The sequence below is a fragment of the Streptomyces sp. NBC_01618 genome, assembly GCF_045209435.1.
Lineage (GTDB): Bacteria > Actinomycetota > Actinomycetes > Streptomycetales > Streptomycetaceae > Streptomyces.
Genome location: NZ_CP109297.1, coordinates 4,064,880 through 4,180,222, shown reverse-complemented (window position 1 = coordinate 4,180,222; position 115,343 = coordinate 4,064,880). Strand labels below are relative to the sequence as shown.

General features: G+C 69.4%; 97 protein-coding genes, 4 tRNA genes, 1 other RNA gene and 4 pseudogenes (1 of these 106 only partly in view). 53 read left to right on the top strand and 53 right to left on the bottom strand.

All coding sequences use genetic code 11. The features are described from left to right. Positions 1 to 131: 131 nt before the first annotated feature. The 3 genes from purD to ffs all read right to left on the bottom strand — a co-directional run bounded on the left by purD (position 132) and on the right by ffs (position 3,896). The gene (gene purD, locus OH735_RS19505) at positions 132 to 1,382 is read right to left on the bottom strand and encodes a phosphoribosylamine--glycine ligase (protein WP_406382800.1); all 1,251 of its coding nucleotides are present in this window, start codon (positions 1,380 to 1,382) and stop codon (positions 132 to 134) included. A gap of 133 nt (positions 1,383 to 1,515) precedes the next feature. Further along, positions 1,516 to 3,726 (bottom strand): DNA polymerase III subunit gamma and tau, encoded by a 2,211-nt coding sequence (locus OH735_RS19500; RefSeq protein WP_406382799.1) that lies wholly within the window; start codon positions 3,724 to 3,726, stop codon positions 1,516 to 1,518. Between the two features lie 73 nt (positions 3,727 to 3,799). Continuing rightward, positions 3,800 to 3,896: signal recognition particle sRNA small type (gene ffs / locus OH735_RS19495), an RNA gene on the bottom strand. A gap of 133 nt (positions 3,897 to 4,029) precedes the next feature. Between ffs and OH735_RS19490 the strand changes: the two genes are divergently transcribed. Next, positions 4,030 to 4,117 (top strand) — tRNA-Ser (locus tag OH735_RS19490). Between the two features lie 90 nt (positions 4,118 to 4,207). Here the strand turns inward: OH735_RS19490 and OH735_RS19485 are convergent. Continuing rightward, positions 4,208 to 5,470, bottom strand: a complete 1,263-nt coding sequence (locus tag OH735_RS19485; RefSeq protein ID WP_406382798.1) for a hypothetical protein — start codon at positions 5,468 to 5,470, stop codon at positions 4,208 to 4,210. Positions 5,471 to 5,777: 307 nt separating this feature from the next. Here OH735_RS19485 and OH735_RS19480 point away from each other — a divergent pair, with 307 nt between their 5' ends. Together OH735_RS19480 and OH735_RS19475 are read left to right on the top strand one after the other, a co-directional pair. Next, positions 5,778 to 9,419, top strand: coding sequence for an AAA domain-containing protein (locus OH735_RS19480; RefSeq protein ID WP_406382797.1), 3,642 nt, complete (start codon positions 5,778 to 5,780; stop codon positions 9,417 to 9,419). 14 nt (positions 9,420 to 9,433) lie between these two features. After that, positions 9,434 to 11,071, top strand: a complete 1,638-nt coding sequence (locus OH735_RS19475) for a hypothetical protein (RefSeq protein WP_406382796.1) — start codon at positions 9,434 to 9,436, stop codon at positions 11,069 to 11,071. 162 nt (positions 11,072 to 11,233) lie between these two features. On the opposite strand, the pseudogene OH735_RS19470 reads toward OH735_RS19475, so the two are convergent. The 3 genes and pseudogenes from OH735_RS19470 to OH735_RS19460 all read right to left on the bottom strand — a co-directional run bounded on the left by OH735_RS19470 (position 11,234) and on the right by OH735_RS19460 (position 13,957). After that, positions 11,234 to 12,999, bottom strand: a pseudogene (locus OH735_RS19470) (tyrosine-type recombinase/integrase). Next, a complete protein-coding gene (locus OH735_RS19465; protein WP_076967750.1) occupies positions 12,996 to 13,292 on the bottom strand; it encodes a helix-turn-helix domain-containing protein in 297 nt (98 codons plus the stop codon). The pseudogene OH735_RS19470 and the gene OH735_RS19465 overlap by 4 nt, the downstream one beginning before the upstream one ends. A gap of 170 nt (positions 13,293 to 13,462) precedes the next feature. Further along, a complete protein-coding gene (locus OH735_RS19460; RefSeq protein ID WP_406386645.1) occupies positions 13,463 to 13,957 on the bottom strand; it encodes a helix-turn-helix domain-containing protein in 495 nt (164 codons plus the stop codon). A 321-nt stretch (positions 13,958 to 14,278) separates the two neighbouring features. On the opposite strand from OH735_RS19460, the gene OH735_RS19455 reads away from it, so the two are divergent. From OH735_RS19455 to OH735_RS19440, 4 genes are all read left to right on the top strand, one after another. Next, positions 14,279 to 15,784 (top strand): DnaB-like helicase N-terminal domain-containing protein, encoded by a 1,506-nt coding sequence (locus OH735_RS19455; RefSeq protein ID WP_406382795.1) that lies wholly within the window; start codon positions 14,279 to 14,281, stop codon positions 15,782 to 15,784. A gap of 252 nt (positions 15,785 to 16,036) precedes the next feature. Further along, positions 16,037 to 17,416: a hypothetical protein gene (locus OH735_RS19450; protein WP_406382794.1), complete on the top strand. Its 1,380-nt coding sequence runs from the start codon at positions 16,037 to 16,039 to the stop codon at positions 17,414 to 17,416. Between the two features lie 325 nt (positions 17,417 to 17,741). Beyond that, entirely contained in the window at positions 17,742 to 18,083 is a 342-nt protein-coding gene (locus OH735_RS19445; protein WP_406386644.1) for a plasmid mobilization relaxosome protein MobC, read from the top strand. Beyond that, complete coding sequence (locus OH735_RS19440; protein WP_406382792.1) at positions 18,080 to 19,798, top strand: relaxase/mobilization nuclease domain-containing protein; 1,719 nt, start codon at positions 18,080 to 18,082, stop codon at positions 19,796 to 19,798. Before OH735_RS19445 ends, OH735_RS19440 begins: the two co-directional genes overlap by 4 nt. A gap of 69 nt (positions 19,799 to 19,867) precedes the next feature. On the opposite strand, the gene OH735_RS19435 is transcribed toward OH735_RS19440, so the two are convergent. Genes OH735_RS19435 through OH735_RS19420 form a run of 4 tightly spaced genes read right to left on the bottom strand, consistent with a single transcriptional unit; the run spans position 19,868 to position 22,968 of the window. Continuing rightward, entirely contained in the window at positions 19,868 to 20,296 is a 429-nt protein-coding gene (locus OH735_RS19435) for an NUDIX hydrolase (protein ID WP_406382791.1), read from the bottom strand. Between the two features lie 24 nt (positions 20,297 to 20,320). Next, positions 20,321 to 21,235, bottom strand: a complete 915-nt coding sequence (locus OH735_RS19430) for an FAD-dependent oxidoreductase (RefSeq protein WP_406382790.1) — start codon at positions 21,233 to 21,235, stop codon at positions 20,321 to 20,323. A 4-nt stretch (positions 21,236 to 21,239) separates the two neighbouring features. Continuing rightward, entirely contained in the window at positions 21,240 to 21,809 is a 570-nt protein-coding gene (locus OH735_RS19425; protein ID WP_406382789.1) for an isochorismatase family cysteine hydrolase, read from the bottom strand. A 25-nt stretch (positions 21,810 to 21,834) separates the two neighbouring features. Then, entirely contained in the window at positions 21,835 to 22,968 is a 1,134-nt protein-coding gene (locus OH735_RS19420) for a helix-turn-helix domain-containing protein (protein ID WP_406382788.1), read from the bottom strand. Positions 22,969 to 23,181: 213 nt separating this feature from the next. Here OH735_RS19420 and OH735_RS19415 point away from each other — a divergent pair, with 213 nt between their 5' ends. The 5 genes from OH735_RS19415 to OH735_RS19395 are packed head-to-tail and all read left to right on the top strand — an operon-like array spanning position 23,182 to position 27,245. After that, positions 23,182 to 23,649 carry an NUDIX domain-containing protein gene (locus tag OH735_RS19415; RefSeq protein ID WP_136206621.1) on the top strand — a complete coding sequence of 156 codons (468 nt, stop codon included), beginning with the start codon at positions 23,182 to 23,184 and terminating at the stop codon, positions 23,647 to 23,649. A gap of 3 nt (positions 23,650 to 23,652) precedes the next feature. Next, positions 23,653 to 24,300 carry a hypothetical protein gene (locus tag OH735_RS19410; RefSeq protein WP_406382787.1) on the top strand — a complete coding sequence of 216 codons (648 nt, stop codon included), beginning with the start codon at positions 23,653 to 23,655 and terminating at the stop codon, positions 24,298 to 24,300. Then, on the top strand, positions 24,297 to 26,096 hold the full coding sequence (locus OH735_RS19405; protein WP_406382786.1) for a DUF4254 domain-containing protein: 1,800 nt from the start codon (positions 24,297 to 24,299) through the stop codon (positions 26,094 to 26,096). The genes OH735_RS19410 and OH735_RS19405 overlap by 4 nt, the downstream gene beginning before the upstream one ends. Before the next feature lie 46 nt (positions 26,097 to 26,142). Then, positions 26,143 to 26,718, top strand: coding sequence for a phosphoribosyltransferase family protein (locus tag OH735_RS19400; protein WP_406382785.1), 576 nt, complete (start codon positions 26,143 to 26,145; stop codon positions 26,716 to 26,718). Next, on the top strand, positions 26,715 to 27,245 hold the full coding sequence (locus OH735_RS19395; protein WP_406382784.1) for a hypothetical protein: 531 nt from the start codon (positions 26,715 to 26,717) through the stop codon (positions 27,243 to 27,245). Before OH735_RS19400 ends, OH735_RS19395 begins: the two co-directional genes overlap by 4 nt. A gap of 50 nt (positions 27,246 to 27,295) precedes the next feature. Here OH735_RS19395 and OH735_RS19390 read toward each other — a convergent pair whose 3' ends face one another. Then, positions 27,296 to 28,888 carry an IS1182 family transposase gene (locus OH735_RS19390; protein WP_406378983.1) on the bottom strand — a complete coding sequence of 531 codons (1,593 nt, stop codon included), beginning with the start codon at positions 28,886 to 28,888 and terminating at the stop codon, positions 27,296 to 27,298. Between the two features lie 149 nt (positions 28,889 to 29,037). Between OH735_RS19390 and OH735_RS19385 the strand changes: the two genes are divergently transcribed. From OH735_RS19385 to OH735_RS19370, 4 genes are read left to right on the top strand one after another with little or no spacing between them, the layout of a single operon-like run. Then, positions 29,038 to 29,586, top strand: a complete 549-nt coding sequence (locus OH735_RS19385; RefSeq protein WP_406382783.1) for a glycosyltransferase family 9 protein — start codon at positions 29,038 to 29,040, stop codon at positions 29,584 to 29,586. Then, positions 29,583 to 30,719 carry a hypothetical protein gene (locus OH735_RS19380; protein WP_406382782.1) on the top strand — a complete coding sequence of 379 codons (1,137 nt, stop codon included), beginning with the start codon at positions 29,583 to 29,585 and terminating at the stop codon, positions 30,717 to 30,719. Before OH735_RS19385 ends, OH735_RS19380 begins: the two co-directional genes overlap by 4 nt. After that, positions 30,704 to 31,453, top strand: coding sequence for an SDR family NAD(P)-dependent oxidoreductase (locus OH735_RS19375; protein WP_406382781.1), 750 nt, complete (start codon positions 30,704 to 30,706; stop codon positions 31,451 to 31,453). The genes OH735_RS19380 and OH735_RS19375 overlap by 16 nt, the downstream gene beginning before the upstream one ends. After that, positions 31,446 to 32,039 (top strand): histidine phosphatase family protein, encoded by a 594-nt coding sequence (locus tag OH735_RS19370; protein ID WP_406382780.1) that lies wholly within the window; start codon positions 31,446 to 31,448, stop codon positions 32,037 to 32,039. Before OH735_RS19375 ends, OH735_RS19370 begins: the two co-directional genes overlap by 8 nt. Before the next feature lie 255 nt (positions 32,040 to 32,294). Here the strand turns inward: OH735_RS19370 and OH735_RS19365 are convergent, their stop codons facing one another. The 4 genes from OH735_RS19365 to OH735_RS19350 are packed head-to-tail and all read right to left on the bottom strand — an operon-like array spanning position 32,295 to position 41,068. Continuing rightward, the gene (locus tag OH735_RS19365; protein WP_406382779.1) at positions 32,295 to 35,153 is read right to left on the bottom strand and encodes an RNaseH domain-containing protein; all 2,859 of its coding nucleotides are present in this window, start codon (positions 35,151 to 35,153) and stop codon (positions 32,295 to 32,297) included. Positions 35,154 to 35,177: 24 nt separating this feature from the next. After that, the gene (locus OH735_RS19360; protein WP_406382778.1) at positions 35,178 to 38,507 is read right to left on the bottom strand and encodes a hypothetical protein; all 3,330 of its coding nucleotides are present in this window, start codon (positions 38,505 to 38,507) and stop codon (positions 35,178 to 35,180) included. Beyond that, positions 38,504 to 39,754, bottom strand: a complete 1,251-nt coding sequence (locus OH735_RS19355) for a hypothetical protein (RefSeq protein WP_406382777.1) — start codon at positions 39,752 to 39,754, stop codon at positions 38,504 to 38,506. The genes OH735_RS19360 and OH735_RS19355 overlap by 4 nt, the downstream gene beginning before the upstream one ends. A 54-nt stretch (positions 39,755 to 39,808) precedes the next feature. Further along, entirely contained in the window at positions 39,809 to 41,068 is a 1,260-nt protein-coding gene (locus tag OH735_RS19350) for a helix-turn-helix domain-containing protein (protein WP_406382776.1), read from the bottom strand. A 594-nt stretch (positions 41,069 to 41,662) separates the two neighbouring features. On the opposite strand from OH735_RS19350, the gene OH735_RS19345 reads away from it, so the two are divergent. Together OH735_RS19345 and OH735_RS19340 are read left to right on the top strand one after the other, a co-directional pair. Then, on the top strand, positions 41,663 to 42,121 hold the full coding sequence (locus OH735_RS19345; RefSeq protein WP_406382775.1) for a hypothetical protein: 459 nt from the start codon (positions 41,663 to 41,665) through the stop codon (positions 42,119 to 42,121). After that, positions 42,118 to 42,735 carry a hypothetical protein gene (locus OH735_RS19340; protein ID WP_406382774.1) on the top strand — a complete coding sequence of 206 codons (618 nt, stop codon included), beginning with the start codon at positions 42,118 to 42,120 and terminating at the stop codon, positions 42,733 to 42,735. Before OH735_RS19345 ends, OH735_RS19340 begins: the two co-directional genes overlap by 4 nt. Positions 42,736 to 43,069: 334 nt before the next feature. Here the strand turns inward: OH735_RS19340 and OH735_RS19335 are convergent, their stop codons facing one another. Continuing rightward, positions 43,070 to 43,555 (bottom strand): hypothetical protein, encoded by a 486-nt coding sequence (locus tag OH735_RS19335; RefSeq protein ID WP_406382773.1) that lies wholly within the window; start codon positions 43,553 to 43,555, stop codon positions 43,070 to 43,072. Next, positions 43,552 to 43,878, bottom strand: a complete 327-nt coding sequence (locus OH735_RS19330; protein WP_332429156.1) for a hypothetical protein — start codon at positions 43,876 to 43,878, stop codon at positions 43,552 to 43,554. Before OH735_RS19330 ends, OH735_RS19335 begins: the two co-directional genes overlap by 4 nt. 1,072 nt (positions 43,879 to 44,950) lie before the next feature. Here OH735_RS19330 and OH735_RS19325 point away from each other — a divergent pair. The 6 genes and pseudogenes from OH735_RS19325 to OH735_RS19300 all read left to right on the top strand — a co-directional run bounded on the left by OH735_RS19325 (position 44,951) and on the right by OH735_RS19300 (position 52,261). Continuing rightward, on the top strand, positions 44,951 to 45,631 hold the full coding sequence (locus tag OH735_RS19325; RefSeq protein WP_406382772.1) for an ArsR/SmtB family transcription factor: 681 nt from the start codon (positions 44,951 to 44,953) through the stop codon (positions 45,629 to 45,631). Beyond that, positions 45,628 to 48,156, top strand: a complete 2,529-nt coding sequence (locus tag OH735_RS19320) for an ABC transporter permease (protein ID WP_406382771.1) — start codon at positions 45,628 to 45,630, stop codon at positions 48,154 to 48,156. Before OH735_RS19325 ends, OH735_RS19320 begins: the two co-directional genes overlap by 4 nt. An 83-nt stretch (positions 48,157 to 48,239) precedes the next feature. Beyond that, positions 48,240 to 48,422: pseudogene (locus OH735_RS19315) on the top strand (hypothetical protein); the annotation flags it as partial. Positions 48,423 to 48,764: 342 nt separating this feature from the next. Beyond that, on the top strand, positions 48,765 to 48,935 hold the full coding sequence (locus tag OH735_RS19310; RefSeq protein ID WP_406382770.1) for a ferredoxin: 171 nt from the start codon (positions 48,765 to 48,767) through the stop codon (positions 48,933 to 48,935). A 36-nt stretch (positions 48,936 to 48,971) separates the two neighbouring features. Beyond that, positions 48,972 to 50,696, top strand: a complete 1,725-nt coding sequence (locus tag OH735_RS19305; protein ID WP_406382769.1) for a PucR family transcriptional regulator — start codon at positions 48,972 to 48,974, stop codon at positions 50,694 to 50,696. Positions 50,697 to 50,917: 221 nt separating this feature from the next. Further along, positions 50,918 to 52,261, top strand: coding sequence for a diaminopimelate decarboxylase (locus OH735_RS19300; protein WP_406382768.1), 1,344 nt, complete (start codon positions 50,918 to 50,920; stop codon positions 52,259 to 52,261). Between the two features lie 124 nt (positions 52,262 to 52,385). Here OH735_RS19300 and OH735_RS19295 read toward each other — a convergent pair whose 3' ends face one another. The 14 genes from OH735_RS19295 to OH735_RS19230 all read right to left on the bottom strand — a co-directional run bounded on the left by OH735_RS19295 (position 52,386) and on the right by OH735_RS19230 (position 65,428). Continuing rightward, the gene (locus tag OH735_RS19295; protein WP_406382767.1) at positions 52,386 to 53,180 is read right to left on the bottom strand and encodes an SAM-dependent methyltransferase; all 795 of its coding nucleotides are present in this window, start codon (positions 53,178 to 53,180) and stop codon (positions 52,386 to 52,388) included. A gap of 101 nt (positions 53,181 to 53,281) precedes the next feature. Next, a complete protein-coding gene (locus OH735_RS19290; RefSeq protein WP_406382765.1) occupies positions 53,282 to 54,097 on the bottom strand; it encodes a discoidin domain-containing protein in 816 nt (271 codons plus the stop codon). Positions 54,098 to 54,405: 308 nt separating this feature from the next. Then, a complete protein-coding gene (locus tag OH735_RS19285; RefSeq protein WP_406382764.1) occupies positions 54,406 to 54,939 on the bottom strand; it encodes a phage tail protein in 534 nt (177 codons plus the stop codon). Positions 54,940 to 54,944: 5 nt separating this feature from the next. Continuing rightward, positions 54,945 to 56,903, bottom strand: a complete 1,959-nt coding sequence (locus OH735_RS19280; protein ID WP_406382763.1) for a putative baseplate assembly protein — start codon at positions 56,901 to 56,903, stop codon at positions 54,945 to 54,947. Then, on the bottom strand, positions 56,900 to 57,313 hold the full coding sequence (locus OH735_RS19275; RefSeq protein WP_389984076.1) for a GPW/gp25 family protein: 414 nt from the start codon (positions 57,311 to 57,313) through the stop codon (positions 56,900 to 56,902). The genes OH735_RS19280 and OH735_RS19275 overlap by 4 nt, the downstream gene beginning before the upstream one ends. Positions 57,314 to 57,319: 6 nt before the next feature. Further along, the gene (locus tag OH735_RS19270; protein ID WP_406382762.1) at positions 57,320 to 57,613 is read right to left on the bottom strand and encodes a PAAR domain-containing protein; all 294 of its coding nucleotides are present in this window, start codon (positions 57,611 to 57,613) and stop codon (positions 57,320 to 57,322) included. 36 nt (positions 57,614 to 57,649) lie between these two features. Continuing rightward, positions 57,650 to 59,656 (bottom strand): VgrG-related protein, encoded by a 2,007-nt coding sequence (locus OH735_RS19265; protein ID WP_406382761.1) that lies wholly within the window; start codon positions 59,654 to 59,656, stop codon positions 57,650 to 57,652. Further along, complete coding sequence (locus tag OH735_RS19260; RefSeq protein WP_406382760.1) at positions 59,656 to 60,462, bottom strand: LysM peptidoglycan-binding domain-containing protein; 807 nt, start codon at positions 60,460 to 60,462, stop codon at positions 59,656 to 59,658. Before OH735_RS19260 ends, OH735_RS19265 begins: the two co-directional genes overlap by 1 nt. 5 nt (positions 60,463 to 60,467) lie before the next feature. Then, positions 60,468 to 60,905: a phage tail protein gene (locus OH735_RS19255; RefSeq protein ID WP_406382759.1), complete on the bottom strand. Its 438-nt coding sequence runs from the start codon at positions 60,903 to 60,905 to the stop codon at positions 60,468 to 60,470. 51 nt (positions 60,906 to 60,956) lie between these two features. After that, entirely contained in the window at positions 60,957 to 62,732 is a 1,776-nt protein-coding gene (locus OH735_RS19250; RefSeq protein ID WP_406382758.1) for a hypothetical protein, read from the bottom strand. Positions 62,733 to 62,761: 29 nt separating this feature from the next. Beyond that, positions 62,762 to 62,905, bottom strand: coding sequence for a DUF6760 family protein (locus OH735_RS19245; RefSeq protein WP_266747444.1), 144 nt, complete (start codon positions 62,903 to 62,905; stop codon positions 62,762 to 62,764). After that, the gene (locus OH735_RS19240) at positions 62,902 to 63,372 is read right to left on the bottom strand and encodes a hypothetical protein (RefSeq protein WP_406382757.1); all 471 of its coding nucleotides are present in this window, start codon (positions 63,370 to 63,372) and stop codon (positions 62,902 to 62,904) included. The genes OH735_RS19245 and OH735_RS19240 overlap by 4 nt, the downstream gene beginning before the upstream one ends. Further along, complete coding sequence (locus OH735_RS19235) at positions 63,372 to 63,815, bottom strand: phage tail protein (RefSeq protein WP_383722628.1); 444 nt, start codon at positions 63,813 to 63,815, stop codon at positions 63,372 to 63,374. The genes OH735_RS19240 and OH735_RS19235 overlap by 1 nt, the downstream gene beginning before the upstream one ends. Positions 63,816 to 63,880: 65 nt before the next feature. Beyond that, positions 63,881 to 65,428 carry a phage tail sheath family protein gene (locus tag OH735_RS19230; protein ID WP_406382755.1) on the bottom strand — a complete coding sequence of 516 codons (1,548 nt, stop codon included), beginning with the start codon at positions 65,426 to 65,428 and terminating at the stop codon, positions 63,881 to 63,883. A gap of 234 nt (positions 65,429 to 65,662) precedes the next feature. Between OH735_RS19230 and OH735_RS19225 the strand changes: the two genes are divergently transcribed. Together OH735_RS19225 and OH735_RS19220 are read left to right on the top strand one after the other, a co-directional pair. After that, complete coding sequence (locus tag OH735_RS19225; protein WP_406382754.1) at positions 65,663 to 69,610, top strand: hypothetical protein; 3,948 nt, start codon at positions 65,663 to 65,665, stop codon at positions 69,608 to 69,610. Between the two features lie 2 nt (positions 69,611 to 69,612). After that, positions 69,613 to 70,179, top strand: coding sequence for a hypothetical protein (locus OH735_RS19220; protein WP_406382753.1), 567 nt, complete (start codon positions 69,613 to 69,615; stop codon positions 70,177 to 70,179). A gap of 384 nt (positions 70,180 to 70,563) precedes the next feature. Here OH735_RS19220 and OH735_RS19215 read toward each other — a convergent pair whose 3' ends face one another. Together OH735_RS19215 and OH735_RS19210 are read right to left on the bottom strand one after the other, a co-directional pair. Continuing rightward, a complete protein-coding gene (locus tag OH735_RS19215) occupies positions 70,564 to 70,803 on the bottom strand; it encodes a DUF397 domain-containing protein (RefSeq protein WP_406382752.1) in 240 nt (79 codons plus the stop codon). Next, positions 70,800 to 71,669, bottom strand: coding sequence for a helix-turn-helix domain-containing protein (locus tag OH735_RS19210; RefSeq protein WP_406382751.1), 870 nt, complete (start codon positions 71,667 to 71,669; stop codon positions 70,800 to 70,802). Before OH735_RS19210 ends, OH735_RS19215 begins: the two co-directional genes overlap by 4 nt. Positions 71,670 to 71,849: 180 nt before the next feature. Here OH735_RS19210 and OH735_RS19205 point away from each other — a divergent pair, with 180 nt between their 5' ends. Then, the gene (locus OH735_RS19205; protein ID WP_406382750.1) at positions 71,850 to 72,182 is read left to right on the top strand and encodes a hypothetical protein; all 333 of its coding nucleotides are present in this window, start codon (positions 71,850 to 71,852) and stop codon (positions 72,180 to 72,182) included. Between the two features lie 333 nt (positions 72,183 to 72,515). Here the strand turns inward: OH735_RS19205 and OH735_RS19200 are convergent, their stop codons facing one another. Next, entirely contained in the window at positions 72,516 to 73,805 is a 1,290-nt protein-coding gene (locus OH735_RS19200) for a cytochrome P450 (RefSeq protein WP_406382749.1), read from the bottom strand. Next, on the bottom strand, positions 73,802 to 74,602 hold the full coding sequence (locus OH735_RS19195) for an alpha/beta fold hydrolase (protein WP_406382748.1): 801 nt from the start codon (positions 74,600 to 74,602) through the stop codon (positions 73,802 to 73,804). Before OH735_RS19195 ends, OH735_RS19200 begins: the two co-directional genes overlap by 4 nt. Before the next feature lie 201 nt (positions 74,603 to 74,803). Between OH735_RS19195 and OH735_RS19190 the strand changes: the two genes are divergently transcribed. Together OH735_RS19190 and OH735_RS19185 are read left to right on the top strand one after the other, a co-directional pair. Further along, entirely contained in the window at positions 74,804 to 75,082 is a 279-nt protein-coding gene (locus tag OH735_RS19190) for a hypothetical protein (RefSeq protein ID WP_401998056.1), read from the top strand. Then, positions 75,079 to 75,480 (top strand): DNA-binding protein, encoded by a 402-nt coding sequence (locus OH735_RS19185; protein ID WP_406382747.1) that lies wholly within the window; start codon positions 75,079 to 75,081, stop codon positions 75,478 to 75,480. The genes OH735_RS19190 and OH735_RS19185 overlap by 4 nt, the downstream gene beginning before the upstream one ends. A 12-nt stretch (positions 75,481 to 75,492) precedes the next feature. On the opposite strand, the gene OH735_RS19180 is transcribed toward OH735_RS19185, so the two are convergent. The 4 genes from OH735_RS19180 to OH735_RS19165 form a co-directional block, all read right to left on the bottom strand. After that, positions 75,493 to 77,538: an ATP-binding protein gene (locus OH735_RS19180; RefSeq protein WP_406382746.1), complete on the bottom strand. Its 2,046-nt coding sequence runs from the start codon at positions 77,536 to 77,538 to the stop codon at positions 75,493 to 75,495. Further along, entirely contained in the window at positions 77,535 to 78,341 is an 807-nt protein-coding gene (locus OH735_RS19175; protein WP_406382745.1) for a DUF4255 domain-containing protein, read from the bottom strand. The genes OH735_RS19180 and OH735_RS19175 overlap by 4 nt, the downstream gene beginning before the upstream one ends. A 28-nt stretch (positions 78,342 to 78,369) precedes the next feature. After that, positions 78,370 to 80,364, bottom strand: a complete 1,995-nt coding sequence (locus OH735_RS19170; RefSeq protein WP_406382744.1) for a VWA domain-containing protein — start codon at positions 80,362 to 80,364, stop codon at positions 78,370 to 78,372. 256 nt (positions 80,365 to 80,620) lie between these two features. Beyond that, a complete protein-coding gene (locus OH735_RS19165; RefSeq protein ID WP_406382743.1) occupies positions 80,621 to 81,247 on the bottom strand; it encodes a response regulator transcription factor in 627 nt (208 codons plus the stop codon). Positions 81,248 to 81,458: 211 nt separating this feature from the next. On the opposite strand from OH735_RS19165, the gene OH735_RS19160 reads away from it, so the two are divergent. Beyond that, positions 81,459 to 82,793, top strand: a complete 1,335-nt coding sequence (locus OH735_RS19160; RefSeq protein ID WP_406382742.1) for a hypothetical protein — start codon at positions 81,459 to 81,461, stop codon at positions 82,791 to 82,793. Positions 82,794 to 82,799: 6 nt separating this feature from the next. Here the strand turns inward: OH735_RS19160 and OH735_RS19155 are convergent, their stop codons facing one another. Continuing rightward, positions 82,800 to 83,645, bottom strand: a complete 846-nt coding sequence (locus OH735_RS19155) for a DUF4157 domain-containing protein (protein WP_406382741.1) — start codon at positions 83,643 to 83,645, stop codon at positions 82,800 to 82,802. A gap of 199 nt (positions 83,646 to 83,844) precedes the next feature. Between OH735_RS19155 and OH735_RS19150 the strand changes: the two are divergent. The 3 genes and pseudogenes from OH735_RS19150 to OH735_RS19140 form a co-directional block, all read left to right on the top strand. Then, positions 83,845 to 84,093 (top strand): annotated as a pseudogene (locus OH735_RS19150) (Fe-S cluster assembly protein HesB); the annotation flags it as partial. 260 nt (positions 84,094 to 84,353) lie between these two features. Continuing rightward, positions 84,354 to 84,650 (top strand): type II toxin-antitoxin system VapB family antitoxin, encoded by a 297-nt coding sequence (locus tag OH735_RS19145; RefSeq protein ID WP_072488263.1) that lies wholly within the window; start codon positions 84,354 to 84,356, stop codon positions 84,648 to 84,650. A gap of 243 nt (positions 84,651 to 84,893) precedes the next feature. Further along, a complete protein-coding gene (locus tag OH735_RS19140; RefSeq protein WP_406386643.1) occupies positions 84,894 to 85,487 on the top strand; it encodes a LytR C-terminal domain-containing protein in 594 nt (197 codons plus the stop codon). Positions 85,488 to 85,551: 64 nt separating this feature from the next. Here OH735_RS19140 and upp read toward each other — a convergent pair whose 3' ends face one another. Continuing rightward, the gene (upp, locus tag OH735_RS19135; RefSeq protein WP_406382740.1) at positions 85,552 to 86,187 is read right to left on the bottom strand and encodes a uracil phosphoribosyltransferase; all 636 of its coding nucleotides are present in this window, start codon (positions 86,185 to 86,187) and stop codon (positions 85,552 to 85,554) included. Positions 86,188 to 86,290: 103 nt separating this feature from the next. On the opposite strand from upp, the gene OH735_RS19130 reads away from it, so the two are divergent. From OH735_RS19130 to OH735_RS19090, 9 genes are all read left to right on the top strand, one after another. Next, positions 86,291 to 86,509 carry a hypothetical protein gene (locus OH735_RS19130; RefSeq protein WP_406382739.1) on the top strand — a complete coding sequence of 73 codons (219 nt, stop codon included), beginning with the start codon at positions 86,291 to 86,293 and terminating at the stop codon, positions 86,507 to 86,509. Positions 86,510 to 86,696: 187 nt separating this feature from the next. After that, positions 86,697 to 87,263, top strand: a complete 567-nt coding sequence (locus tag OH735_RS19125) for a hypothetical protein (protein WP_406386642.1) — start codon at positions 86,697 to 86,699, stop codon at positions 87,261 to 87,263. Between the two features lie 81 nt (positions 87,264 to 87,344). Continuing rightward, positions 87,345 to 87,773: a tRNA adenosine(34) deaminase TadA gene (tadA, locus tag OH735_RS19120; RefSeq protein WP_406386641.1), complete on the top strand. Its 429-nt coding sequence runs from the start codon at positions 87,345 to 87,347 to the stop codon at positions 87,771 to 87,773. 45 nt (positions 87,774 to 87,818) lie between these two features. After that, positions 87,819 to 87,903 (top strand) — tRNA-Ser (locus OH735_RS19115). A 277-nt stretch (positions 87,904 to 88,180) separates the two neighbouring features. After that, positions 88,181 to 88,345, top strand: a complete 165-nt coding sequence (locus tag OH735_RS19110; RefSeq protein ID WP_406382738.1) for a hypothetical protein — start codon at positions 88,181 to 88,183, stop codon at positions 88,343 to 88,345. Between the two features lie 9 nt (positions 88,346 to 88,354). Then, entirely contained in the window at positions 88,355 to 88,648 is a 294-nt protein-coding gene (locus OH735_RS19105; protein WP_266747422.1) for a Dabb family protein, read from the top strand. A gap of 197 nt (positions 88,649 to 88,845) precedes the next feature. Beyond that, positions 88,846 to 89,739, top strand: coding sequence for an RNA polymerase sigma factor SigF (locus OH735_RS19100; protein WP_406382737.1), 894 nt, complete (start codon positions 88,846 to 88,848; stop codon positions 89,737 to 89,739). 236 nt (positions 89,740 to 89,975) lie between these two features. Then, a complete protein-coding gene (locus tag OH735_RS19095; RefSeq protein ID WP_406382736.1) occupies positions 89,976 to 90,842 on the top strand; it encodes an RNA polymerase sigma factor SigF in 867 nt (288 codons plus the stop codon). 67 nt (positions 90,843 to 90,909) lie between these two features. Then, a complete protein-coding gene (locus OH735_RS19090; protein ID WP_406382735.1) occupies positions 90,910 to 91,803 on the top strand; it encodes a hypothetical protein in 894 nt (297 codons plus the stop codon). Between the two features lie 41 nt (positions 91,804 to 91,844). Here the strand turns inward: OH735_RS19090 and OH735_RS19085 are convergent, their stop codons facing one another. Continuing rightward, positions 91,845 to 92,063 carry a hypothetical protein gene (locus tag OH735_RS19085; protein WP_406382734.1) on the bottom strand — a complete coding sequence of 73 codons (219 nt, stop codon included), beginning with the start codon at positions 92,061 to 92,063 and terminating at the stop codon, positions 91,845 to 91,847. Positions 92,064 to 92,630: 567 nt separating this feature from the next. On the opposite strand from OH735_RS19085, the gene OH735_RS19080 reads away from it, so the two are divergent. From OH735_RS19080 to OH735_RS19065, 4 genes are all read left to right on the top strand, one after another. Further along, positions 92,631 to 93,152, top strand: coding sequence for a MarR family winged helix-turn-helix transcriptional regulator (locus OH735_RS19080; protein ID WP_406382733.1), 522 nt, complete (start codon positions 92,631 to 92,633; stop codon positions 93,150 to 93,152). 23 nt (positions 93,153 to 93,175) lie between these two features. Then, entirely contained in the window at positions 93,176 to 95,656 is a 2,481-nt protein-coding gene (locus OH735_RS19075) for an MFS transporter (protein WP_406382732.1), read from the top strand. A gap of 357 nt (positions 95,657 to 96,013) precedes the next feature. After that, positions 96,014 to 96,829, top strand: a complete 816-nt coding sequence (locus OH735_RS19070) for a YceI family protein (RefSeq protein WP_406382731.1) — start codon at positions 96,014 to 96,016, stop codon at positions 96,827 to 96,829. Positions 96,830 to 96,838: 9 nt separating this feature from the next. Next, positions 96,839 to 97,315, top strand: a complete 477-nt coding sequence (locus OH735_RS19065; RefSeq protein ID WP_406382730.1) for a PPOX class F420-dependent oxidoreductase — start codon at positions 96,839 to 96,841, stop codon at positions 97,313 to 97,315. A 56-nt stretch (positions 97,316 to 97,371) separates the two neighbouring features. Here the strand turns inward: OH735_RS19065 and OH735_RS19060 are convergent, their stop codons facing one another. Both OH735_RS19060 and OH735_RS19055 read right to left on the bottom strand, forming a co-directional pair. Continuing rightward, positions 97,372 to 98,139, bottom strand: coding sequence for a TetR/AcrR family transcriptional regulator (locus tag OH735_RS19060; RefSeq protein ID WP_406382729.1), 768 nt, complete (start codon positions 98,137 to 98,139; stop codon positions 97,372 to 97,374). A gap of 158 nt (positions 98,140 to 98,297) precedes the next feature. Beyond that, complete coding sequence (locus OH735_RS19055; protein WP_406382728.1) at positions 98,298 to 99,827, bottom strand: MFS transporter; 1,530 nt, start codon at positions 99,825 to 99,827, stop codon at positions 98,298 to 98,300. A 146-nt stretch (positions 99,828 to 99,973) separates the two neighbouring features. Here OH735_RS19055 and OH735_RS19050 point away from each other — a divergent pair, with 146 nt between their 5' ends. Next, complete coding sequence (locus OH735_RS19050; RefSeq protein WP_406382727.1) at positions 99,974 to 100,843, top strand: endonuclease/exonuclease/phosphatase family protein; 870 nt, start codon at positions 99,974 to 99,976, stop codon at positions 100,841 to 100,843. Between the two features lie 3 nt (positions 100,844 to 100,846). Here the strand turns inward: OH735_RS19050 and OH735_RS19045 are convergent. From OH735_RS19045 to OH735_RS19030, 4 genes and pseudogenes are all read right to left on the bottom strand, one after another. Beyond that, a pseudogene (locus OH735_RS19045) lies at positions 100,847 to 101,224 on the bottom strand (glycosyl transferase); the annotation flags it as partial. 3 nt (positions 101,225 to 101,227) lie between these two features. Continuing rightward, the gene (locus tag OH735_RS19040; RefSeq protein ID WP_406382726.1) at positions 101,228 to 101,968 is read right to left on the bottom strand and encodes a response regulator transcription factor; all 741 of its coding nucleotides are present in this window, start codon (positions 101,966 to 101,968) and stop codon (positions 101,228 to 101,230) included. Positions 101,969 to 102,068: 100 nt separating this feature from the next. After that, a complete protein-coding gene (locus OH735_RS19035) occupies positions 102,069 to 102,947 on the bottom strand; it encodes an amidohydrolase family protein (RefSeq protein ID WP_406382725.1) in 879 nt (292 codons plus the stop codon). A gap of 83 nt (positions 102,948 to 103,030) precedes the next feature. Continuing rightward, the gene (locus OH735_RS19030; protein WP_406386639.1) at positions 103,031 to 103,912 is read right to left on the bottom strand and encodes a DUF2797 domain-containing protein; all 882 of its coding nucleotides are present in this window, start codon (positions 103,910 to 103,912) and stop codon (positions 103,031 to 103,033) included. Between the two features lie 326 nt (positions 103,913 to 104,238). On the opposite strand from OH735_RS19030, the gene sigJ reads away from it, so the two are divergent. After that, on the top strand, positions 104,239 to 105,183 hold the full coding sequence (gene sigJ, locus OH735_RS19025) for an RNA polymerase sigma factor SigJ (protein ID WP_406382724.1): 945 nt from the start codon (positions 104,239 to 104,241) through the stop codon (positions 105,181 to 105,183). Between the two features lie 93 nt (positions 105,184 to 105,276). Beyond that, the gene (locus OH735_RS19020; protein WP_406382723.1) at positions 105,277 to 106,473 is read left to right on the top strand and encodes an NAD(P)/FAD-dependent oxidoreductase; all 1,197 of its coding nucleotides are present in this window, start codon (positions 105,277 to 105,279) and stop codon (positions 106,471 to 106,473) included. Between the two features lie 262 nt (positions 106,474 to 106,735). Here OH735_RS19020 and OH735_RS19015 read toward each other — a convergent pair. Continuing rightward, positions 106,736 to 106,808, bottom strand: a tRNA-Arg gene (locus tag OH735_RS19015). A gap of 206 nt (positions 106,809 to 107,014) precedes the next feature. Then, a tRNA-Ser gene (locus OH735_RS19010) sits at positions 107,015 to 107,105 on the bottom strand. Positions 107,106 to 107,304: 199 nt separating this feature from the next. On the opposite strand from OH735_RS19010, the gene OH735_RS19005 reads away from it, so the two are divergent. The 4 genes from OH735_RS19005 (at position 107,305) to OH735_RS18990 (ending at position 114,323) form a co-directional block, all read left to right on the top strand. Next, positions 107,305 to 107,781 (top strand): SSI family serine proteinase inhibitor, encoded by a 477-nt coding sequence (locus tag OH735_RS19005; protein WP_406382722.1) that lies wholly within the window; start codon positions 107,305 to 107,307, stop codon positions 107,779 to 107,781. A 181-nt stretch (positions 107,782 to 107,962) separates the two neighbouring features. Next, a complete protein-coding gene (locus tag OH735_RS19000) occupies positions 107,963 to 112,012 on the top strand; it encodes a PAS domain-containing protein (RefSeq protein ID WP_406382721.1) in 4,050 nt (1,349 codons plus the stop codon). Positions 112,013 to 112,284: 272 nt separating this feature from the next. Continuing rightward, positions 112,285 to 113,730 (top strand): recombinase family protein, encoded by a 1,446-nt coding sequence (locus OH735_RS18995; RefSeq protein WP_406382720.1) that lies wholly within the window; start codon positions 112,285 to 112,287, stop codon positions 113,728 to 113,730. A gap of 125 nt (positions 113,731 to 113,855) precedes the next feature. Beyond that, positions 113,856 to 114,323: a cytidine deaminase family protein gene (locus OH735_RS18990; protein WP_406382719.1), complete on the top strand. Its 468-nt coding sequence runs from the start codon at positions 113,856 to 113,858 to the stop codon at positions 114,321 to 114,323. Between the two features lie 194 nt (positions 114,324 to 114,517). Here the strand turns inward: OH735_RS18990 and OH735_RS18985 are convergent, their stop codons facing one another. Continuing rightward, the gene (locus OH735_RS18985; protein WP_406382718.1) at positions 114,518 to 114,727 is read right to left on the bottom strand and encodes a hypothetical protein; all 210 of its coding nucleotides are present in this window, start codon (positions 114,725 to 114,727) and stop codon (positions 114,518 to 114,520) included. Positions 114,728 to 114,993: 266 nt separating this feature from the next. Next, positions 114,994 to 115,343, bottom strand: partial view of a long-chain fatty acid--CoA ligase gene (locus OH735_RS18980; protein ID WP_406386637.1) — the 3' portion only. It continues 1,303 nt past the right edge of the window; the window shows 350 of its 1,653 coding nt (coding positions 1,304-1,653); its start codon lies off the right edge, out of view; the stop codon is at positions 114,994 to 114,996.

Below are 115,343 nucleotides of genomic sequence, written 5' to 3'. Positions count from 1 at the left end.
TCAGCCGTCACTCGATGGAATGGCTTTGGGCAAAGGTGCTGACGCGCCGCTGCCCTTGGGGCAGGGGCGCGTCAGCGGGCGCGTCAGCGGGCGTTTGGTGGTCGTCCGGTCTCAGGCTTCGGCGGCCGGTCTCAGGCCTCTGCGGCCTTCCGGGCAATGTCCGTACGGAACTGCGAGCCGTCGAGCCGGATCCGGGACACCGCTGTGTAGGCCCGCTCGCGGGCGGCGGCGAGGTCCTTGCCGGTCGCGGTCACGGACAGCACCCGGCCGCCCGCGCTGACGATCGTGTCGCCGTCCCGCCTGGTCCCGGCGTGCAGGACGTACGCATGCGGGGCATCCTGCGCCGCGACCTCGTCGAGCCCTTCGATCGGGTCGCCCGTCCGCGGCGTACCCGGGTAGTTGTGCGAGGCGACGACCACGGTGACGGCAGCCTCGTCGCGCCACGTGAGCGGGGGCAGCTCGTCGAGGGAACCGTTGGCGGAACCCAGCAGGACACCGGCCAGCGGGGTCTTCAGGCGGGCCAGGACCACCTGGGTCTCGGGGTCACCGAAACGGGCGTTGAACTCGATCACCCGGACGCCGCGCGACGTGATCGCGAGGCCCGCGTACAGCAGCCCGGAGAACGGGGTGCCGCGGCGGCGGAGCTCGTCGACGGTCGGCTGGAGCACCGACTCCATGACCTCGTCGACCAGCTTGGGATCGGCCCACGGAAGCGGGGAGTAGGCGCCCATGCCACCGGTGTTGGGGCCCTCGTCGTCGTCCAGGGCGCGCTTGAAGTCCTGCGCGGGCTGGAGCGGCAGCACGGTGGTGCCGTCCGTGATCGCGAAGAGGCTGACCTCGGGCCCGTCGAGGAACTCCTCGATGACCACGCGGTCGCAGGCCAGCGCGTGGGTGCGGGCCGCCCCGATGTCGTCGGTGACGACGACTCCCTTGCCGGCGGCGAGACCGTCGTCCTTGACGACGTACGGGGCGCCGAAGGCATCGAGGGCGGCGTCGATCTCGGCGGGGTTGGTACAGACGTAGCTGCGGGCGGTCGGGACGCCGGCCCCGGCCATCACGTCCTTGGCGAACGCCTTGGAGCCCTCCAGCTGGGCCGCCTCACCGGAGGGACCGAAGCAGGGGATGCCCACGGCGCGCACGGCGTCGGCGACCCCGGCGACGAGCGGCGCCTCCGGGCCGACGACCACCAGGTCGGCGCCCAGGTCGGTGGCGAGGCGCGCGACGGCGTCGCCGTCGAGTGCGTCGACCGGGTGCAGTTCGGCCACCTCCGCGATACCGGCGTTGCCGGGAGCGCAGTACAGAGCGGTGACGTCGGGGTCGAGGGAGAGAGAGCGGCACAGGGCGTGTTCGCGGGCGCCGCCGCCGATGACGAGGACCTTCACGGGATGCAGCCTAGCCGCCGGGGCGCGGCGGCCTTGACGTACGGCCGATCCGTGGACACTTCCGGGCACATCGGCCGGGCGACCCGGACAGCCAGGAACGCACCCCGCCATTCATTCAGTCGTTCATGCGCTGCTACTCGTTGGTGAACTCCTCCACGACCGTGGCGCCCAGCTCGCGGACGATGAGGTCGTGTCCGGAGAGCGCCGAGTCGACGAGGTCCGGATCGTCGGCCTCCGGGGTGTCGTCCTCGGGAGCGACGGAACGCGGGGGCTCGGGCGCGGAGTACGACTGCGGTGCGGGCTCGGCGGCGGGTGCGGCGCTCGGCTGCTGGTGCTGGTGCTGGTGCTGCGCGGGGGCGGGCCGGGGTTCGTAATTCTGCTGGGGCGCGGGGGCCGGACGCTGCGGCTGCGGAGGGGCGGCGGCGGAGGGGCGGCCACCACCGGTCTGCGGGGGTGTGCCCGCGCCGCCCGACGGGTCGACGATCGCCTCGATCTTCCACTGGGCGTTGAACCGCTCGGCGAGGGCCTGCTTCAACACGTCCTCACTGCCGCTGCTCGCGAAATTGTCGCGCGCGCCCGCGTTCAGGAAGCCGATCTGGAGGGTGGCGCCGTCGAAGCCGGTGACCTGGGCGTTCTGGCTGAGCAGGATCCAGGTGAACCGGCGGCGGTTCTTCACGGCCTCCAGGATGTCCGGCCACATGTTCCGTACCTGGCCGGCGCCCTGCGTCATTCCGGTTCCCGAAGGCGCGGTGGCGGGGCTCGGTGCCGCGGGCGGCGCCTGTACCGGAGCGGGGGCCTGCGCGGCCTGCGGGACCGGCGGCTGGCCGGGGGCGGAAGCGGTCGGCCAGCCACCGGGGCGGCGGCCGGAATCCGGCGCGGCGGCGGTGGGCCAGGCACCGGGACGCTGCCCGCCCGCGGAAGCCGCGGCCGGGGCCTCGGCGGGCGGCTGCGGAGCGGCGGGAGCGGCAGGTGCGGCAGGCTCCTGCACGGGTGCCGGGGGTGCCGGGGGCGCGACGGGTGCGGGCGGTGCCGTGGGGGCGGGCGCCTCCCCCCGTACCGCCGCTCGCGTGGCAGCGGGTCCGGCGCCGGGCTGCACGGCCGGGGCGACGGGGGCGGGGGCATGGGCCAGGATTTCCGGCCCCGGTACGTACCCCATGGCGGGCCCCGGTCCCGTGGTCGCGAAGGACGCGCCGCGCTCCAGCCGGTCGAGCCGGGCCTGCAGTGAGCGCTCGTCGTCGAAGGCCGCGGGCAGCAGCACCCGGGCGCAGATCAGCTCGACCTGGAGGCGCGGCGAGGTCGCCCCGCGCATCTCCGTCAGCCCCTCGTTGACCAGGTCGGCGGCGCGGCTCAGCTCGGCGGCACCGAAGACGGACGCCTGGGCCTGCATCCGCTCGACGACATCGGCGGGGGCGTCGATCAGGCCCTTCTCCCCGGCATCCGGTACGGCGGCGAGGATCACCAGGTCACGCAGCCGCTCCAGGAGGTCGGCGACGAAGCGGCGCGGGTCGTTGCCGCCCTCGATGACCCGGTCCACGACCTCGAACGCCGCGGCCCCGTCACCCGCCGCGAAGGCGTCCACGATGGAGTCGAGCAGCGAGCCGTCCGTATAACCGAGCAGCGAGGTCGCCATGGCGTATGTCACACCGTCGTCGCCCGCGCCGGCCAGCAGCTGGTCCATCACCGACATCGAGTCACGCACGGACCCGGCCCCGGCCCGCACGACGAGCGGCAGCACGCCGTCCTCGACGGGGCTCTTCTCATTGGCGCAGACCTCTGCGAGGTAGTCGCGCAGCGTGCCCGGCGGAACCAGGCGGAACGGGTAGTGGTGCGTACGCGACCGGATCGTCCCGATGACCTTCTCGGGCTCGGTGGTCGCGAAGATGAACTTGAGGTGCTCCGGCGGCTCCTCGACCACCTTCAGCAGGGCGTTGAACCCCGCCGAAGTGACCATGTGCGCCTCGTCGATGATGTAGATCTTGTAACGACTCGACGCGGGCCCGAAGAACGCCTTCTCCCGCAGATCACGGGCGTCGTCCACGCCACCGTGCGATGCGGCGTCGATCTCGATCACATCGATGGATCCCGGCCCGTTGCGCGCGAGGTCCCGGCAGGACTGGCACTCCCCGCACGGCGTGGGCGTCGGCCCCTGCTCGCAGTTCAGACAGCGGGCCAGGATGCGCGCGCTGGTCGTCTTGCCGCAGCCGCGCGGACCGCTGAACAGGTACGCGTGATTGACCCGGTTGTTCCGCAGGGCCTGCTGCAGCGGGTCAGTGACATGCTCCTGCCCGATGACCTCGGCGAACGACTCGGGGCGATAGCGGCGGTACAGCGCAAGGGACGACACACATACGAGGTTATCCGGGAGGACCGACAACCGGCCCCGGACCGGACGGAGCACCGCCCCGTACCCCAGGAAACACAAGGGCCCCCCACGCACCCGCCAGAGCCGACCTACCCTTGCTGCCTTCCGGCCCTGGGGGAGTTCAGTCAGATAGCGCCACGTGAGGGGCTGATGCCCACCTTAGCCGATCCCCACCCCTGCCGGTCCACTCCCCCACCCCCTCAGGAACCCCCCGGACGAGCCCGAGCGGATGCCCGACGGGAACGGGTTCGCGAGCACTCCTCAACGTCTTGTATTGTTTGCCGCGGAGGATTCGCCTAGTGGCCTAGGGCGCACGCTTGGAAAGCGTGTTGGGGGCAACCCCTCACGAGTTCGAATCTCGTATCCTCCGCCATTGCTCTCACCGGGCAATACGTCGAAGGGCCCCGCAGCTTGCTGCGGGGCCCTTCGACGTGTGTGGTTGCAGTTTTGGTTGCAGTTCCGGCTATCGCCCGTTGAGGACGGACCGGCACACGTTGCAGTACATGGCGGCGTTAAGCCCGTAGCGCCGCATCATCTGGCCGCAGCCAGCGCACAGCCCGAGCTCCCACGGCGGGTATCCCAGTGCGGCAGAGGCGGCGGCGCGTTCCACGGTGGTGATCTGCAACGGGTCGCGGGAGCGCTGGACCGGCATGCGGGGAAGCGTGAAGCCACCGGTCGGCTGGTCGAGGTCACGGATGGGCCGGCCGTCGCTGACGAACCAGCCCTCCTCCCCTGCTCGGCAGGCGCGGTCGATTTCCTGCTCGGCGAAGCTGATCACATCGTCCTCCTCTTCGGCCGGGGCCGCGGGCAGAGGCGTCTTCTCGCCGATGAGCTCCTGCCACAGCGCGCAGTCGTCGGCCGAGACCCACATATGCCGACCGGCACGGCCGCTTCCTCGGTTGGGCACATAGACCGGGACGCTCTCACCAGTGGCGCTCTGCAGGACTAAGTCCTCGATGAAGACCGGCTTCTTCTCCGGGAGGCACAGTGCGGGCACGAACCAGTCCGCGTGAATCGCGCCACAGTGGCCGGCACCCTCACTGATGAGGCAGTGGCGTTCGCTGCTTGGTACGCACTTCCAGACTTCGAGGTGCCGGTACCCACCGCGGATCACCATCTCCTTACCGTCGGCGATGTCCTTCCACGGCATGTCGTCGACCCGCGCCCACGGAGCGCGGTCGATCAGGGAGGCCGTCCGGTCCTTCGCTACCCAGAGGGGAGTGATGCCGTGCTCCACGGCGTTCACCGAGCGCCGGTGCACGCTGCTGGGACTGAGGTGGTGGTACTGGATCTCCCAGCCGATCCGCGTGCCGCCGGGTCCGACGACTACGGCGTCCGAAATGCTGCGCCGGTTGCCGATGGGAACCTCGGCCTCGGCGTCCAGGCCGTAACGTCCGGCGGCCTCGACGATCCGCTCCTTGGTGGCCTTGTGCTGTGCGCTCTCCGCCGGCGTCGCCTTGTGTGTGATCGGCAGGTGCGAGGCGACGAGCGGTCGCCGGCCACCCACGCGCCCTCGGCGAATGAACATCCAGGGCGATTTGCCGCCCGACTCCGACTGGCACTCCCGCTTGTCGTGGTGCGCCAGGCATTCGAGCAGCTGCGGCTCGCGCTCGGAGACGCGGGCGGTGATCTCCTGGAGCAGATCGGGACGGTCCGGGTGACCGAGGTCGGGCAGGGACAGATTGATCTCTATGCCATATCCGGTGTGCCACACCCCATTTGCCATCTCCCCACCATAGGGAGGACCACTGATACTCCAACAGGGCGCGCTTTAACGGAGGTTGGCAGCATTTGGCCTGCGCTGACGAATCGCCGGCAGGGAACCGAGCGGGCCGAAGGGACCACCGAACTCCCAGAAGTTGGCAAGCGCTTCGTGACAACCTCCCCCGATGCCATCCAAGTTGTGCGTGCCCATGTCCGAAACCAGCCTCAGTGGTCCCGTGAGCGTGAGTAGGATCACGCTTCATCTGCGCGGCCAGTAGGGCCGCACATAGTGTCTGCTCACCCGCTCCCCAGGCCGTGAAGGTGGATGGATGACGGCTCCCACAATCGGGACGTTGCTTCTGCAGAACAGGTACGAGATCACTGCGGGTCCGCACCCGGGTGATGGCGAATCCCAGGTCTGGGAGGCTTTCAGCGACGGCTACACGTACCTGCTCAAGACGTGGACGTACGAGGGCGAACAACCGGACAGGGTGCAGCGCGCCCTTTGGGACCACGAACTGCGCACCCTGTACAAGATCGCGAGCAGCCCCAGGGCTGACGACGCCCTGGTTGTGCTGAAGGACGCCGGCCTCGACCGGGAACACCACTGCTTCGTCATGGTCTTGGAGGCGCCAGGCTACGAGCGCGTCGCCACCGCGCTGCGACGCCGGGCACGTTATCCGTGGCTCTCGAATCGCGGGACAGCCGCACGCGAACAGTTGTGGAACGGCTTACGGCGCGTCGCCACAGGGCTGAACCTGCTACACGAGCGACAGGTCCTGCACCGGGGCGTGGACCTCGACTCTCTCTTTTTCGACGAGGACCTCGGTGCCGAGTCCCTACGACTCGGCGGCTTCGAGTGGTCCGTCAAACTGGGCCGTCCAGTGGGGACCCAGCCCCCTGTCGGCTGGCCGGTTCCACCCGAGCGCACCACGGGGGGCATGACTACCTGGCGTCAGGACGACGACTGGTTCGCCTTCGGCATCCTGTGCGCACGGCTGCTCCTCGACCTTGAACGCTTCACCACCAATCCTCCACCCGAGCGCCACGCACGGGTGCTCAAGTCGATCGACACCGCCAAGGCCGAGCTGACCGAAGCCGAACGCAAGCTGCTGCTGGACCTCGTCGCCGAAGACCCGCTGGAGCGCCTGACCGCGCCGTACGACATCATCGGCAGGATCCAGGACATCACGCGGGCCCTAGCGAACCCCCTGCGCACCCAGCAGGAAGACGCCCAGTACGTCCTGGCCCTCGATCTGCGGCGGCCGGAGTTCATCGATCACCTGATGGACAGCGGACTGCGCGCCCACCTGCGCCTCGACACAATGGGGACCTTCATCCCCGGGGACCCGATCCACCGGAAGGAGGCATGCGAGTTCGTCCGCCAGGACCTGCAGAAGCCCCTTCTGTACGCCGTTCCCAACAGGCCGTACTTCATCCTCGTCGGCGGTAGGCTCAGCCTGAGGATCACGCCGCACCGGGGGAAGGACGGCGCGTCCAGCTGGCAGGTCGCGGACTGCCGGTCCGCCCAGCCGCTGCTCTACAGCGAGGGCGACGACAGCTTCCGCGAACTCCCGCCCGGCCGCGTGTTCGCCTATGCCAGGGACGAGGTGGCCCGCGATCGTACGATCGCGCAGAACGCCACGTCGTGGGAGCTCGCGCTGCCGAAGATCGATCGCAGTGCCCAGGTCTCGCGCGAGCTCGGCCGATTCCACGAGTTCGTCCGAGTGAGCAATCAGATCGAGCTGCTCCTACTCGACTCGCAGATCTTCCCGTACGAAGTCGTCCGCGCCCCGTGGCAGGAGGACGGCGTGGAGCGAGCCGTGGTCAAGGAGCGCGCGCGCCCCGAAGGGCACGAGATCTTCGAGCCGTTCCGCGTGGACCTGATCGACTTCCTGCAGAAGGAGGTACGGGGCAGCGACCGCAAGGTGATCCTTTCGGGAGCCCGCGACGGCGCCCGCCTCAAGCTCCCGCCCCGCGACCCCCAGTCCGACGACGACGGCAACGTGTGGCAGGTCGACGACATGGACCAGGCGACCGAGTGCATCACGCTCAGCCGCCAGGGCCTGAGCAAGGGGCGGGTTAAGCTGGAGAGGGAGGGGTTCCTCCGCAGCGCTGGCATGCCCGGACAGATCAGTCTGTTCCGGCGCCGCAAGAAGGCCATCGACGCCCTCGACCAGCACGGATACCTCCTGCGTTCGCTGGCCACCCCGAGCCACGTCCGCATGGACACCGGTGCCTCCGAACTTCCCGTCGAACTCGACCACGAACGGGTCGACGAGCCCAAGCGGGCCAGCATCGAGGACATCCTGCGGGTTCGACCCATCTACACGCTGCAAGGGCCGCCCGGCACGGGCAAGACCACCCTCGTCGCATGGCTGCTGCGCGAGATCGTCACCGAGGATCCCGTCGTCCAGGTGCTGGTTACGGCCCAGGCCCACGGAGCTGTCGACGTGCTCAGGGCGAAGGTGGGCGAGGCGTTCCAGGACGTACCCGAAGACGACAGGCCGCTACAGATCCGGCTGCGGGGTCCACACAAGGCCGGAACCACCCTGCCGGAGGACGGCGTCGAGGGCGTGGCCAGGACGGTGCTCCAACGCAGCATCTCCCAGCTCGAAGCCGTGAGTTCGCCCAGCGAGGTGCAGCTGGCCTGGCTGGACGACGCGAAGGCCATGGTCAGCGAGATCAACATGATGCAGGAGCAGGGGGACCTCGGCCCCCGCTCGTCGGACTTCGTCGAGCTGGTCAAACGCGGCGCGAACCTCACGTACTGCACCACCAGCGCCAGCGACCTGGTCGCCCTCGCCGCTGGTCAGGCGTTCGACTGGTCGATCGTCGAGGAGGCGGGCAAGGCGCACGCGTTCGACCTCGCACTGCCACTGCAGGCAGGTCATCGCTGGCTGCTGATTGGTGACCACAAGCAGCTGGATCCCTACCGGTACGAGGACTACCACAAGGGGATCGACAAGCTGGACCCGGTGGCTCACATCCTCGGCCGCCTCAAGCCGCGGGCTTCCGGCATGCTCGACCAGGAATGGCTTGACTCGTGGGAGCGCCGCAGTCAGCCGGACCGGGACGAGTTCCGCGAGTACTCGAAGGAGTGGCTGAAGACCTTCCACCGTCTGTACGAGTACTGCGCCGTGGCCACGGGTGCGGACCCTCTCGTCACGGACATGGAGGCGAAGGGAGCGTCCGCAGGGCAGTTGATCGGCCAGCACCGCATGCACCCGGATATCGGCCAGCTGATCTCCGAGGCTTACTACCAGGGGCGGTTGATGAACCGCACCCTGGACAAGCAAGGCGAACCGGTCGAGCGGGTGCGTCACGGTTTCCACACCCCGAGCGGTCTTCGTGACCGTGCCGTGGTCTGGCTCGACGTGCCGTGGTGCCGCGACGATGCCACCACCCATGAGGTAGGTCCGAACAGCGGCCAGTCGAAGTACACCAATCCGTCGGAGGCGCGCGCGCTCGCCAACTTCCTGCGGACCCTCGGACCGGACGGCGGATGTCAGGGCAAGCTCGCGGTGCTGGCCCCGTACTCACGGCAGGTGAGCCTGCTCAGCAAGCAGTTGCGGGACACGTCCCTTCCCGCCGGACTGCAGGTCCAGCTGGGTCTCAAGGCGGAAGCGGACAACAGCAACCGGTTCCCCGCCCACACGGTCGACTCCTTCCAGGGCAACCAGGCGGACGTCGTCGCCATCAGCCTGGTCCGCAACAACGAGAAGGAGATCGGTCACGGCCTGGGATTCCTCGACGACCCGGGCCGGATGAACGTGCTCCTCTCGCGAGCGGAGCGCCTGCTGATCCTCGTCGGGTCCTGGGACTTCTTCCTCCATCAGGTGCAGGCAGTACGCCTCGAAGACGAGTCCCAACCCCTTTGGTCCTTCAAGAAGATCGTCACCCTGCTCGACGAATGGTTCCTGGATGGCAGGGCTCTACGTATCCCGGCTGACCTCAGGGAGCACTCGTGATTGTCCTCGTACCCGTGAGCATGTTCAGCATCAACTTCAGCGTGGCCCGGGGCCGCCCTTACAGCCGTCTGGAGCGGCGGGTTCTAGAGGAGATCGCCGCACAGGCAGGTGTCGCGCCCGACCAGGGCGCGACCCTGACCTCTCTGTGCGACACCTTCCGCGTCCACGAACGGCTGATGGTCGAAGCCGTGGTGACCTTGGTCGGTGCGGGATGGGTCGCCGTCACCAGCGGCAGGGAGGCCACTTTCGTCCTCACCGACGAAGGGCAGCAGGCGTGCTTGTCCGGCAAGGACCCGGCGTCGGTCGTCGTGGCCCCTGCCGCGCCCTGCACCGTGGTCCTCGATCGCACGGCGGGACAGCTGGCCAGGCGAGGTGAAGTGCTGACCGTCTCGAAGCAGGAGGCACGGCCGGACCTCAACCCGTCCACGCCCCTGCGCATCGTGCGCAACGCCCTGGACGAGTCCCAGATCCAGAAACTACTGCCCCGAAATAGCGGCGAGTGGGTGCGCAGCATCGGACGGCCCCGGCTCGTGACGGTCGACCGCTTCCTCCCCGTGCGCGTCGACCTCGTCGATCGGTTCATCGCGGGGCTCCCGCGGGGCTGGCACCAGGCTCTGTCTGCCGAGATCCTGGCGGTAGCACAGGCCAGGAAGGAGGAGTTGGAAAGTGCCCCGGAAGTGCAGCCGACGCCGCAGGCGGCCGTTAAGGTGGCACCTCCGGTACAGGCTCGGATGCCGGCCACCGGCGCCGGGCACCGGCCGACACCTTTGAGCATCCCCGGGCGGAAGCCTCCGGCCGCCGCGCTCGGTACCGCAGCGGCGCCACAAACAAGTGGCTCTTTCCCATGGCTTTACGATGCTGAGCCATTCGACAACAGCGACAACAGTCCTGCAGACCAGTCGACCGAAGCGGCCTTGTTCTCGTATGTATCCGGTGAGGAGGCCCACCAACTCATGCTCGCCGAGGCACTGGCCAATGCGGCGAGCCACGTCCTGATCGCCTCACCCACGGTGAATATGGAGAGCCTGTCAAAGCTCGGCGACGCCATCCAGGCTGCGGTGGCGCGCGGGGTGCGGGTGGACGTCCTCTATGGTGACGCGGAAGAGGGAACCAACCCACAGGACATCGTCGACCTGCTGCACCGGATCGGCTACCACGCCGCAGAACGGCTGGGTAGGGATCTCCTGAAGCCAGCGAAAGAACGGACGGGCAGCGGTGCGAGCCTCCTGATCTTCGACGGAAGGGACGGAGCGCTCGAAGCAGTCATCGGCAACTACGCCTGGGTTGGGTCACCCGGCTCGGCGCAGGCCCACTCCGCCCACATGGGCGGAACGGAGTTCATGGCTCAAGTGGCTCGGGCAGCTGCAGGTCTCTGGACCTGGAGCGGTGATCCGGATTCCGCCGACCGCTGGCGACACGTGGCGGACCGCTGCCAGGACGAAACCGCCGTTTCCGGAGCCCGAGGCGACCGTTTGAATGATCAAGTCCTCGCCGAACTGATCGTGGACGACGAGCATGCACGAGTCGCGCAGGGTTCCGACGACGGTGCCCTGCGGGTTGGCGGCGCTTGCCGACATGAGAGTGGGTTCGCTGCAGGCTTCCGCGGGATCTCGGCGGTGCTCCGCCGCCCGGATACCTTGGCCGCGCCGTAGGGGTGGTCTCCAACGTCGCTGTGCCATCACGGACGGTGGCTCTCCTCACGAGGGGCGGCGGCCCGCGAAGTCACGTGGCGCCCTGGGAACTGATCTCCCCTTACGGAGGGTGCCGGACGGAAATCCGGCACCCTCACGGGCCCTGCATTGAGTTCTCCTACATCACCACTCGTCGGTGTCGCCGTACTTCCTGGGTTCTGAGCGCGGTCCACAGCCTGTGCACACGCCTCGGCGAAGGCCGCCTCCACGGCAACCTTGTCCGTGCCTCGCACCTGGGCCTCGACCTCCTGGCCTGTGCCGGGACGCCGGGCTGTGCGCCAAGCCGAGGCGCGGTCGGTGTAGCGGTCGGTCTCGAAGTCCCAGGCCGGCACCGACCACTGCTCGGGGAGTCCGGTCGCGGCACGGTCACCGCCGGGGAGGAACAGAGCTCGGGCGTGGAAGACCACGGCCCGTTCCGGCACGCTGTCGCGGATGGCGCTCGCACCACCAGGGCCCTGGCGTTCCCAGCGCCAGCGATCCCACTCCTCGACCTCGGCTGGATGATCGGGCCAGTCCTCGCTCCAGCGTGCGACGACTTCGTCGGCGTGTTCGCGGCGGAGGAAGGGCACGCGCCGCTCGCCGAGGCGTGCGACGTGTACCACCAGCTCGGTGGGGACGGGGCTCTGGCCGACTACCGGCTCAACATCTCCCGCCGTCTCGTCCGTGCCCCACAGGAGGCCGCCGACCTTGGCGGCGGTGTCCTTGAGGACGCGGCTGGTCAGGTGCTGGTAGCGGCGGCGCATCCGGGCGGACTTGCCGGGCTCCCAGCCCATGATGGCGTCGACGACCGCGTCGGGGACGCCGAGGATGAGCAGGACGGTCGCCGCGGTGTGGCGGGCGTCGTGGAGGCGGGCGTCGCGGACGCCGGCGGCCCTCAATAGCTCCTTCCACTTGTGGTAGTCCGTGTTCGGGTTCAAAGGCTCGCCGGTGGGCGAGGTGAACACGTACCCCTTCTCCGTCCACAGGTCGCGGGCATGGGCTCGCTCCCGGGCCTGGCCCTCCTTGTGCTGGCGCAGGAGCTGGAGGAGCTCGTCGGGGGCACCGATGGGCCGCTGGCCGGCGCGGGACTTGGCGTTCTTCGTCTCACGGCGGGTGTTGATCTTCTTGGGGCAGAAGCCGGGCTTGCGTCCGCAGCGGTCTCCGCAGCCGTGCTTGTAGCGGGGCCGCAGCCGGCCGCGCCGTACGCGGATAACGCCGAGGTCGAAGTCGACGTCGTCCCACTGCATGCCGAGGACCTCACCCTGGCGCAGGCCGAGTGCGAGCGCGATGACCCAGCGGGCGGTGTTGCGGCGCTTGCCCGCTTCGGCGAGGAGGCGCTGAACCTCCTCGATCGTGTACGGCTCGACCTCCTCCTCTTCCAGGCGCGGGGCCTTGGCGATCGTCGCTGGGTTGACGGTGAGGTGGGCGCGGCGCACCGCTTCGTTGAGGGCGGTGCGTACGGTGCGGTGTACCTGATGGGCGGTTCCGGCCGCGCTGCCGGAATCCTGCATTTTCTTGTAGAAGCGCTCCAGGTGCTCGGGCTGGAGCTTCTCCAGGCGGTGGGCGCCGAGGCCGGGGATGAGGTGGTGCCTCACCGCGACGCGGTAGCCGTCGATGGTGTTCTCCGAGACATGCGCGGCGGCGATGTCCTCCACCCAGTGCGTCAGCCACGTCTCCAGCGTCCAGCTCTGGCCGACCTTGCGGACGGCGCCCTTGTCGCGCTGCCGTTCCATCTCCCGGACGACCTTGGTGACATCGGGGCGGGTCTTGCGGCTGACGTGGCGCCGATCAGGGGTGCCGTCGTCCTTGACCCCGACGGTGACGTAGCCGTGCCATCGACCGTCCTTGCCTTTGAAGATCGAGGAGCCGCCATTGGGCTGGCGGGACTTCGGTGCGGAGGCGCGAGTCACGCGGCGGCTCCGAAGTCGGTCGCCGACAGGCGGCAGGCCAGGAAGTCGTTCACCGCCTCCGCTGGGATGCGGCGCAAACTCCCGATCTTGACGGAGGCGATCTCGCCGGAGGAGACGTACTCGTAGAGCTTGGTGCGGCCGATGCCGATTCGACGGGCTGCCTCGGTGACGGTGAGAGCGACAAGGGTCGTGTCCCCCGTGGGGCGGCGCTCGGCCATCAGCGTGCGCAGGGCGTCTTCGGGGACATCCAGAAGCTGGGCTATCTGGGAAACGGGCAGGACGGGCTGCGGCATGGGAGTGCTCCTTGCGCCGGCCCGCGGCGTCGCGGGAGCGGCAACTCCCGTCGGCCTGGCCGGTGGCGTCGTTCAGGGATGGATGGGGCGGTGGATGATCGTCGGCGATGGCAGTCGCCGTACGTGGGGCTTTTCGGCGTTCGTAGCGCCGCAGAAAGGACAGTGGTCGGCTACTCGCCGACGGGTGGCTGGTTCTGATTTCTCAGGTGCGCCCGGGACGGGTGCAGATTTCTGCGCTGGGTCCGCTCTTCGAGCCGGAGCAGTTCGTCGACCTGCCCTCTCTGCTCAGGACCCTTGTCACCGTAGGCGTTGAGTTCGACGTCGATCTCGTGCAGGTGCATCTGGTTCCGGTCGATCGCCGCTCGCAGTTGGCGGTACTCCAGCGTCATCTGGACGTACTCGTGTACGAGCTGGCGGATGCGGGGGGTGGCCAGCTCGTCCGGCGGTCCGGTCAGGTCCTGCATGGTGAGGTCGAAAACCTTGCAGAAGCCGAGCGCCTCGTCGAGGTTCACCCTGCGACGGGGCTTACCACTCTCGATGCGCCAGATCGCGGACTGGTTGATCGGATGGCCGACAGCGGCCATCTCCTCGGCGAGCTTCACCGTGCTCCAACCGCGGACCTCACGTTCCAGCTTGACGCGTGCGGCGACGTGATCTTCCGGCACCGGTCGACCTGGGCCGGCGCGCTCCGCGCCTTCCTCACCGCTCACTCACGCCTCCCTTCACACGCCGACAGATCCAGTCGATCCAGCATCCACAACCAAACATCATTGCGGATTGAAATGCAAGGCATTGCGTTGCCGAAAATCTCGGCTATGGTCGTGGTCCGCCGTACAGCGACGGACGGAACCGCACACGCAGGCGGCCCCGGTGCTACGAACACCGGGGCCGAAGTAGAGGCTCCACCGCACAACCATCCATCCCTGAACGATCGAAACCGGAGGCCGGGGTTGCCGCCCCATGTGGCCTGCCGGGTGAGGAGCTCCGTGAACCAGGGTACGACCCTGCCCTCCCAGACGCCATCCCGCTTCGACGAAGGCTCCGCCCCGACGGAGCATCCGTTCAACCTGGACGCCGAGTGCGCAGTCCTCGGCGCCTGCATGCACGAACCCGGCGTCATCGCCGCGGTCAGGCCCATCCTCGGCGACGACGCCTTCTACCGGCCCGCGCACGAGACCATCTGGCGCGCGCTCCTCACTCAGCACCGCGAGGACAAACCCACGGACCCGATCGTCCTCACCGAGCTGCTCCAGCAGCAAGGGGACCTACAGCGCGTGGGTGGCCACACCTACCTGTCTCAGCTCGCCAACGCTCCCTACGGCACCAGCAGCGCCGAGTACCACGCGGAGATCGTCCGCTCGAAAGCCGACCTTCGCCGCCTGGTGACCTCGGCGATACAAACCCTCCAGCGGGCCCGGGAACCCGGTGCCGATCCCGAGGCGATCCGCAGCGAAGTCGAAGCGGAAGTGCGCGCAGAGCGTGAGCGTGCGCTCGCCTCGGGGCAAGGACGGTTGTCCCGCTTCGCCACCGACGGGTGGTCATTCGTCAAAGAGAGCGGGGCGGACGCCGAGCCCTTGTGGGGCACGCGTGAGAAGACCGTCTGGGCACCGGGCGAGAGCCTGATGATCGTCGGCTCTCCGGGCGTCGGCAAGACCACACTGGCCCATCAAGTGATCTTCGCCCGCCTCGGTCTCCAGGAGACCGTCCTGGAGATGCCCGTCGCCCCAAGCCGACGCGTGCTCTACCTGGCGATGGATCGCCCCAAGCAGATCGCCAAGGCCATGGCCCGCCGCGTCTTCTCCACCGACGAGAAGATCCTGCGCGAGCGGCTCGTGGTCTGGGAGGGCCCGCTGCCCGCGACCCTCGACAAGGAGCCCGACCTCCTCGCCGATCTCGCCGCCGCCCATCAGGCCGACACGATCGTGATCGACAGCCTCAAGGACGCGGTCAGCACGATGGTCGACGACAGCCTCGCGGTCGCCTTCCACAATGCCCGCATGCGCACCCTGCGCAACGGCGTGGAGATCCTGGAACTGCATCACCAGCGCAAGGCAACCGCGGACGCACCACGCGGGCAACGCCCCAGCCTGGACCAGGTCTACGGCTCCACCTGGATCACCGCCGGCGCGGGCAGCGTCCTGTTCGTGAGCGGCCGGGCCGGCGACCCCGCGGTCACACTGCACCACCTCAAGACCCCTACCGGCGAGGTCGGCCCCCTGGACGTCACGCACGACCACGTGCGCGGCACCACCAAGGACCCCGCCATCCTGCTGCGCAACGCCCTCAACGGGCTGACCGCACGCGACCTGGCCACCGTCCTCATCGGCGGAGGTGACCCCGACCGGGCCGACATCGAGAAGGCCCGACGCCACCTCGGCCGCCTCGTCGACAGCGGCCTGGCCACCAAGACCGACGGCATCGCCGGAGGGGCCGGAGGCGGCCAGCAGGCCCGCTACTACGCCTCCGCCCGCCACCTCACCGCCGTCGGCTGACCTGCTCGCCGACCCCCTCGAAGCGTTCACGCGACCGTACACGCGGCCTCCGCGTCCGCACACCCTCGTGGACCGCTCACAGCCCACACGCTCACCGCAAAACCGCAGGTAGAGCGATCACGCGACCGTACATGCCGTACACGCGCCTAAGCGATCACGCGCGGGCCCCCCTTTAGAAGGGGGCCCGCGTGTACGCCCCCTCCGTGAACGCCGTGGTCGTCTCCCTGTCCTTCCCCCGGAGTAGATCCGCGTATGCCGCCCGTCATGCCCGAAACACTCGCCACAGCATCACTCCCGTACGCCGACAGCCCGCTCCTGCCCGCCGCCGTCCTGGCGGTTGCCGCCGGTGCACTGCTCGCGTGCCTGAGGGCCCGACGCAGCCAACGCCTCCCCCATGATCGGAAGTGGCGACCCTCGGCTGCCGTCGTCACCGCCACCGTGGCGGCGCTCGTGTGCACCGCCTACAGCGCGGACACCAGCTGGCGGTTCGCCGCCCACTACCTCGACATGCGCAACACCGCCGAGCGCACCACGATGTTCTCCGCCGCAGAACTCGCCCTGTTCTCGATGGCGCTGATGGCCCGGCAGAACCTCCATGGTCCAAGGCAGACGGCTGGCCTGCCCGGAGTCCTGGTCTGGGTGATCACTGCCATGCAGACCATTCCCGCCTACGCTGAGTCCGGCCCGGTCGGCGGCACCGTACGTGCCTTCACCGGCCCGGTGATGGCGGCCGTGCTGTGGCACCTGGCCATGGGCATCGAGCTCCGCCAGCGCACCCCCGACGCCGCCTCCCGTGGGCTCGGCGCTGCACTCACTCGGCAGGCCCGCGAGCGGCTGCTCGCCCGGCTGGGGGTCTTCGAGCAGGACCAGGGCGCGGCCGAGATCATCCGTGACAGGGCCACGCAGCGGGCCGTCGCCCTGGCTACTCGCCTCGCCGAGATGACTCCCGGACAGCGGACCGAACGGGCGGGCCGCCGCACCATACGTCGGCTAGCCAAGGCTCTCGCCCGCTCCGGCATCGATGCCGACCCGTTCCGGAACCAACAGCTGCTGCGCCAGCTGGCCACCCGCCGTCAAGCAGCCGCCCTGGCCACCGTCGATCTGCCCGAGCGCTGGGGCCTGCCCGTCGGGCAACCCTTCGACCTGCCCACTGCGCAGCCCGGATCCTCCCGGGCAGTAGCCGACGGGCAAGCGACCGGCGACGATCAGGCAGACCGCGACGATCGGGCAGAAGACCACGCCCGCCCGCACCCGTCAGATCCGGTCGACGGGGAACCCGACCCGGGCGCCTGCCCCAATCCCACCGACCACTCCGGCCCGACAACGGCCGCCCGCTCGCACCAGGTGTCGCGCCCACAAGACGCCGTTCCGCCGCCCACAGGCAGCACCTCACTCACCCCATCGCCCAAGCACCACACGCCGAAGCCAAAGCGGTCCGTGCGCAAGCCCAGCGCTTCCGACGAAGTCATCCTCGCGTTCGCCCGCCGCGTGTACGAGGAGACCGGCAGCGTCGGACGCGACCGCGTGGAGGACGCCGTGCGCGACGCCGGCTACAGCGTCTCCAGCAACGTCGTGGGCCGAGTCGTCCGCGAGTTCAAATCCCGGATCGGGGCCGCGCACGCAAGTTCCTGACCCAAGACCGCAACGACTCACCCCAGCGATGCCCTGAGACGGAGATCCCGTGCACGACCCCCGCCACGAACCCGCCGCGTTCCAACAACAGCCGACCACCACCCCAGCAGCAGGCGGAGCAAGTTGTCCCGGGAGCAATGCTCCCGGAATTCCCGCCCCAGGGGTGGCGGGCCCGATCCTGCGCCAGGGGGCGCCGGACCGGCAGGCTGCGACCGAGGGCGGACCGCAGCCAGGAGCGGGACGGCAGGCCGAATCCCTGTCGCGGCGGCGTCAGCGCGCCCGTCAGCCGAAGCCCCGCAAGCGCCTGCACCAGCCCAGCTGCCGCATGAACGACGCCGAGTACCAGCGCTTCACCGACGCAGCCGCTCAGTGCCAAATGACGAACGCCGCCTTCCTCGCCTACGCCGTCGACAAGGCCGCCCGCGACCTGACCCGCACTGCAGCCGAGATCGCCAGCGAGCGGGAAGTCCTTGATGAGGTGTTCGCCGCCCGCCGGCACCTGGGTCGGATTCATGGCCTGTTCAATCAGGTCGCCAAGGCGCTCAACTCCGGCGCCGACGCACCCCACCTCGACGCCGCCGCTCAGGCCGTCCTGAACGCTGCCCGCCGGATGGAGGACGCCGCCGACACCCTGCTCGCCCACCGGGACGGTGGCTGCCCGGCATGATCCCTCGAATCCATAAACGCGGCAGCGCGACGGTCGGCCTCATCCGGTACCTGTACGGCCCCGGCACCCACGAGGAGCACACCGACCCGCACCTCGTGGCGGCCTTCGACCCGCTCATGCCCGACCCGGGCCGCGATCCGCAGGCCACCTACGGGCAGCTGCAGCGGCTGCTCGACCAGCCCGTCAACGCCCTGCCCGCCGGCCGACGCCCTGACAAGCACGTGTGGCACCTGTCCATACGCGCCAGCCCTGAAGACCCGGTTCTGCCCGACGACGCCTGGGCAGCCATCGCCCGCCGCATGGTCGCCGCCACCGGCATCGACCCCGAGGGCGACGACGCCGCCTGCCGGTGGGCGGCCGTCCGGCACGCCGACGACCACATCCACATCATCGCCACCCTGGTCCGCGATGACGGCCGACGGCCCCGCCTGCACAACGAAGCCCGCCGCGCTCAGGCCGAGGCCCGCCTCATCGAAGCGGACTACAGCTTGCGCCGGGTCACGCCGGGCGATGGCACCGCCGCCAAGCGGCCCACCAGCGCCGAACTCCATAAGGCCGAACGCCGAGGTCGGCAGCGCACCCCGCGCGAGGAACTGCGGGAGGCGGTCCGGCGCTCGGTGGCCGGTGCCGGAAGCGAGGAGGAGTTCTTCGATCGCCTCGCCGGGGCCGGCCTGCTCGTGCGACGCCGTGTCGCACCGTCGGGCGACACCCTCGGCTACACCGTCGCCCTCCCCGGCGACCGCAACGCCAAGGGCCAGCCAGTCTTCTACTCCGGCTCCAAGCTCGCCCCGGATCTTTCCCTGCCCCGTATCCGCGAACGCTGGAACGGGAACCCTGACCGCCCCGCCCAGCAGCCGGCCCTGCCGCCGGTGACCGGACCTGCGTCCGCACGTCGTCGCGTCACCAGCGCCGCCTGGCAGGCCCTGTTCGTCGTCGACCACGGCGAGAACGGCGTCGTCGCCGCGCAAATCGCCGCCACCGGGGAAGTGCTCGACGCCCTCGCCCAGACGTCTGCGGCCCACACCCGCCACGAACTCCAAGCCGCAGCAGCCGCGTTCGAGCGCGCTTCCCGCTCTCACGTACGTGCCTCACGCGGCCACGACCACGCCCTGCGCCGAGCCGCCCGTAACCTCGTGCAGAGTGGCCCGGCCTTCGGCCGAGGCGAGGACGGCGCCGCCACCGCGATGGCCATCGACATGCTCATCTTTCTGGTCTCTGCCGTCGCTCACTGGCACGCCGGGAAGCAGCATGCCCAGCAGGCCGAAGCCGCGCACCGGGCTGCTGAACATCTCCGCCTGGCTTACCGGACCGCCGCCGAGCGCCCGATAGCGGCTCTTCACCAGCGAGGCGTGCGCATGGCTCCCTACCGGCAACACCGCCATGCCGCCTTCGTACGGCAAGCCCTGCCCGAACTGGCTGGCCGGATCCTCGCCGAACCCGGCTGGCACGCCCTCGTCGCCACTCTCGACGAAGTCCAGGCAGCCGGGCACGACCCCACTGCTCTGCTCACCGAGGCAGCGGCCCGTAGGGAACTGGGCACGGTGGCGCACATGAGTGACGTACTCGTGTGGCGGCTACGCCGTTCAGCCGGCCTTCCTGCCGACCCCCGGCACCTCCAGGTCCCGCCCAGTCTTGGGAAGCGCCCGGTCGCCCTACCGGAGCCAGTACCCCGGAGCGAAGTCATGCCTCTGAATGGCTCCCCACGGCGGCGCTGACCGCACGTTCCAGCCCTGCCGCACCAGCCGCACACTCGTGGCGTTTCAAGAGAGCAGGCTCGGCAGGGCTCACGCCAGCAGGGCAGCGTCGAGGTAGCGCTGCACCGGCTCGAACAGCCCGTACGGCACGTACTGAGGAATCTCACCGAGCGTGGCCCAGACCGTGTCGGCCACTTCACCAGCGCTCGCAACAGCCGCCTCGCCCCCGACGGGCCGACATGCGATGTAGTGGATCTCCCGGCCCGTCAGAGGGTGCACTCTGCGTCCCAGTGACTTCTGTGGAACCACCCGTAGTCCGGTTTCTTCTTGGGTCTCACGTACGGCGGCTTCTTCGGGCGTTTCGCCGGGTTCGATCTTTCCCGCCGGGAACTGCCATGAGAGGGCACCTTCCGTCACGCGTCGTTGTACGAGCAGAACGCGCGCGTCCCGAGCGACGATGGCAGCAGCGACCGCCACTTCTGCCTTACTGGTCACAGGGGGTCCCCTTCCAAGAGCCATCCCTTGACGCGCAACACCGTGACCTCACCCCTTGATGGGCAAGTCCCTGGCCGCGTAGTACGCGTGCAGCGCTGCCTCGCTGCCGGAGCCCAGGGCGGTCATGATCCGTTGGAAGCGGGCGGAGCGGAGGTCGCCGGCCACGATGACGCGGGGGTGCTGGTCGGTGGGCGGGCAGTATCCGTCCGTGCCACGGATCAGGTCTCCGGGTGGGGCCGCGGGGGCGCTTCCCAGGCTGAGGAAGGCCGCGTCCGCCGTGATCGTCCGGTGGATACCGTCCCTTCCCACTGCCTCGGCCGACAGCTGGGTACCTTCCCCACCGTGCAGCGCCAAGTGATCGACGGGGAGGAGCGTGACCCGTGGGTCCTCGCGAATCTCGTCGATCTTGTACGCGTCCGCCGCCGGGTACGCCACGAGGAGGCGCGTGTCGGTGGTCGGGTGGGCGCGCAGGAAGGTGCCGATCGGACGGTCGCCGCCGAGGACGAGGAGGGTCCGGCCTTGGGCGTCGTCGGCGTCGGCCCGCCAGAGCGCAGGCAGGGTCAGGCCGACGGGGGCGGTGATCCAGGTCGCGTCGCCGGGTTGGAGAGGGCCGACGCCCGTGGCGACGATGGCGTACGGGGCGGTGAGGGAAGCGCCCGTGTCCAACGTGACGGTCACCTGGTCGCCGTCGGCGCGAAGCTCGGTGACGTACCTACCGAGTGCGAGGCGGCACAGCTCCGTGTTCTTCAGCTCGGCAACGATGGCGTCGGCCAGCTCGGGGCCGCCGGTGTAGCCGCCGAGGACGTTGTTCAGGGCCGGGATCCGGTACAGGTTCCGGCACAGCCGGTCCGGCTCGACCAGAACCGAGCGCATGCCGACGCTGGCGGCCATACGTGCGGCAGCGCACCCGGCGGGTCCGCCGCCGATGATGATGAGGTCGGTGTCGTACAGCGTGTCGCCCATGGGGCTATTCCAGCACCGGGGCCCCGGCGCACGCGGTGAGTTGGCAGACCACGTGGTCCGTGGTGACAAGTTGGCCGGTTCCGATCAGGCGGCGGGCGACGACGAGTCCGGCGTCGTGCACGTCAGGGCCGGCGTCGCTGGCGCAGGCGTCGGTGACGATCCAGGGGGCGTAGCTATGTTCGAAGGCGTCGGCCGCGGACTTCAGGACGCAGCTCTCGGTAGCGATCCCGCAGAAGACGAGGTCGGTCCAGCCACCCCCGCGGACCAGTTCGGCTGCCTGGGGGGTGAAGAGTGTGTAGCCGGTCTTGTCGACGACCGCGTGCGCGCGGGCTGCCGCCTCCGCGAGTTCGGGGACGATGTCGGTCTCCGGTGGTTCTTGGAGGCGGCGCCACTGGAAGAAGCGCTCGTACGGGCTGTCCGGGTAGTTGAAGTACCGGGTGAAGATCACGGGCCGGCCAGCGCCGGCCCACTGGGCGACAAGATCGGAGACCGCGGGCACGACGTGGCGGCTGCGCTCGTTCACGAAGCCGTTCTGCATGTCGATCACGACAAGCGCGGCGCTGCCGATGTCCATCCGTTGCTTCTCCTGCCCTGTGTTCTCACCCGACGCCCTCTCGCAGAGCGTCCTGCGCGGCGCGCAGCCGTTCGGCCAGCCCGCTGGTCTTCATGATGGCCTCCCGCATCAGAACGTGTTGAGCGGTCTCCTGGGCTCGGGCGGTGGTGAGCCGGGAGGAGGCGGCACGCAGGAAGCGCCAGCCGTACTGCTCGGGCATGAAGGGGTCCTGGCCGTCCTCGATCATCTGCTGCACCTGGCGGGTGAAACACCAGAGGGCTTGGACGGTCAGTTCGCAGGTGACCAACTCGTCGATCGTGAGGCTGCGCTCGCGGGAGTGGGACGCGTAGGCGACGCCGGACCAGCCCGCGTAGGCGGTGGACACACCCCGTACGCCGAAGGACACGATGTCGGGGTGGTCGAAGCCGGTGGCGAGGAGAGACTCCTCGACCGCACCGCCCAGAGGAGCGGGCCCGCCCGGGGCGCCGCGGTCGACCAAGACAGAGGGCGTGGACAGCAGGCGCAGGGCGGTGTCGTGGGCGTCGCCGGACCAGGGGCCCGAGGTGAGCCAGTAGAGGGAGAGGACGTACTCGGGGTTGGGAACGCGGGCGGGTTCCTCGTCCAGGAGGTCGCGGAGCTTGTCTCGTACCCAGGGTAGGTCGGAGGCGTAGGAGCGGTACCGCCAGACCGCAAGGTCGGTGAGCGCGGCGGGCTGGTGCGGCTGAACGAGGTGGAAGACGGCCACCCCGCACGTGAAGACGTGAAGGACGCACTGCTGCGCTTCGGGGTGGTCGACGCGGGCCGAGGAGGACTCCAGCCACTCGTCGTGAGCGCTCGGTCTCATGTGTGCGCGGAGGCGGCCGGCGCGCTCGACGCCGATGAAAACTGGCAGGAACTTGTGGGAGTCGACTTCGATTCGGCCTGTCACGGGCGGCGCAGCGCCGTTCGTTCCCAGTGCCGCCGCGAAGCGCGCCTGCGCTTCGTTCGATGCGCGGTCAAGTGCGGTGTCGAGCACAGCCTGGGACTCAGCACGCGGCTGGTAACCCGCACCGCCACCCTCCCAGTTCGACACGGTCCGGTCACTGACCCCGAGGTAGGCGGCGAAGTCACGCAGGCTCATGCGAAGGGCTTCGCGCAGCAGCCGTGCTTCGCGGCCGGACCATCTCTGCACAGTCACCACCGTCGTACCCCCCGTCCGTCACCTGGTGAAACGCCGAAACGCCCTGTGCGAGCAGTCCTGTTCGGCATAACTGCGGCATTGCTGCAGCACCCGTGCGTCACACTCAGCGATCAGTTTGCACCATGCTGTATTCACGAACCGGGGAAAGTGGCCACAGCCAAAAAGCGCCCCTCCGCCCGTTCTCTCCGGTTACACACCCAAGGAGCAAACGGCATGACCGACATCGTCAAGCGCAACGCCCGCGCCATCCTTCTCGACGGCGACGAACTGGTCCTCATCAAGCGCACCAAGCCCGGCAGGGAGCCGTACTGGGTGTCGGTCGGCGGAGGCGTCGAGGAAGAGGACGCGACCATCGAGGCGGCGCTGCACCGGGAGGTGTTCGAGGAGCTGGGCGGCAAGCTGGAGCGCGCCGAGCTCGTGCACCTCATCACCGACGCGCTGGAGGGAGGCGTCGGAGTCCAGCACATCTTCGCGGCGCGCCTGGAGTCGATGGACCTGGCCGCACGGACGGGCACCGAGTTCGACAAGCCGGAGCGGGGCGGGTACGAGGTGGTCCGGGTGCCCTTCACCGCCCAGGCCGTCCGTGAGCTGAACCTGATGCCACCGGAGTTGGCTGAGTTCATCGCCACGAACACCGACGCGATCACCTCCGTCCTCGACACACCGATCCGCGAGGCATGAGCGATGGAGCGGTTACCGGCCTTCGTCAGCCTCAACGGCCCTGACAACGTCGGCAAGACGACCCACCTCGATCGGCTGGCCGCGCGCCGTCACGTCTTTCAGCCGCTGGGGGCTGTCCACGAGCACGACCCCGAGCCGTGGGCGCGGGTAGCGGCCGGCGACTACGCCCGGTGGTGGTTCGAGACGTCCACGACGGTCGAGCTGACGGAGATGTTGCTCGTCGGTCACGCCAAGCGGGCCGCCGCACGCGAGCCCGGTCGTACGGGACTGCTGGACCGTGGCCTGCCCATGCTCCTCGCTGTGGCCACCGCGACATGCGTGGTCAAGGACGGGCTGACGGTAGACGAGGCGTTCAAGACCGTGACGGACATCGCCGGTTCGCGCGCCACCGCATCGGAGTCCTCGGTGCTGCTGCTCTCATCCCTCGACGCCGAGCGTAGTTACGCCATCACCAGCGCCCGCGAGGGCCGCCCGTGGACCGGGATCTACCCGGCCTATCAGAAGACACTGCACGCCGTTCTGCTTCACCAGGCCGGCCACGGCACGTACGCCGCCGTCGTGGACTGCGAGAACCGCTCCTTGGACGACGTGCACAGCGCCGTACTCGATCACCTTGACCTCGCTCCACTCACCGACGGGAGTCCCCGATGACTCAGAACTCCCCGCCCCTGGTGCTGCCTCCGGGGCTCGCCCGCGCCATGGCCACCCTCCAGGACAAGGACCGGCACCGCCTGGACGACACCGTCACCCGGCTCCACGCCGTCAACGGGCGTCTGTGGGACACCGAGGACCGGGTGCGTAGCACCTTGCTCTCCGCCGCCCAGGTCGCCGACTGCAAGCGAGAGATCGACCAGCTCAACGCCGAACGCAACGCCCTCGCCGAACGGGCTGACGAAGTGCTCGGCTCGCTGGCGGACGCGGGCCGTGCCGACGTGCCCCTGCACACCGAGACGCTCGCCTCCGTCGTGGACCGCATGTCGGTGCTGACGCTGCGGATCTGGCACAGCGAGCATGCGGCGGGCCGCGATGAGCTGGCCGCGCGACGTGTCCCAGCCCTTCACGGGCAACGTGAAGAGCTGTGCGCCGCTCTCGACGCGCTGGTCTCCGATGTCGTCGCCGGCCGTCGTCGGCTCCCCGTGCCGGCCCGCTTCAAGCTGTACGGGCGGGAGGACGTCGCTCCGGCGGAGATCAAGCCGAGTCGGCATCTGCGCCAGGTACTCGCCTTCGGCGGGCTGAGCGAGTGCGGGAAGAGCACCAGCGCACAGTTCGTCCAGCGGACCTGCGGCGCCCAACGCCTCAAGATCGGCTTCCTGTTACGGCAGGCAGCCCATCGGGAAGGGCTCGCGGACCCGTACGCACTCTCGGCCCGTCGGCAGGCCGAACTGCTCCTCGGGGAGCTGAACCGCTTCGCGGACGCCCACGTCGACACGAAGCTGTTCACCATCGAGTCCGTCCACGACGATGCCTCGATCGCCGAGCTCAAGCAGCTCATGGGCGACACGCTCCAGATCGTCTACCTGGACGCCTCCTTCGCCGTACGCGTCGAACGGTCGGGCACTCCGGCCCAGGCCGTCGCCGCGAAGGACGAGATCAAGATGAGCCGCGGTGCCCACCAGGTCGGCGCTCTGGCCGACCACGTCATCGACAACACCGGCAGCATCGCAGCCCTTCGCGCCCGCCTCCGGCGCATCGCCGCCCCGCCCTCCACGACTGCGCTGCGCGTGGCCACCCCTTACGGGCTCGGTCTTCCGGCAGCAGTCGCGTCGGCGACGGCCGACTTCACCGACGCGGTGCGGGCGTACGGACCCGGCGTCCGGCTCGTCGCCCTGACCGGAAGCCCCGGAGAGGGAACCTGGATCGCCGACTGGTCCGACCTGGACCTCATGGTGATCGCCGAGCACGAGGTCATCGGCGGGATCCATGAGGCCCTGGATCAGTACCGGACGGCCCTCGGCGGTGCGGCCTCTCTCGGCCCCACCCTCGTCACGCCCGGAGAACTGACCGCCCGACGCCTCACTCCGCGCCTGGCTTTCGTCCTTCATCAGCTCCAGCAGGGCAGCCCCGTCCTGCATGCGGCATCCGACCTCGAACTCCCGACGATCAGCCGGGACGAGCTCGCGTTCGCCGCAGTCCGCGAACTGCCCCAGGTCATGCTCACCATGCGCCGTCTGCGTACTGCGGAGGGGGCGACCGCCCTGCGGCAGCTCTACAAGCACCTCGTGCTCGCCTGCCGCCTTCTCCTGCGCGAGCACAACCAGTGGGAGTCCGGCCCTGACCGGATCCTCGCCGCCGCCTCCCGCATGCCGGGACTGACGGCCCTCGCGGTCCCTCCTCTGGCCGAGGTCGCGAACGCCTGGCGTGACGGTGACACCGAGCTCGTCCTCAAGCCCATCACCGCAGCGGTCGACCAGCTCCTCACCTGGTACGCCCTCCAGCTCGCCGCCTGAACCACGCACCTCTCCTTCTCCCCTCTCCACCGACAGGAGCTTCGTCATGCCCGAAACCGTCACCATGCCGCCCTTCTCCGCCCGAATCGTCGAACGGCTCAGCGTCGGAGCCACGAGCCGCCGCGAGCGTGTCATCCACTCGTTGGACGGCCTGGAAAGCCCGGTGCATCCCGACACCCTCGCCAGCACGGGGGCCGATCTGTGGCGTCTGCTCCGGGAGCAGCTGCCGGACGGCGCCGGCTCCGTGGACTTCCTCCTGGGCCTGGACGCGGGCGGCATCCTGCCCACCGTCTCCCTCGCCGACGCCGCCCGCCTCCCGTACAAGATCGCCTGGAAGCTGCACCTCCCCCTGGACGGCGCGGTCCGCTTCAGCGAGCCGCACGCCATGCGCACCGACGTCTTCGCCTACGGCATCGCTCCGGGACAGCGCATCGTCATCGTGGACGACGAGATCACCACCGGTCGGACCCTGGCCGACCTCACCCGCCGCCTCCGCGAGGCCGGCGCCGTCCCGCTGGCGGCGGCCTGCCTGGTGGAGGACACCACGCGCGGAGCCCGCGCCCTGCTCGACGAGCTGGAGCTGCCGCTGGTCTCGCTCACCACGATCGAGGGCCCGGCGTGAGCTCGGACGCCCCGCCAAGGATCCGTTTCCACCACGGCTCCGCGGTCGTCCCCGCCGGGGCCGTCCACACCACCCCGCTCGGGTATGACCGTGGCAGCGTCCCCATCGGCGCGCCGCTCCCGCTGACTGCCTCCGCCGAGTTCGTCCAGCGCCTGAGCGGGTGCGGCGAGGTCGTGGTGGCCTTCGAGGGGAAGCTCGGAGACACCCTTCTCGCTCTGTCGGGGGTCCGCGCGGTGCTCGACTGGCTGCGGCTGCGGTCGGTTCGCACGTCCGTCCGGGCGGTGGGGCCGTACGCGGGGCTGATCGCCCGGACCGGGCTGATCGCTCACCACCCAGTCACCACGCCCCACGGTCGACGCGCCGTGATCGGAGACCGCGCGGGGGTCGAGGCGCACGGCTCCGAAGCAGTGGTGAGCCTGGTACTCGATCCAGCGGCCCCGCCCTGCTGGTCGAGCGACGGCCGCGCCCACCCGGACCTGCCGGCCCGCCTCTACCTGGCGCTGGAACGCCGCCTAGAAGACTGCTGAAAATCTTGTTGAGGGGCTGTTTGGCCGTAGGCCGGGCGGCCCCTTCTTCGTCATGGGGTGGCCGGGGCGAGGTGCCAGGTGGTGTTGGTGCGGGTGAGTCCGAGGTTGATCAGTCGGCGGAGGTTGAGGGCGGCGGCGCGGTGGTGGAGTGCGATGTTGTTGGCGATGACGCCTCGGTAGCGGACTCTGCGGTTGCCGTGGGCGACGAGCCAGGCGATGGCGCGTTCGACCGGGGGCCGCCATCGGCGGTATTCGTCCTGCCAGGCGGTGTCGGTGGCGGCCTGGACGCGGGCTGCGGTCAGCAGTTCGTGCTGAGGGTGGACGTTGATAACCCGTCCGGTCTTGGAGGTTGTGCAGCGTTCCCGCAGCGGGCAGCCGGTGCACAGCCGTTTGAACTGGGCGGTGCGGCCTCCGTCGGCCTTGGTGCGGCCCAGGTTCGCGGTCTGTCCGGCCGGGCAGGTCACGGTGGCGGCGTCGGTGTCGACGTGGAAGTCGTCGATGGTGAAGCCTCCGGGGACGGCCTGCCGCAACGGCGGCGGCTTGACCACCAGGACGTGGCCCTGGGCGGTCAGTTGTTCACGCAGGTCGCCGGTGCCGTAGGCGGAATCGCCGAGCACGGTCAGCGTCTCGCCCTCGCTGTGGTCTTCGTCGGCCAGCAGGTCCAGCGCGACGGCGGCCTCGTGGTTGTCCGGCCCGTAGCCGCTGGTTAACGCGACGGCAGTGAACAGTCCGGCCTCTGGCTCGAAGGACACGTGCCCTTTGAAGCCCTCCTGGTGGCGGGTTCGGTTCTTGTGGATGTGCCGGGCATCGGGGTCGACGGTGGACACCGTCCGGTCGGGCACGGTGCGCATGGCGATGCGCCAGCGTCCGTCGCGGCCGTCGGAGTCCTCGGCCGGCTCCACGTCCTGGCCTGCGACGAGGGCGAGAAGGCCCACCGCGTTCGCGGCCCGCTCGCCCAGCTCACGCTCGGGAAGACGGCCGAGCATGTTGAGCGCGTCGGTCACCAGGGCGTCGACCAGCGCCTCGCGGGCGGCTTCGTCATTCCAGGCGATCCTGGGTTTGCCGGGGTCGGTGTAGTCGTGAGCAGTACACCACCGGCCGGCGACCTCGCCGGCGCCGGGGACCTCACGGATCACCCGGCGGATCGCGGCCACGATCTGGGTGACGGTGTCCTGAGTGGCCACCGCATCGTCCAGGACGGTGGAGTCCAGCGCCCGGCGCTGCTTTCCTCTGAGGACACCGGTGGCAGTCACCACCTCTTTGACCTTGGTGAAAATCCGCGTCGGGTCGGCCGAGCGGGCGAGCCGGCGCCGGAAATAGGTCAGCAGCGAGGGATCGAAGGCGGTGTCGTACAGGCCCAGCCCGCAGGCGGCCTTCCAGCGCAGGTCACACCGCAGTTCCTGGACTGTCTCGAAGTCCGACAGCCCCTGCAGGCTCTGCAGTACCACCATCGCGGCCAGCACCTGCGGCGGCAACGACGGCCGTCCGTTGGCCGACGGATACATGTCCGCGAAGAACTCTGGCGGGAACAGCACCTCACGATGCTCGGCCAGGAAAGCGAACACACTCCCTGCCGGGATCAACTCCCGGCAGGTCTCCCACACATCCGGCCCGACCATCTCCCCGGCCCATTCCCCCTGCATGCTCACAAGACTGGCCCCGGACCTACCGGTCCGGGGCCAGAACGCAAAAGATTTTCAGCAGTCTTCTAGGCATCCGCCTCCCCGGCACGGCTCCCCTCGCGCCGACCCTCGCGACCGGCCCGAACAATCTCGTCGAGGAGCTGCGATCGGTGGGCTGGCTGGGCGGCCTGACCATCGCCGCCATCACCGCCACCAGCTGGCCGGAGCGCAAGGACTACACCGCCCAGCGGTACATCGACCTCGCCGAGCAGATCGCCGAAGCCCAGCAAGCACAGGCCCGGCTGCTGCTCATCGGCGGCGCCGCGGAAGACGGCTTTAGCGTCAGCGCAGAGGCCCCTCGACGCCACGTTCAGGTGCTCCACCTGGACGGGGTGCCGGCCGACCAGCTCGCCGATCTCTTCCCACACTGCGACCTGATCGTCGGCAACGACACCGGCCTCACCCACCTCGCCGCGATGACGCGCAGTCCCGAGAGGCCCGTCATCGGCCTGTACGCGCGCCACAGCCACAGCAAGTGGCGCACCGGGCTCCCCCACCACCACGCCATCGCCACCGACCTGTCCGACCGCATGCACCAGGGCGACCTCTGCCCCGTCCGAGATGCCATTCCTCCGGACGTCGACGTTCACATGGACGCCTTCCCGCCCGCCGAACTGGCCCGAGTGTGCCTCGATCTGCTGAACGGGGTGCGGCCATGACCTTCCGCAGCCCTCTGCGGCTCGGCCCGGTGCGGCGCTTCACTCGCAACCTGCTCTGTCCCGTCGACCTCCTCGGCCGCCCGTTGCTCCTGAAGTACACGCGCGACCCGGTTGGAAGCCTCGCCGAGGTTCGCGGACACGCACGCCTGGCCCAGCACTACCGGGTGCCTACCCTCCACGCCCACCTGCGTGTGCCGGGCGGGCGGCTCCTCGCGTACGAACGTCTGCCCGGCGGCACCGACCACGGGCTCCTGCTCGATCTCCTCAACGCAGGCGAGGCGAGCGGCGGCCTCCGCGCCTACATGGATCAGCTCACGGCTGCGTACCGCGAGGCCATCCTCGCGACGGCGAGGCCCACCGACCCGACACGCGTGGTCCGCAAGCTGTACTGGGACCGTGCGGCCCCCGGCGGCCGACTCGACGACTACTACGCCGGCAGGGACTTCCCGATCGCCGACGACCTCATCGACGTACCGGTCTCCCGCCTCGACACCTACACCCTGAACATCAACGGCCGTCGGCACCACCTGGACTGGGTTGCCACCCTCCGCTGGCTCCGGGCCCACTTCGCCGCGACCGAGCCGGTCTGGGCAGCGCTCACCCAGGGCGACCCCACCGACGTCAACCTCGCCCAACCGCTCGCCTGGTTCGACTACGACACCGCCGGGATGAACAGCATCCCCGGTGAGTTCGCCAACTTCCTCTGGTACGCCTCCGCCCTCGGCGGCTGGCTCGTGCCCACGTACAACCCGGCTGCCTTCGCCGACCACCCCGCCACGTTCGCCCGCGCCCCGGACAACACCCCCGAGATCCGACGAGCGGACATCGAGCACACCACGAGCACTCTCCACATCGACTATGCCCCACGGCTCGCGGCTACCCGGCAGGCCGCCGTAACCACGTACTGGAACCAGCTCGTACGGCCGGTCGCCGACCGCCTCTGGCCGGGTGCGGACCTGGCGAACCTGTTCCGCCCCTTCCTGGCCATGCGCATCCTCGGCGTCTACAACCTCGCCGACCTAGCCCCAGCGGACCGGCTCCTCCTCCTCGCCCGGCTCGCCGAAGCGATGAGCCCCGCCTTCGACCCCGCCACCTACTTCTGCCCACTGGAGTCGCCATGCCCCGCCCCCTGAACGGCCGCACCGCCCTGGTCACCGGAGCCACCGGCGGCCTCGGCACGGCCATCGCCCGCCGCCTCGCAGCCGATGGCGCCACAATCGCGCTCGCCCACTTCGACGACGACCGAACGGCAGGAGAGCTCTCAGCCTCCCTCCCCTCTTGCATCTCCCTGTCGGCAGACCTTCGAGACGCCGAGGCGGTACGGTCCCTGTGCCGTCGAGCCCAAGAAGCGCTGGGCCCGGTGAACATCCTGGTCAGCAACGCCGGTGCCTACCCGCGCCGATCGTGGCCGGAGACGACACCGACCCACTGGGAAGACACCCTGGCCACCAACCTCACCAGCCACTATCTCCTCGCCCACGAACTCACCCCCGCCATGACGGCCACCGGCTGGGGCCGCGTCATCACGATCGGCTCCGTCCTCGCCGCTGCAGGCCGCCACGAGCTCGCCGGCTACATCAGTGCCAAAGCCGGCCTCGAAGGACTCACCCGCGCCCTCGCCCGCGAACTCGGCCCAGCCGGCGTCACCGCGAACTGCGTCGCTCCCGGCTCCATCCGCGTCCCCGCCGAAGACGCAGTCGTCGACGACCCGGAGGCCATGACCGCCCGCCAGCTCGCCCGCCAGTGCGTCCAACGCCGGGGCCGACCGGAAGACGTCGCCGCGGCCGTCGCCTTCCTCGCCACCGAGGACGCCGGCTTCATCACCGGCCAGACCCTGCGCGTCGACGGAGGCTGGATCCTTGGCTGACATCTGGCTCATGCGCCACGGCGCCTACGAAGGCCACCGCCCCGGATACCACGCCCCACACGAGGCCGCTCTCACCATGGAGGGCCGCGACCAGGTGTGCCGCTCGCTCCCCCTCCCCGAGGGCATCAGCGCGATCGTCACCAGCCCAATTCCCCGTGCCCGCCAGACCGCCACCCTCGTCTCGCATCTCACGGGCCTGCCGATCGTGGCCACCTCCGGCCTCCTCGCCGAGTGGCGCGCCCCGAGCATCGTCCTAGGCCGGAGTGCCGAGACCTACCCGCCCGCCTATCGCGCCTGGCGAGCCCGGCGCCTCGCCAACCCGTCTCTACGCTGCGAAGACGGCGAAAGCCTTACCGACTTACACACCCGCGCCCGCCACTGCGCCACTTTCCTCCACCACACCGCCCAACGCCACGGCCCCCTCCTGGCGGTCTCCCACACCCTCTTCCTGGGCGTCCTCACGCACCTCCCAGAAGGCCCCGCCGCATTCGTCACCGCCGCGAAGGTCCCCTGGCGTTTCGCAGAGTTTCGGGTTCTCCCTGCGCCCCAACGAGCGGCGCCCGGTCTGCAGCGACCTGCCCGGTAGGACGGCCTTCCCGACCGGGGGTGCGAATCGACGAATTTCGGCCCCGGCTGCCTGCCCACGCTCTGCGCGACCGAGCGAGGTGAATGGCGAGGGAAGAGGCCCTCCTTAACCTCGTGGTGGTCGGTGCTGGCCCGAGGCTGTGGATACAGATCAGGCGCCACAGAGGAGAGGGCCAGCGACATAGGACAGGTAAGCCGGAAACAACAAGTCGCGGTTCCGTATGCGGGAGCAGTATTCGGAACTCGGTGGAGCTGCCTACAAGTGCAATTCCTTCTGCTCCTCGGTTCCCTCGGCAGCAACCTCGATACCGAGTTCGAGGCTGAGCTTCTCCTCGGGCGCGGCCGTGCGTCGATACTGCGGGTGGTCAAGATCCATCTGCTTCGCGGCGTGCAGAGGGACAGGGAAACGGGAGCGGCCGTCCCAGAACTGACTCTGGTGGCAGAGCTTCGCCGTGGTGATGGCGAGGGCTTCCTCGGACACTCCAGCAGCGCAGGCGAGCGGATAGATTTCGCTGGCCGTCATGGAGTACCAGTTCTGCGGCATCTCTCCCTTACGGCGCTCCTCCTTCTTGTCGGAGAAGACGGATGCCTTGGCATCCCAACGCGTGTACTTCGAGCCCAGCCGGCCCGCCCCGTCCCCGTCGAAGGCTCGCGGAACGTTGCAGAGGATCCATGCAGGTGCGCCGAAGTCCGTGGTGACCTGGTAGAGCGTGGTCGCCGTGTCCTGCTCCACCGGCTCGCTGTCCTTGGCCTTGACAAAACGGGTGGTGCTCACCGGCTGCGGTACTTCTTCGCTTTCGATGTTGATGCGGATGACGGCCTGCGGCCTGTCATCGCGGTCCAGCGTGGTGCCGGGGAGCCAGTAGCGGCTGTTGCCGTCACCTGGCGAGCCTCCCTGTCGCATGTTCTGCAGCCCGTCCCACATCCGTCGGGAGGCCAGCTCGTCCACGGTGACCACGTACGGAGTGCCGTCGAGTTCGTCGGCAAGGTCAGCGAGGGCGCGTTCGACGGTCTCGGCCGCGTCGTCCCAGCGCTGCCGGTACGTCTTCTTGTCGCCCGTTCCCTCCGGGTAGGCGCTGGCGTGGAAGGCCGGCTGGGCGAAGTGGTAAGGCTGCCACTCGGGCCGGGTAGAGCTCCACCCGAGCATGGTCCAGGTGCCACCGGTGGCTTGCGGAGGCACGAGAGCGGACGCGGTGATGACGACCTTGGGCTGGCCGAACTCCCCCTTGCGCCGGTTCTGCTGCCGTACGTGGATGCCGACGTGTGCGATGCGGTCGACCGGGTAACCCGCCTTCTCCGGCCGTAGGGCATCCGCAATGCGGTCGTCGACGATGCCGAGTGACCGGTAGAGGTCGAGAAGGGCCATCTCTGCTGGGTGATCCTTGGCCTTGGGCTTGAAGACGACACCCTTCTCGTCTTGGCCGCGGAGGTACTGGCTGGGGACGCCGAGGTCTCCGAAGATGTTCCTGGTCTGCGGCTTGGCGTCGAGATCGTCCAAACTGATCCCCGCATACTCCTCAGCCACGGCCGACGTGGGAATCTCGGTCTCACACCATGCCGCGACAAGCACCCCGTTCTGGGAGCGGATCGGTGCACCGGTGGCTGCCAGTGCGTCCCTGCGTCCGCCGGAGGGGCCAGGCTTGAGGAAGTCGGGGGCGCGGTGGAACTCCGCGACGATCTGGTCGCCGTGCAGCCGGAGTTCCTGACCGTTCTCCCGATCGAGCCCTTCGGGGTTGAGGTCGAAGCTCTTGCAGAAGGTGTCAAGCATCCGGAGCCGGGTGTCGTCCTGGTACCAGAGGCAGACGATGCGCAGTTTCTTGAAGCCTGCGGCCTCGACTGAGGCGAAGATGGCTTCCGGCGTGGGGAAAAGGGTGCCGCGCTTGCGGATCGGACCCAGTGTCTTCGGCTCCGGATGTGCCTCGCGCTCAGCCTTGCGGCGGAGGTATTCCGTCTTCGAGATGTTCTCGGGGTCCGTCGGCCGGTGCGGCAGGCTCATCCGTACCTCACGTGCCTCCAGCGGCACGGCATCGGTGTCGAAGACCGTGGTGAAGTGCTGGTGCAGGAGCCGCAGGTGCTGCATGCCGGGACCGGTGCCGACGGGGAAGGAGAAATTCTTCGGCAGGATGGGCCACACCTGGCCGGGGTGCTCGCTGGGGAAGCGGGGCGGCTCCTTTCCCTCCGCTTTTGCCTTTGCCGCCTCGGCGAGCAGCTTCTGCTCCGCCTGCGACCGCTCATCGATAGCGCGCAGGACTGAGTAGTCCATCTCCAGGCGGCCAAGGGCCTGCAGCGCAAGGCGGTTGATCGTGCGAGCACCGCCGCGGCCGTTGAGGGTGACCTCAAGGAGCGGGTGGTTCTCGCCGGGCTGCTCGGCGAGGGCGGTGTTGGAGAAGACCAGGGAGGAGGAGATCCGGGTTACCCGTGATGTCAGCAGCAGTACGGGGTTCGCGACGTTGGGCAGCGTCTTCAGGTTGAGGGCCGTTCGGGAGAGGGCGTAGCGACCGCCCTGCTCGTTCGTCCAGGGGTCGTCGAAGGCGACCAGGCCGCCGGTGGTGTCGGGCCGCAGCTTGACGGTCCGGCTGTCGGAGATGGCCCAGGGCTCGGTAGCGAGCTGCTGGGAGAGCTGCCAGGCCACCGTGCGGTAGAGCCAGTTGGGGGCCGTGGGCTGAGTGTTCTTGGTGGTCTGGAGGTAGGTGGCTAGCGAGTACGTGTGTTCGGGGGTGTCAGCGAACCGCTTGGCGAGCTCGGGAGGAGCGGTGAGATCGATGGTGCTGACGTCCTGGCCCAGGGCGAGGTGATAGGCGAGGGTGAACACACGGCGGAGCAGCTTGTCGTCGAGGGGTTGGAGGGAGGCGAGGAACGGGGCGCGGCGGTCGGGTTCGAAGTAGACGTAGCCGCCACTGGTCATGTTGAGGACGGTGGTGGCGATGGAGTAAGGGGCCTGGGCCGCGTCGTTCCTGAACTTCTTCTTGCAGAGCCTGTCGAAGTCGTCCCAGAGCTTCCAGGTCGCCTCGTCGAAGTGGCGCACGTGGACTGCGGCGTCGCCGACCAGTTCCGGGGTGCAGCGGAAGGCGAGGGTGTTCAGGTACTTGCCGGGTTCACGGTCCTGCTGGGTCACGTGTCCTCTTCCGTCTCTGCTCGCTCAGTTGCCTTGGAGGCCGGTGTCATGGGGTTCGATGCCGGCGTAGGAGAGGAAGGCGTTGAGTGCCTCCCCGTACAGGTCGTTCATGCGCTGCCGTACCTGCGGTGTCCATTGGGAGTGGATGCGCTTGAGGACGGTTTCCAGGTCGGCACTCCAGGTGTCCTCGTGGAAGGCGTAGTCGACCATGTGCAGAACGGCTTCGGTGCCGCCGCGGCGGGCGCGGCCAGCAAGCTGGATGAGGTCGACAATCATGCCAGCGACGATTTCCTCCTGGAGGGATTTGTGCATTGCCGTGAACTGGGGAGCGGTACGTAGTAGAAGCGCGAGACGGTCCCAGGCGGCGTCCCTGGCCTCAGCCAGGGCCTGCGAGGGTAGCGGGCTGCCGCCCGTCGGCAGGGCTCGCAGTCCGGCGGCGTTGATGCTGCCGTACATCTCGGCGGGGTCGTTGAGCAGGGCGAGGGGGCGCACGCACAGGTAGACGGAGCGGACCGCTGAGCGGGTGCCCTTGACGATGTTGAGTCCTCGGGCGATCAGCGACAACGGCACGACCAGGATCTTCCCGTGCCGGGGGAAGTCCTCGAACTCCTCGGCGGTCAGCCGTACGGCCACGTTCTCCCGGGGTAGCTCGGGGTTGGGGCTGTGGAGGTCTTCGGCCCTGACCGCCAGGCAGAGCCCTCCGTCGTAGCGCCCGGCCCGGGCGATGCCGCGGGCGAGCCAGGCGCACTGCTCGTAGGAGTTGGCGACAACCAGGACGTGTGCCCGGTCCGGGTCCTTGACGGCGGTGCGTTCGAGCTCGCGGTGGATGTACTGGTCGTAGAGGTTGCTGCCCAGCTCGATGAGTGCGTCCTTCTTACGGCTGGGGTGGGTGCCCGAGACCTTGATGGGGTCACCGAAGAGAGGGTGGCCCTCGCCGTAGTCGATCCGGTGCTTACGGGCCCGGATGGACTTGGCCTGGGCGTCGGTCATCCACCAGCGCACCGGGGCATGCAGGTGTTCACGTACCGCTTGGGGGAAGTATGCGGTCGCAGACAGCCCGATCACCGGCCGCTCGACGCCGGCCAGGATGAGCGAGACGATGCCGCCCAGTTCGGCGGTGAAGGTGTGCGGGTCGCCGGCGATGGTCTGGGCGACCAGGGCGGCGTTTTTCTCTTTATCGTCCAGACCGGTGACGCGGTAGCCAGTGATCGCTCGGCCCAGCATGCCGACTGGCAGAACGGAGGCGACGGCGCCGGACTGCAGGTCCTTGGAGATCCTCTGGGCCGAGCGCAGACCGGAGGAGCGGTAGTCGTGGGCCTTCTCCTGGAGAGCCGAGAGCGCCTCGTCCAGCTCGATCATTGCGGTTCTGGTGACCAGCAGGTTGATCGCCTGTGTCCGATGGTGAGTGTCCTTGACGGCGTCCGCGAGGAGTCGGTGGAGTTCGAGCTTGACTGCATCCAGCAGGTGTTCGCCACGGGGCGCCACCAACGCGCTGAGCTCGCTCCTGACCTCGTGCCAGTCGGGTTCAAGCAGGCTCGGCTGCCCGCTGAGCGGGTCGAGGCGCTGGTAGCGGGCGGGCATGAGCGCGTTGAGCCGCTGGAAGTACTCGACGGGGATGTCTGCCTTGTCCTCCGCTGCGGTTTCCGGCCACAGCAGCCGCAGGAGAGTGCGGTCCCGTCCGCGGGCTAGGTGCCAGCGAGTGCTGGTCTGGTCGGGGATGCGTGCCTGGGCGCGGTCGTCCTCGGTGGCGTGCAGGCTGAGAGCGTTCTTGCAGATGCTCAGCAGCAGGAACTCGGCCATGAGCCGGACATGGCTGACGGCAGGTAGCAAGCTGTGCTCGTCGTCGATGCGCAGCCGCTTGGCGTCGGTGTCCATCTCCTGGGGCGCTGCCGACCAGTGTCGGCGTGAGTGCAAGACGATCTCACTGGCACACTTGTCCACGGCTCGGGACTGGAACTGGTCGACCTCGTCGATCGCCACCGCGTGGCAGGTCCGCAAGGCGAACTCGGCTGCGGTCATGCTGCGAACGGGTCGGCCGTCCAGGTTAATGCCGATCTTCAGGTGGCCTTGCATGAAGACGTAGTGGTTCATGATGACGACGTTGGCAGTGGCCGCCTCGTAGACGGGGGTGAACTTCCCGCAGGTGGGGATCCAGGGGCAGGCTGCCGACCCGACGCCCTGTCGGTGCAGCGACAGGCACGGTTCGCGTCCGGGCGGGTAGTCGCCGGTGGATTCGAGGAACGTCCTCTGGGCACATCCGTATGCCAGGGGATCGACGTCACGTTCGGCTCGTCCGCCCCACTCGCCCGGCGCGTCCACAGACTCGTTGATCAGCGAGGCGAGCTTGAGAGCGCGGTCGTGCATCCCGGAGGACGACATCAGGTGCGCGCACGTACGCTTCTGCTCGATGATCCCGGAACGGTGCAGGTGATCCAGGTCTTCGCGCACATTCCAGGTCATGGCCAGACATGCCTTGATATCCGGCAGGACGATGGCGATGCGCAGGTCGTTGGCAGCGAACCAGGCAGCCATCACGCGGACCAGGACACTCTTGCCGGTACCGGTGGGTGCGTTGAAGATCTCCATGCCGCCGGCAGTCAGCGACAGAGCCTCCTCGGGGGACACCGTGTCCGAGGTCTTCAGGACCTTGAACAGCTGCCTGAGAGTGCTGCGCAGGTAGCGTTTGCCCTCCGGGAAGCGTAGGTCGATCTCTTCTGCCAAGCGCAGCAGTTCAGGCGTGGGGATACGCAAGTCGGCCTGGTACGGCACGGTCGAGACGCTGGGCAGACTGTCGTGGCCGAGCGCCTCGGTGAACTGGGGGTAGGTGGGGATCTGCAGCCGCCCGTGGACCTGGCCCACATTCTTGACGAAGATCTCCCGGGTAAGCCACGTCCCCGGTCCGGCGAACTCCGGAGGCTTGGGGCGGGCACTGGGGCGTCGGAACCGGCTGGTCATGCGGTCGACGTAGCCCAAAGGATCACCGCCGAGCCTGGGGAACGCGGAATCCGCCGTGAAGGGGTCAGTGCCCACGAGCTCGAAGGGGCCCATCACCGGGACGCTGCTGGTTCCGTCCACGGTGAGCGGCGACAACAGGGTGCGCGCCGCTACCGAGAATGTGCGGACGTCGGCGAGTTCGCCGGGGGCGATGGAGCAGACCATGGCGATGCGCTGCCTCTCGTCGTGAGGCAGTTCCTTCCACCGGTCCCAAGCCCGGTATTTCCCCGAGACCAGGGATGCCGCCTCGGCGAACGGGGCCGCAGTGCGGGAGTCTCCGTCGACAGACTTGGGAAAGTAGTGGGCCGCGAGGGCCAGCGCCGTGTAGACGGCGGTCTCTGCGATCGGCACATCACTCATGTCCAGCTCACCCCAGCCTTCTCGCAGACCATCTCGCCGAATTCGGAGGCCGCCGCCACCCGCATGCTGTACTTTTCGCACACCCCCGACAGCAGCGGGACCTGGCGGGCCCGGTAGTCGGGCACCACCAGCCACTCGGCACCGCCGCGGTCGCCGTCCTGGGCATGGATCAGCTTGGCCAGCGTCGCCGCTGAGGTGTAGTCCTTCACGTCAACCTTGAACGGCACCTTCTTGGCCCGCTTGGGCCCGGCCTCGACCAGCAGGTCGTAAGCATCGAGTCCCGGCCACAGCTTCACCTTGAGGCCGCGATCGACCAGCCGGTCGTACAGCGAGAGTTCAGGAAGTCCGGGAACGGTCGTGTACCGCCAAATCCCCCGGCTGACGGCCTTGTGCCCAGCGACGGGCACAGCCAGCGGGATGTCCCCGAAGTCCGGATACAGGACTGCCTCACGGCCACTCGGCCGGGCCGGCGACGGTTCGGGAAGCAACTCGGGGACACTGGTATTCGTGGTCGGCCGAAACAGGTAGGAGGCCCCCATGTCCGCGTGCGGAGCGTGCCAGCAACGGACTGCTCCTACCAGAGCGCCGCTGTTCTTCCGTAGGACGATCCGCATCGGCCACCGGCATACCGGGCACGGGAACCACCAGCCCCCGAACTGTGAGTTGTAGGGAATCTCCCGATAGAAGTCCGCAACCAACGGGGGCAGCCGTAGTTCGCAGAGGTCGTCCACGGCACCGGAAGGGGAACGGATCAGGTCCGACCGCCCGGCTTCGTAGACGGCCTGGTCACCCTGCTTGTACAGCAGCGTGAAAGCGGTCTCCTGGTCGATCTCCGACTGAAGCTCCCTGTCGCTCACCACCCCCGCGGTCGTGTCGAGCTTCCGCAGCGTGTGCAGCAGCATCTGCTGCTCAAGATCGAGATCGAAGGCGTCCTCCGTCACCTGTCCATCCCGGTCGACGACCAGCATCCCTTCCAAGTCCAGCGGGTCCACACCGTCGGGCAGCAGGGCAGCCAAATTCCCCGCGAGCGCGTGGCGGAACTCCCCGAACGACAGAGGAATCCCTGGGCCGCGCGCCGCATGCAGCGTTCCGTGGCACTCCATCAGGGTTGCCAGCCGCTGTTGCGGCTCAAGTCCGGGCTCAGTCACAGCCTTTGCCGCGCGCAGGGCGGCCCGGGTTACCAGGTAGCGAACCCGGACATCGCCAAGTTCGCGCGTGCTGTTCTCCGTTGAACTCGTCACAGTCATGGAGCGTAAGTGGCGCCTCTGACAATCGGTCCACCCAAGGAGAAAAGGCGCGAACTACGGCGCGTTACCCGCGATTGCTTCGAGTTCTGTGGTATTGACACTCGGATAGAGGTCTCGGTAGACGTGCAGGTACTCCGCTACATGGCGTAGGCCGAGCTGGGTCAGCCGCCAGCGGTACTCCGAGACATGTGTCCCTCCCGGTGCCATGACCGGGACGGAGTCCACGAAGCCACGACTCGGCTGTGCTCCGGACCTGCCCCGGTAGCCCACTCCAATGAAGAACAGTGAGCGGCCGGCTAGTTGGTCGTCCTCCAGGCCAGCAGGCTCTGCGGAAGCAACACGGGCAACGACGCCCCATAGCCACTCCGAAAGCAGGTGGGGCGCAGGATCCGGCTCGCGCGGTTCACCAAGCCCCGCACGGGCGGCAGCCCGGCCGCGCCTGGTGATCTCCACCAGCACGCGTCCAACCTCCCCAACAGCCGGGTGGTCAACGGAATCCTCACTGACTACCAACAGCCCCCGCCGCTCTAGAGCGTGCACCGTCGAACCCACACCGGGATCGTGAACGCCACGCTGGCGAAGCCGCTCCTGCAACCGGGTGTATCCGGCAACGGACGGTGCGGCCCTCAGGGCCAGGGGCAATCGGCGCCACTCAGCGGCCTTGGGCACGGGCAGCCGCTGAAGCCGCCGCATCCACATCTCGGTCGCGGTCATCCGGTCGTCCCGCATGACCTCTCCTAGGTAGACCTGCTGACGCTCGTTCAACGAATCCCATGTTGCCAGCGCCGCCCTCGAGGGTGCCTGCTTGACTTTGTCCGACAACACAGGAGCAGGATCTTCCGGCCTGGTTCGCATCCATGCGTCAAGGACCATGCGCACCGGAACGCCGTACGCCCTGGCCAGGGGGCCGATTAGGCGCCCCGTCGCCTCGGGGTCCTGCCAGAGTCGCCCAGTGACCTGCCCCCCGCTCTCCAGCGCGGAGACCTTCGGCGCGGACACGCGCAGCTCCCTCCCCGCAGGCGTGGTCTTGAGCAGTTCGGCGACGCGCTCCAAGGTCAGCCCGGCGGCATACCTGAGATCGACCAGCGTCTCCTGACCACGCGGGGCACCGGTGAGAGCCTCTACTGTGCATCCGAGCGCGGTCGCCAACTGCTCCAGGCGCCTTGCGGTGGGGGTATGACGACCCTCCTCGTAGAAGAAGATCATCCGAGCCGAAACGCCAGCTCGGGCAGCTAGGGCGGCGCGGGAGAGTCCCATCTCGACGCGTCGAGCCGCCAGACGTACCGGATCGACTGTGCGCAACGGCGATGGCATACCTTCTATGGAAGTCGCATGAAGACTTCATTGCAATGGCGCCGCTCCAACCGCAAGGCTGACAAGGACGCTCGGGCGGCTCTCATCGACCAAGGCCGCGGTCGCAGGTGATTGTCGGGGTAGGGCGATGGACAGCGAGCGACGCTGGCGGCTGCTTGGAATGGCGGCCGAGGCCGTGGTGTCGTGAATATGACAGTCGTACGCCAGTTACGCAGGTGGCGCGATACCCGCTCTGGAGCAGATGGCGGGACTGGGTGTGCCACACGCCATTGGGCATCAACCCACGGTAGGAGCGACCGCTCACATGCAACAGAGCGCACCTGGGACCGAACCATCTTTACTGACGCTGGGTTGAGCGAGGCCAGGTAGCAGAATCCGGCTGGGCAGTTGCCAGCCGAGAGTGCCACAGATCGCACTGCCGTGTGGCGCCCTTGGGCCCATGTCTCTCGAACGGGTGAAAATACCTGGTCCTAGCTCTCGGGGGCCGTTAGGAAGGCAGGACAGCCAGCGTCGGCCTGTCGGCGCTGGGATATGTGCCGCTTACCGAGGAGAAGAACGATCAAGCCCTTCATAGCCCGGAGTGAATCCACAACGGTGCCACGAGAAGCACGCAAATCCAGCGCCGATATCGACCTCGACGCGCTCCCTCCACATACCCTCGTCGTCAAGGGCGGCCGGGTGACACCGATAGGGAAAATGGTCATCGCGAAGGTGGCCAACGATTTGACAGCCGCTTGCCTGGGGGCTGACGACCCACAGGCCGCCATCGAGTTGCTCCTACAGCTCATCCCCAAGCACATGGCAGAGATCGCGAGCCGACACAGGAACGTCGAACCCAGCCCGCTGCGCGGTGCCCTGAACAGCATGGTTGGGTCCGAGTGTCTGGAGCGACGCTCGGGCCGCGACGCACTGACAGGTGACCGGGCGGACGGCCAGCCGGACACCGATAACACCTGGCACGATCGTCTGCCGTGCACCCGCCAGCACGGCCACAGCGACCACCACCGTGACGCCGTCGGTCGGGTCTGGCAACGAGCGGAGATCCTGGGATGACGCTCCTGACCCGCGAACGCCTTTCCGCTACCTCGGTCCACATCTACCGAGGAGACACCGGGCAAGCGAAACCCTTTCTGCTACGTCGTGACGGTGACCGCTTCATCACCACCTACGACCCCAAGCGCGCCGACGTAGGCACAGCAGCCGTGCTCACTCGTGCGCTTCTCTCCTCCGAGGGCGTCAGTGTCTCTGAGGTGGTCCTCGAAGGCCACGATCCCGCTCTGACGAACCTGTACCACGCTGCCTCGAAGCTCCTTCTGGGCGTAGAGATCACCCGAGGGCCGCGAATCACGAAGCCCGTCGTGAGGGTCGTCAGCCAGGACCCCATGCAGGCGACGTACTTCATCCCCAAGAAATGGGATCTGCTCGACGCACTCGACAGGCTGCCCACCGCCTTCGCGGACGCCCGACCTGAGGCGGCCCGCCAGCTGAAAATGCTCGAACAGGCTAAGAAAGACTCCGAGGGCAAAATTGATCATGCTCTCGACGTGGTGGCCATGCTGATCCTTGAGACTGACGACCCGGACAGCGTCTACGACGAGTTGCTGCGCCTGCTCGATCAGTACCGACCCGAAGAGACACCAGTCGACGCCCCCGCCACTGCGGCTTGACTCGATCGACGAGCAAACACGAGCCGGCAGCATCCGTGCCGCAAGAGGCGGCTCCGTGGTTGCAGTTTTGGCTGCGTTCACCGGCATACGGCACCGTTCAGAAGCCCTATGTGCCTCTACTTCTCCGCAGGTCAGGACGTTCCCGCACCTAGCCGAACCCCCATACGAACATTTGGAAAGCGTGTTGGGGGCAACCCCTCACGAGTTCGAATCTCGTATCCTCCGCCATTGCTCTCACCGGGCAATACGTCGAAGGCCCCGACCGGGAAACCGGCCGGGGCCTTCTGCGTTCCTCCGTACCCTCGCACCAGGGACACGACCGCCGACCGACTCCTCAGATCTGCACCACGTGCACGTCCTTGGCGTCCAGTGCCTTCAGGTAGGCATCGAGGTCGGCCGGATCGCTGGTGAAGACCACGGCACTGCCGTGTCGGGCCGCCGTCAGAGCCACCAGGGCATCCACGGCGTCCGGCCGCTTCTTCGGGGGCAGCTCTGCCGCACCGAGGGCGCTTCCGATGCGCTGCCATTCGGTGATGTCCGGGCCGGTGGCGCACATGATGCAGGCCGTCTGCCCCACGCTGGTGGGGCGCATGGCTGGGGCCGAACTACGAGCCTGCGGCACCGTGCAGTCCTTCATCACCCCGGCCAGGGCATGCACCGTGGCGGGGCTGGGCCGCCAGACTTGTGCCAGTACCGGTCCGAGCACGAGCGCCCGATGCGGCGTGTCCTGGAGGCCGGCGTGCAGACGCACAGCCTTCGCCTTGCGATCCGCGAGCGCAATCAGCATGCCGGTGTCGTAGACCGGCACCCGGGCGCTCACGCCGCGTTACCGGATCGGGTAGCAGGACCGTCTGCGCCATAGACGAGCCCCATGGCCTCCTGCACCTCCTGCCGCTCCTGCTCCGTGAGATCGTCGTCGGCGACTTCAGGCAGCGGTGCCAGTGCGGCAGCCTCCGCCTCAGCTGCCGCGATCACCGCGTCGAGTCGGGCGAACTGCGCCTCGGCCGCTTCCGCCTCGGCCATCTGCCGGGTCGCAGCGTTGACGAGATAAGCGGAAACATCCATGCCGGCCCGCTCCGCGTGAGTCCGGATGCGCTCGGCATGATCACTGTCAAGGCTGATGCTGATCCTCGTCTTCGGCATACCAGAAGTGTATGACGCGTATTACGGCCTCGCCAAGCGTTCCTCCCGACAAAGGCCGGCGACCAGGCCGGCGACTCAGGCCGCCATGACTCGACCACGGCCGCCCGAGCTCTGTCCGACAAGGTTCGCGGTCTCAGTTCTGGTCTCATTCACCGCTGTACGGCGCCATCCGACCGTGCGGCAGCTCCATCACCCGTCGCAGGTCATGACGCACCTGATCGCCGCCGGACGGCCGGGCGAAGACTTGGAAAGCGCGTTGGGGGCAACCCTCACGAGTTCGAATCTCGCATCCTCCGCCATTGCTCTCACCGGGCAAAACGTCGAAGGGCCCCACCGGGAAACCGATGGGGCCCTTCGACGTATGCGGTCGCGCTCTTTCGGGTCACCGGGCAGGCTGTTGTCGCACTGCTCGAGCGTTCGACATCGGGGCGTCGGCCCTGCCCCGACCGGTGCGCGAAGGGCATTGCCCGCTGCGACTGCACGAACACAGCAGGTTCGCGACGCCCCCCGTGGATCACCAGGGCTCGGCCATCTCACCGTCGTCAACGAGGCCGTATCGCAGCAGGTGACGAGAGAACAGCGGCTCGCCCTTCACAAGGTGGTCCAATCCCGACAGCGATGAGCTGGTGGACGGGACTGTCCACTCGCCGGACTGCTCGCCGACCACGCGCTCGGCCACGTGACGGTGGAGCGGGCCGAGGAGCCGCCTCGGCAGGTGGTCCGGGGGCTGATTCCGCCGGGTGCCTCGTCCTGAGAAATTGCCCTGCCCGATATGCAGGGATTATCCAGGACGATGTACGAGGTCCCCGTCGGCCGGCTTCCTCACTGCTCTGAGCAGCCGGAGGAACTCCCGCCACCGCTTGCGAACCGGTAATAGTGCTCGCCCTTGCACAGCTGGAGGTTGAGCGGCCGAACTCATCGACCCAGATCACCCGTTGGCCGGTCGGCGGGGATGTCGCACAGGGGCCGGACCCCCTCGCCGACTTGCCGGACTCGGGTGGGGAAAACCCCCCTCTGAGGACGCCGGGCCACCGCAGTGCACAGATACCTGTGCACAGACGACTGTGTAGGCATGTCCCAGGAACCCGGCGCCGACGAACCCCCAAAGGCGCGACGCGCCTCCGTTGCACCTGTCGAACTCGGCAACCTCGCCGCACTCAAGGCACTCGCCCACCCACGCCGCCGGCGTGTGTTTCAGCACCTGGCCCTGCACGGCCCGGCGACGTCGGCAACGCTCGCCCGGGCGCTCGGACTGAACACCGGGGCGACCAGCTACCACCTGCGCGAGCTGGCCAGGTACGGCTTCGTCGAGGAGACGGACGGGACATCGACCGGGCACCGGGAGCGCTGGTGGCGGGTCATTCCCGGCGACCGTCGCTTCCCGCCACGCAGCCGCCAAAGTCCCGAGATGCGGCACGTCCTGGATGAGCTGAACCACCATGCGTACGCCGCCGACCTGGAACTCTTCGAGGGGCTTCAGCGCGACGCCGACGACGGTCCCTGGGCGGACGCATTTCCCTACTCGCGCGGCACCGTCCGGCTCACGCTTCCCGAACTCAGGGAGTTCTTCGAGGAGTACATCGCCCTCCTCAACCGCTACAAGCGGCCCGAGTCCGAGACCCCACCCGGCGCACGCACGCTGCTCACACGGTTCCTCGCCTTCCCCGCCCCCGAGCCGACGGGCGACGGCAGCTCCGGAGCCGACCAGAAGCACGACACCGCACAGAGTGGAAGAGAGGCCGATCCCTCATGATGCTTCGCTACGCCGTGAAAACCGTCCGCGCACGCAAGGCAGGCTTCCTCGGTGCCTTCCTCGCCCTGATGTGCGCGGCCGCCCTGATCACCGCCTGCGGCACGCTCCTCGAGACGGGGCTGCGCGGCACCATCCGAACCGAGCGCTATGCCGCGGCCCCGATCGTGGTCTCCGCCGACCAGAACGTCCACCAGACCACCGTCAAGCGGAAGAAGGACAAGACCAAGGTCAAACACAAGGCCAAACCCGTCGCCGAGCGCGCCTGGCTCCCGGCCGACATCGGACGCACCCTGGCGGGCACACCCGGTGTCGCCCGCGTCATCCCCGAACTCACCTTCATGACCGAGCCGTTGACCCCGAACGGCACCGGCGGCAGAACCTCCTACGGGCACGCCTGGGAGTCCGCCGCGCTGACGCCGTACCGGCTCATCGCGGGTGATGCCCCCACGGCCGACACCGATATCGTCGTCGACCGCTACCTCGCCGAGCGCGCCCGTCTCGAACCCGGTGACCGTCTCACCGTCCAGTCGACGCAGGCCCCGCGCTCCTACCGCGTCTGCGGTATCGCCGCCCCCGCCACGACCGTTCGCCACCAGACGTCCCTGTTCTTCTCCACCGCCGAGGCTCGCCGTCTCGCCGCCCGCCCCGGGCAGGTCACCGCGTTCGGTGTGATCCCGGACGCGGGCACCGATCCGGGTCGGCTGAGGCACGCCGTGGCCACGGCTCTGCATGGCACCGGTTCCCAGGTCAGCGCCAAAGACGCCCGTGGTCCGGTGGAGTTCCTGGACGCCGCTGCGGCGCGTATCAAGCTGGTCAGCATGGGCGGCGCGATGAGTGGCGCCTCGCTGCTCGTGGCGGTGCTCGTGGTCGTCGGAACCTTCGCGCTCTCCGTCCAGCAACGCAACCGCGAACTCGCCCTGCTCCGCGCCATCGCCGCCACCTCCGGCCAGATCCGCAAGCTCCTCGGGTGGGAGGCCCTGGTAGTCGGAGCGGCCGCGGGAACGGCCGGGGCCCTGGTGGGGCTCCCCTTGGGCGGTTGGTTGCACGGCAGGTTCGCCGCCCTGGGCGCTGTGCCCACCACGCTGCAGCACACCGCCGGTTTCTTGCCACCGCTCGCCGCCGTCGCCGTGACCCTGTTCGGCGCCTGGGCCGCCGCGCGGATCGTCTCGCGCCGCGTCGCCCGGATCCGGCCGGCCGAGGCACTCGCCGAAGCCCGGACCGAAGCCACCCGGCCCTCCTGGGGTCGTCTCCTCGCCGGCCTCCTGCTGCTCGTCGGCGGCGCCGCCCTCGTAGCCCTGCTCAGCATCCTGCACACCGAGCCCGCCTCCACACCGATGACGTTCCTCACCGTCGTCGTCCTGTCCACCTCCGTCGCCCTGCTCGGGCCGCTCCTGGTCAAAGCAGCCGCCCTTCTCCTCACCGTCCCGCTGCGCCTGGCCGGCCCCGGTGGCAGGCTCGCCGGCGCCAACCTCCGCGGCAACGCCGCCCGCATGGCCTCCGTCGTCACCCCCCTCGCTCTGCTCATCGGCATGACCTGCACGGTGCTGTTCCTGCAGCCCACCCTCGGCGACGCGGCCCGCGCCCAGACCCGTGAGGGCATCCGCGCCGACTGGGTGGTCGCCTCCCAGGGGGCCGGTGTCCCGTCCGAGGCGGCACGACAGCTGCGTACCCACCACGCCGTCGTCACCGAAGTGGTCCGTACGACCGTGCGGGTCGGCCTCGACAAGTACGCGGCCCAAGGCGTCACCCCGGCCGGTCTCGCCCGCACCTGGGATCCGGACGTCACCGCCGGATCCCTCCACAGGCTCACCGAGCACACTGTCGCCGTCAGCGAACTGGCCGCGGACCAGCACCACCTGAAACCCGGAAGCACCCTGAAGCTCACGCTCGGCGACGGCACACCCGCCACGCTCACCGTCGTCGCCGTCTACTCCAGGGGCCTCGGCTTCGGAGACCTCACCTTCGCGCACGACCTGCTCGCCCGCCACGTCGACAACCCGCTCTCCCCCTCCCTCCTCGTCAGCACAGGCCGCACACAGACACAACTCATGACTACGCTACGTGAGTTCCCGGGACTCCAGGTTCTCTCCCCGGCCGCCGCGGACTCGCTCCAGGCGCAGCGTCAGCAGACCAATGCCGAGGTCAACTTCCTCACCATGGGGCTCGTACTGGCCTTCACGGCCATCGCGGTGGTCAACACACTCGCCATGTCGGTCTCCGAGCGCGTCCGGGAGTTCGCGCTGCTGCGTCTCGCGGGGGCAACCCGCCGTCAGGTGCTGCGCATGCTGCGTACCGAGGCACTGTCGGTGCTCCTCCTCGCCACCGCCCTCGGCACCGCCATCGCCCTGGCCGTCCTGAACTCGTTCAGCATCGGCATGACGGGCCGAGCGGCACCGGCCGTCGCACCGCTCGTGTACGTCACGGTGGTCGCCGGAGCCGGACTCCTCGCACTCGTCGCGACCGCCCTGCCCGGACGCGTGGCACTGAGGGTCCGGGCGGTCACGGTGGCGACAGCCAAGGAATGAAGTTCCGCCGCTCAGAGCGCCGGCCCCCGGACGAACATTTGGAGCAGGCGAAGGGCCCCACCGCCGGCGGGCGAATTCGAGGGGGCCGTGCGCTCACCGGCCCTCAGCCAGGGGTCCCGCCCGTCGCCGCGGCCCACCGCTCCTGGCATACCAGCCAGGTCTTCCACGGCAGCCCACGCCCGGCCGCGGCCGGGCGACCGAAACTGCCCGCACACATGCAGTCCCCGGTAGTCCTTCGGGTTTCCGTGAATTTCAGCCGTCGCTGAAAACTCCGGGATCGAGAGGATCTGCCGGGGGCCTGGCCAGAGCCAACGAGTGGGTCACGCGGTTCAGTGAACGTCTTCACCGACGGTGCGGCTCGCTCTGGTTTTCTGGTGTATTGATGATTTTCCTCACTATTTGGGCCAGGTCAAGGGGTTTGCTGCCTCTTCCTGAGAAATGTTCTGAATTTCCTGCGCGCGCGGGGCCCCGTCGGCGCCTTCTGCCGCCGATCGCCCCGTGCGCTCCGGGCAGGTGATCGGTGATCCCATTGGTCCGCCATTGCTCGCGGGTCCCGAACGACGCTCGCAGGCTGAGGCGGGGGTACTCACAGGAAGGGCGGCCCCTTGATGAGGCTTGTCGTCGATCTCGACCGGTGTCAGGGGTACGCGCAGTGTGCCTTCCTCGCACCCGATGTCTTCGCCATGCACGGCGAAGAGTCGCTGCTGTACAACCCGCACGCCGCCGAGGCCCAGCGGGAGCAGGTGATGCGTGTCGCCACCGCGTGTCGCGCCCCGTAGTGACCCACGTCGGGGACCGCCGACCATGATGGGTGGATGCCTGCGCATGAACCGGACCGGAACGACGCGTGGCCCTCGCTGGAGCAGCTTCTCGGGCTGATCGCACCCGGGATGCTCGACGTCGTCGTCGCGCCGCGTGGTACCGGTGTGGAGGTCGCCGACGTGGTGCTGCACGATCCCGGCGAGGAACGGGACGACGACGGTGCCTGGGCGGCGCCCGGGGCGATCCTCCTCGCGGTCGGGGTGGAGGTCGCCTCGCCCGACGCGATCGACGTGCTGCGCGACGCGGAGCGGGCCGGGGCCGCGGCCGTGGTGCTGCGACGGGGCAGCCGCGGGCCGCGGACGGCGCTGGTGGAGGCGGCCGGCCGGGGCCGTACGGCGTTGCTGACCCGGCGGCCGGGGCAGCGGTGGGCGGAGGTGCTCGGTCAGCTGCGGACGGCTCTGGTGCACAGCGCCCCCGCCCGGAGCGCCGGGGTGGACCGGACCGCCGGGACGGCCGGGTCGGACGGGGCAGCCGGGTCGGACGGGTCGGACGGGCTGCGGCTCGGCGACCTTTCGGGGCTGGCCAATACCGTGGCGGACCTGGTCGGCGGTGCGATCACGATCGAGGATCCGCAGTCGCGGGTGCTGGCGTACTCGCGGATGGACCACGAGCCCGATCCGATGCGGCGGCTGACGATCCTGGGTCAGGAGGTCCCTCGCTGGCGGGTCGTCGAACTCCGCGAGAGCGGCTTCTTCCAGGCGCTCTGGGGCACCGACGACGTGGTGCGGCGCCCCGCCGACGAGCGGTCCGCCGAGCGGCTGGCCATCGCCGTGCGCCACGGGTCCGAGGTGCTCGGGTCCATCTGGGCCGCCGCCGACGGCCGGCCGCTCGCCGAGGACGCGGCGGCGGCGCTGCGCACGGCCGCCCGGGCCGCCGTGCCCCACCTCTTCCACCACCGGACGTGGGGCCGGGCCGCGACCGGAGCGCGCGAGGACGCGGTGCACGCGCTCCTGAAGGGGAGCGTCCGAGCCGCGCACGATCTCGGCGTCGTGCCGGGCCGCCGGTACGCGGTACTGGTCGCCGAGGCGCACGACAGCGAGGATTCCGGTGCGGCCTTCGCCGCCGGGCAGCGGGTGCTGGACGTACTCGCGCTGCGGGCCGCCGCGTACCGGCCGGGATGCGTGACCGCGCGGTCCGGGCGGCGGCTGTACGTCCTGGTGCCCGCCGGGGACGGGGAGACCGATCCGGCGCGCGCCCTGCCGGCGACGGTCCGCTCGGTGCCGCGCAGTGTTGTGTTCGCGGGCGTCGGGCCGGTGGTGGCGGACCTGTCGGCGCTGCCCGCGTCGCGCGAGGCCGCGGAACTGGTGGTGCGGGTGCTGCGGGAGCGGGCCGCCACGCTGCCCGCCGCCGAGGTGGTGTCGGCGGTCGCGGGATACGCGGAGGTGGGCGCCGACGCGGCGCTGCTGCGGTTGCTCGACGGGGTGGAGCCGTTGTGGGAGTCGCTGGCGGGGCCGGTGCACGCGATGGTGGAGCACGATCGGGTGCACGGTTCGCAGTACGGCGATTCGGTCGCCGCCCACCTCGACGCGTTCGGCGACACGGCCAGGGCCGCGCAACGCCTGGGCGTGCACCCCAACACCTTGCGGTACCGGCTGCGCCGGGCCCGGGACCTGTTCGGCGTGGATCTGGCCGACCCCACCGTGCGCCTGCTGGCGGACATCGGTCTGCGGCTCGCCCGTCGGACCGCTGAGGACGGGCCCGCCGGGCGATCACGGTGATCGTTCCGCTGTCGGACGGCACAGCCGAACCGGTCCCGCATGGTCGCCCAGGACGAAGACATACCGGGCCTCCCGCACCGAAGCTGTGCGGGACGGCCTGCCGCTCCGGCACCGAAGCTGTGGTGCGGGGCGGCCTGCCGCTCCGGCACCGAAGCTGTGGTGCGGGGCGGCCTGCCGCTCGGCGGACGCAGTGCACGACCGACCTACGGAGTGTGGTTCACGTGACTTCCGGTTCGGCCCATCAGCGCGGCAGCGCCCGTGCGGCGGCGCTGGCGCGTGCCGTCGAGGACGGGCTGCTCGGCCCCGGCGCCCCCCTCGTCGGCCTTCTTGACGTCGACGCCGTGCTGGCCGCGGTGAGCGCGCTGAACGAGGCGTTCGACGGTCCGGCGACCGTGCACCACACGTTCGCCGCCAAGGCGTGCGGCCTGGTGCCGGTGCTCCGGCTGCTCGCGGATGCGGGGATGGGCTGCGAGGTGGCCTCGCCCGGTGAGCTGGAACAGGCCCTGGCGGCCGGATTCCCGTACGACCGGCTGGTCTTCGACAGCCCCGCGAAGACGGTCGAGGAGCTGGAGACGGCCCTCTCCCATGGCATCGCGATCAACCTGGACAACTTCCAGGAGCTGGCCCGGGTGGACCGCCTGCTGGCCGGGCGGGAACCCGCCGGACCGATCGGGCTGCGGGTCAACCCGCAGGTGGGGGCGGGTGCCATCGGCGCGATGAGCACCGCGACGGCGACCTCGAAGTTCGGTGTCGCGCTGCGCGATCCGGGGGCCGTCGACGCGGTGATCGACGCCTTCGCGCGCCGGCCCTGGCTCAACCGGCTGCACGCGCACGTCGGTTCCCAGGGCTGCCCGCTGCCGCTCATCGCCCAGGGCATCCGCGCCGCCTACGAACTGGCCGAACGCATCAACACCGAGTTGGGCCACGCCCGGATCACCGGGCTCGACATCGGCGGCGGCCTGCCCGTGAACTTCGCGGGCGAGGACGACCGGCCGACGTACGCCGACTACGTCGCCGAACTCCGTGACGCCGTACCCGGGCTGTTCGACGGCCGCTACACCCTGGTCACGGAGTTCGGACGCTCCCTGCTCGCCAAGAGCGGAACGATCGGAACCGTCGTCGAATACACCAAGTCCGCCGGGGGACGGCAGATCGCGGTCACGCACGCGGGCGCCCAGGTCGCTGCCCGTACCGTGTTCATGCCCGAATCCTGGCCGCTGCGCGTCGGGGTCTTCGACGCCGCGGGCCGCCCCAAGCAGGGCCCGACCGAGATCGTCGACATCGCGGGGCCCTGCTGCTTCGCCGGGGACCTCACCGCGGCCGCGCGCGAGCTGCCTGTCATCGAGCCCGGCGACGTGGTGGCGCTGTACGACACCGGGGCGTACTATTTCTCGTCGCACTTCTCGTACAACTCGCTGCCCCGGCCCGCTGTTTACGGCTATCGGACCGGCACCGACGGACGGGTGCGGTTGGCGCTCGTGCGGGAGGCGCAGAGTGCGCGCGAGGTCGTCGAGGAGAGCGGTCTCGCCCACGCGGACGCGCTGGTGGGCCTGGGCACGGAGTGACGCCCGAAAGCCCGGAGCGGGGCCGGGTCCCGACGCCGGGCCGGCTCCCGTGGCGCCGGGCCGGGTCCCATGGCGTGGGGCCGGGTCCCGTGGCGTGGGGCCGGCTCCCGTGGCGTCGCCCGGGTCAGCGGGCCCGTGCCACCCCGACGTACACGCCATTGGGCTCGTACTCCGGAGCCTCCGTGTCCTTGTACCACTCGGGGCCCGACACCAGTCCGGGGGCCACGAATTCGAGCCCCTCGAAGAACCGCTCGACCTGGGCGCGGTTACGGGGGAGCAGCGTCATGCCGCCCGCCCGGTACGTGCCGCTGATCCGGTCCGACAGCTCGGCCGGCACGAAGTCCGCGGTGCCGTGCGAGAGCATCAGGTAGCTGCCGGACGGCAGGGCGTCGACCAGGTGCCGGGTGATGCCGTACGGGTCCTCCTCGTCCGCCATGAAGTGCATCAGCGCGATGAGGGACAGCGCGACGGGTCTGCTGAAGTCCAGGATCCCGCGGGCGTGTCCGAGGATCGCCTCCGGGTCGCGGACGTCCGCCTCGATGTACGAGGTGACGCCCTCCGGTGTGCTGGTCAGCAGGGCCTCCGCGTGCCGCAGGACGATCGGATCGTTGTCGGTGTACACGACTTTGGCCGCCGGATTGACCGCCTGGACGACCTGGTGCAGGTTCGGCTCGGTGGGGATGCCGGTGCCTATGTCGAGGAACTGGTCGACGCCCGTCCCGGCCACCCAGGCGGATGCGCGGTGCATGAACGCCCGGTTCAACCGGCAGGCCCGCCGGGCCACTTCGGGGAGCTTCTCGCCGACCTCCTGGTCGACGAGGTAGTTGTCCTTGCCGCCCAAAAGGTAGTCGTACACCCGTGCCGGGTGCGGCCTGCTGGTGTCGATCCGGGACACGGGCGTATCTGAACCTGCGGACATGAAGGACTCCGATCACGGGGAACACCGCCGAGCGGGCCGTACGGCCGTACCCGCGAGGAAGGGCAGAGGCGTACGCATTCTAGGAGGACGCGAAGAGCACTTCACGGCCTTCGGCCGAAGAACTCGACCTCGGCGAAGGCGAGTCGGCGGTCCTTGCCCGCTCCGTAGGTGGTGTCGGTGGTGAGCCGGGCCCGGACGACCTCCGAACCGCGCAGGTCGAAGGTCTGCTGGCCGGGCTGGTCCTTGACCCGCAGCTTCCTGGTGACCCGGGTTCCGTCGGCGGAGGTGAGCTGGACGGTGATCCTGGCCGGGCGGGCCTGGGTGAGGAACTCGTCCATCTTGGTCGACGTACCGGAGAAGACCACCAGCTTCAGCACCCGTACCGGCTGCTCGAAGTCGCACTCCAGGTACTGGCCCACGCCCGTTTCGGGGCCCGCGGCCGACGGCGCCCAGTAACGGTTGTTGAAACCGTCGAACGCCGCACCCGCCGGGTGGCCCGGCGCCGTGCTGGAGGCCCGGAACCGGGTGGGCGGCACCGCCTCCGGCGTTCCGGTCTCATCCTTGGCGAAGCCGAACCAGCCGGACAGATGCGGAAGAGCGAACCAGACGCCGCACGCCACCACGATCAGCAGGATCGGAAGCGTCAGTCGGGGGCGGCGCCACAGCCTGCGCCGCGGCCGCGTACCGGCGGTGGGCGCCTGGCGCGGTCGCCTGCGGAGGATCCGGCGCCACCACGGAGGCCGGACCTCGGGCGGCGCACCCGGGTCGAGGAGCAGTGCGCAGCGGATGCACAGGGTGCGGTCCGGGTCGTTCTCCGTACGGCAGTTGGGGCAGCGGACGGGGGTGACGGGAGGCGGGCCCGGGGGTGCGTGCGGGGGGTCCGGGGGTACGTCGGGCAGCGCCTCGGGGCCGGGCACCGATTCGTCCGGCTCGTCTCCGGGACGACGCGGGGCGGCCGGAGGGGTCGGAGGGGTTGGAGGGGTTGGAGGGGTTGGAGGGGTCGGCACGACGGGGGGCTGAGGGGTCGGTTGTGGTCCCGGTGGTGGCTGGGGCGTGGAGACGGGCGCAACGGGCGGATCCGGCGTAACAGGCGCGGCCGGCGCAACTGGCGTAACAGGGGCCGCAGGACGAGACCCGTCCCCCGTCCCCTCCCACTCCAGGAACGCCTGGCACGACTTGCAGAACTGTGTCCCCGGCGCATTGCTCTGTCCGCACGCCTCGCAGATCACGAGACCTCCAGGTCGAAGCCCACGTGCGCCGGAATCTCCGTACGGATCAGCTCCTCCAGCCGCACCCGGTCGACCTGGTACGGCTGTGCGGCCCGCACCCGGACCGTCACCCACGGCCGCGGGCCGCCCGGGAACTGTGTGTGCGGCGTCGACGACCACGCCGTACCGCCGCTCTCCACGATGTCCGGCTCGATCCCGGTCTCCAGGAACACCGCCTCCGCGAGACCGCGCCGGGTGCCGCGCCTGCTGTGCCGCTCGACCGCGCCGCGCACCGTCGCGCGCCGCTGCTCGGCCGGGTGCTCCGGGCGGATGTCGACGGCCACCCACTGGGCCAGCCAGGCGAGGAAGTCCTCGGGCGCGCTGCGCGGATCGAGGTGGGCGGGCAGATTGTCGATGGAGAGCAGGACCGGGGCGAGCACCTCGTCGAGCGCCGCGAGGAACCGTCGCAGGAAGTCCTGCTCCAGATAGACCGCCGGGAGCTGTTCGATCAGCGGGTGCGGCGTCGGCAGGCCGTTCACGGCTGTACGCATGACGGTCAGGCCTCCTGTACCCGGAGCTGGTGCTCGTAGCTGAAGACCAGTGCGTGCCGGTCCAGCGCGATCTTCGTGGTCGGTTCGCCGCGCTGCCCGGTCACGGGGTCCGCGGGGAAGAGCCGTACGTCCTCCACCAGGTCCACGCCCGGCACCTGTTGCAGGACGGCGAACGCCTCGCCCGACTGGATCGGCCGGCCGAACGGCCAGCCCTCGCCGCCCGGTCCGCCGCTCAGCGGGTTGAAGTAGCTGTACAGGGCCGCCAACGCCTCCTCGCGTACCCGTTCCAGCACGACGCCCCGGCGGGCCTGGACCGAGGCGACCACGGTGACGCCCTGGTAGTAGGGCGGTTCGACCACCAACCGGGCGCCGATGGGCCGCCGTTCGTCCAGATGGCCCGCGATCAGGGCGAGGGTGTGCTGCGGCGGGACGAGTTCGTCGAACTGGATCCGGCCCTGCTCGTCGCTGCGCCCGGCCGGCACGACGAGCAGCCGCACCCCGCCCGCCTCGACGTCCGACTCCCCGCCGGCCGGGATGCACTGGACCCGGGACGCGTCGGGGGCGACCTCGCGGGCCAGCAGTTCGTAGTCGTGCGGTACGACGGCCCGGTGCAGGGTCCGCAGTGTCATGGGCCCGCGCACCCGTGCGCTGTCCACCGTCTCGCCGTCGACGCCGCCGAGCGCGGGCCGCCGGTTCTCCACCCGGGCCACGTACGGGATGGCGCTGCGCAGCACCCGGAGCGTGGAGCGGGCGACGTTGCCGCGCAGGCCACCGCCCGTACGGTACGAACGCACGCGTACGGTCGCACCCTTCGGCGGCACTGCGCCGTAGTGGCGGACGGAGCCGTCCCGCTCCCGTACCGCCGGACCGAATTCGACCCGCCCCGAGTTCGGGTCGAGCGTGATGTGCCGGTCGTCGGGGCCGGAGTGCGCGAAGTCGTCGACGCGGGTCCATTCCGTGCCCTGCGGGCTCCCCGCCGGGTCCGCGACCTCGACGACGAACTCGCCGGGGACGACCGGTGGGCGGCTCACCGTGAAGGTCTGCCCGGGTACGCCCTCGGCCGGGCCGAGCACCTCGTCGGTGACGGTCTCGGCGTGGACGGCCCCGACGGTCGCGCCGATCGTGAACGCCGTGATCCGGCGCACCACCGGGGACGCCATGTAGGTGGGCTGCCCGGGGACGGCCTCCACCAGCCGGCAGCGCAGCCAGCCGCCGGTCCGGCGCACGACGACGGCCGGCGTGTGGCCCTCCGGCAGGTGCAGGATCAGCTCCCCGGACCGGTTGAAGCCGCCGGTGTCGTCCTTCTCGACCTCGCAGACCGTCCAGGCACTGCCGTCCCAGGCCTCCCAGAGCAGCGGCGGCCGCAGCGGGTCCACGCCGACGCCCTCGACCGCGCAGTCCAGCCGCAGCACGACGACGCCCGACGGAACGGCGGCAGACAGGCCCAGGTAGAGGGCGTCGCCGGGCGTGGGCGTCGTGTCGAAGCAGGGGACGGCCCGGCCGAGCGTGAGTTCCTCCGTACGGTCGGCGGCGTCACCGGACGTCGGCCAGGTGGCGAGGTGGGCGAACTCGCACGGCAGGACGGACAGTTCGCGGACGGTGGTGAACACGACCGCTTCGTCGGTCTCCGTACGGACGGTGGCCACCTCCGTACCGGCCCGCACCCGCACCGGTTCGGGCTGCGGCGCGGAGAGCCGGAACGTCACATCGGTGTGGGCGGCCGTGGGCGGGTGCAGTCGGACCCCGATCAGGTCGAGGAAGGTCAGGTAGCTCTTCTCCGGCACCCGGTTCACCCGGTAGACGAGCTGGTCGACCATGGTCGCGAAGGCCTCGATGAGGGTCACGCCGGGGTCGGACACATTGTGGTCGGTCCACTCGGGGCAGCGCTGCTGGACGAGCCGTTTCGCCTCGTCGACCAGGCCCTGGAAGTGGCGATCGTCCAGATGCGGGCTGGGCAGCGTCACGCGCCGTCCACCTCCTCGTGCTGCGGGATCACATAGAACGGGAAGACGAGGTTCCGGGGGTCGTTGGCGCCCCGTACGGTGTAGCCGATGTCGATGTACAGGACCCCGTTGTCGGCCTCGTCGAAGCGGACGACGACCTCCGTGACCTCGATCCGGGGCTCCCACCGGTCCAGCGCCAGCCGAACCTCGTACGCGAGCTGACCGGCCGTACCCGCGTCCGCCGGGGCGAACACGTAGTCGTTGATGGCGCAGCCGAACTCCGGCCGCATGGGCCGCTCGCCCGGTGAGGTCGCGAGGATCAGCCGGATCGACTCCTCCAGTTCGTGCTCGCCGCGCACCAGGGCGATGGAGCCGGTGGCGTCCGTACGCGGCGGGAAGGCCCAGCCCGCGCCGATGAACTGCTGGCCCATGGACGCTCAGCCTCCGATCAGCACCGTCGGGCAGCCCGACACGACGGGTGAGCCGCAGGCGGCCAGGTCCCCGACGCGGGCGGCGGGCTGCCCGCCGATCAGCACCGAGGTGCTGCCGGGCGGCGCGAGCGCGGACGGCGGGTGCACCGCGGGCGGCGGCGACGCGCACACGTGCGGGGTGCCGACCGTCGCGGCGGGGAGGCCGCCGATGAGCACGGACGGGACACCGGGCGGCCCGACCGTGCCCGGGTGTCCGGTGGGGTCGCCGACCCGTGCGGCCGGCGCCGCGGCTGCTGACATGGCAGTCCGTTCCTCTCGCTCAGCGCGTCCGCGCCGTCAATTGATCTTCACCAGGGGTGCGTTGATGGCCAGGGAACCGCCGCCCAAGATGTCGGTCCGCTGTGTTCCGTCGACCGCCACCCGGGCGCCCTGGACGTTCACCGTGCCGCCGGTGGAGAGCTTCAACTCGCCGTTCCCGCCGTCGACTTTCACGCCGCTGCGGGACGTCAACGTGACGCTGTCGCCGCTCAGTTCGAGCGTTCCTTGCCCGCCGTCCAGCGCGATGCCGCGGGCCGCCTTGATGGACACCTGCTGCTTGGCCTCGATGTTCACGCTGCCGTCGCTGTTGATCACGATCACGGTGCCCCTGCGGTCGAGATCGATCCTCAGCTTTCCGTCGCCGGTGAGCAGGCGTACGCCCTGCGGTCCGTTGGCACCGTCCAGGAGTTCCAGCTGGTTCCCGCTCCTGGAGGCGATCGAACGCCGGTTGACGGCCCCGTTGGTCGGGTCGACCAGCGGGGTTCCCGGGGCGGATTCGGAGGTGGCGGCCGATGTGGCCGGGTCGCCGGCCACGGCACCGGCCACCGCGGCGGCCGGTCCGCCGCCCTGACCGCCCCCGCCGCCGCCCCCGCCGCCGCTCCCGCCACCACCACCGCTGCCCTGTGACGGCCGGTCCTTCCCGTTGTACAGACCGGCTAGGACGTACGGACGGTCCAGATGTCCGTGCTCGAACCCCACCAGGACCTCGTCCCCGACCTCGGGGATGAACGCCTCGCCGCCGCTCGTCCCGCCCGACTGCGCCGTACGCGCCCAGTCGCTCGCGTACTCGTCCGACAGCCACGGAAACCGCACCTTGACCCGGCCCGAGCCCTCCGGATCGTGGGTGTCCGTGACCGTCCCGCTGACCAGCCCGGCACACCGCGACCCGCCACCGGCCCCTGCCCCGGATCCGCCGGAACCCGGCCCTCCGCCGGTCAGCCCGAACAAGGAGCGCTCCTGCTGCCCGGAGACCGTGAGCCAGGTCTCGTACCCGCGCACCGGGTCGAAGACGTGCCGCGACGACGTGACGGTGTACCGCCCCTCGAAGGGCGCCCCCACCGCGTTGAGCGCCACCGCACTGCCCGCCCGCACCTCTGGATTCCCCCGGATCACCGCCTCCAGCTCGGCGAACGATCCGGCGATCCGCTCCGCCAGGGCCTTCGCCGCCTGGTCCACCTGCGCCTGCGCCCCGTACGCCGCGTCCGTGACCACGAAACGCGCCTCGCCGAACGGCGCGGACACCTCGGCCGCGCTCACCCCCAGATCCAGCGTCGCCGACTTCCCGGCGGGCGCCCGCCCGACGAGCGGCTGCTTGGTCTTGACGTCCCAGCCCCGCACCTCGACCTCGGAGACCTGTTCCGCGGACGACACCCCGGCCCGGCAGCGCAGCAGATTGCTGCCCATCTCCAGCACCAGCGGATTCCGGTCGGCCCGCGCCGAGCCGTCCGGCGCGCCGGACGCCTCCGCGGGACGGGTGATGTGCAGCTGCCCGTCGAGTACGTACGCCTGCGCGCCCGCCTCCTCCGCGAGGTCGCGCACGAACTCCCAGTCGGTGACGTTGGGCTGCGCGATGTGTTCGAGTACGGGCCCGGCCACGTCGACCGTTCCCGGCTTCAGTCCGGCGCGCTGGGCGACCTGGGCGCAGATGTCGGCGAGCGTCATGTTCTGGTAGCTGGCCACCCGGCGTCCCCGGAACAGCCGGTGCGACTCGTCGAGCCCGCGTACGACGGTGAAGGTACCGGTGTCGTCGAGCTCCACCTCCAGGGCCGTGACCACCCCGTTCAGCAGCGGTTTCGGTGCCGTGTCGCCGCCCGCGCGGGCCAGCAGCCGGGCCTCGCTGCCGATCTTCAGCCCGGTCTGTTCCAGCAGCACCCGGTCCGGGTCGCGGAAGCGCAGGAGAAACAGGTCGGGAAGGGTCCGGCTGTCGTCGACGTACCCCTCGACCAGCGTGTTCACGAACTTGGGCGGCAGCGGCCGGCCACCGAACTCCACCACCAGCGCCGTCGCGACGCCCGGCTGCGCCATCAGGACCGCCCCCTGTCCCGGGTCTCTTCGAGCCGGGACAGCTCGTCGAGCGCGGGGAGCAGCAGCTGCTGTCCCGGGGCCAGCCGCATCGGGTCGTCGATCCCGTTCGCCTCCGCGATCACCCGCCAGGCGGCCGGGTCGCCGTACTCGCGCTGGGCGAGCGAGGGCAGCGAGTCCCCGGCGCCCAGCCGGTGCACCCGGCGGGCCGCGAGAGCGCCCGACGTCGGGTTCTGGCCGGGGGTGTCGCCGCTGATCTCCTCCATCGTCACCTGGCAGACCGCCCGGATCGGCACACCCGACGTCGTGAACAGGGTGTATTTCGCCTGCACTTGGCTGACGTAGCCGGGGAACCCGGTCAGCCCGCCCCAGTGGAACACCACCCACGGCGGCGACGAACGCTGCTGCTGACGGGTCTCGTTCGTCGGTACGCAGCATGCGAAGAGCTGCTCCACCGAGGTCACCACACGGGTGTCCTGGGTGTCGCTGGCGTCGAAGAACATCTCCACGGTGAGCTTGCTGGGCTGCGAACCCTGGTACTCCGGCGGACCCGAACTCTTGGCGCCCTTGGCCGGACTCCGCTTCCAGGAGGCGGCCTTGGTGAGGCTCAGCTCCTTGGGGTTGAACTGGAAGTCGATCCGTCCGCACGGGCCGCCGGGCGTGAGGCCACCGCCGGTCGGCGGCGTCCGCAGCTCCAGGTAGGCGTGCTCCAGCTTGGGCCGGGCCGAACCTCCCCTGCCCGCCTTCGCCCCCGCCGACGCCCCGGACGTACCGGCGGCGCTGAACGCGATGGGACCCGCACCACTCACGACGGTCAGCCCTCCATCACGTAGCCGTGATGGGCGATCTCGATCGTCTCCATCGCGACCTTCGGCGATTCGGGGGTGAAGGAGGGGCCGGTCCAGCGGACGGGCACGACCTCCAGCAGCCCCCACTGGGCCACCTTCTGCCCGTCTCCGGTCCGCGCCTCGATGCGCGCGGTCTTGCGGCTGAACCCGGTCGTCATGGTGGCGAACCAGCGGGCCACCTTCTCGGTCTCCTTGGTCAGCGGCCTGGACAGCTTCACGTTGGAGTACTTCAGGCGGGTCGGCAGCTGCCACAGATGCCCGTTGTTGCCGCCCTCCTCGCGTGTTTCGAGCACCACTTCACAGCCCAGCCCGTCACATGTGTTGAACGACCCGAGCTCGATGTCGTCGATCGTGACGACGAAGCAGACGCTGACGGCGGGGTCGTTGTCCTGGGCGGTGGCCATGGCACGTACCTCTCAATTCCCTGTGTTGTCGCTGCTGTTCATCGCCGTTCCTCAGTGCCGGGTGTTGATGAGGAACCCCGCTCGTTCCCGTTCCAGCCGCAGATCCGCCTTGAAGAGCCTGCTGAGCGGCGCGTACAGGGCGCGTACCAGTTCGTCGGTGACGACGGGCGCCCCGCCGGGGAATCCCGGTGCGCCGTGGGCCCCGGCTGCAGGCCCGGGTTCCGGTTCCGGTTCCGGTCGGGGTTCCGGATCGGGTTCGGGCGCGGGCTCCTGGGGCGGATCCGGTGGCGGTGGCTCCTCGGTCTCCGTCTCGCGCTGGACGACGGGGGGCGCGTACGGCGGGGGCGGCGACCCGAAGACGACACTGCCGTCGGCCATCCGCTGCGCCACCCCGGCGGCCACGGCGACCGAACCGGCCGAGGTGAAGGAGGGCGCGGAGGGCGCGTGGGTGGCGGACGGCGCGGTACGGCTACCGGAACCCGGCAACGAACGAGGCACCGGCGGCCCCCCGGCTGCCTGCCGCTGCAGGGCGGGAAGCGGCGGGGAAGGCGCACCCGCCGCCTGCCCCGGAGTCGTGGAGGTACGTTGCAGCGCCGCCGGTACGGATGGTGTCGCCGCCGTCGACGGCGCCCCCGGCCCGCCGGACGTCCAGCGCACCGGAACGGCATCGGGCAGGGGCGTCGGCCCGGGGCCCGGCACCGGCCCCGCACCGGCCGGCGCAGACGCTGCCACCCCGTCCACGGCGGAACGCTGTACGGCGTCCGGCCCACCGCTCCGCCCGGACTGGAGCGTCAAGGGCCGGTCGGCGAGCAGCGGCGCGACCGGAGCGGTGGCCGGGGGCGGTGACAGGGGAGCCCGCGACGGCACGGCGGGAGTCCGCTGCACCGCCGAGCCGGACGAGGAGGCGGGAGCGGGCGTGGGTACGGACTCCGGCGGGGCGGCGAGCAGCGGATCAGCGCCGAGCAGCGGCGCGGTGGGCCCGTCGGAGTCGGGTGCCGGCTCCGGGGCTGCGGGCGCCCGAGGAAACTCGGGGGCCTCACCTGCACCACCGTCCGCCGCACTCCGGGCAACCGGAACCGCTCCGGCCGCCCCCTCCGTGTCCGGTCCGGCGTGGGCAGCCTGTCGCTGTGCCGTGGGCGGCAGCGCGGGCATCGGCGCGCCGAGACCGGGCCCCCGCCGGGGCGGGCCCGCAGCCGGCGGCATCACCGACCGCTGTACAGGCGGGGGGGTGGGCGAGGGCGAGTGTACGGGCGTGGGCGGGGTCGAGGAATCGGGCACGGCCGCCTCGGTTGTCGGTACAAGGGGCTGCTCGCCCACCAGTTGGCGTACCGGCAATTCCGCCACGGCCGACTCCCCGGCCGACGTCATCGCGGACGCACCACCCGCGGCAGCGCGCTGCACGGGCACGGACAAGGGAACGGACAGGGAAACGGACCTGGCACGGGCCGGCGGCAGTTCCACCGGACGCTCCACGGACCGCTGCACCGGCGACGGGCGGTCCACGGTGGCCGGGGTGGCCGGGGCGGTGATCCCGTGCACCAGCCCGGTGGGCGCGTCCGGGCTGACGAGATGTCCGAGGGGGGTCCCGAGTGAGGCGTCCTGCCGGGTGGAGAGCGATCCCTGGAATCCGGCAGGGTCGATGACCAGATCCTGAATGCCCAGAGTCCGTTGGATGGGCGGCAGTTCGGCCGGATCGACCCGTTCACGCCGCACGGCCGCCGGAGCGGCACCGGCGCCGCCGGTCTCCATACCCGCGACCGCACCGGTGGCCCCGCCCGTACCCGTCTCCGTCCGCCCGCCACCGCGCAGCCAGGACATCAGGCCCATGGATTCTCCCGCCCTCCCTGCGCTCTTCGCTACTGCCCGTTGAGGCGAGCGATCTGTGCGACGAACCTCAGACGTTCCTGGTGCTCCAGGTCCAGCAGCTCATCGAGCGGCCAGTGGAAGTGGTAGGCGAGGTACGCGACCTCCTCGTAGAGCAGGTCGGCCGCGTACGTCACGATTCCCCCAGGCGGCCACCGGCGAGATCCACCGCGAACTCCTCGTGGCAGGACGGACAGGTGACGGCGGCGCGGGTATGTCCCTCGGCGTTGATCCGCCGGTAGAAGTCCTGCAGAAAGGCCAGGTCGGAGGCGAAGAGGTCCTCGATGATGCCGGGATGGATGTCGTCGATCGTGCCGATCCGGGTGACGACCCTGGCGATGAGCACGACCGACAGATACGCGGAGTTCTCGCGCACCCGGTCGTCCCGCAACGGCACGAGTTCGTCGCGCGCGGTCGCGAGCCGCATGACTCCGGTACGGTGCACGGCGCCCGCCTCGTCGACGTACCCGCGCGGCAGCTCGAAGGAGAACTCCGTACGCAGAGTGTCCCGTTGGCCGGACCGCCCGCCACCACCGGCCGACAGCTGCCCGTCCGGCCGTTCAAGGGCCTCGGCCGGTGCCGGTGCCGGAGCCGTACGTCGCATCAGTCGAGTTCCATGCTCTCGTAGGTGATTGCGAGCTTCTCCGTCAGGACCGAGGTGTCACCGGCCTTCAGGGTGCCGATCTCCAGCGACTTCGGCCAGGCGTTGATGAGTTTGTAGCGTTTGATGGCGACGCCTTCGTGGTCGTACACGATGACGGCGCCGTTGCGGCGGGCCGCCGTCATCCGGCCGAACCGGGAGTCCTTGATCCACCGTTCGAAGCTGTTGTCCTCGGTGAGACCCCGGGTCACGGTCACCTCACCGGCCTTCGGCCGGCCCGGGAGCTTCTTGATGGCGTAGCGGCCGTCGGCCGTGTTCTGCTTCAGCTCGATGACGTCCTGTTCCATCTTCAGACCGCTGACCTCGGTGATCTGCTTGATGACGACGCTGTCGAATTCGAGGCCGAAGGAGGCCCCGACGGTGCTGTCGAGATCGGGAAGTGGCACAACAGACTCCTTTACGGCTCAGCGGACCACAGTTCGTCCGCACGGCTCGGCCCGGCTTCCGGCGGTCATTCGTCGACGCCTCCGGTACCCCCGGTCAGCTGGGAAAGGCGGAAGACGACGAACTCGGCCGGCCTGACCGGTGCCACCCCGATCTCGCAGATGACCTGACCCGCGTCGATGCTTTCCGGCGGGTTGGTCTCACGGTCGCACTTGACGTAGAACGCCTCTTCCGGCGTGAGCCCGAACAGGGCTCCCTTGCGCCACTCGTTGACCAGGAACGCCGAGACCGTGCGCCGGATACGGGCCCACAGGGCGTCGTCGTTCGGTTCGAAGACGACCCACTGCGTCCCGGCGAGGATCGACTCCTCCAGGTAGTTGAAGAGGCGCCGGACGTTCAGGTAGCGCCAGGCCGGGTCCGAGGCCAGCGTGCGCGCTCCCCAGACCCGGATGCCGCGTCCGGGGAAGGACCGGATGCAGTTCAGCCCGATCGGGTTGAGCAGGTCGTGTTCGCCCTTGGTCAGCTGGGTCTGCAGGGCGACCGCCCCTCGTACGACCTCGTTGGCGGGGGCCTTGTGCACGCCGCGCGACTCGTCGTTGCGTGCCCAGACCCCGGCGATGTGACCGCTCGGCGGGACAAGCTGCGCGCGCCCCGAGGAGGGGTCGGCGACCCTGATCCAGGGGTAGTAGAGCGTGGCGTACTTGGAGTCGAAGTTGGCGCGGTCGGTGCGCCAGGCGCGGATCTGCTGCGGGCTGAGCCCGGGCGGCGGGTCGAGGATGGCGACGCGGTCGCCCATCAGCTCGCAGTGGCTGATCAGCCCCTGCTGCACGGCGACGACCGACTCCAGGTCCAGCAGCCCGCGTTCGTACGCGCTCATCAGGTCCGGCACGGCGATCGTGGTGACCTCTTCGACGGCTTCGAGCCCGCCGAGCCCGGTCCGGCGGTCGGGATCGCCGACGTACACCTCGGGGGTCAGCGCCCCGGCTCCGGGGGACGCGGGCCCCGCGGGGGCCAGGGTGACGGTCTGCGGCTCCGGCCTGGCGGGCGCGGCGCCTCGCCCGGACTCCCGTATCTCGATGAGCTCCGACTTGGAGTTGACCCGGGTGGCGACGTTCTCCTTGCTGCGCTTGGTCGTGACGCCCGGGTACGTCTCCGCGACCTGCCCGTCCCGCTTCACGATCAGCTGGAATACGTCGGAAGGCGGATCGTCCCCCTCCACCTCGGCCACTTCGACGGTGATCTCACCGGCCGCACCGGGGCGGGGCTTCACCGCGTACGGCCCGAGCTGCGTCTCCGATCCGGCGGGCAACTGTCCGGCCCTGTCGCCCTCGTCCTGCGCCGGGGGCTCGGTACCGTCACCGATGCGCACCACGTAACAGACGCCGCCGCCGTTGGCGAAGAAGCCGTAGACGGCGGAGGCGAGGTACGTGCCGTCGACGAAGTCACCGAACGTGCCGGCGAACTGGCTCCAGTTCGTGATCAGCGTCGGCTCGTCGAACGGGCCCTTCTGCGCGAAGCCGACGAAAGCGGCGACCGAGGTGCCCACCCCTTCGATCGGCCGGGATCCGGACTCGATCTCTTCGACGTAGACGCCCGGGGACAGGTACGACGGCATGTGAGTCTCTCCTTGGCCGGGGAACGCCCGCAATTCTCGCGACAGCCGCGATCACCGGGAACGGACACACGGCCGCCCGCCCGTGCACCGGCCGCTGCCCGATCAGGCAACGCCATCGTGCTGTACGTGCCGCCGAACGCTGCCCCGGACCGCGGTGCGCCTGCCCTGCGTACCCCGCGAGTACTGCGCACACCCTGGGACACCGACAGGGCACATGCGCGGCCGGGAGGGCGGATGAAGGCGGTTCCGGAGAAGGACCCCGCCTCCGCGTCCGACGGCAGAGGTACCCCCCATCGCGAGAACGTGACACTCAAGCCCGAAGTGTCACGTTCCCAAACGCCCCCACCCCACCGCCCGCCGGCCGACCGCCCGGCCCCCGACCCCCGCAGCGTGCAACGCCTGCAACGCGCGGCGGGCAACAGGGCCGTCTCCCGCCTGGTCGCCCAGCGGTATACGGCCCCGGTGAAACCGTCCCCCGCCCAGGCCCCCGGCTTCCGCAAGGTCAAGTCCGACGTAGCGGCCAAGAAACTCCGCCTGGCCGCACACGCCCCCGCCGCCACCGAGTCCAAGTCAGCACAGGACGCGGCCGTCGCACCCCCCGACGACAAGGAGGCCCAGGGCAAGGCGGCCAACGCCGAGAAGATGAACGCGGCGAAGCCCGGCGAGTTCAACAAGCAGGCGTTCGTCGACGCGGTGAACAAGGCCATCGACGCCCAGGCCCCGAAGAACCTCGACCAGGCCGACAAGTTCTCCAAGTCCGGCAAGGCCGACAAGATCAAGGACGAGGTCGACGGCAAGGTCAAGGACGGCAAGGACTCCTCCGCCAAGGACATCGACACGGCCACCAAGGCCCCACCGGACACCTCGGCGGCCAAGGACAAACCCGTCACCCCGCTAACCCCCGACCAGCCCCCCGCCAACCCCGGCGCCCCGTCCGCCGCAGACGCGGTCCCGGACAAGCAGCCGGCCTCGGTCACGGACTTCTCCGAAGGCCCGGCCGCCAACGACCAGGCGATGGCGGACGCCGAAGTCACCGAGGACCAACTGGCCAAGGGCAACGAGCCCGAATTCGACCAGGCCCTGTCCACGAAGAAGACAGCGGAAGCCGACTCCGCAAAGGCCCCCGCCAAGGGCAAGGCTGCCGAGGCCCAGCAACTGAGCACCGCAAAGGCCGGAGCGGCGGCCTCCGGGGCGCAGGCCATGAACGCGTTGACCGCGACCAGGACCTCGGCAGGCAAACAGGTAGACGGCGGCAAGGGCGAAACGAAGTCCAAGGACGAGAAGAAGCGCGCCGAGGTCACCGCCAAGCTCCAGAAGGTCTACGACGGAACGAAGAAGGACGTCGAGGAGACCCTGTCCGGCCTCGACAAGAAGGTCGACGAGGCATTCACCTCGGGCGAGAAGGCGGCCCGCGACGCGTTCACCGCCGACCACAAGCGCCGCATGAAGAAGTACAAGGACAAACGCTACTCAGGCATGTTCGGCCCTGCGAAGTGGGCCAAGGACAAGCTGATGGGCATGCCGAAGGAGGCCAACGACCTCTTCCAGGAGGCCCGCAAGCTCTACGTCTCCCAGATGCAGACGGTCATCTCGTCCGTCGCCGACATCGTCGGCACCGAGCTGGGCAAGGCCAAGGCCCGCATAGCCAAGGGCCGAACGGAGCTGAAGGCCGAGGTCGACAAACTCCCCGCAGACCTGCGCGAGTTCGGCCAGGAAGCCGCCACCGACTTCGCGGGCAAGTTCGACGACCTGGAAGCCACGGTCAACGAGAAGTCCGAGCAGCTCGTCCAGGATCTCGCCCAGAAGTACACCGCTGCCCTGAACAAGGTCGACGAGGAGATCAAGAAGCTCCAGGAGGCCAACAAGGGCCTGGTCGACAAGGCGAAGGACGCGATCGTCGGCGTCATCAAGACGATCAACGAGCTGAAGAACCTCCTCCTCGGCATCCTCGCCAAGGCCGCCTCCGCCATCATGAAGATCATCAAGGACCCCATCGGGTTCCTCGGCAACCTGGTCAGGGCAGTCGGCGCCGGCCTCAACCTCTTCATCACCAACATCGCCGAGCACCTCAAGACCGGCGTCGTGTCCTGGCTGCTGGGCACCGCGGTCAAGGCCGGCCTGGAGCTCCCCCAGAAGTTCGACCTCAAGGGCATCATCCAGCTCATCGGCTCCCTCCTCGGCCTGACCTGGGCCAACATCCGCGCCCGCATCACCCGCAAGGGCATCCCCGACCAGGCCATGACCGCCGTCGAGACCTCCGTCCCCGTCGCAAAGAAACTCGCGACGGAAGGCCCCGCAGGCGCCATCAAGGAAATCACCGAGGAGGCCGGCGACCTCAAGGCCACCATCCTCGAAAAACTCACCAGCTACCTGATCCCCACCGTCATCATCGCCGGCATCACCTGGATCATCTCCCTCCTCAACCCCGCCTCCGCCTTCGTCCGCGCGGTCAAGGGAATCATCGACATCGTCACGTTCATCGTGAACCAGGGCGCCCAAATAGTGGAGTTCGTCAACGCGGTCCTGGACGCCGTCATAGCCATCGCCAACGGAGGTTCGGCGGACGTCCCCAAGATGGTGGAAGCCGCACTGGCGGCCAGCGTCCCACTGCTGATCGGCTTTCTCGCTTCCCTGCTCGGCATCGGCGGCCTGGCCAACAAGGTCAAGAGCGTGTTCCACGCGGTGGCCAGGCCGGTGAACCGAGCGATCGACAAGATCGTGGGCTTCATCACCAAGAAGGGAAAAGCCCTCTGGGCGAAACTTAGAGGAAAAAAGAATAATGACGCCAGGGGAAACCCGGATGGAGAATATGAGAAGAAATTCATTCGGGCCACTCAAGAGCTACCAGCCCGATATCACAACCTTTTCAGCTCCAGCCCGAGTCGAAATGAAATAGACTCGAAAAATCGGCGCTGGAAGAGTGAATTCGGGATAAGGCACCTATCCGCAAATAGTCAGACAGACCGCCTCTTGATTGTCGCGCGCACCACCGAAAAAACAGTGGGCAGCGCCTATAACGTGCAGAGACAGGACGTTCAACGCGTGGTCGACGCAAGGGGGCTGAATCTCCACATAGAAATCCGGCAGATGGCAAAAGAACTGGAAGAGGATCCGCGGGTAAGGAGTCAGTACCAACAGATACAGGACGACTGGGTGCAGGGACACGGCCGGACTCCACAATCACCTCGGACTCGCCAAAGCCCTGCAGCGGAAGCGCTCGCTATCCGTGAGAATGAATCAGTTTACTATGACGAATACTTGAAGCACCCGATAGAGACAGGAGAGGACCAAAGCAACCGCAACGCGCTCGGAAAATCAGTTCGCTACGAATACGACAATGAGTATATCGAGCATGAAGTCGGTAGTCCCACACGCGAACAGCGGTCACGGATTCAAAATCAGGCGATACGTACACGGTGGGAAAAAGCCCAGACCGAAGCGCGAGAGAATGCCGAGTCCCAAGGAAGGAAACCAGCACCGAGAGACAAATACCCACCTAGCATCCCCGGTCTGATATTCTTCCAGAGCTTCCCTGGAGATGGATCATACGCAGAGGTGAAGAAAAACATCGATACCGTTAAGAGTCAAACCGGATTGTCCGATCAGGAAATTGCAAGGGCAGTCCTCGAAACTGCAAAAGGTAATAAACCGCGCAGGTCGATCACGCGTCAACCAGAAGCGCTGGCGCTCGTCAATAACCTCACGCGTCTCGTCATGGACATTGAACCCGGACGACACCGAGGATCACTTACGACGAACTACATGTCTTTCTCCGCCTTAGCTGAAGGCGAGGGCGAACTATCGGATTCCATTGACCACCTCATCCCCATGACCGATGAGAAGGCTGGTGAGAGGGCCCGGAATACTGACAAGACCCTGGTGCGTCAGGAAAACTCCCAGAAGAAGAAACTCGAACAATACGAAGCAAAGATCGCTTCTCAAAGGCACCGAGTAGAACCGAAGATACCAAAAATGCCGGAAAGGCTGAGGTCTGCCGTTCAGCAAGAGATGATCGAAAAAGAAAAGGCCGCTACCGTCTCCTATGTCTACGCAAAGACGAAAAAGGAGCAAATAGTATACGAGAGTGAAGAGCAGTTCCATGCAGAAGTGTCAGAACTGGTAAGCAAACAACTCACCGATCGCCTCCGCCGCGAATTGCGTCGCTACATGGGAAGAATCTAAGCATGATTCGCATTCTTTTTAAAGAGACGGTTCCTCCTGAGGATTTTGAGAATTTTGCGCAAAATCAATCATGGAAGCTCGTTGAGCACTTCCCGGAGACGCCCGAACAAGAAGAGGAATTCGTCTGGGAAACTAGCTCGGGAATAGACATTCATCGCGTCCACAACCGAACAATGGGTCTCTCGTACACCGTGATCGAAGGGGACCCGGAAGAGACTCGTGTGAGGGATGTCGTCATCTCCTTCGAATCGGCATTTTCGCTGTACTCACACACGGAAGTTCTCGAAATGTATAGAACTTCTTCCTTCTGGGACGAGAAGGTACTCACTATGCCAATGGTGGCTTTGAGCGCTCCTCATAATTTTAACGAGGAAACCTTCAATACTATCCTGTCCTCCTTTGAGGATTCCCATGAGAACGTCCGGTACGCCGGCGTGGTTGCCACGTACTATGTCCCTTGGAAGGAATTTATTCCTCCTCTATTGCTTGTCACACAGAATGACCCCGACGCAGATATCCGCATGGCAGCAAATGACGCGGTGGCGAATCTCCGGCGCCATAACTCATAGGCTCTCGATAGATCTCCGGCTACGCTGTTCATAACGCCGACACCAGCCGCAGCACCGCCCAAAATCGCAGCGAGCGACGACCGCTTACCGGGAAAGCCTCATTGCCGCCATGCCCCGATCGGGTGTCCGAAGGCCCGCGCCTGGTGGCTCACCGGCCGCCTTCTCGTGAAGGCGGCTGTACAGCGTTCTCTCGTTGACGGTGCCTCGCAGCCTCCAACGGCATCGTAGGCGGGGCCCGCGTGTCCACAATCGATCGACTTCCTTGGCTGGGAGACGCGCGCCCACAGGACCCGGCGCGTTCTCAGCGGAGCCGTTGCAACGCGAGACCCTCCGCAGGCAGCGGACCAGACGGATCAAGGCGCGCACGGCAGAACCGACGGCCGGCTACTCGTCGATGAGGTGGTCGAACTCCCCCGCCTTCACGCCCTTGATCCAGGCGTCCATCTCTACAGCGGTGAAAAACACGGCCCCTGCGTCGGGATGGTTACTGTTACGTACGGCTATGCGACCGTCTGGCAAAGGGGCGGCCTCCACACAGGCACCTTGATCGCCGCTGAAGGTGGACTTCCGCCACACCAGTGCGTTCAACTCGGCGTACGACAGAGGCTGTTCTTTGTCGTTCACACGTGCTCCTTCGCAATCTCTCGCACCATCGCCACCGAGTCCTCCGGGCTCAATGCAAGCGCTACGAGGTGCTCGAAGGCCACAGTATGCGCCTCGATCTCGTGGGCACGTTCGAGGTAGCAGGCGCCCGCCCGATGCTCCACATACGCCACACCAGGATCGGCCGGCCACGGGAAGCCGAGGATCTGGAACGGGCCTGCCGCCATGCCCGGGTGTGCTCCGTGCTCGTACGGGAGTACCTGCACGGTGATCTTGGGATAGCGGGTCATCTCGGCCAAGTGAAGGAGCTGGCTCCTCATGATTGCCGAACTGCCGACCAGTCGGCGCAGCACCGATTCGTTGAGCACGGTCCAGAGCCGCAGTGGGGCGGATTCCCGAATCAACGCGGCCTGCCGCGTCATGCGCAGGTCGACGAGGCGTTCCACCTCGTCGTCTCCCCGCTCAGCGGTACCCCGCCGTGTGATGGCATCGGTGTAGGCCCTGGTCTGGAGAAGCCCTGGGACGGCCTCGCTCTCGTATGCCCGGACTTGCGATGCTCCCTGTTCTAGTCCGACGAACAAGGAGAACCAACTCGGCATGGGCGTGCCGTCGCTTCCTTCCCACCAACCCTTCCGGCGCGCGTTCCTGGCAGCCCGGAGGTAGTCGTCCCAGCGCTCCTCCGGGACGTTGTAGAGCGGGAGCAGGACTTCATTCAAGTCTCGTAGCACCACGGGGCGTTCGGATGTCTCGTAGTAGGAAACCTTTGCCACCGTGCAGCGCAACGCCTTGGCCACGTCTTTCTGGTCGAGCCCAGCTTCCTTCCTCAGCCGGACCAGCTCAAAAGCAAGCCAGCGTCGCCACACCGTAGGACTGGATGTCTCGGTCACTGCACTCTCCTTGCCACGTGTGACGCAAGTGCTGGACATGCGTCTTGGTGAGGTTCCTGCTTGCCCTACAGGAAGTCCTGTTTGCAAGCGAGCAGTTGGGCATCACCTGTTTGAGCGACTGCGCTCTGTTGAATTCAAATTTAGACTCAACAATATCGTCGTCCACCATGGAGGCACGCCATGAGCGAGAACCCACACCCTGCTGACGAACCCAGCATGGACAGCGCAGGCTCGGAGGAGCTGGAGCCACTCGGCAGGCGGGAGTTCGAGTTGTTGGTGCAGGACCTTGTGCGAGAGACCGCGCCGCGTGTCTTCGCTGTCGTGCACGAACTCGGAGACTGTGAAGACGGCGTGGTGGCTGCCTGGGGGCTCGCGTTCGAAGATCGGGCGGAAGTTGTCCTCCCCGAGGGCATCTCACGCCTCAGCGCCCGTACCCCGGAGTCGGCCCTTCGATTCTTCAACGGCGCCAACGGGAGCCGCGCCCGTCTGATCTGGCCGCTGGATCTCAGCTGAGGAAGTGCGTACGAAGCTGTCTGAGTTTCTCCGTCGCTGCACTCCGTGTCGGCCAAGGCGAGGCGTCGGTCGAGTACCTGCGTTGCGCGTGCAGCTGCCACCATGAGGGATGCCCGACCTCGACCTGCGGAGTCAGCTTCCTTCGGAGTCATCCTCCCTCCCGGATGAGCAGAAAGGCGCGTCGGAATGACCACTTTCCATTCCTGGGACACGGTGAAGCACGAGATCTTCGATGTCGAGGATCTCGATGCGATCGAGCTCGGCGCCCGGGGTTGGTCGCTGAATCGCGAGCGCACCGGCTCGTCGAGATCCGCCAAGACCACGGACCAGCTGTCAGTGGCCGACCACCCGCACTGGCAGCGACTTCAGACCGTTGATGAAGTTCGACACCAGGCGCCCCGGTGAACCCGCAGTTTCGAGCGATGCCGGAAGAAGGCGGCACGCCTCCTCGTACAACGTGCCCAGTTGCAGCCGGGCGAAGTGGGCGCCCAGGCAGACGTGGGGGCCGTCGCCGAAGGAGATGTGGGGGTTGGGGGTGCGGGAGAGGTCCAGGGTGAAGGGGGCGGGGAAGACGCGTTCGTCGTGGTTGGCGGAGGCGTGGAAGACCACCACCTTTTCGCCGGCGCGGATGCGGGTGTCCGCCAGCTCCGTGTCCTGGGTGGCGGTGCGGCGGAAGGTGAGGACCGGGGGGTGGCGGCGGAGCAGTTCGTCGATGGCCGGGGCAAGGGCCACCTCGCCGTCGCGCAGGCGGCGGTAGGCGTCGGGGTTCTCCGCCAGGAGGTGCAGGCCGCCGGGGGCCGCGCTGCGTACGGTGTCGTTTCCTGCGACCACCAGCAGGAAGAAGAACGTCTCCAGTTCGGGCGCGGTCAGTTCGGGCTCGGTGGCCAGCGCCGTCATCACGTCGTCGGCGGGATGCCGGCGCTTGTGGGAGGCCAAGGCGTGTGCGTAGTCGAACATGTCGCGCAGTGCGGCTGGGGAACGCGGGTTTACCGGTTTGCCGTCCGGGCCGAGTGCAGGCGTTCCGGCTTCGTCCAGGTCCTGGTAGCCGATGACGCGTTGGGTCCAGTGGAGAAGGAGGCCTCGGTCGGTGTCCGGCACACCCAGCAGGTCCGTGAGGTTGAGCAGGGCGTAGTCGTCGGTGACCTGGGTGACGAGGTCGCAGGTGCCGTCGGTGGCCCGTGCCTCGGCAACTGCCCGGGTGAGCAGAGAGCGGGCGCGTTCACGGACGACCGTCTCAAAGCGGTCCACGCGCTTCGGGGTGAAGGCGCGGCTGACAAGGGTGCGCAGTCGTCGGTGGTGCGGTGGGTCCTGGTTGAGCATCATGCGGCGGATGAACGGCAGGTCGGCGGGGTCCGGGTCGCGGATCTGGGTGGCGCCCAGGTACGAGGAGTACGTCGAGGGGTCCTTCAGGACCCGGACCACGTCCTCGTGCCGGGTGACCGCCCAGAAGCCGGGGCCCGCCGGCCAGCCGAGGACCTCCGGCTCCTGCTGCCAGGAGACGGGGTGGTGGTCGCGCAGGTGGCGGTAGCGGTCGTGGGGGATGCCCTGCGCGTACAGCCTCGGGTCGAAGACGTCCGGTACGGGTGTCCGCGGCGGCGCCGCTTCGGGAGCGTTCCCGGTCATGCCTTCGCCTCGCCGTCCTCCCCGTCCTCCGCGTCCGCCCGGAGGAAGTCCTCCATCACGCGGATCAGATCGAGCGGAGCCTCGTCCATCGCGTAGTGGCCGCACGACGGCAGCTCCACCAGTTCGGCCCGGGGGAACCAGCGCATCCAGGTGGCCCGTTGCAGCTCGGCGGAGAGGGCCGGGTCCAGCGCGCCCACGACGGCCAGGGCAGGCACGGGCGAACCGTCGATCCGGTCGTGGAAGTCCTCGCCCGCCCAGGAATCCAGCCAGGCCCGGAACGCCTTCGCGTCGCTGCATGCGACCGAGCGGCGCACCATGCGGTCCAGCCAGGCCGCCGGACGTCGGCCGCCGGTGGTGGTGTCCAGGATGATCCGGCGATTCTGCGGGGTGTGCGCTGCCGCGGCGAACAGTTCCCACTGATCGGGCGGGAGCGGAAGGCCGGACGCGGGAACGGGCGAGACCCCGACGATCCTGCGCACCCGATCCGGCGCGGCGGCCAGCGCCCGCTGGATGACGGAGCCGCCCATCGAGTGACCGATCAGCGAGAACCGCTCCCAGCCGAGCCGGTCGGCCAGCGCGAGCACGTCCGCTGCGCCCTCGGCAGTCGTATACGTACCGCTCGCGTCCCGGGCCTCGCCGTAGCCCCGGAGATCCACCACCGCGAACTGGAACGAACCGAAGTCGAGATCCCGCAGCACCGGGTCGTACGCCGAGCGGTCGGCGAACCAGCCGTGTATCGCGATCACCTTGTGCGAGCCGTCGCCGTGCAGTCCGTGGGGCAGGGGCAATGAGGTCACGCTGACTCCCGTCACCGTACGGAGCGGACCGGTCGGTCACCGGCCCGACCCCGCCCACGGTGGCGGCATCTCCGGGTCCGCGCAAGGGTCCACACGAGGGACCGAGCGAAGTGCCCACAGCTCTGTTGCCAAAGCCCTGTTGCCACGAACCTATTGCCACGAAGCGAAGCCCTCTCCTAGTCCATCTATTAGATTGGTGTCATGAGCGACGACACTGCTTACGGGGTGGGCGAGGGTCCCACCGCCAATGTCTCCGTCAGCCTGCACTCGGGCAATATCGCGGCCGTCCGTGCGCGCGTGGGGAAGCGGGGTTTCTCCGCCTACGTGGACGCTGCCGTGCAGCGGCAGATCGAGCGGGACAACCTTGCCGAGCTGACCGAAGGGCACGAAGCCGAGCACGGTGCGTTGAGCGACGTGGAGGTCGATGCCGCCCGAGCGCTTCTGCGGGGCGACGCCGATGATGCGCAGAACGCCGCATGACGGCTCGGGCCGGAACGCTCGTCCTGGACAGTGAGGGGCTGTCCAAGGTCGTGGCAGACGACCGGCACGTCATGGCGCTGCTCCGTGGAGCGGAGCAGGAGGACATGCGGATGATCGTCAGCGTCCTCACCCTCATCGAGGCCCACCACCGGAAGGTGAACACCGCTCGGTTCAACTGGGTGGTGTCCAGGCTGACGGTTGAGTCCGTGAGCGAGGAGATCGGGCGCTCGGCCATGAAGCTGCTGGCCGACGCCGGACTGCACGGTCACAAGTACGCCATCGACGCCGTCGTGGGGGCGACTGCCTTGCTGATGCCCAGGCCTGCGGTGGTCCTCACCTCGGACCCCGAGGATCTGGGGCTGCTGTGCGGTGACCGGGTACGGATCATCAAGGTCTGAGGCGCCCGCACCTCAGGCCAGCAGCCCCAGATACGGCCCGAACTCCGACGCCAGCGTCAGCCGGCCGAGCTTCTGGTACTCGCGCTGGATCGCGTGGATCAGTGTCGGCATCGTCACCGATTCGCCCGTGTCCGCCGCCAGGTACGCGGCCGTCACCGCGATCGAGCGGATGTTGCCGCCCGCCAGCTCGAAGTTCTCCGCGCAGAAGGGGAGGTCGAGGTCCGTGCCCCGGGGGAGTACCGGGCCGAGGCAGCGCTCCCAGAGGACGAGGCGCTGTTCGGGGTCCGGGACCGGGAAGTCGATGACCAGGTCCAGGCGGCGGGTGAAGGCGTCGTCCAGGTTGGCCCGGAGGTTGGTCGCGAGGATGGCCAGGCCGTCGAAGGACTCCATGCGCTGGAGGAGGTACGCGCTCTCGACGTTCGCGTAGCGGTCGTGGGCGTCCTTCACGTCCGAGCGCTTGCCGAAGATCGCGTCCGCCTCGTCGAAGAGGAGGACTCCGTTCACGCCCGCCGCTTCGGAGAAGATCCGTTCCAGGTTCTTCTCCGTCTCGCCCACGTACTTGTCGATCACCGTCGCCAGATCGACCGTGTAGAGGTCCAGGCCCAGGTCCGCGGCTATGACCTCGGCGGACATCGTCTTTCCGGTGCCGGAATCGCCCGCGAACAGGGCCGACACGCCCCGGCCCCTGCCGCCGCCGGGGCGCATGCCCCACTCCCCCAGGACCCGGTCGCGATGGCGCGCGCGGGCGGTCAGTTCGCGGAGTTGGGCGTGGGTGTCCGGGGGGAGGACCAGGTCGTTCCAGCTGACGGTGGGTTCGATGCGGCGGGCCAGGCGGTCCAGCCCCGCCGCGTTCTGGGCACGGGCGCCCTGGCGGACGTGGTCGGGGGTGAGGATGCCGCCGTCCAGGTGGGTGGTCTGGGCGGCGCCCCGGGCGGCGCGGGTGATCTGTTCCGGGGTGAGGAGGAACGGCGAGAGCAGGCGGTCCACGTCGATGGTTTCGGGGACGGGGGCGTCGTACGCGTCGGTCCAGAGGGCGGCCCGGGTCGAGGGTTCCACGCGGGGGACATGCAGGAGGAGCGGCGGGGCGGCGGACCAGGCCGCGTCCCAGGGGGCCCGGCCCACCAGGATCGTGGGGACCGGGGTGCCGGTGAGGAACCGGAGGAGCTCCGGGTGTTCACGGCAGACCGCGTCGAGCGGTGCGCAGACCAGGCCGGCGCCGGTCAGCCGGGCCTCGCGGACCAGGGAGCGGACGGCCTCGGCGGGGGCCGGATCCTCGGCCAGTCGCGCCAGGTCCAGGCCCAGGACCCGGTGGCCCGCGTGGGTCAGCGCGGAGGCCGCGAGCGCCGTGCCCGCGCCGCCCTGGTCCTCCCGGAGGTAGGCGAGCGAGGCGCCCCGGGCGAGGGCCGCGGCGAGCGGGGCCGGGTCGCCGACGCCCGGTACGGCGTGCCAGGGGGCGAGGAGTTCCGCCAGGCGCGGGTCGGGGGTGCCGTCGCCCAGAAGGTGCGCGGTGACCCGGTCGGGGACGCGGAGCGCACGGCTCAGGAACGGGCGGTCCAGGTCCTCGACGAGGAGGAGACGGCCCTCGCGCAGCGGCGCGCGGGCCGACAGCCGGCCGCGCGCCACCTGGTCGGCGGGGGACAGCCCGCAGAGCCCCAGGGCCAGACCGATGGACGGGCGGCGGCGGGTGACGTCGTCGTTCAGGTAGCCGTAGAACGCCTCGAAGCGGTCGTCGAGATCCGGTACGAGCGCGATGAGGAGGATCTCGATGTCGAGCGCGGTGAGGCCGAACTCCCCTGTCAGGGAGGTGAGTCTGGAGCGCTCGGCCGACGTGTCGTCGTAATCGGGAACGGAGAACGGAACCGGGTACGGGAAGGCGCGGGCCTCCTCCTCGTCCAGCAGGCGGGCAATGTTCTCGTCCGTGAGGTAGAGGCCGCGGAAGGCGTCGTCCGGGTCCGGGTCCGTGCGCCGCCGGGCCTCGACCGCTCGGCGGATGCGCTGCTCCACCGCTACGGCGCGGGCGAGGAGATGACGCAGATTCGGGTCACCCGCGGTGGTCATTCGGCGCCGTCCCCCGTGTTGTCCTCGGCGTGGTCTGCCGTGCCGCCCCGCATGCCCTCCGACGCACCGGCCGCCTTGCGGGTCTCGGTGATGCGGAGTGACAGGCCGCGCCGCCGTCCCGCGTCGGGGGTACGGGGAACGCCCCCGCCCGGCCGCCCCGGTCGGCCTCCGTACACCGGAAGCCCTCCTCGCCCCGGCATCGGTTCCGACAACGGCTCGGCTCCCTCGGGTACGTCCCCGAAGCGGGCCTGCAAGCCCTCGTCCCCCACCGGCGGGCCGACCACATAGCTCGGCGACGCCGTCACCGGCACGCTGACGACCAGGTCGAGCGAGGGCTTCAACTCCCCTCCCAGCGCGCTCCACACATCGGCGAACGAACGGTCCTCCGGCGGCGGCAACGCGATAGACATCGGTACGGGCGCCCCGATCTCGGCCAGGGTGCCCGCCAGCCGCTCCGGCGGCAGCGCCTCGTAACGCAGCAGACAGCCGAGCAGCGAGGAGAGCAGCCGGTGCTCGTCCTCCGGGCGCTTCGTCCATGCCGTGATCAGGTACGACAGCTTGAAGAACCGGGGTGGGCGGCGGCGCGCGACGATCGTGCCCCGCTCGTCGTAGTCGTTGTGCAGCCCCCGCTCGCGCCTGCGCATGTCCTCGCGTATGTCGTAGAGGTAGAGGTTGACCATGGGGGCGTTGACCTTCGCCGCCCACTCCCGGGTCGGGGCGTCGAAGACCACCGCGATCTGGCCGCCTTCGAGCACCTCCGCCCTGATCAGGGCCCGCAGTACGTCGTCGACCTCGTGGATCACCCGATCGCTCCCGTACGGTCGTCGGCGCTCATGCACGGCCCGCGAAGTCCGGTGGCTGGAGATTCCGCTGGACCACCAGGACCGGTTTCTGCAACCGGTCGATGTCGCGGGTGTCCACCCGGAGCTTGCGGGGGCCGAGTTTGTCCTTGCGCAGGACCGGGACCTGGACCTCGAAGGTGCCGTCGCGGCCCACGACCACACCGGACATCTCCGCAGTGATCCCGTTGTTCCACGTGAAACGTACGGTCTGCCCCGGCGGATAGTCCTTGCCACGTGCCAGCACCACTTGGCCCGGCTTGGCGACCCGCGGCGTGACGGTCAGCGAGGGCTTCAGGACGCGCAGCCGGTCGGTGTCCTGGTTGTTGGCTTTCCGGCGGTCGGGCAAGGTGCCGCGCACCGTGGCCCGTACGTCTCCGGTGACCGCGGCCCGGTACGTCGCCGTCTGGGTCACCTCGATGCGGCCACCGGCCGGGATGGTGCACGGTTCGGCCGCCGTGCAGCGGGTCAGGGCGGGCAGCCTGCGGTCCTTCGCCTTGGACGGTTTCGGCCAGGTGGAACCGATGACCACGCCCGTCGCCGCGTCCGGACCCGCGTTGGTGATGGTGAAGCGGGCGCGGGCCGGGCGGCCGGTGTACGTACGGTCCGGGCTGACGTCGACCTTCATCGCCACATCCGCAGAGGGCGGGACAGGGGCCTGAAGGACCTCGATCTCCGCCGTGTCCGTCCCCGTGTTGCCCGCCGAGTCGGTCGCCGAGCAGGTCACCGTGGTGCTGCCGACCGGGAAGAGCGAGCCGGAGGGCGGGGTGCAGGTCACCGGGAGCGTGCCGTCGGTGGCGTCCTGGGCGGTCGCGCCGTACGTCACGCGCGCACCCTTCTTGTCCTTGGCCCGGACGGTCAGATCGTCCACGGTGACGACGGGCGCGTCGACGTCGTTCACATCGATACTGATCTGCTCCTGGAAGTCCGGATCGACCACCGCGGCCGGCCCGATCGTTTCCGTGCCCGGGGGCTGGGTGCCCATCAGGAACTGGACGGTGCAGGTCAGCCGGGTGCCCTGGGGCGCGTCCGCGGAGACGTCGATGCTCTCCGCGAAGTGCGCGGTGTTCCCGCTGGTGACCTGCTGGGTGGGCGGGTCGAGACTGACGGACAGGTGAGGGTCGCAGTTGTCGAGGCGGTAGCCGACGGAGGTGGGGAGGTTGTTGAAGCCCTCGATGATGGCTTCGGTCACTCCGTCCCCGGGAATTCCGTTGAGCATGCGACCGTTGGTGGCTGCAGTGATCCGTTTGGCCTGGTCGGGCTCGTGGTACGGGTCCTGGTAGGTGGGGCTGCTATATCCGTCGCCATTGAGCCCGTCACCGTTCTCGGTCGTCACGTCGACGGCGATGACGCGTACGCCCTTGTCCTGGAGCGCGAACACCGCTTCCTCATACGGGATCTTGTTGCTGGGGTTGTGGCTCGACGCGTCACCGACCAGGACGACCACAGGGCTGGCGCCGTCCCGGAAGACAGTTTCGCCGTCCGCTCCGTTGGCCACCTTCCACAGCGCGTAAATCCAGTCCTCGGACGGCCCCTTGCTCCTGTAGCCACGCAAGGTGTTCAGCTTGTCGACACCCTCCTTCTGCACGTTGTCCAGGTTTGTCGTCAGTCCTTGGAGGACAGCGAACTCCGCTGTCGGGTCATCCTTCTCGTCGCCATAGGTGGCCACCGCAAAGCGCGAATCCTGCTGCTGTTCACGGACCTTCGCAGTGATGGACTTCAAGCCCTTCTGTACATCGCCGATCGGGACTTTCATGCTCCCGGTGCCATCCACCAACAGCACCACATCCGGCTTCGGCGGAATCGCGGGCGTACGCACCTGCTTCGCCACACCGGTGGAACCACCGGGGTCGACCGCGTCGGTGAACTCGGCAGGGGTGACCCAGGGCTCGGGCACCGCCACTGCCGGCGCCTCGGCGGTTACGGCCGAGCCGGGAGCGATGCCGGTGGCCACGAGGAGAAGGGCAAGCGCCGGAACACGGAGCATCGCGAGGGTCCTGAGGGTCCTGCGCGAGGCGGAGGACCGGGGCCGGGCGACCGGACCCGTCCGTGACCGCGGTACCCGCTGAAGCGGCTGGAACCAGCGCACGGAAGTCCTCCCCCACCCTCGGCCGATCGGTGTACCGGGTCACTGTCCCGTACGCACGGCCGACCCGCAGCGGTACGGAAGTCACACCCTCGGGAAGCCCCCACTGCCCTTTCGGGCAGCCACCTCATTCGCCGGACACGGGCGTACGGACCGCTCAGATCAGCCCTTGCCGCATCGCGTACGCCACCGCATGCGACCGGTTCCGCAGTTGCAGCCGAGTCATCACCGAATGCAGCACGTTCTTGATCGTGCGCTCGGAATAGGCCAGCTTCGTCGCGATGTCGGCGGTGTCGTATCCCTCCGCGACCAGGCGCAGCACATCCACCTCGCGCGCCGCGAGACCGGTGAAGTGCAGTCCGCGCGGACCGAGCACCTGCCCCTGGAGGCGTCCGACCTCCTCCAGCAGCCTGCCCAGCAGGTCGGACGGGAGATGGCCTTCGCCCCGCGCCACCGTCCTTATGACCTGGACCAGATGTTCCGGGGTCGACTCGGAACGCCTGACCACACCGGCGACACCGCACTCCGCGGCGCTCACCAGCTTCTGCTCGTCGATGTCCGTGGTGACGAGGACGGTGCGTGAGGTGCTGGTGCGCTGGATGTTGCGCAGCATCGTCAGCACCTCGTCATCGACCGTGTCCACGACGACGACCACGATCTGGGGCGAGGAGTCACCCTCCCCCCAGTCCGTCACGCTGACCTCCGGCCGGGTTCGTAACTGACTGGCCACGCCCGCCTGCGAGATCGGATCCTGGGCCCGTAATGCGACAGTGGTGCGCTCCATGGCAATGCTCCCCCTGGGCAACAGCCGATGGCATCACACTGAACACAACCATCACGGCTGTTCTTGTGTGCCTCATTCGTCTTGAGGCGGTCAAACGATTCCCGCGTATACCTACAGGGAAACAAAAAAGCCGATCCGGGCACAGAATCTGCCCGGAAGTGTTCCTTCACGGCCGATGTCGGCGTTCGGCGCCGACCCTACGGTGCGCCCTATGAGTCTCACGGCAAGCCTCGACGATTCGTCCGTCACTGCCGCACCGGGCGAGGAGACGGTCCTCCCCCTGCGGATCCTCAACTCCGGCAGCACCGTCGAGGAATACCGCTTCGAGGTGGTCGGTTCCTGTGCCGCCTGGTCGACGGTGGAGCCGGCGAGCCTGTCGCTGTATCCGGGCGACGCCCAGGCCGTCTCTCTCGTCCTGCGTCCGCCCCGCGACTCGACCGTACCCGCGGGGGAAACGCCCTTCGGGATCCGGGTGGTGCCCACCAGCGAGCAGGGCGACACGGTGGTGCCCGAAGGGCGGGTGACCGTACTCCCGTTCACCGAGACGACCGCCGAGCTGGTACCGCGCAGCTCGCACGGCGCGTGGCGCGGCCGGCACCAACTCGCCGTCGACAACCGGGGAAACACGCCCGCGACCGTGCGACTGGGGGCCCAGTCGGGTACGGAGCGGGCACGGGTCACGTTCGCGGCGGACACGCTGCAGATCGCGCCCGGCCGGGCGGAGTTCGGAAAGCTGCGGATCCGGCCGGCGAAGCGCGTGTGGCGCGGCACGCCGGTCACGCATCCGTTCCAGGTCGTCGCCACGCCGGATGTGGCGGAGGGGCAGGATCCGGTCGCGCCGGTGGTCCTGGACGGTTCGTACCAGCAGGAGCCGATCCTGCCGCGCTGGCTTCCCCGGGCCCTCATCACCGCGGCTGTACTGCTGATCGCGCTGGTCGGGCTCTGGTACGCGCTGCTGCGACCGGCCGTGAAGTCGGCGGCCCGGGAGGCGGTCACGCCGGAAGCGGTACGGTCCGCCGCCGCGGCCGACAAGAGCAACGCCCCGAGCCCCGGCCCCACGGCCGGGTCGGATTCGGGCGGCGGCGATTCCTCCGGTGCGAACGGCACCTCACCGAAGCCGAGTGCCTCGCCGAACCCCGGCGCGTCCGACGGCACCTCCGACGGCTCGGCGGCCGCCGCCCCGACCAGTGCGCAGGTGCAGGTCAGGGACTCGGTGGGCGGGGGGTCGAACACCTCGACGGCCCTGCAGGTGCCCGCCGAGCACACCTTCCAGCTGACCGACATCGTGGTCCAGAACCCGCAGGGCGACGCGGGCACGCTCGTGGTCTCCTCCGGGCGGGACGCGCCCGTGCTCCGGCTCGCGATGGAGAACTTCCGCGACTCCGACTACCACTTCGTCACGCCGATCCTGGTGCCCGCCGGTGGCAAGGTCACGATGACCGTCGACTGCCGGAAAGTGGGCAAGCCGGTGAACGCGCCGACGCCTTCGCGGTGTGCGGAGTCGCTGTTCCTCGGCGGCACGATGCGGACGGACACCGCGGGCTGACTCCGGTCAGGCGGGCGGGGCCTCTTCCTCCTCCTCGGTCCCTTCCTTCGCCCGTTGGACGAAGGAACCCTGTACGTCGGCGGGTTGCTCGTCCTCGTCCTCCGTCGCCGCCCGCTGCACAGCGGGGGACGCGGCGGGGGACGTGTCATGCCCGACCGCGCCGGTCGCAGCCGCCTGAGCCGAATCCGACGCCGAATCCGATGCCGGAGCCGGGTCCGACAGCACCCGGTCGGCGTTCGCAACGGCCTCCCGCTCGAAGCGGTCTGACGGGTCGCTCACCCGGATACCGCCCGGCGCCTCCGTGCCCTCCACCGGACCGTTGCGCTGCTGGATCACATGGGTGAGCTCATGGGCGAGCGTGGTACGGCCCTGCGTCGAGGACGGATCGTACGCGTCACGCTGGAAGACGACGTTGTTGCCGACCGTGTACGCGTGGGCGCCCACGCCCTTCGCCGACTCGTGCGCGGCGGAGTCGGTGTGGATGCGCACATCGGAGAAGTCCGCGCCCATCCGCCCCTCCAGGTCGGTGCGGGTATCGGTGTCCAGGGGCTGCCCGCCGCCGGACGAGATCACGTTGTGCACGGGGGAGCGCTCGTCCTCCTCCTGCCTCTGGAGCATCGATCCCACGGCGCTGTTACCGACCGCCCGTTGGAGCACACTCATGCCGCCGGTCCCGACCACGTCGGCCCGCCCGACGGCCGCCGCACGGTAGAGGTGCGGGGTGTCCGCCGCGTCCCGGCCCTCGGCCGCCCTCGACTCGTGCTGGGTGTCGTCGAGCACCTGCTCCTGGCCGTGCCCGTGGTCACGCTCGTGGTCGTGTTCCTGGTCCCATTCCTGTACGTGCATCGTCATCTCCCCTGACCGCGCCCCGGTCGAAGGCGCGTCGTGATGGCCCCACCACTCCACCTTCACGACGTGCCAGTGCCTCGTCCAGCCCGGATCCCGCCGGCCGGGGGCAGCCGCCGCTGCCCCTTCGGGCACCCGGGCTCTCCGGGTGGCCCACCAATCTCCATGGCCGAGGGGGTCCCCCTGCTCCTTTGGAGCTTGGGGGAGGGTGCAGCAGTTGTGCCAATACCTGGTGGCGGATTACGACTGCGACGCGAGCGCGGTGTGGAGCGATGTCGCCACCTTCGGGGTCCGGCCGACGGGCTGGCGGGAGGCGGCCGGTCCGTACGGCAAGGCGGGTTCGCACCGGTCGGTCGCCGACATCACCGGCCCGGAATCACTCGCCGAGGTCCGCGCGTACAAGCAGCAGGCCAAACAGGCGGCCAGGGCGGCCGAACCTGCAGCCGACAAGTAGACGACACCGACTGGGCAACACCAGGTTGACAACACCGAGTCGGCGACACCACGCAGACGGCGTACCCGTCGGCAAGCTCCTGCGCCTGCGCCGGCGACACTCCGGCGCCGCCGGTGTCCGAACCCGCGCCTCCACCCGTGCTGTCGCTGCCACTCATCACGGCCCCTATTCCGGAATGCCTGGGTTTATGGCGTTATCGCCAGCATCGCAGTCCTGCCCCATGGCTGCGCCCGGAGGCTCTTGCCCGGTAGGCTTTCCGTGTGATCTTCAAGCGCATCGGAAATGGGCGGCCTTATCCCGACCACGGCCGGGAAAGCACCCGGCAGTGGGCGGACGTCGCGCCGCGCCCGGTCCGCCTCGATCAGTTGGTGACCACCAAGGGCAACCTGGACCTGGAGACCCTCCTCGCCGAGGACTCGACGTTCTACGGCGACCTCTTCGCGCACGTCGTGAAGTGGCAGGGCGACCTCTACCTGGAGGACGGACTGCACCGCGCGGTCCGCGCCGCGCTTCAGCAGCGCCAGGTACTCCATGCCCGGGTACTCGAACTCGGCTGACGAAGGCTCGCGGGCACCCTGCGGACTCCCGGACTCGCGCGGACTCCCGGACTCGCGCGGACTCCCGGAGTCCCCGCCGACTCGCCGCGGATTCCCGTACGGGCTCGCAGCCTTGTGCACGGCCCGCCCCGGGTTCGTTCGGGTGCTTTCACACCCGGACGGGTGCGATCCATTGATCATTTAGTAGGCATCATCACTGGGCCGCACTACGCTGCGCCCATGAGCATGCTCACTCCCCCCGGCATGGGCGGAAAGTACCGCATCACGGGCGACAAGTACCCGCGCATGCGCCGCCCCCGGCGTCGCGGCAAACTGATCCTCGCTGCCACCGCTTCCGTGGTCGCCCTCGGGCTGGCCGGATGGGGCACGCTGCAGCTCATCGACGTCTTCACGGGCAGCAACAGGAAGGCCAGCGCCGCCGACCACAAGACGGACTGCCCGACGGCCAAGCCGTCCGCGCTCGCGAAGGCGCTGCCGAAGCCCGCGAAGATCACCGTCAACGTCTACAACGCGACACCGCGCAGCGGCCTCGCCAAGAAGGCCGCCGACGAGCTGAAGAAGCGCGGCTTCACCATCGGCGAGGTGGGCAACGCCCCGGCCGCGTACGACAAGAAGGTCCCCGGCCCGGGGGTGCTGCTCGGCGCTCCGTCGGCCACGAACGGCTCGTTCCCGGTCCTCGGTACGCAGTTGCAGGGGGCCGTCCTCAAGACCGACGCCCGCAGGACGGCGGACGTCGATCTGATTCTCGGTACGAAGTTCACGGCGTTCAGCACGCCCCGGTCGGCCGCCGACGCGCTCACGGCCCTGACGAATCCGTCCCCCGCGCCGTCCTGCTGACGGACTGCCGGGCCGGGCCCGGCAGCCCGGCACAACCCGCCCGGGCCCGATCCGGACGAACGTCCTAGTCGGCCGTGCCGTACATCCGGTCGCCCGCGTCACCGAGGCCCGGGACGATGTAGCCGTCCTCGTTGAGCCGCTCGTCGACCGAGGCGGTGACCACTGTCACCGGCGTACCCGCCAGCTCGCGCTCCATCACCTCGACGCCCTCGGGCGCCGCGAGGAGCACGACCGCGGTGACATCGTCCGCACCGCGCTTGATCAGCTCCTGAATGGCCGCGACCAGCGTGCCGCCGGTGGCCAGCATCGGGTCCAGGACATACACCTGGCGGCCCGAGAGGTCCTCCGGCATCCGCGTCGCGTACGTGGACGCCTGGAGCGTCTCCTCGTCGCGGATCATGCCCAGGAAACCCACCTCGGCGGTCGGCAGCAGCCGCACCATGCCGTCGAGCATGCCGAGACCGGCCCGCAGGATCGGTACGACCAGCGGCCGCGGGTGCGACAGCTTCACGCCGGTCGTCGGTGTGACCGGGGTCTCGATGTCGACCAGTTCGGTGCGCACATCCCGGGTGGCCTCGTAGGCGAGCAGGGTGACCAGCTCGTCGGCGAGCCGCCGGAAGGTCGGGGAGTCGGTGCGCCTGTCGCGCAGGGTGGTGAGTTTGTGCGCGACCAGTGGGTGGTCGACAACGTGGATCCGCATGGGCTCAACAGTAACCGGGCCTCCCGCACCCGTGCGCTGGCATCAACCGCATGTTCGGAGGGAAGGTGGTGGCATACGGACCCAGCCTTGGGGTGATGAGCCGATGCCGGACGGTGAACAGCGGGAGCCGGACCAGCCGGACACGCCGGTCCCGCAGGACGCCGAGGACCTGCGGGAGACCGAGGCGGCGCGCCGCAGACGGCGCGCCCAGTTCCTCCGCGAGCTTCACGAGGCGAAGGCGCTCCGCGACCGGGTCCAGCCGCGCCGGGCGCGGGCCGCCCGGATGCGCCAGGCCATGCGGATGCGGACCTTCCGCTGGTAGGTCGGACGGCGGCCCGGCGTCCCCCTGGTGGCGGCGTCCAGGAGAACTGATGGCCGACGCAACGGCCGAACTCCTCTCGCAAAGGCCTTGTTTCTGCCACGATTCCGATGGGCGGGACGCAGGGCAGCCGGACCACCGACTGCCCTCCCGCCGGACCGACACCCCTATGACCAGTGGGAGAGTCACGGTGTACTTCGCCGCACTGCTCGCGCGCACCGAAGACGGGTGGGAAGCGAGCGACACGGAACTCGACGATGTGGAGACCCTGTCCGACCTGACGGATCTGGCCCGCGAGGCCTCGGTGGACGAGGACACGGTGCTCGTCTTCATCGAGCAGGAGGACGCCTGGTTCGGCGTCGTCCGGGTGGACGGTGAGGAAGACCCCCGTATCTTCATCTCGGACGCCACCGCCGCCGCCCGCTCCTCGTACGGGGAGATCCTGCTCACCGACGAACTGCTCGGCCGCGAACCCGGGGCCGACGACACCATTGCCGCCCTCGAAGAGCTCGTCGGCCTCGACGGTACGGAGGACGGCGAACCGGACATCACCCCCGACAACGACAACGACGACACCAACGACGAAGACGACGACGGACTCGATGCCGACGCCGTACCGGCGGGCCCGCTCGGTGACACCGGGATCCTGGCCGACCTCGGGCTCCCCGAGGCGGAACTGCTGATGCTGCGTACGGACGCACTGGTGGAGATCGCGGACGCGCTGGGTGCGGCCGAGGTCATGGAGGCCGTCCGTTAGGGTCCGCGGGTGAGCGAACCACCGCACCCGCAAGGACCACCGGAACCGTACGACCCCGTGCGAGACCCGTGGCGGGCGCACATGCGCCGCGCCCTGGCCGAGGCCGACCTGGCAGCGCGGGCCGGCGATGTGCCGGTCGGCGCCGTCCTGCTCGGCCCGGACGGCGCCCTGCTCGCCACGGGGCACAACGAACGCGAGGCGACCGGCGACCCGACCGCGCACGCCGAGGTCCTCGCCCTCCGCCGCGCCGCGGCGGCACTCGGCCGGTGGCGGCTGTCCGGATGCACCCTGGTGGTCACCCTGGAGCCCTGCACGATGTGCGCGGGCGCTCTGGTCCAGGCCCGCGTGGACCGGGTGGTCTACGGGGCGCGCGACGAGAAGGCGGGGGCGGCGGGCTCGCTCTGGGACGTCGTACGCGACCGACGGCTCAACCACCGCCCGGAGGTGATCCACGGAGTGCTGGAGGACATCTGCGCCGACCGGCTGACCGCCTTCTTCCGGGACCGCTGACATTGGATTTCTGTCCACGCCCCGGGATGGTCTAAGCTCTCTCTCGGTAGCGTGTCCGAGCGGCCGAAGGAGCTCGCCTCGAAAGCGAGTGTGGGGAAACTCACCGAGGGTTCAAATCCCTCCGCTACCGCTCTTGTGAAGGGCCCGGCGCATCGCGTCGGGCCCTTCGACTTTTCCGTACCGACTCGTACCGGCACGCGATACGCACACGGACCCGCGGGGCTCACCCTCCCTCCTGCGGCCTCGCAGGGCCGCAGGGGCGGGCAAAGGGCCCCGATGGCCGGGCCGTTGGTCCTCAAAGGCCGTGCGAGTGGTCGCGAACTGCAGAGGGATACGGCCATTCGTGCGGATAGAATCGCCCGACTGCACAGGAGATCGAAACAGGGATCGAAGGGGAGGCAGGGGCTGTGGTGCAAGCGAAGAAGATAGCTCTCTACGTGGTAGTCGTCTTCGTGATGTACACGATCATCGCGTCCCCGCGCCGGGCGGCGGAACTCGTCCAGGTAGGGTTCGAGGGCGTTTCGAGTGCCGCGCAGAGCGTCGGGGACTTCATGTCCGAGCTCGTGAAGTAGGAGTACCCCATGATCCGCCACCTGGTCCTGTTCAAGCTGAACGACGGCGTCGAGCGGGACGACCCGCGGGTCGTCGCGGGGGCGCAGGCCTTCCGGGAGCTGGAGGGGCAGGTCCCCGAGCTGGAGTTCTGGGAGTGCGCCTGGAACATCACCGACCGGCCGATCGCGTACGACTTCGCCATCAACTCCGCGGTCGCCGACGAGGACGCTTTGAAGCGCTACATCGAGCATCCGGCCCATCAGGCCGCCGCCGGCCAGTGGCGCGCGTTCGCCACCTGGGTGATTGCCGACTATCCGTTCTGATCCGCCCGCTCCGCCTGCCGTAGCCGGTCCTCCGAGCCCCTCACCATTGCGGTGAGGGGCTTTTCTTAGCGTTTAAACCAAGTTGACCCCAACACGGCGCTATACGGTGCTTGCACACAGTGGACATGTCTTGTGATGCTATGACCGCTTTTGATGGATGAGTTGACCGAAGTTGACCGCAAAGGGGTGGCGTCATCGTGCCGGCCAGTGCAGCGCCTCAAGTGCCTCCCCAGACCGTCCAGACCGTCCAGACCGTCGAGACGGTCCAAGCAGCCCAGACGGTCCAGACCGAGACGCCCGACAGCACCGCGACGACGCCCGGCAGGACCAGGGGCGCGGACACCAGGGCACTCACCCAGGTCCTCTTCGGCCAGCTCAAGAACCTGGAGCCGGGGACTCCGGAACACGGCCGGGTACGGGCCGCGCTGATCGAGGCGAACCTGCCCCTCGTGCGGTACGCCGCCGCGCGCTTCCGGAGCCGCAACGAGCCGATGGAGGACGTCGTCCAGGTCGGCACGATCGGCCTGATCAACGCCATCGACCGGTTCGACCCCGAACGCGGCGTCCAGTTCCCGACCTTCGCGATGCCGACCGTCGTGGGCGAGATCAAGCGGTACTTCCGGGACAACGTGCGCACCGTCCACGTCCCGCGCCGGCTGCACGAGCTCTGGGTCCAGGTCACCGGCGCCACCGAGGACCTGACGACCGCCCACGGCCGCTCGCCCACCACCGCGGAGATCGCCGAGCGGCTGAAGATCTCCGAGGACGAGGTGCTGGCCTGCATCGAGGCGGGCCGCTCCTACCACGCGACGTCGCTGGAGGCCGCCCAGGAGGGCGACGGTCTGCCCGGACTGCTGGACCGGCTCGGCTACGAGGACCCGGCCCTCGCCGGAGTCGAGCACCGCGACCTGGTCCGGCACCTGCTCGTACAGCTGCCCGAACGCGAGCAGCGCATCCTGCTGCTGCGCTACTACAGCAATCTGACGCAATCACAGATCAGCGCGGAACTGGGGGTCTCCCAGATGCATGTGTCAAGGCTGCTGGCCCGTAGCTTCGCCCGACTTCGATCCGCAAACAGGATCGATGCCTAACCGGTTCGGGTAGCGCACTCGAAGTCCGGTTCGGACGGCCGGAATTGCGTCACACCCCCTGTTAACTGCGCAGATGCCACAAAGACTTGTCGACATGTCACTACAGCGTGTTGCCGACATGTGACATTCTGCGGGAACCGCGTTTGCCGTGGCCCCGCCTCCGGTATTCAGGTGGAGGCTGCGTTCCTCCGATGGTCGCGGCTCCACGCGACCGTCCGCGACCTCAAGGGGGTGGCATGTCCGCAGAACAGGGCAGCTCGAAGGTGCTCACGCTCACGAAGAGCGCACCCGTACCCGCTGTGCTCACCAGCTCGCCGGAAGCCATCGATACCCGCACTCTGTCCCGCTCACTGTTCCTGCGGCTCGCCGCACTGGGGCCCGCACCGGGCCCCGACGGAACGGACAGCCCGGAGCGTGCCTATGTACGGGACACACTCATCGAGCTCAACCTCCCGCTGGTGCGGTACGCCGCGGCGCGGTTCCGCAGCCGCAACGAGCCGATGGAGGACATCGTCCAGGTCGGCACGATCGGCCTGATCAAGGCGATCGACCGGTTCGACTGCGAACGGGGGGTGGAATTCCCGACGTTCGCGATGCCGACCGTCGTCGGGGAGATCAAGCGCTTCTTCCGCGACACGTCGTGGTCGGTGCGCGTCCCGCGCCGGCTCCAGGAGCTGCGTCTCGCGCTGACCAAGACCAGCGACGAACTCGCGCAGAAGCTCGACCGTTCGCCAACCGTGCCGGAACTGGCCAAGGCGCTCGGTGTCTCCGAGGAGGACGTGGTCGACGGCCTGGCCGTCGGCAACGCGTACACCGCCTCCTCGCTGGACTCACCCTCGCCCGAGGACGACGGCGGCGAGGGCTCCCTGGCGGACCGGCTGGGGTACGAGGACTCGGCGCTGGAGGGCGTCGAGTACCGCGAATCGCTCAAGCCACTGCTGGCCAAGCTTCCGCCGCGCGAGCGCCAGATCATCATGCTGCGGTTCTTCGCCAACATGACCCAGTCGCAGATCGGCGAGGAGGTCGGCATCTCGCAGATGCACGTCTCGCGGCTGCTGACCCGTACGCTCGCCCAGCTCAGGGAAGGGCTCATCGCCGACTGACCACCACGGACCGCCGCACCGCGGCGCGAGACTTCCGATTTGACGTACCGTCAGCGACACTGGCGCGATGCGACGTCAGATACGCGACTCGACCGGCCGCCGGGGCACCATGATCGCCGCCTCGGCGGCCGTGCTGTGTCTGGGCGGCACGCTGGCCGCCTGCGGCAGCGGTACGGCGGACGGCTACGTGGCGGTCGGCGCGGCGGGCACGGGACCGGAGAGACCGCTCTCCGGGGCGGTGGCGCCGTCGGGGAAGGTGACGCTGGTGCCGCTGGACAGGGGCGGCAAGCACGGCGGGGATACCGAGGACGGCAAGGGCGACAAGGGCGGCGGGAGTGCGGGGGGCCGGACCGACGGCGCCGGCGGGCCGTCGCCGGACGCCTCCGCCGACGCCTCCGCCGACGGGGGTACGGGCGCTACCGGCGGCAGGACCGGCGGGACGCCGGGGGCTCCCGGTACGGGCGGTACGGCCGGTGCGGGCAGTACGAGCGGCGGTAGCGGAAGCGGAAGCGGCAGTACCGGCGGCTCCGGTGGCTCCGGCGGCTCCGGCGGCTCCGGTGGCTCCGGCGGCTCCGGCGGTACAGGAGGCGGCTCCACGGACCCCGCACCCCCGTCCGTACCCGCACCCACACCCGGCTCCACCCCGCCCGCGGGGCCTGCCGTGCTGGTGGTGGGTGCCCCGGAGCGGGCGGCCGCGGACGAGCGCTGGTGCGAGAAGGTGACCGTGGAGTTCCGTAACACCGGAGGATCACCGGCGCGGGCGGGGACGGTCACCTTCGCCACGCACGTCATCGGCGGGCTGGGGATCGACTGGGCGACCGTCGAGTCGTCCGCGCCGCTGCCCGCGCCGATCGGCGCGGGAGCCGCACGGACGAAGACGTACACCGTCTGCGTGGACGCCTGGCGGGTGCCCCTGGGGATGCATGTCGAGACCCGGGACGTCACCGCCGTATTGAAGTGACGGGTGGAAGCGGAAGCGCTTCGGGGAAACCGGTGCGCCGGTCAGCCGAGCGCGAGCCAGGCGACCGCCCCGAGGACGACGATCACCGCGACGACGGCGGCGATCACTCCGGTCCTCGGTCCGGACGAAGCGGCCGGCTGCTGCCGGCCCTGCGGCTCGCCCTCGTCGACGAAGGCGCGGAACATCTGAGTGCTGCCCGCAGGGTCGTAATTGCCCTCGGGGCCCTGGGGGTTGCCATTTACCGGCGGCTGATTACGCATGGATACGTTCCCACTCAATCGGGTGAAATGCTCGTCGGATACTGCGATATGAAGCCTGTGGAACTGTAACGTCGTCACGCGCGAGAGGGTCCTGCGGCCAACGCTCGACCCCTCTCGCACCAGGAACTCTGCCCGCCACGGACTCGATCACGCGCATGACGCGTGCCGCCACCGGGGCGCGAAAGCGGAGAACCAGGTCATCCAAGACCGTTCGGGATGGCCCGCCAGGCGCACAGCACCTCACGCCGGGCGCCAAGGAACGGTTGTGTGCCATGGGTCAGGACCCTAGCGGTCCGGCGGCCCTTTATGCCCCTACGGGGCGACGGCCGAGCCCCGAGTGGCACTCGGGGCCTACTGCCGTTTCGGGGCCACCATCCACACCTCCGGTGTGGCAGGAGACACACCCGCCCCGGCCCGTCCCCCACACGCTGGGCGCTTGACCCGAGCCCTACGCAGCCTTTTGCTTTCCTTTACTTCTGCAAGCCCTCTTTCGTTTGCCTTCAGCAACCAACGGCTTCTATCGTTGCCCTAAGCAACAAGATGAACGATGAGATGTCTGGGGGGCCCGTGGCCGCACGAGGTAAGTACGAAGAACTGGCCCGGCAACTCAGCGCCGTCGGAGCCGTCAAGCGGGGTCTCGCCCGCATGTTGCCCCCCGAATGCCCCGCCGGCTCCGCCGCCGTTCTGGCTCTCCTCCGTGAGCACGGCGAAATGCGGATCAGCAGGCTGGCCGAGCTGATGGCCGTCGACATGTCCGTGACCAGTCGTCATGTCGCCCATGTGGCAGAGCGCGGCTGGATCGAGCGGTCCTCGGACCCGGCGGACAAGCGGTCCCGCATCCTGCGGCTGACCCCCGCCGGACACGACCTGCTCATCGATCTGACCCAGCGGGTCACGGAACTGTTCGTCCACAACCTCTCCGACTGGTCCGACGACGAAGTCGGACAGCTCAATACGCTGCTCGCCCGGCTGCGCACCAGTTTCGCCTGCCGCGGCCCCGTGGGGTGCGCCCCCGGAAAGCACATCGGCGACTGCCGCCCGCGGCCCGCCGACAGCGACAACGACCTGCACACCCGTACACCCGTGTAACAGAAGCAAAGACAAGGAACTCAATGGCTACGACCACACCAGCCGGTGTGCGGGGCGGCCACGCCAAGCACGGGGGACCGTCCGACACCCCGTCGGGCGCGCCGATGACACACCGTCAGATCATGGAAGCGCTGGCCGGGCTGATGCTCGGTATGTTTGTCGCGATCCTGTCGTCGACGGTCGTCTCCAACGCCCTTCCGGAGATCATCTCCGATCTCGGCGGCGGCCAGAGCGCCTACACCTGGGTCGTCACGGCCTCGCTGCTGGCCATGACCGCCACCACTCCCCTGTGGGGCAAGCTCTCCGACCTGTTCAGCAAGAAGCTGCTGGTCCAGATAGCGCTCGTCATCTACGTCGCGGGCTCGGTCGTCGCCGGTCTCTCGACCAGCAGCGGCATGCTGATCGCCTGCCGTGTCGTCCAGGGCATCGGCGTCGGCGGTCTCTCCGCCCTCGCGCAGATCGTGATGGCCGCGATGATCGCCCCGCGCGAGCGCGGCCGCTACAGCGGATACATCGGTGCGGTGTTCGCCGTCGCCACCGTCGGTGGTCCGCTGCTCGGCGGTGTCATCACCGACACCAGCTGGATGGGCTGGCGCTGGTGCTTCTACGTCGGTGTGCCGTTCGCCGTCATCGCGCTGATCGTGCTCCAGAAGACCCTGAAGCTCCCGGTCGTGAAGCGTGAGGTCAAGGTCGACTGGACGGGCGCGTTCTTCATCAGCGCCGCCGTGTCGCTGCTGCTCCTCTGGGTCACCTTCGCGGGCGACAAGTACGACTGGCTGTCCTGGCAGTCCGGCGTGATGCTCGCAGGTTCCGCCGTGCTGGCACTGCTCTTCATCGCCGTCGAGTCCAGGGCCAGCGAGCCGATCATCCCGCTGCGCCTCTTCCGTAACCGCACCATCACGCTGGCCTCGCTGGCCTCGCTGTTCGTCGGTATCGCCATGTTCGCGGGCACCGTCTTCTTCAGCCAGTACTTCCAGCTGGCGCGCGGCAAGTCGCCGACGATGTCCGGTGTCATGACGATCCCGATGATCGCGGGTCTGTTCGTCTCCTCGACGGTCTCGGGCCAGATCATCACCAAGACGGGCCGCTGGAAGGTCTGGCTGGTCAGCGGTGGCTTCCTGGTCACCGCCGGGCTCGGACTGCTGGGCACCATCCGGTACGACACCACGTACTGGCACATCGCGGTCTTCATGGCCGTCATGGGTCTCGGCATCGGCATGATGATGCAGAACCTGGTGCTCGCCACGCAGAACCAGGTCGCTCCGTCCGACCTCGGCTCGGCCAGCTCCGTCGTCACCTTCTTCCGTTCCCTCGGTGGTGCGATCGGGGTGTCGGCGCTGGGCGCCGTCATGGCGAACCGCGTCACCCACTACGTCAAGGACGGTCTCGCGGAGCTCGGCCCCAAGGGCGAGGCCATGGGCCACGGTGGCACCGGCGGCGGGGGCATCCCCGACATGCACGCGCTGCCCGAGCCGTTCCGTACGGTCGTGGAGGGCGCCTACGGGCATGGTGTCGGCGATGTCTTCCTGTACGCCGCTCCGGCCGCGCTGATCGCCTTCCTGATCACCATCTTCATCAAGGAGGTCGCGCTGAAGACGAACGCCGTCAACGACGCCCCGGCCACGGCCGAGGCCCCCGTCGCGGAGGCGGTCGAGGCTCCGGCCACCGTCCCGTCCTCCCCGGTGGCTTCCCCGGCCGCATCGGTCACCACCCTGGAAGCCCCCGTCGCCACCCTGCAGGGCACGGCCGTGCACGGTGTGGTGCGCGGCGCCGAGGGCGCGCCCGTCACCCGGGCCGCCGTCACGCTGATCTCGCTGGCCGGCCGGCAGCTGGGGCGCTCCGTCTCCCAGGCCGACGGCAGCTACGGTCTGGACGCGCCGGGCTCCGGCTCCTACGTCCTGATCGCGTCCGCCGACGGCTTCCAGCCGCAGGCGTCCACGGTGGTCGTGGGTGACGAGCCGCTCACGTACGACATCCTGCTCTCCGGTACGAGCGGCCTGGCCGGCATCGTGCGGACCGCCGAGACCGCCGCGCCCGTCGGGGGTGCCATGGTCATCGTGACCGATGTGCGCGGCGATGTGCTGGCCACCGGCAAGTCCGGCGAGGCGGGCGAGTTCACCTTCGGTGAGCTGGTCCCCGGTTCGGTGACCGTCGCGGTGAACGCCGCCGGGTTCCGTCCGCTGGCGCTGCCGGTGGAGATCGGCGGCCAGGGCGTCACCCGGATCGAGGCCGCGCTGCAGTCCGGTGCGCTCGTACAGGGTGTCGTGCGGGCCGGTGCCGGCCGGCGGCCGCTGCCGGACGCCCGGGTCACGCTGGTCGACGCGGCGGGCAACGTGGTCGCCACCTCGACGACCGGGGAGGACGGGGCGTACGCCTTCGCCGACCTGGACTCGGGCGAGTACTCGGTCATCGCGACCGGCTACCCGCCGGTGGCCGGCGCACTGACCGTGGCCGGTCGCGGGGTCGACGGCCACGACATCGAGCTCGCCCACCCCGGCGAGTAACGACCTCGCCCACGATTTGGCAGTGGGAGAAGGAGCGGTGTCCGGGGCCTTCGAATCCAAGGCGGAGGAGGGAGTCGGATGGGGTCTCCCCTGCTCGAACGCAGCTGAGAGCTTGGGGAAGGAGCATCGGCGACTGACGACAACGCCGGAGGCGGAGGTCCCGGACACCGCGACGCCGCTGACAATCGCGGGCGAGGTCGTGACCACAGACCCCTGGCGGGTCGGCGTTTCGAGCGGAGACGCTGTACCGGCCGGTGGAAATGGGCCCCGGTGGTGGGGACGGCAGGCAGGGGACGGCCGGCCGTCCCCGCCCCGGGGCCCGACTCATTGAGTCATTGAGCAAGGAGAGAAAACGGGATGGGACTTCGCGCACAGGTACGTACGCGGGACGGCTGGGCGGTCCAGCACGCGGTCGTGACAGTCACCGACATGACCGGCGCGCAGGTGTTGCGGGCCACCGCCGACGAGGACGGGGCGGTGCGGACCGACACCCCGCTGCAGGCCGGCGCGTACACGGTGATCGTCACGGCGGTCGGGTACGCCCCCGCCGCCTCCACCGCCCTCGTCACGGCAAGCGGGCGGGTCGAGGCCGGCACGGTGGTGCTGGCCCGCCAGGGCGGCGTGGAGCTGCCGCCGCCGGGCGCCTGGTCGCTGGATCCGGCGCACTGCTCGGTGGGCGCGGTCGCGCAGCACCTGGGGATCTCCAGCGTGCGCGGCCGGTTCACCGAGTTCGGCGGCCGGATCGAGATCGCGGAGGACGTACAGCAGTCGCGGGTCGACGCCGTCATCAGCGCGGCCAGCATCGACACGGGCAACGGCATGCGCGACAAGCACCTGCGCTCGCCGGACTTCCTGGACGCGGACCGGTTCCCGGAGATCACGTACCGCTCGAACGGGCTGACCCCGGCGGGCCCCGACCGCTGGCTGGTCCACGGCGAGCTGACGATGCACGGCATCATGCGCCCGGTCGACCTGGACCTGAGCTACCTCGGGACGGGCCCGGACCCGTGGGGCGGGGTGCGCGCGGCGTTCAACGCGACGGCGGAGCTGCGCCGCGAGGACTTCGCCATGAACTACAACCAGGTGGTGCAGGCGGGCATCTCCGCGATCGGTACGACGCTGCGGGTGGAGCTCGACATCCAGGCCGTGCAGGGTGAGTCCCTGCCGTCGTAGTCTGCGGACATGGCACCCCACATCGCTACGAACACCGCCGTGGAACTCGACGCGTTGCTGGCTTTCGTACGGCCCAGGCACCGGGCGATCCTGCTGACCACCCGGTCCGACGGCCGCCCCCAGGGCTCGCCGCTGACCTGCGGCGTCGACGACGCGGGCCGGATCGTCGTCTCGACCTATCCCGAACGGGCCAAGACACGCAACGCGAAACGGGACCCACGGGTCAGCGTGATCATCCTGTCCGACGACTGGAACGGGCCGTGGGTGCAGGTCGACGGCTCGGCCGAGGTGATCGACTCACCGGTCTCGGTCGAGCCGCTCGTCGAGTACTTCCGGAACATCTCGGGTGAGCACCCGGACTGGGACGAGTACCGGGCGGCGATGGTCAAGCAGGGGAAGTCGATCATCCGGATCACTCCGGAGCGCTGGGGCCCCGTCGCCACCGGCGGCTTCCCCGCGGCCGTGGACGTGGGGCGGGGGTACTGAGGGACGAGCCAGGGCCTCTCGATCTCAGCGGCTCTCGGTCTCAGCGGCTCTGGGTCTCAGCGGCTCTCGCGGTCCCGCATCGCCTCGATGCCCGCGATCAGCAGGTCCAGGGCGAAGGTGAAGTCCCGGTCGCGCATCTCCTCGACCGTGTCGCCGCCGCGGGCGTCCATCAGGTCCTGCGAGGCCTCGACAATCTGGCTGAGCTGCGGCTGGCTCCGGATGGCGCCCAACGCCTGCTGGAAGAACTCGTCCTGGCCGATCCCCGTCTCCGCGCTGCGCTGCACGAAGTGGGCCTCGATGGTGCCGAATCCGTAGACGAACTGGAAGACCGCGGAGAGCGCGCCGGTCTGCTGGTGCAGCGGCAGACCGGTCGCCCGGATCACGTCCTGGATGGCGTGCGAGAACAGCATCGAGTACGGGCCCATGTTGAGGAAGTGACCGGCGAGCGGTGACGCCCAGACATGGCGGACCAGCAGCTCCCGGTAGGAGACGGCGAGTTCGCGCAGCCGGTCGTGCCAGTGCGCGTCCTCACGAGGGGGCGCGATCTCGCGGTAGACCGAGTCGAGGGCCAGCTCCAGCAGATCGTCCTTGGTGTCCACGTACCAGTAGAGGGACATCGCGGTGACGTCCAGCTCGGCGGCGAGCCGGCGCATGGAGAACTTGGCGAGGCCCTCGGCATCCAGCAGCCGGACCGATGCCGCGGTGATCTTCTCCCGGTCGAGGCCGGCCGGCTGGTCCGATTTGCGGGCGCGCGACGGTGTCCGCTTTTCCAGCCACACGCTGGTCCTGGCAGGGTTCTTCACACGGTCGGCCGCGGACGCCATGTCGCACTCTCCTCGTCTTGCCGGCGGGGCGGATCGGATACGTCTCTTTCGCGCATCCTTCGCGTGCACGGACCGGCTGTGTACCTGCCCGCACGGCCCGGTTGCGTATCTGCGCACCCGACGCGGATTCGTACGGCCCGATACGCCCCGCCTCGATGCTATGCCGCCGTCGCGGCCCCGGCCGAGTCCGCCCGGGCGGACTCCGCCCGCTCCGCACGGCGCAGGAGCACCGCGGCCAGCAGGCCGCCGGCCAGCACCGCCACCGCCCCGACGAGCTGGCTGGTCTCCAGTCCCGAGGCGAAGGCGTCCGTGATCCGCGCCCGCTCGCCGGCATCGGTGGCCGAGGCCAGTGCGGTGGGCAGCGAGGCGGCCCCGACGGCCGCCGGCACCAGCGCCCCGAACCGGGAGTTGAGCACCGCGCCGAGCACCGCGACCCCGAGCCCGTTGCCGAACTCGGCGAGCGTGCCGTTGACCCCCGCGCCCACGCCCGCCTTCTCCGGCGGAATGGCGCTCATGATCGCGTTGGCCATGGCGGGCATGGCGAGCGCGATGCCCGCCCCCATCACGACCAGGCCGAGCAGCATGCCGCCGTAGCCGTTGCCGCCGAGCAGCGCGATCGCGGCGAGTCCGGAGGCCAGCAGGCTCATGCCGACCGCGATGGTGACCGGCGTGCCCAGCTTGGGCACCAGCCTGGCGCCCAGCCCGGTGAGGTTCAGGGCGACGACGCTCAGTGCCAGCGGAGCCGTACGCAGACCGGCCTCCAGCGCCCCGTAGCCGAGGACGAACTGGAGCTGCTGGGTGAGCAGGAACAGCGAGCCGCCCATCCCGAAGGCGACCAGGATCGCGCCCGCGACCGCGCCGATGAACTTCTGGTTCCGGAAGAAGTGCATGTCCAGCATCGGGTACGGGATGTGCAGCTCCCACAGCACGAACCCGGCCAGTACGGCGACCCCGACGAAGGCGGTCAGCAGCACTTGGCCCGACGCCCAGCCGTGCTCCGGACCGGAGATGATCGCGTACACGACGGACGCCATGCCGATGGTGGAGAGCAGTGCGCCGAGCAGGTCGGGACGCTCACTGCTGGGGTTCTTGGACTCGGGTACGAGCCGGATGACGGCGACCAGGCCGATGACGGCGACGGGGATGTTGATCAGGAAGATCGCGCCCCACCAGAAGTGTTCGAGCATCACGCCGCCGATCAGCGGCCCGACGGCGAAGCCGAGCGAGCTGACGGTCGACCAGATGCCGATCGCCTTGACCCGCTCGGAGTCGTCGAAGATCTGCACGACGACGGCCAGGGTCGTCGTCATCAGCAGCGCACCGCCGATGCCCATGCCCGCGCGGGCGGCGATCAGCTGCGCGGACGACTGGGCGAGTCCGGCCACCAGCGAACCGATGCCGAACAGGGCGAGCCCCGCGATGAGCATCTTCTTGCGGCCGTAGCGGTCGGCGGAACTGCCGGCCGTGAGCAGCAGACCCGACTGGACCAGCGAATAGGCGTTGATCATCCATTGCACGTCGGCGGTGGAGGCGTCCAGCTCCCGGGTGAGGGAGGGGATCGCCACGTTGAGCACGGTGTTGTCGAGCAGCACGGTGAGCTGGGCCAGGCAGATGACGCCGAGAATCAGCCAGCGTTGCGGGTGGCTCGGCGGCGAGAGGTGGCGCTGCTCGGCGGCGGTCGCCGTCATACGGTCTCCTGATTTTGGTTTCTTATACGACGTACAGGCGAAAGACGTACACCGTATAGCTCACCTCGTACGGTGTACAACTCATTTCCGCGCGATACCGTGCTCGCCGCTGATCCGACAGCTGATCCGACAAGGGCTGGAGTGGTATGTCACTGCGTCGTCGTACGGTGGTCGTTCTCATCGCAGCGGGCCTCTCGGGGGCCGCCCTCGCGCCTCCCGCATCGGCCGACGGGCAAGGACCCGCGGTGCCGCTGCGCGTGGCCACGTACAACATCCATGCGGGCGCCGGCATGGACAACGTCTTCGATCTCGACCGGCAGACAGCCGAACTGCGTGCGCTGGACGCCGATGTGATCGGGCTCCAGGAGGTCGACGTCCACTGGGGCACCCGCAGCGAGTGGCGCGATCTGGCGAGTGAGCTGGCCGAGCGGCTGCACATGTACGTCTCGTTCGCCCCGATCTACAGCCTCGATCCGGCGGCACCCGGCGCGCCCCGGCGCGAATTCGGGGTCGCGGTGCTGTCCAGGCACCGCATCGTGAGCGCCGAGAACCACGAGATCACCCGGCTCTCCACCCAGGACCCGAACCCGGTACCGGCCCCGGCGCCCGGCTTCGGCGAGGTGGTCCTGCGGGTGAAGGGGCTGCCCGTGCATGTGTACGTGACGCATCTCGACTACCGCGCCGATCCGTCCGTACGGGCCGCCCAGGTCGCCGACACCCGCCGGATCATGGCGAAGGACGAGGCACCGGGGGCCGGGGCGGGGCGGCAGAAGGTGCGGCAGATCCTGCTCGGCGACTTCAACGCGGCACCGGCCGCCCCCGAACTCGCCCCGCTGTGGAAGGAACTGACGGACGTCGAGCCCGGCGGGCCGACGTACCCGGCGCAGGATCCGGTGCGGCGGATCGACTACGTGGCGGTGTCGAAGGATTCGGTACGGGTACGCGACGCGGCGGTGGTCGAGACGCTCGCCTCGGACCACCGCCCGGTTGTCGCGGATCTGCTGCTGCGGCGCTGAGCCTCAGCTGCTCTTCGGCCGGGTCAGGTCGTAGAAGGTGGCGCTGCCGGCCGTGGCCTCCTCGCAGTTCTCCTCCGCCCAGGAGGAGAACTGCGAGGAGGTGCCGCTGTCGGCGCCGCCCATTGCGCCCATTGGGCCTGTTCCGCTGCCGATGAAGTAGTGGATCCTGCCGTCCTCGACGTACTGCTTGAACTGGGCGAGCGTCGGGGACGGGTCGCTGCCGTTGAAGCCGCCGATCTCCATCACCGGGTCTCCGGTGGCGAGTTGGTAGCTCGCGGCGTTCTGCGAACCGATGGCTGCGGCGGCCCAGGTGTAGTCCCGCGCACCTCCGAGCGCCTGCCCACCGGCCTGCTCACGGGGCTGTTCACCGGCCTGCCCACCGGCCTATTCACCGGGCTTGATGAGATACCCCGCCCCTCGCCGGGTGTGGATCATCGGCGACCGTCCGGCGTCGATCTTCTTGCGCAGGTACGAGATGTACAGCTCGACGACGTTCGCCTGTCCGCCGAAGTCGTAGTTCCACACCCGGTCGAGGATCTGCGCCTTGCTCAGCACCCGCCGCGGATTACGCATCAGGAAGCGCAGCAGCTCGAACTCGGTCGCGGTGAGGTGGATGGACGTACCGCCCCGGCTGACCTCGTGGCTGTCCTCGTCCAGCGCCAGATCGCCGACGACGAGCGTCGACTCGCTGCGTACGACCGCCGTACCGGAGCGCCGGATCAGCCCGCGCAGCCGTGCCACGACCTCCTCCAGGCTGAACGGCTTGGTGACGTAGTCGTCGCCGCCCGCCGTGAGCCCCGTGATCCGGTCCTCCACCGCGTCGCGCGCGGTCAGGAACAGCACGGGGACGTCGGCGAGCTCCCGCCGCAGCCTGCCGAGCACGGCGAACCCGTCCGTGTCGCGCAGCATCACATCGAGGATCACCACGTCGGGCCGGAAGTCGCGCGCCATCCGTACGGCACCGGCCCCGTCCCCGGCGCTGCGCACCTCCCAGCCCTCGTAACGCAGCGCCATGGAGAGCAGCTCGGCGAGCGGAGCCTCGTCGTCCACCACGAGCACGCGGACGGGGGTGCGGTCCGCCCTCAGCAGTTCGGTACGCCCCTGGGGCGAGGTCGTCGTCGTCATGGCCCCACCCTGTGAGACTCCTCTGAGAGGGCTCTTTCCCGATTCTGTGAATTCCCTGAGAAAACGCCCCTCCGCCGCCCGCCGGCCCCTCCGGCGCCCTTCAGCACACGTCGAACAACGCGCTCGCGTTGCCGTGGCAGACCGCCCGCAGCCAGTCGTCCCCCAACTCCAGCCGCTCCAGGGCGTGCAGCTGATGCGCGTACGGATACGGGATGTTCGGAAAGTCCGTGCCCAGCAGAATCCGGTCCCCGAGCGCCGCGAGCCGCCCCCGCTCGGCCACCGGGAACGGCATGAAGTCGTCCGTGAAGTCAGTGAACGCCATCGTCGTATCGAGCCGCACCGCCGGGTACGTCTCCGCCAGCGCCAGGAACTCCGTGTACTCCGGCATCCCCATGTGCGCCACGATCAGCCGCAGCCGCGGATGCCGGGCGAGGAGCCGCCCGACCGGTTCGGGCCCCGTGTGCTTGCCGGGCGCCGGCCCCGAACCGCAGTGCATCACCACCGGCACCCCGGCCTCCGCGAGCAGCCCCCACACCGGCTCCAGCAGCGGGTCGTTGGCGTCGTACGCGCCGACCTGGAGGTGTGACTTGAAGACCCGCGCCCCCGCCTCCACGGCCTCGCGCACGTAGCGCTCCACGCCCTCCTCCGGGAAGAAGGTCGCGGTGTGCAGACAGTCCGGCACCCGGCGCGCGAAGTCGGCCGCCCAGCCGTTCAGCCAGGCCGCCATCCCGGCCTTGTGCGGGTAGAGCATCGAGGTGAACCGGAGCACACCGAACGAGCGCAGCAGCGCGAGGCGTTCGTCCTCGTCGTGCCGGTACTCGATCGGCCACTCCATCCCGGTCAGCGGCCCCGCGGAGTCGAAGTACGCCCAGACCTTGCGCAGCACCCGATCCGGCATGAAGTGCGTATGGACATCGATGATCCCGGGCAGCCCCAGCCGCTCCCGGAACCGCACGACGTCGTCCGCGTCACCACTCATCACGTGCCCCTTTCACCGCCCGGCCGCGACGATTCCGACGTCCGCCCCGACGATTCCGATCCGACCATCCGGCCCCGACGATCTCAGAACAGCCCGTCCTGCACGCCGCCGCCCCCGATGTCTGCCACCGGCACACCCACCCCGCCCCGCGCGTCGGCGCCCGCCAGTTCCCATCCGGTCATCAGCCGGGTGTCCAGCACCACGACCCCATGCGTCACCGTCTCCAGATGCAGATCGGGCCCGGCCGCCGCCACCAGCCGCCCCGCGACCACACCCCCGTCCACCAACTCGGTGACCGCCCAAGCCACCTCGACCGCACCGTCCAGCCCGAACACCCCGGCGTGATCGACCGCCTCGAACGGCAACCGCTCCAACGACTCCGGCCACCCGGCCCCCTCCAACGCCACAGCCCGCGCGTAGAGCTCCGCCACCTCCGCACGCCGCTCCCCCGCCCCCGGCAGCGCCGCGCGCACGGCCCGCTTCCTGGCGTACGGAATCCGGTCCGGCACCCCGAGCGCCGACCGCAGCAGTTCCTCGGTCCGCCGCGCCGCCATCAACGGCCCCCGCCCCAGCCAGCTGAACACCACGGCCCCCTGCTCCCGCAGCCGCGCCGCCTCCCGCTCCTCTGCGGTAATCCCGACCTTCACCATCCCCGGCCCGAACCAGGCGAGATACACGCGGTACGTCCGGGGGTCGTCGGCGATCGTGTCGGCGGCCACCGAATGCGCCCGGTCCAGCCGCGCACACTCCGGACACCGCGCCCCCGTGCTCCGCCCCGCCACCACAGCCCCCACCGGACACACGTTCCCGCGCGCCCCGACACAGTGCCGCCGCCCCACGGCCCGGAACCCGAGCTCCGTCCCGTACGCCGGCGCACTCACCCGTACGCCCTCACCTCGCCGCCACCCCAGCACGGGCACGCCCTGCGCGTCCGGCCACCGTAGTCCGGTGCACTGCCACCCCATGCACCCCATGCGTGAACTCCCGGATTCCGATACCTGCGGAGGAAGGCCAAAAGGCCCCCGGACAACGGCGGATGGCGAATTCGAGGGGCCTCTTGCCACTGTGCACTCGGCAGGATTCGAGGCTGCGACCATCTGATCCGTACGGCCATCAAGGCCGTTGCAAGGCCCCGGAGAGACGGTAGCGGACGGATGAAGCGTTCGATCCGGTCACCGCGATCCACTGCGTCCGGCAAGTCGAACAGCACCGGTCTTGTGGCGCAGGGCCTCAGGGCCGCAGGGCCGCAGCCCAAGGTCCGTCGCGCGCCGTGAAGGCTAGGATCCGGGCCATGGCTCTGACCATGAACCACATGGACCGGTTCGAGGCCTCCATGCCCCGCCTGAAGGCCATCGCCTACCGCCTCCTCGGCTCCGCGAGCGATGCCGAGGACGCCGTGCAGGACACGTTTCTGCGCTGGCAGGCCGCCGACGTCGACCGCATCAAGGTCCCCGAGGCCTGGCTGACGAAGGTCCTCACCAACCTGTGTCTCGACCAGCTCACCTCGGCCCGCGCCCGGCGCGAGACCTATGTGGGCCAGTGGCTGCCCGAGCCGCTGCTCGCCGGGGACCCGATGCTCGGCCCGGCCGACACCGCCGAGCAGCGCGAATCGGTCTCGTACGCGGTCCTCGCCCTCATGGAGCGCCTCTCCCCCAACGAGCGGGTGGTGTACGTGCTGCGGGAGGCCTTCGACTACCCGCACCGGAAGATCGCGGAGATCCTCGACATCACCGAGGCCGCCAGCCAGCAGATCTTCCACCGCGCCAAAAAGCACGTCGTGGACGGCAGGGCCCGTACCGAGATCGACGAGGCCGCCGCCCGGCGGATCGTCGAGGAGTTCCTCGCGGCCGCCACCAGCGGCCGGACCGAGCCGCTCGTGCGACTGCTCACCGAGGACGCCATCTCGATCGGCGACGGCGGCGGGAAGGTCCCGGCCCGTGCCAAGGCGTTCGAGGGCGCCCTCGCGGTCGCGAAGTTCATGCGAGGCCTGTTCAAACCCGGCAAGGCCAAGCGCACCATCGCCGGCGGCTCCCCCGAGGTCTACGCCACGACCGCCAACGGCGCCCCCGCCGTCGTGGCGGTCCTCGACGGCCGGGTCATCGGCATCATGTGCCTGGAGGTCACCGCCGAGGGCATCGCCGCGTTCCGCAACCAGGTCAACCCCGACAAGCTCGAACGGGCGACCCGGCGGTGGGCGGCCACCGACCACGGGGAACCTCTGTTCCACGCCTTCTGACGTCGATGTGAGGTGCTTCACATCCCGTTCCTGTCAGGAAACGGCGGGCTGCCCGGTTCAAGGGGCGAACCCGCGCGAGACAGGAGCCAGGGAATGCAGCACCGCATCATCGTCATCGGAGCCGGATACACCGGAGCCACCGCCGCCGGGCGCCTCGCCAAGCGGCTGCGCCGCGAGGACGTCGCCATCACCCTCGTCAACACCGAGCCCGACTTCGTCGAGCGCGTCCGGATGCACCAGCTGGCGGCCGGCCAGGACCTCGAGCCCCGGCCCTTCAGCGAGATGTTCGCAGGCACCGGCGTCGAACTGAAGCTCGGAGAGGTCACCGGCATCGACGTGGACCGCAAGACCGTCGCCGTCATCGACGCGAACGGCGCCGAGGAACTGGATTACGACAGCCTCGTGTACGCCCTCGGCAGCGGCTGGCACACCCAAGGAGTGCCCGGCACCGCCGAGCACTCCCACGAGATCGCCGGCCGCCCCGGAGCGCTCCGGCTGCGGGAGCGCCTGGCCGGCCTGGGCGCCGGACAGCCCGTGGTCGTCGTCGGCGGCGGCCTCACCGGCCTGGAGGCCGCGACCGAGATCGCCGAGTCCCGCCCGGACCTCGACGTCGCCCTCGCGGCCCGGGGCGGGCTCGGCGACTGGCTCTCGCCCAAGGGCCGCCGGCACCTGCGGAAGGTCTTCGACGGGCTCGGCATCACCGTGCACGAGCACACCGCCGTCACCGGCGTGGAGGCCGACCGCGTCGCCACCGCCGACGGCAGGTCCGTCCCGGCCGCGGTCACCGTGTGGACCACCGGCTTCGCGGTCCACCCGATCGCGAAGGCCACCGCTCTGGAGGTCACCGGCACAGGCCAGATCGTGGTCGACGGGACCATGCGCTCTGTCTCGCACCCGGACGTGTACGCCATCGGCGACGCGGCCATGGCCATGGGCCCAGGCGACAAGCCGCTGCGGATGTCGTGCGCCTCGGGCACCCCCACCGCGTGGCAGGCCGCCGACGCCATCGCGGCGCGCCTGACCGGCGGGAAGCTCCCGAACGCGCCGCTGCGCTACTTCAACCAGTGCATCTCACTGGGCCGCAAGGAAGGCGTGATCCAGTACGTCACCGCCGACGACCGCGCCGTCCGGGCGGCCCTGACCGGACGGCTCGCCGCCGTCTACAAGGAGCTGGTCTGCAAAGGCGCGGCCTGGGGCGTCGCCAACCCGACGCTCGGGATGCCGACCCGGCGCCGCCGCGTCGTGCAGGAGCGGGCCCGGGCGGGCTCGGCCGTCAAGGCGTCGGCCTGACCCGGCCGGGCGTCCGCGTGCCATGGACGACAACTCGGGCCCCGGCCCGAACAGGTGGGTGAAGCCGCGCAGGTCGGCCGCCCCGGCAACGGGGCCTCAGGCACTCGCGAGGGGTCACCGCGGATTCCGGCTCGCCGAGTCGAACTCGGCGCTCGCCCTGGCCGCCCGGCCTCGACCCGCTTCTGCTCCACGGCCCGTCAAGACCGCCGTCAAAGCCAAAGCCAGGGGCCTCAGGATTTCTCCTGAGGCCCCTGGCTTGCTGTGCACTCGGCAGGATTCGAACCTGCAACCTTCTGATCCGTAGTCAGATGCTCTATCCGTTAAGCTACGAGTGCTTGTGCGTTCCGGGCTTTTCTGCCTGGTCGGCGTTGCGGGAACAACATTACATGACCTGCGCCGTAGCGCGAAATCCTTAAGCCACACCACCTCTGACCTGCGAAAACACCCTGTTTGGTGGTGCCGTGCGGCCCGCGCCGTACGCCGCCCGGGTCCGGATACGACCGAAGCCCCGTGCCAGTGGCACGGGGCTTCGGTGATGGAGCGGAGGCGGAGGGATTTGAACCCTCGATGGGCTTTAAGACCCAAACCGCATTAGCAGTGCGGCGCCATAGACCGGACTAGGCGACGCCTCCAGCACACCCCGCGCGAGCGCGAGTGGTGCGTGCAGATAATGACACAGCTGAGCGCCGTGTCACCAACCGCTGCCTACGGTACTAGGCAGTCGGGCACGAGGGCAAAGCGCCTGCGGTTGCGCAACGCCGTGGCGTGCGGAGCGTTAGTGAGGGTGGAGGCCGTTCGCCCCCGTCAAAGTGCACGAGTACAGGAGTCCGCATGTTGCGCCGTCTCACCCTCACCGCCGTCGCGTCCCTCGCCGCGCTGTCCGCCGCCGTGCCGGCCGCGACCGCGGCCACCGGGCCCCTGCCCCTGCCCCTGCCGCTCGCGCTCCCGCTCCCGCTCCCGCTGCTGCACGGGGACGATGCCCGTACCCGGCTGACGGTGACGGTCTCGGATTCGGGGGACCCCGCGGCCGACGGCGTCTTCGAGCTGGAGTGCGGACCGGCGGGTGGCAGCCACCCGGCGGCGCAGCAGGCCTGCAACCGGCTGGACGAGCTGGCGGACGAGGGCGCGGCCCCGTTCGCACCGGTGCCCCGGGACGCGATGTGCACGCAGCAATTCGGGGGACCGGCCACCGCCCGGGTCACCGGGACCTGGCGCGGGCGGAGCATCGACACCGTCTTGACGCGGGGCAACGGCTGCGAGATCTCGCGCTGGAACAATCTGCGGCCCGTACTCCCCAGCGTCCGATGAGCGGCGGTCTGTACGCCTTTCCGCAGTACCCCGTGCACACAACCTTGGTGAGAGCTCCCCCTCATCCGCCGAGCTGCGCCCCTTCCCTGCCTTTAGACTCCTTCCGTGACAGCCTGCGGCCCGAGGGGCAAGATGGGGCCCGCTGTCGGCAAGGTGCGGTAACCAGGGAGGAAGCGTCATCGTGAGCAGCAGGCCATCCCGAGGCGCTGCTCGCCTCGCAGCCATACTCGATGCACTCCCCGACGGGCTGCTGCTCGTCAACTGCAACGGCACGGTCGTCAACGCCAACACCATCGCGCTGGAAATGTTCGAGACGCCGGGCACGGCACTCGTCGGGCGCGGGCTCCTCGATCTGCTGCCGGAGTTCGACTCCACGCTGATCCCGGGGTCGATGCGCCGCCCCGAGTCCGCCGACGACCGGGGCCGTACGAAGCCGACGCGGATGACCGCACGGCGGACCGACGGCACCGAGTACCCGGTCGAGGTCACCAGCGCCAGCCTGGAGGACGGGCAGGCCGCGTACAACGACTTCCAGAGCACGTACAGCGGCAGCTACACGGGTGACGAGCTGCTGATGCTCGTCGTACGGGATCTGTCGGGCACCGTCGACACCGAGGCCGAACTGGCCCGTTCGCAGCGGCAGACCGAGATGATCCTGCGGGCCGCGGCCGAGGGCGTCGTCGGTACGGACACGGACGGCCGGGTCGTCCTGGTCAACCCCGCCGCCGCGCAGATCCTCGGCTTCCGCGCCAGCGACCTGGGCGGCCAGGAGCTGCATCCGCTGATCCTGCACTCGCGGGCGGAGGGCGAGCCGTTCCCGTACGAGGAGTCGCCGCTCGCCGACACCCTCAGGTCCGGTCGCAAGCACCGGGTGCGCGGGCAGGTGCTGTGGTCCAAGAGCGGTGCGCAGGTGCCGGTCGACCTGACCACGGCGCCGGTCCGGGACGGGGACCAGCTGGTCGGTGCGGTCATGACGTTCACCGACCGACGGCCGTACGAGGAGCTCGCCGAGCAGCACCGGGCCGAGATCGACGAACTGACCACGAGCCACACCGCCGAGGTCACCGCGCTGACGGAACGACACAGCGCGGAACAGGCCGACCGGGCCGAGCGGTACACCTCCGAACTGGAAACGCAGGCCGAACAGCTGGCCGCGCTGACCGCCCGGCACACCCAGCTCACCGCCGTGCTCGGCGAGTCGCTGCGCGGGCCGCTGGAGGAGCTGCGCGGCGAACTCTCCACGCTCGCCGCCGACCCGGCCGGCCAGCTGTGGCCGGAGGCCAACCAGATCCTGCACCACCTGGCCGCGGGCTACGCCCGGATGACCACGCTCGTCGACAACGTGCTCGGCTACCAGCGCCTGGACGCCGGCGCGGAGGGCCTGGTCAAGGCGAACGTGCTGCTCGACTCGGTCGTGACGGCCGGTATTGACGCGTCGGTCGAGCTGATCGGTCCCGGGCGGGCCCAGTTCGCGGTGCACGCGCCGCCGATCGAGGCCGAGGTGGACGCGGCCCGGCTGGTGACCGCGCTCGCCCATCTGGTCGCGGATGTCGCCGGGGTCGACTCGACCGGCAAGGCCCGCGTGATGCCGGGCGGTGGTTACGTCGACTCGACGGTCGTCGTCGCGGCGGCGCAGCGCGGTGAGGTCGTACGGATCGAGGTGCGCGGACCGTTCGCCGGGGGAGACCCGGTGCACGAGCCGATCGTGCGCGGGATCGTACGGGCGCACGGCGGCGTGCTCCAGACGCACGAGGTGCCGGGGATGAGCGGCAGCGCGTACGTACTCGAAGTGCCGCTGGGCAAGGGCTCGGGAACGGTGATGCCACCGGCGCCCGAGCCGGAGGCGGGTTCCGCGCCCGGGCCGGGGTCGAATCCGGGCTCCGAGCCGGGGGCCGAGCCGGGGTCCGAGTCGATGGCCGGTCAGGGTGCGGCGGGCGGTGGACGGCGGCGGGCGCGGCGGGCGTCCACGGACGCGTTCCTGGAGAGCCCTGTGGGTGGTTCCGGGGCGGGGGGCGAGTCCGGTTCCGGTTCCGGTTCCGGTTCCGGTTCCGGTGATACGGCGGCAGCCGAGCCGACAGGGCGGCGCCGGGCGCGTCGTGAACCCGCGGCGCAGGAGACGCAGGGCGCGCACGACATGATTCCCGTCCAGCAGGGCGAGGGGTCGGGGCGCAGGCGGGGGCGGCCGAGCCCGGCCGAGACCGGTACTCAGCACGCGCTTCCGGCTCAGCTGCCCGAGCAGGGCCGGCGGCCCGGAGAGCCTGCTGACGAGCAGCAGGGGGCGGGGACGGGGCAGGCGTTGGCGCTGTCTCCGGCCGCCTCCGCGCCGTCCGAAGGGGCGGTGGTGACGGCGGCCGAGGGCGCGCAGGGTGGCGGTGGCCGTCCGCAGCGTGGCCGGACCGTGCCGCCGCAGGGTGTTCCGGTTCCCGCCGAGGGGCCGATGCCGATGCCGGCGGGTGGACACCGGGCGCACCAGGGCGGCGAGAACCAGTTGGCTCTGCCGGCATCCGCTTCCGTTTCTGCTTCCGTTTCTGCTTCCGTTTCTGCTCCCGAAGGCCTCTCACAGGGCGAAGGCCTTTCGCAGCTCGGGGACGGGGCTGTGCCCACACCGGCGTCCCAGCCGACCGGGCGGCGTGCGCGGCGGGCGCTGGCGGCCGCGCAGGAGCGCTCCGCCCAGGCCGAGCCGACCGGACCCCGTACCGCGTTCGCTCTGCCGCCCGCGGATGCCGACCGGACCCCGTCCGCGGCCGTCGACGCGGACGCCTCGCTGCCCGGACGTCACGACGCCGTACCCATCGCGCCGGACGAGGAGCACACCCCGCCCCAGGCGCGCCCCGTACCGACCGGGCGCCGCCGGGCGCGTCACTCCGACGCACCCCCACAGGCCCAGCAGGCCCCACAAGCCCAGCAAGCCCCGCAGACCGACGACCGGCCCGACAGCCGCCCCGGCGGCGATCCGGAGTGGCCCGTGGCCGGCCACACCGCGCACACCACCGGCACCACGCCCGTCGCGGAGAGCCGTCCCCGGAACATCGCGCCCGTACCCGACGCGCGCAGGCAGCCGCTGCCCGCCGAGGCTCCGATGCCCGGCGGCTCGTCGGACTCGACGCAGGGGCGCGCGTTCAGCGTGCGGACGCTCGGGCAAGGCGTGCCCTTCGCCCAGCACATCGCGCACCAGCAGAACCAGACGCTCGGCGGTGCCGGACGGCGCCGTAAGCTCGCCGCCCCGCCGGAGGACGAGCGCACCCCGCAGGCCGCACTGCCGCAGACCGCGCCGTCCCCGGCCGCCGCGCCGCAGACCGCGCCGTCCCCGGCCGCTCCGTCCGGCGCCGCACAGGCCCCGAACCCGGGTTCGGGGCAGCTGCTGTCGGCTCCTCCGGAGGCCGAAGGGCGCGCGTACGCCATAGGCGCACCCGACGAGGGCGCCGAGGGGCCGGAGCCGCTGGACGGTCCGGGTGGCGCGATCGAGGTCGCCAACCGTCCGTCGCCGCAGCCGGTCGACGACGAGCTGCCCCCGGAGCCGCTGGACAACCCGCGCCGGCTGCTCGTCTGGCCCGCGCCCGATGTCTCCACCCAGCAGGCGCTGAGCGACCGCGGCTACCGGCCGGTGATCGTGCATTCGCGCGAGGAGGTCGACGCCCAGATCGCGGCGTTCCCCGCCGCGCTCTTCGTCGACCCGCTCACCGGTCCCATAACCCGCAAGGCGCTGCAGTCACTGCGTCAGGCCGCCGTGGCGGCCGAGGTCCCGGTCCTGGTGACGGCCGGTCTGGGGCAGGCATCGCGGGAGGCCGCGTACGGTGCCGACCCGGCCGTACTCCTCAAGGCGCTCGCCCCGCGCGACAGCGAACAGCATCCGCCGCGGGTGCTGTTGATCGAGGAGCACGAGGAGATCGCGCTGGCGCTGACGGACACGTTGGAGCGGCGCGGCATGCAGGTCGCGCACGCCTCCACCGACAACGAGGCGGTGACGCTCGCCACCCGGATGCGGCCCAACCTGGTGGTGATGGACCTGATGCAGGTACGCCGCCGCCGGGCCGGGATCGTCGACTGGCTGCGCGCCAACGGCCAGTTGAACCGCACGCCGCTGGTCGTCTACACCTCCGCCGACATGACCGGGTCCGAGCTGCCGAAGCTCAGCTCGGGCGAGACCGTGCTCTTCCTGGCCGAACGTTCCACGAGCGACGAGGTGCAGTCGCGCATCGTCGACCTGCTCGCGAAGATCGGCACGAACTGACGCGCACGAACACGCAATACGGACACGGGCGCGAACGGCCGGGCGGACGCTGGGAGATGACGACGAGGGCGGTACGAGAGATCCCGTACCGCCCTCGTCGTGCTCCCCGACCGGGTCGGGTCAGAGCCGGGTGATGTCCAGCTCACCCTCCGCGTACCGCTTGCGGATCACCTTCTTCAAGAACCTGACTCAAAAACGGTAGTTCGGCGTATGCTGCTCCTCTGCCATGTTGGCAGGTCAGGGCGCCCGAGAGGGCGCGGGGAGGGGTCACGGTGGTTGTGCGGCTCGGCGGATACGCCCGCATCAGTCTGGACAAGGACGGCGAAGAGCTCGGCGTGGAGCGCCAGCGCAGGGACTACCGGCAGGTGGCAGGGGTGCGGCCCGGCTGGGAGGTGGCCCGAGACTACGTCGACAACGACGTGAGCGCGTTCAAGCGCAACGTGATTCGTCCCCAGTTCGAGGCACTGCTCACGGATCTCGAATCCGGGGTCATTGACGGCGTCATTGCTTACGACGTTGACCGTTTGGCGCGCCAGCCGCGCGACCTCGAACGGCTCCTAGACGTCTTTGAAGCGCGGCCGAACCTTGTGTTCTGCACCGTGACCAACGACCTGGACCTGTCGACTTCTGACGGTCGAACCATGGCCCGAGTGATGGTGGCGTTTGCCAATAAGGCGTCGGCGGACACGGGGCGGCGGGTAGCCCGTAAGCACAAGGAACTTGCGGACGCTGGGAAGAACGGTGGTGGGTTCCCTCCGTTCGGTTGGAAGGATGACCGGCTGACAGTTGATCCTGCGCAGGCTGCTCTCATCACCAAGGCGCACGACGATCTGTTGGCGGGTACTCGTATGTCGACGATCGTTCGGGAGTGGCAGGCCAAAGATGTCCAGACGTCGCGGAACACGGGTAAGCCCATCACGCGTGTGGCGGTGAGGAGCATTCTCAGTAACCCTCGCTTGGCGGGGTTCCGTGCCGTGAAGGGTGAAATCCACATTGGCCCGGGCGGTAAGCCTGTGATGGGCGTGTGGGAACCGATCTGTACGCCGGAGAGGCTGGAGGCCGTGACGGTCGTCCTGGACGGCGTCAGGTCGCAGCACAGGGACAACGGCCAGAAGGGGACCAACGCTTACAAGTATCTGCTCAGCGGGATTCTGCGTTGCGCTCAGTGCGGTGCGCGTCTGGCGCCGAACCTTCGGAGCTCTTGGACTGAGGGAAGCAACGGGAGCCGATTCGCTTACCGTTGCCCGCCGTCGACCGACAACGGGTGCGGCAAGGTGTCCCGTGCGGGCGAACCTATTGACTCGCACATCTTGTCGCTGATTCATGATGCCGAGGCCCGTTTGAAGGCGCCCAAGAGTGAGGCTGCCGAGTGGTCTGGGGCTGCTCGGCTGGCGGAGGTCGAGCAGGAACTCGCGGAACTGATCACGGCGAAGCGGGAGAAGAAGATCAGTGCCGCTTCCTGGATTGCGGTGGTCGAGCCGCTGGAGGCCGAGCGGGACGAACTACGGCACGACCGCGCCCGGCATGCTGTCGCGGCCGCTCAGGCCGCTGACACTCTGAACCTTGCCGAGGATTTTGAGCGACTGCCGATCGAACGACAGCGCGCGGTCATCCTGAAGCACATCAAGACCGTCATAGTGCATCCTGCGGGCCGTGGCGCGCGGAAGTTCAACCCGGACCTACTCGAAGTGGTCTGGACCGCCCAGGCCGTGTTTTAGGAGCGGGGGCATCTCTGGGATGACAAGTGGGCGGCCTTGGACACGTCGTCGCCGGTCGCGGGGATGTACGGACCGCAATTTATAAGGCAAGGCATGTACGGGATCTACGCCGTAGCATGCGCCGCATGGACATCCCGTGTCGCGAGTTGACGCCCGAAGACCTTGAACTCATCGACTTTGCCAAGCAACTTGTCGATGCGAACACCGATGGAGAGGAAGGCGCACACACCATGGGGGCTGCCGTCAGAGGGGCCAACGGCAAGATATACGGCGGAATCAACGTCTACCACTTCACCGGCGGCCCGTGCGCGGAGCTCGTCGCGCTGGGACACGCCCGTGCGTCCGGCGCCAGGGAACTCACGACGATTGTCGCGGTGGGAAACTGCGAACGAGGCGTCTTCGACCCGTGCGGCCGGGACCGCCAGGTGCTCTTCGACTACCACCCGGACATCCGGGTCATCCTCCCCACGCCCGAGGGCCTGAGGAGTGTCCGGATCAAGGACCTCATGCCGCTCGCTGCCGGCTGGACCATCGAGGGCGGAGCACAAGCGATCGTCCCGACGGCTTCCAAAGATGCTCCGGCCGGCCCGTAGTTCATCCAGCCGCCAACGCGAGTTCTTTCGCCGAGATCATCACAATGCGGAGTGAGGCACTGCAGCCACTTCCAAAACATGGCCTACGAGCGGTCCACTTGTCCTCGTACGGTCCGGAAAAGCGTTCCCCTTCCGGGCGCGTTTCCAGTCGCCAAGCTTCCGTCTGAAAGTCACGGAACTTGGCCTGCCACTCGTCACCAGCCAAGAACACGAACGGCCTCCCGCAGCACGCTTTCCGGGATCTCTACAAGACCCTCCCCCTGCGGGGGCCTGAAGCCGTCGAACACATCGCCCTGCACGACAAACGCCCCCTTCTCCGTGCGGTACACGTTCGGGCAATCGCCCTGCCCGCACTCCCCGTTCCCGTTGCCCGTAAGGCGGGTAAGTCCGGCACGCTCAGACATGCGAAACCCCCTGTCTGCGACCCCCGTTGGGGCCGTCGAGGATGACGGTACGAGGACCATGCCCGGCCGTCTATGCATACTCGCGACTATGCGCGTTGTCGCATAAACCGGTGACCCGGTGGGCCGCTCAGCGCATCCCCTGTACGGCGCTAGACAACCGTGCGACGGCCGACCGTTGCCCGGGGCGAGACAGGTGAACAGCGCAACGCCCCCGCCAGCGCAGGCCAGCGGGGGCGCGTCAGGGTGCCGCGTGGGCTCAGCCAGGATCAGTCGACTCGAGTCACTTCCAACTGCCCCAACCTGTATGCTTCGCGAATAACCTTCTTGTCGAACTTTCCGACGCTCGTCTTCGGCACCGCCGGAATGACCGTCCAGCGCTCCGGCAGCTGCCACTTGGCGATGCCGGAATCGGTGAGGAACCTCTTCAGCACCTCGAAGTCGGCGGCGGCGCCGTCCTTGAGCACGACCGTGGCGAGCGGGCGCTCGCCCCACTTCTCGTCCGGGACGGCGACGACCGCCGCCTCGGCCACGTCCGGGTGCGCCATGAGCGCGTTCTCCAGCTCGACACTGGAGATCCATTCGCCACCGGACTTGATGACGTCCTTGGCCCGGTCGG

Excerpts from the sequence above, each read along its gene's own strand:
- OH735_RS19485 (WP_406382798.1), bottom strand. The coding sequence starts at position 5,470 with ATGGCAAATGGGGTGTGGCACACCGGATATGGCATAGAGATCAATCTG.
- OH735_RS19480 (WP_406382797.1), top strand. The coding sequence starts at position 5,778 with ATGACGGCTCCCACAATCGGGACGTTGCTTCTGCAGAACAGGTACGAG.
- OH735_RS19465 (WP_076967750.1), bottom strand. The coding sequence starts at position 13,292 with ATGCCGCAGCCCGTCCTGCCCGTTTCCCAGATAGCCCAGCTTCTGGAT.
- OH735_RS19450 (WP_406382794.1), top strand. The coding sequence starts at position 16,037 with ATGCCGCCCGTCATGCCCGAAACACTCGCCACAGCATCACTCCCGTAC.
- OH735_RS19445 (WP_406386644.1), top strand. The coding sequence starts at position 17,742 with ATGAACGACGCCGAGTACCAGCGCTTCACCGACGCAGCCGCTCAGTGC.
- OH735_RS19440 (WP_406382792.1), top strand. The coding sequence starts at position 18,080 with ATGATCCCTCGAATCCATAAACGCGGCAGCGCGACGGTCGGCCTCATC.
- OH735_RS19435 (WP_406382791.1), bottom strand. The coding sequence starts at position 20,296 with ATGGCTCTTGGAAGGGGACCCCCTGTGACCAGTAAGGCAGAAGTGGCG.
- OH735_RS19430 (WP_406382790.1), bottom strand. The coding sequence starts at position 21,235 with ATGGGCGACACGCTGTACGACACCGACCTCATCATCATCGGCGGCGGA.
- OH735_RS19425 (WP_406382789.1), bottom strand. The coding sequence starts at position 21,809 with ATGGACATCGGCAGCGCCGCGCTTGTCGTGATCGACATGCAGAACGGC.
- OH735_RS19415 (WP_136206621.1), top strand. The coding sequence starts at position 23,182 with ATGACCGACATCGTCAAGCGCAACGCCCGCGCCATCCTTCTCGACGGC.
- OH735_RS19410 (WP_406382787.1), top strand. The coding sequence starts at position 23,653 with ATGGAGCGGTTACCGGCCTTCGTCAGCCTCAACGGCCCTGACAACGTC.
- OH735_RS19405 (WP_406382786.1), top strand. The coding sequence starts at position 24,297 with ATGACTCAGAACTCCCCGCCCCTGGTGCTGCCTCCGGGGCTCGCCCGC.
- OH735_RS19400 (WP_406382785.1), top strand. The coding sequence starts at position 26,143 with ATGCCCGAAACCGTCACCATGCCGCCCTTCTCCGCCCGAATCGTCGAA.
- OH735_RS19390 (WP_406378983.1), bottom strand. The coding sequence starts at position 28,888 with ATGCAGGGGGAATGGGCCGGGGAGATGGTCGGGCCGGATGTGTGGGAG.
- OH735_RS19380 (WP_406382782.1), top strand. The coding sequence starts at position 29,583 with ATGACCTTCCGCAGCCCTCTGCGGCTCGGCCCGGTGCGGCGCTTCACT.
- OH735_RS19375 (WP_406382781.1), top strand. The coding sequence starts at position 30,704 with ATGCCCCGCCCCCTGAACGGCCGCACCGCCCTGGTCACCGGAGCCACC.
- OH735_RS19360 (WP_406382778.1), bottom strand. The coding sequence starts at position 38,507 with ATGAGTGATGTGCCGATCGCAGAGACCGCCGTCTACACGGCGCTGGCC.
- OH735_RS19355 (WP_406382777.1), bottom strand. The coding sequence starts at position 39,754 with ATGACTGTGACGAGTTCAACGGAGAACAGCACGCGCGAACTTGGCGAT.
- OH735_RS19350 (WP_406382776.1), bottom strand. The coding sequence starts at position 41,068 with ATGCCATCGCCGTTGCGCACAGTCGATCCGGTACGTCTGGCGGCTCGA.
- OH735_RS19340 (WP_406382774.1), top strand. The coding sequence starts at position 42,118 with ATGACGCTCCTGACCCGCGAACGCCTTTCCGCTACCTCGGTCCACATC.
- OH735_RS19330 (WP_332429156.1), bottom strand. The coding sequence starts at position 43,878 with ATGCCGAAGACGAGGATCAGCATCAGCCTTGACAGTGATCATGCCGAG.
- OH735_RS19325 (WP_406382772.1), top strand. The coding sequence starts at position 44,951 with ATGTCCCAGGAACCCGGCGCCGACGAACCCCCAAAGGCGCGACGCGCC.
- OH735_RS19320 (WP_406382771.1), top strand. The coding sequence starts at position 45,628 with ATGATGCTTCGCTACGCCGTGAAAACCGTCCGCGCACGCAAGGCAGGC.
- OH735_RS19310 (WP_406382770.1), top strand. The coding sequence starts at position 48,765 with ATGAGGCTTGTCGTCGATCTCGACCGGTGTCAGGGGTACGCGCAGTGT.
- OH735_RS19305 (WP_406382769.1), top strand. The coding sequence starts at position 48,972 with ATGCCTGCGCATGAACCGGACCGGAACGACGCGTGGCCCTCGCTGGAG.
- OH735_RS19295 (WP_406382767.1), bottom strand. The coding sequence starts at position 53,180 with ATGTCCGCAGGTTCAGATACGCCCGTGTCCCGGATCGACACCAGCAGG.
- OH735_RS19285 (WP_406382764.1), bottom strand. The coding sequence starts at position 54,939 with ATGCGTACAGCCGTGAACGGCCTGCCGACGCCGCACCCGCTGATCGAA.
- OH735_RS19275 (WP_389984076.1), bottom strand. The coding sequence starts at position 57,313 with ATGGGCCAGCAGTTCATCGGCGCGGGCTGGGCCTTCCCGCCGCGTACG.
- OH735_RS19270 (WP_406382762.1), bottom strand. The coding sequence starts at position 57,613 with ATGTCAGCAGCCGCGGCGCCGGCCGCACGGGTCGGCGACCCCACCGGA.
- OH735_RS19265 (WP_406382761.1), bottom strand. The coding sequence starts at position 59,656 with ATGGCGCAGCCGGGCGTCGCGACGGCGCTGGTGGTGGAGTTCGGTGGC.
- OH735_RS19255 (WP_406382759.1), bottom strand. The coding sequence starts at position 60,905 with ATGGCCACCGCCCAGGACAACGACCCCGCCGTCAGCGTCTGCTTCGTC.
- OH735_RS19250 (WP_406382758.1), bottom strand. The coding sequence starts at position 62,732 with ATGGGCCTGATGTCCTGGCTGCGCGGTGGCGGGCGGACGGAGACGGGT.
- OH735_RS19240 (WP_406382757.1), bottom strand. The coding sequence starts at position 63,372 with ATGCGACGTACGGCTCCGGCACCGGCACCGGCCGAGGCCCTTGAACGG.
- OH735_RS19230 (WP_406382755.1), bottom strand. The coding sequence starts at position 65,428 with ATGCCGTCGTACCTGTCCCCGGGCGTCTACGTCGAAGAGATCGAGTCC.
- OH735_RS19225 (WP_406382754.1), top strand. The coding sequence starts at position 65,663 with ATGAAGGCGGTTCCGGAGAAGGACCCCGCCTCCGCGTCCGACGGCAGA.
- OH735_RS19220 (WP_406382753.1), top strand. The coding sequence starts at position 69,613 with ATGATTCGCATTCTTTTTAAAGAGACGGTTCCTCCTGAGGATTTTGAG.
- OH735_RS19205 (WP_406382750.1), top strand. The coding sequence starts at position 71,850 with ATGAGCGAGAACCCACACCCTGCTGACGAACCCAGCATGGACAGCGCA.
- OH735_RS19200 (WP_406382749.1), bottom strand. The coding sequence starts at position 73,805 with ATGACCGGGAACGCTCCCGAAGCGGCGCCGCCGCGGACACCCGTACCG.
- OH735_RS19190 (WP_401998056.1), top strand. The coding sequence starts at position 74,804 with ATGAGCGACGACACTGCTTACGGGGTGGGCGAGGGTCCCACCGCCAAT.
- OH735_RS19185 (WP_406382747.1), top strand. The coding sequence starts at position 75,079 with ATGACGGCTCGGGCCGGAACGCTCGTCCTGGACAGTGAGGGGCTGTCC.
- OH735_RS19180 (WP_406382746.1), bottom strand. The coding sequence starts at position 77,538 with ATGACCACCGCGGGTGACCCGAATCTGCGTCATCTCCTCGCCCGCGCC.
- OH735_RS19170 (WP_406382744.1), bottom strand. The coding sequence starts at position 80,364 with ATGCTCCGTGTTCCGGCGCTTGCCCTTCTCCTCGTGGCCACCGGCATC.
- OH735_RS19165 (WP_406382743.1), bottom strand. The coding sequence starts at position 81,247 with ATGGAGCGCACCACTGTCGCATTACGGGCCCAGGATCCGATCTCGCAG.
- OH735_RS19160 (WP_406382742.1), top strand. The coding sequence starts at position 81,459 with ATGAGTCTCACGGCAAGCCTCGACGATTCGTCCGTCACTGCCGCACCG.
- OH735_RS19155 (WP_406382741.1), bottom strand. The coding sequence starts at position 83,645 with ATGACGATGCACGTACAGGAATGGGACCAGGAACACGACCACGAGCGT.
- OH735_RS19140 (WP_406386643.1), top strand. The coding sequence starts at position 84,894 with ATGGGCGGAAAGTACCGCATCACGGGCGACAAGTACCCGCGCATGCGC.
- upp (WP_406382740.1), bottom strand. The coding sequence starts at position 86,187 with ATGCGGATCCACGTTGTCGACCACCCACTGGTCGCGCACAAACTCACC.
- OH735_RS19130 (WP_406382739.1), top strand. The coding sequence starts at position 86,291 with ATGCCGGACGGTGAACAGCGGGAGCCGGACCAGCCGGACACGCCGGTC.
- tadA (WP_406386641.1), top strand. The coding sequence starts at position 87,345 with ATGCGCCGCGCCCTGGCCGAGGCCGACCTGGCAGCGCGGGCCGGCGAT.
- OH735_RS19105 (WP_266747422.1), top strand. The coding sequence starts at position 88,355 with ATGATCCGCCACCTGGTCCTGTTCAAGCTGAACGACGGCGTCGAGCGG.
- OH735_RS19095 (WP_406382736.1), top strand. The coding sequence starts at position 89,976 with ATGTCCGCAGAACAGGGCAGCTCGAAGGTGCTCACGCTCACGAAGAGC.
- OH735_RS19090 (WP_406382735.1), top strand. The coding sequence starts at position 90,910 with ATGCGACGTCAGATACGCGACTCGACCGGCCGCCGGGGCACCATGATC.
- OH735_RS19085 (WP_406382734.1), bottom strand. The coding sequence starts at position 92,063 with ATGCGTAATCAGCCGCCGGTAAATGGCAACCCCCAGGGCCCCGAGGGC.
- OH735_RS19075 (WP_406382732.1), top strand. The coding sequence starts at position 93,176 with ATGGCTACGACCACACCAGCCGGTGTGCGGGGCGGCCACGCCAAGCAC.
- OH735_RS19070 (WP_406382731.1), top strand. The coding sequence starts at position 96,014 with ATGGGACTTCGCGCACAGGTACGTACGCGGGACGGCTGGGCGGTCCAG.
- OH735_RS19065 (WP_406382730.1), top strand. The coding sequence starts at position 96,839 with ATGGCACCCCACATCGCTACGAACACCGCCGTGGAACTCGACGCGTTG.
- OH735_RS19060 (WP_406382729.1), bottom strand. The coding sequence starts at position 98,139 with ATGGCGTCCGCGGCCGACCGTGTGAAGAACCCTGCCAGGACCAGCGTG.
- OH735_RS19055 (WP_406382728.1), bottom strand. The coding sequence starts at position 99,827 with ATGACGGCGACCGCCGCCGAGCAGCGCCACCTCTCGCCGCCGAGCCAC.
- OH735_RS19050 (WP_406382727.1), top strand. The coding sequence starts at position 99,974 with ATGTCACTGCGTCGTCGTACGGTGGTCGTTCTCATCGCAGCGGGCCTC.
- OH735_RS19040 (WP_406382726.1), bottom strand. The coding sequence starts at position 101,968 with ATGACGACGACGACCTCGCCCCAGGGGCGTACCGAACTGCTGAGGGCG.
- OH735_RS19035 (WP_406382725.1), bottom strand. The coding sequence starts at position 102,947 with ATGAGTGGTGACGCGGACGACGTCGTGCGGTTCCGGGAGCGGCTGGGG.
- OH735_RS19030 (WP_406386639.1), bottom strand. The coding sequence starts at position 103,912 with ATGGGGTGGCAGTGCACCGGACTACGGTGGCCGGACGCGCAGGGCGTG.
- sigJ (WP_406382724.1), top strand. The coding sequence starts at position 104,239 with ATGGCTCTGACCATGAACCACATGGACCGGTTCGAGGCCTCCATGCCC.
- OH735_RS19020 (WP_406382723.1), top strand. The coding sequence starts at position 105,277 with ATGCAGCACCGCATCATCGTCATCGGAGCCGGATACACCGGAGCCACC.
- OH735_RS19005 (WP_406382722.1), top strand. The coding sequence starts at position 107,305 with ATGTTGCGCCGTCTCACCCTCACCGCCGTCGCGTCCCTCGCCGCGCTG.
- OH735_RS18990 (WP_406382719.1), top strand. The coding sequence starts at position 113,856 with ATGGACATCCCGTGTCGCGAGTTGACGCCCGAAGACCTTGAACTCATC.
- OH735_RS18985 (WP_406382718.1), bottom strand. The coding sequence starts at position 114,727 with ATGTCTGAGCGTGCCGGACTTACCCGCCTTACGGGCAACGGGAACGGG.